This is a genomic window from Actinomadura chokoriensis, assembly GCF_041463665.1.
GTDB classification, from domain to species: Bacteria; Actinomycetota; Actinomycetes; order Streptosporangiales; family Streptosporangiaceae; genus Spirillospora; species Spirillospora chokoriensis_A.
Map to the genome: position 1 here is coordinate 1 of NZ_JAXCEJ010000016.1, position 113,031 is coordinate 113,031.

The following is a 113,031-nucleotide window of genomic DNA, read 5'->3' on the forward strand; positions in this document are numbered from 1 at the left end:
GAATCAACCGGCCCTCACCGAACAACACCTCAATCTGCGCACGCTCACCGAGCGTAAGACGACGTCCTGGCACAACAAGATCCTTCCAGAAGGACCTCGTTGCAACAGACACTAGAAACCGCCGCGTCGGAGGCAACGACACGCCGCAAGTCAACGAGGTAGGCGACCCGGTCGACGTTCGTGGACACCGCACTAGGAACCGGCCGCGCGCTCCGCGGGCTCGGCTACGTGTCAGGGCGCCACGGTGAACCAGAGGCGGGTGCGGCCGGGGGACTGGGCCAGGCGCCATTCGCCGGCCAGCGCGTCGATGACGGTCAGGCCGCGGCCGTGGTCGAGGCGCCGGCGGCCGTGCGGGTCGGCATCGGCCGGACCGGCGTGCGCGGGCCCGTCGTCGGCGACCTCGACGCGCAGGGCGCGGCCGTCGGTCTCAACGGTCACGGTGACGAGCCCGGAGCCGTGCAGGACGGCGTTGGCGACGGCCTCGGCGGTCATCAGCTCGACGTCGTCGAGGAGGCCCTCGTCCGGGAGGACCTTCGCGGCGAGTTCGCGGACGATCCGGCGGGCGCGGCGGCCGTCCTCGCCGTCGCCGCTGAAGCCGAACGGTTCGCCGAGCCTTTCCATCCCCCTGGTCAACGCATCACACACCTGTCTCGATTCGACAACGCAACGCAATCATTCACCTGCGTTGCGTGATGGGCAATGCGACCGGTGTACTGATCTTGGCCTTTCCGGGACAGCGGGTTCCGGGGCGCCCAGCGGGGCGTACAAAACCGGTGTTTTCTCCGGTCCGTGGTGAGAATCGGCGGGCGGCCGTCCGTCGCGATGGTGCAATCTTGTCATTGTCTAGATAGGCTGGGGTCGATCACGAAGGAGGCGCGATGACGGAGAACCCCGGCCTGGCGCGGCAGATGTGGCATCAGCTCGAACCCGTGCACGCCCTGTTCTGGTACTCGCCCGAGGTGTTCGCCGAGGCGGCGGCGCTCGGGTACCAGGTGGACACCCGCTGGCCCAGCTACTTCGCATGGCGCGCCGCACCGCTCGGCGCCGCCGGAGCCGAGCGGGTCTCGTCCGCCTTCTACAGCTTCAGCCCGCGCATGGTCGGCGAGCACATCCCCGCCGCCTGGACGGTCGCGCCGCCTGACCGCGTCCTGCGGGCCCGGGAGCGCGCCGTCGACCGCATGTACCGGACGCTGCTCGGCGACGGGATCGGCGCCGCGGACCTCGCCGAGGCCGCCGGGCTCGCCCGCGCCGCCGCCGAGGAGGCGAGCACCGCCGGGCGTCCGATCGCCGCCGCCAACGCCGACCTGCCCTGGCCGGACGAGCCGCATCTCGTCCTGTGGCACGCGATCGGCATCCTGCGCGAGCAGCGCGGGGACGGGCATGTGGCCGCGCTCCTCGCCCACGGGCTCGATCCCGCCGAGTCGCTGGTCTCCTTCGCCGCGATCGGCGCCGCGCCGGTCGAGACGTTCGCGAGCCGGGGCTGGACGGACGGCGAGTGGGCCGCCGCGCGCGACCGCCTCGCCTCCCGGGGGCTCGTCGACGCCGACGGCGCCGCGACCGGCGCGGGCCGGGAGCTGCGCGACTCCGTCGAGCGGATGACCGACGACCTCGCCTACGCGCCCTGGCGGACGCTCGGCGCCGGCAGGGCCGACCGGCTCGCGCGGCTGACGATGCCCGTCCTCGTCAAGGTCCTGGAGAGCGGCCTGATGCCCGCGAGCAACACGCTCGGCATCGGGAAGGTCCAGGCGCCGTCCCGCTGAGTCAGCGTCGGGCGGGGCCCCAGGCGGTCTCCTCCAGGCGGCCGGTGTTGCCGAGGTCGAGGGGGCCGTCGGCCTCGACGATGACGACGGGCCGTCCCGGCGCCGGCCGCACCTCCAGGTACCTGCCGGCGACGGCCGTGGTGGTCGGGTCGGTGACCAGGTTCCGCCAGACGATCCCGAAGACGGCCGACCCGCCCGGCCGGATCGTCAGCGGCTTCGGCCCGCCGTCCTTGATCTGCGTGGTGCCCTGCACGATCGTCACGTCGAAGGGCTGCCGGTCCGCGGACAGGACGCGCAACTCCGGGTAGCCGTTCAGCCGGTACGGGCGGTCACCGCAGTTGCGCAGCTTGATCGTCGCCGCGCGCAGGCCCATCGCGGCGCTGACCTCGCCCATGCCGATGCTGATGCCCTCCGGCGTGCAGACGGGCGGAGCCGGGGACGCGGCGGAGGACGGGGTCGCCGGACGCGTCGGCAGCACCGGGTAGGGCTCGGACGGGGCGGCGCCGGGCGCCGTCTCGGTGCCGCACCCGGCCAGGCCGAGCAGCGCCGCCGCGGCGAGCAGTCGGATCGAGGTCCGCTGGGTCAGGGTCACCTGGGGATCATTACAGACGAATGCGGACGTTGTGTGTCCGCGCGTCCGGCGGCGCGGGTGCGCAGGTGGGCGGCGCGCTGCGGTTGGCCGAGGATGGGCCGCGGGCCGTCCATCTTCATCCGGCTCATTGGCGAGATCAGCCCGGGGACGGCGGGCTGAGACGCTTTCGGAGAGAGTCAAGCGTGATTGTGCCGGTGTCAGTCTCCACCGCCCAGAATGTCCATCCGTTCTCGGACCCTTTGGTGACGTAGTCCGCCGCGCCCGAAGGGCTGCCGAAGAGGCGTCCGTCGTGCTCGATGCGGCCGTCGGGCAAGATGATTGCTTCCGCTGGGTGTGCGCGGCTGGTGGAGACCAGCTTCGCTTGTGCTTCGAGCAGCCCGGCGAGCAGGAGGTCCGGCACCGTGCCGTGGATCTTTCGCCTGACCCTCCTACCGCTATCGCTGGGCACCCGCGGGCGCGGGAGCGGCGGTTCGGGCATCGCGTTGGAGGTGGTGGCGTCGTAACCGAGGAGGCGCAGCACGCGCACGAACGGCACGACGCAGTTTTCGAGCATCTGGCGATCGTGCGGCGGGAGCGTTTCGTCGACCGGTCGGCGCAGGTTGTGAAGACGGGCCTCCGGTACCGCGTGAAGGAGGTCGTACAAGCGCCCTTCCAGCCATCCGACCTGGGCCGAATGAAAGCCGTAGCTGGTGTCTCTGCGGAGAAGGACTGCGCGGGACCAGTGGTCCTTCCCGCTGAGGTGGTCCGACAGGCGGGACTTGATGCCCGCGGGAGCCTTGCCTACGTAGACGCCCCACGTCCCGTCGGAGGAGGCGGGGTCGAGGAGTGCGTAGACGCCGGGTACGTCCCAGTCGGAACCGAGAGATCTCGTCCCGACCCGCTCGACGATGGCCACGCGCAGTGCCACGTGATCGATGTAGACATCGATCGGCGCCTGGGCTGATCCAGGGATGACCACGTTCGTCGCCAGGCTGCCGACCGCACCGATCTCCAAGATCTCCTCCACACCTTTTCCAAGAATCGTACGACCATATGAGGTATATGCCAGTGCTCTGAACACCTTGATCCGTCTGCGCCGGTTGCGGTGACCCTCACCCCGGATATCCGTGGTTTCACGGAGTGGCGGAGCTTTTGGCGCCTGGAGGACATCCTCCCGGCCGGTCGAAGCGTCAAGAAGTCGGCGGGGAAGTCGGCGGACCCCTGGGAAGAATGGGGCGAAGCAGATATCCTGCAACGTTCGTCGCAATGCTCGGGGTGCGGGGTGATGAGTCATGGCCGACTCGTTCGGAGAACTGGCAGGACGGTCGCGGAACTTCGGGTTCCTGCTGCCGCATGAGCCGTTGCTGGTGGTGGACGGTGCGGCAGCCGAAGCCTATATCTACAGCGACCCCGACGCGGCCATGGGCAAGGCCCGGCGTTTCACCGAGACGCTGGCGAAACTGCTGGTAGCGCGCACGCAGACGCCGATCAACGGAACTACGCAAAACGCCAGAATCGCCGCTCTTGCGAGCGCGGGGGTCCTGGTGCCCAGCGTCCGCCGGGCATTTGATGATGTCCGAATATCGGGAAATCAGGCCGTCCATTCCCACTGGGGAGACGTGCAGGCGGCCCTGGCGTGCGTGCGGACGTGTTTCGAGCTGGGCGTCTGGTTCCACAGGGCCGCCACCGGAGGTCCCGCGCCCCTCGGGTTCGTCCCGCCGCCCGACCCCGCCACCCGGCCCCTGGCGTCGGTGGTCGAGCGAGCCGAGATGGAGCAGCTGCGGCAGGAGCTGGAGCGCCTGCGGGAGCGGCTGGCCGCGGTCAAGGTCAGCCGGGACGGGCAGAACTCCAAGGCGGAGGCCGAGGCCCTGGCCCGCCGGCAGGCCGAGGAGGAACTCGGCAAAGCCCGGGCCGACCGGGAGGAGCTGCGCGGGCTGGTCGAGCGGACCCAGCAGCAGCTCGCCGAGGCCGAGAAGCGCTTCGCCGCCGAGGTCACCCGTCCGGCCAAGGTGCGGCCCGTCGAGCGCGACGCCTTCATCGCGCGGGCCCAGCACGCGGCCGTCGAGCCGCTGACCGAGGCGGAGGTCCGCCAGCGGCTGGACGAGATGCTGCGGCTCGCCGGCTGGCAGGTCCAGGACCACATCAAGGGCACCAACCTGTTCGCCACCCGGGGCGTGGCCGTGCGCGAGGCGCCCACGGCCGAGGGCGTGGCCGACTACCTGCTGTGGGTGGACCAGAAGCTCGTCGGAGTGATCGAGGCCAAGCGCGAGGGTGTGATCCTGACGCCGGTGGAAGCGCAGTCGGCCCGCTACGCCGACACGCTGACCGCGTCCCAGCAGGTCGCCGCCTGGCGGATGCCGCTGCCGTTCAGGTACGAGTCCACGGCGGTGGAGACCCATTTCACCAACGCGCTCGATCCGGCGCCGCGCGCCCGCTCGGTGTTCTCCTTCCACCGGCCCGAGACGCTCGCCCGCTGGATGCGCGAAGCGGACTCCGAACCTGGGACGCCCACGTTGCGGGGCAGGCTCCGCACGCTTCCGCCCCTGGACACCCGGACCCTGCGCGCCGCGCAGACGCGCGCCATCACGGGCTTGGAGCAGTCGCTCGTCCGGGACGAGCCGCGCGGCCTGGTCCAGATGGCCACCGGCGCGGGCAAGACCTACATGGCCGTCACCCAGACCTACCGGCTGCTGAGGTACGCCAAGGCGCGCCGGGTGCTGTTCCTGGTCGACCGCAACAACCTCGGCAAGCAGGCCTACACCGAGTTCGACAACTTCGTCACTCCCGATGACGGCCGCAAGTTCACCGAGCTCTACAACGTCGAGCGGCTCGGCGGCGCGGCCATGAAGGACTCGACCAAGGTCGTCATTTCCACGGTCCAGCGCCTGTACGCGCGGCTGCGGGGCGAGCCCATGGACCCCGACGTCGAGGACGAGAGCTACGACAGCTACGACGCCAGCGGCGTCGTCGAGGTCGACTACAGCGCCGACCTGCCCCCGGAGACCTTCGACCTGATCATCGTGGACGAGTGCCACCGGTCGATCTACGGCGTGTGGCGCCAGGTGCTGGAGTACTTCGACGCCTACCTGGTCGGCCTCACCGCCACCCCGGTCAAGCAGACCTTCGGGTTCTTCGCCCAGAACCTGGTCAGCGAGTACACCTACCGCGAGTCGGTCGCCGACGCCGTCAACGTGGACTTCGACGTCTACCGGATTCGCACCGAGCACGCCGAGCGCGGCGCCACCATCGACCAGGGCACCGTCGTGCCGATCATGAGCCGTCCCACCCGCCGCAAGCGCTACGAGGAACTCGACGACGACCTCACCTGGACGGGGACTCAGCTCGGCCGCAAGGTGATCAGCACCGGTCAGCTCCGGCTGGTGATGGAGACCTTCCGCGACCGGCTGTTCACCGAGATCTTCCCCGGCCGCACCTACGTGCCCAAGACGCTCATCTTCGCCGTGGACGACAACCACGCCGAGGAGATCGTGAACATGGCCCGCACGGTCTTCGGCAAGGGCAACGACTTCTGCAAGAAGATCACCTACAAGGCCGCGGACCCGGACGCTCTGATCGCGGAGTTCCGCAACTCCCCGGACCTGCGGATCGCCGTCACGGTCAACATGATCGCGACGGGGACGGACATCCGCCCCCTGGAGTGCGTGTTCTTCCTCAACGAGGTCAGGAGCTGGGCCCTGTTCGAGCAGATGAAGGGCCGCGGCGCCCGCACCGTCGACCCCGCCGAGCTGAAGCAGGTCACGCCGGACGTGGAGGAGAAGACCCGGTTCGTGATCGTCGACGCCGTCGGCGTCACCGACAGCCCGCGCGTGGACGCGACTCCGCTCGTGCAGCACAGCGACAGGCAGATCAACCTGGAGTCCCTCCTCAACAAGGCCGCCAACCTGACCATCAGCCCGGACGAGGCCTCCACTCTGGCCGGACGTCTCGCCCGCCTCAACAAGCAGATCACCCCCGACGAGCGCGCCGAACTGGAGAAACTCGCCGGCCGCCCGCTCGCCGAGGTGATCAACTCGGTGTCGAGCTGCGCCGACCCGGACGCCCTCCAGGCGGCCTACGGCGAGGGCGGCCAGAAGGGAAGGGCCGCCGTCCACGACCTCATCGTCCAGGCCGTCCGCCCCCTGGCAGAGAACACCGAACTGCGCCGGCGCCTGCTGGAGATCCGCCGCGCCCACGACGTCTACTGGGACGAGGTCAACCCCGACACCCTCATCGAAGCCGCCGCCCAGGACCCCAAGCTGCGCGCCCAGGAGGTCATCACCTCCTGGCGCGCCTACCTGAAGGAGCACCGGGACGAGATCACCGCGATCGAAGCCGCCTACCGCAGCGGCCAGCCCGGCCGCGCGGCCTACGCCAAGCTCAAGGAACTGGCCGCCCGGATCGCGCGTCCCCCGCACGAGTGGACACCCGAAGAGCTGTGGAAGGCCTACGAAAAGCTCGACCTCGCACCGGGGACGCGCGCCGCCCGGCACGGAGTGGTCGATCTCATCGGCCTCATCCGCTATGAGCTCGACATCGACAGCGAGCCCAAACCGCACCGCGGTGTCGTAGAGGAGCGGTACGCTGCCTGGCTTGTGAAGCAACAGCAGGCCGGAGTCGAGTTCACCCCCGACCAGCGCTGGTGGCTGGACCACATCTGCGACGTGGTCATCACCCACGCCGCCATTGACTCGACCGAACTCGACAAGCCCCCGTTCACCGACCACGGCGGCATCGACGGCTTCCTGAAAACCTTCGGCGACGCCAACGCCGAACCCCTCCTCACCGACCTGAACCGGAACCTCACCGCATGACAGATCTTCCTCCTGGCTGGGCTGAAGCCACTCTTGGAGACCTCCTTCTGGGTGTTGAAGCGGGTAAGTCCTTCCGCTGCGAACCCCGCCCGGCCGGCTCAGACGAATGGGGCATCATCAAGGTTAGCGCGATGACCTGGGGTGAATTTCGAGAGACGGAGAACAAGGCGGTTCGTCCGGATATTGAAATTGATGACGCCAACGAAATAAAGTCTGGCGACATTCTCCTCAGTAGAGCAAATACCGAGAGCTATGTGGGTGCCTCTGTTCTCGTAAAAAACTGTCGTCCACGACTACTTTTGAGCGACAAGAGTCTCCGCTTGGTTCCCTCGCCTTCGGTTGATCGTCGCTGGTTTTCCTGCCTCTTGGGCTCTCCTGGCATTAGACGTGATATATCGCGCCGGGCGACAGGAACTAAGGATTCGATGCGTAATATCTCACAAAGTTCACTCAAGGAAATCGGCGTCCTCGTTCCCCCCTTGAGTGAGCAGCGCCGGATCGTCGCCGCCCTTGAAGGCCACCTCTCTCTTCTTGACAATGCCCAGCGAGCAGCGGAAAAGGCCCGGCTTAGGCTTGTAAAACTGAGGGAATCTGTCCTGAGGGACTGTTTTTATCGACTGTTGGCAGATTCGAAATCTGTTCAGCGCCTTGCAAGTGTTGCGACGATCGCTAGCGGTCAGACTCCCAAGGGAATCTCAGAACTTGTCCAGCAGGTTCCTAGTATCAATTCGGTTCCCTATTACAAGGTCGGCGACATGAACCTGTCTAACGATCATTTTATGCACGAGTCTCGGACATATGTACTTCGTGAAGATGCGGCCCAACTTGGGTTGCATGTTCGACCTGCTGGCACCGTTCTCATCCCTAAGCGGGGAGGTGCCATTCACACTAACAAAAAGAGAATAACGAAAACACCCGCAGCATATGACCTCAATACGATGGGAATCATTCCCGGCGAGACGCTAGTTGTGAAATATCTATGGTACTGGCTCGAGGGGATCAATCTTTCCGCACTCTGCGATGGATCGAACGTTCCGCAAATAAATAATCCACACCTTGTCGATCTAGAAATTCCCGTCCCTTCCTTGGATCGGCAGAGGGAGGTTGTTGCCGCCCTTGATATAGAGATGGCAGGTATCAATCGCCTTGCGGGAATTCGACTGACGACTGAAAGTAAGTTGCTGCGACGTTCGCTGCTGGCGGAGGCGTTCGCGGGGCGGTTGGTGGAGCAGGATCCGGCGGATGAGCCCGCCTCGGTGTTGCTGGAGCGGATTCGGGCGGAGCGGGCGGCGCAGGGGCCGGTGCGGCGGGCGCGACGGAGCAAGGGCGAGAAGGCACCCCAGAAAGAGACGCTGTTGTGAGCACTGCGGAGACGCGGCGGCTGGTCGCGAAGCTATGGAACTACTGCGATGTGCTGCGCGACGACGGTGTCTCCACGATCGACTACGTGGAGCAGCTCACGTTCCTGCTCTTTCTGAAGATGGGGCACGAGCGGGCCAACCGTACGAGCTTCCCGGACCTCGCACTCCGGCCGGTGGGGAACGCCTGGCAATCGCTGCTGGACGCCGATGGGCAAGAGCTTGAGGACACCTACAACCACGTCCTCCGGGATTTCGGGCAGCGCAGGGACACCCTCGGCGTCATCTTCCGCAAGGCGCAGAACCGGATCCAGGACCCGGCCAAGCTCAAGAGGCTGATCGTCGATCTGATCGACAAGGAGAAGTGGTCCAGCCAGGGCGTCGACGTGAAGGGCGACGCCTACGAGGAGCTACTTGCCAAGGGGGCCGAGGACGTCAAGTCCGGGGCAGGGCAGTACTTCACGCCTCGTGAGCTGATCGCCGCGATGGTCGACTGCGTCCAGCCCGGCCCGTCCGATGTGGTCTGCGACCCGGCTTGTGGGACGGGCGGGTTCCTCCTTGCGGCCCACCACTACATTCAGAGCAATTACGGCAGCGACCTGACACCTGAGCAACGTGACAAGTTGGCTTCTGGCAGCATCCGTGGGATCGAGCTGGTGGATGGGACGGCCCGGCTGGCGGCGATGAACATGCTGCTGCACGGCATCGGCAAGCCCAACGGTGAGTCGCTGATCGAGGTACGTGACGCGCTGGCCGAGCCGTCGCACGTCTACCCGAGCGTGGTCTTGGCCAATCCGCCGTTCGGACGCAAGTCGTCCATCACCGTGGTCGGTGAGGACGGACGGGCCAACCGCGAGGACATCGAGTACACCCGCCAGGACTTCTGGGTCACGACCAAGAACAAGCAACTCAACTTCGTCCAGCACATCGCGTCGATGCTAGGCATCCCCGGGCGCGCGGCCGTCGTCCTGCCCGACAACGTGCTGTTCGAGGGTGGGGCAGGGGAGACGATCCGGCGGAGGCTCCTCAAGCAGTTCGACGTGCACACGCTGCTGCGGCTGCCCACGGGGATCTTCTACGCGGGCGGCGTCAAGGCCAACGTGCTGTTCTTCGACAAGAAGGAGGCCCGGCCGGAAGCGCCGTGGACGTCCAAGCTGTGGGTGTACGACTTCCGCACCGGCCAGCACTTCACGCTGAAGCAGAACAGGCTCACCCGCGAGCACTTGGACGACTTCGTCAAGTGCTACCGCCCCGGCGAGCCCCACGAGAACCGCATCGAGTCCGAGCGGTTCAAGGCGTATACCTACGACGAGCTGCTCGCCCGCGACAAGGTCAACCTCGACATCACGTGGCTGAAGGATCCGAGCCTGGAGGACGCCGACAGCCTGTTGCCGCCGGCAGTCATCGCCCGTGAGATCGTCGAGGACCTGACGGCCGCGCTTGCCGAGTTCAACGCCATCGCCGAAGCGCTTGAGCAGCCGAAGGAGCCTCCGGCGGAGTGAGCCCCGGCCGCTGACGGTCCGGCTCCGTCTGGGGAGCACGGCCCGGGACGGGCCCCGTCTTCGAGCTGATCCGGTTCTCGCCGTAAATCGAAGGCGGGGCCGTCCGCGTTGTCGGGAGGGTCTAAAGGTCCAGGTCTCCGCGCTTCACGCGGGTGACGAGCTGGGCGAAGCTTGCGGGAGAGAGGGTGAGGTGGCCGTTGTCGGGTGCCTTGCTATCCCTGACGCCGTGCCCCTCAGCGAGAGCCGCCACCTCCACGCAATCTTGCCCCCCGGCACCGCCCGTGCCGCTTCGGCTGGACTTACGCCAAACGCGCTCGCTCACTGTGTGGCCTCCATAACCTCGGCTATGAGTTTCCTAGTGGAGTCTCGCGACAGGCTGTCAGCGCCAATCCGGTCATACCGTACCCGGTAATCACGGACGTTCGCGGGGTCTGTAACCAAACGCCCGCCTCCGACCGCCTCTGACCAAGCCATCTCGGTGCCGTTCACATCGAGGAGGGTGAACGAGCCGTCAACCCCTGGATGTACGCCAACGGTGCGGGGGACCACGCGGATAACGATGCCGCGCTTCTGGCCCATCTCGATCAGATGAACGAGTTGCGCACGCATGATCTCCGGAGTCCCGATGCAATCCCAGAGGACCGATTCCTTGATCAGCACCCATAGGTCTGGTGGGTCGGGCTGCCGGAGGATCTCCTGTCTCGCCATTCGTTCCTCTACGGCGGTGTCCACATCGTCGACAATCTGACCACCGGCGATCAAGGCCCGCGCATACTCAGGCGTCTGGAGGAGAGCAGGAATCAGGAGTGCGGCATATGGGCTGACCACCCGCGCGCGTCGCTCGTAGGCGGCGAACTGCTGGAACCAGTTCGGATCGTGAGAGCTGTCAGCAAGCCTCCTAAGTCGGGTGAAATGACCGCGGGTGCGCCATACCCGGTCAAGAGTTTCGGTGTGCTTTTGGGGGGTTTTCGCGCTGCCCGATTCCCAGTTTGAAACCGTGGAATTATCAACGCCGCAGATCTGGGCCACGTCGGCCTGGGAAAGGTTGCGTTCCTCGCGCCAAACTCGCAGGTCAACGGACAGCCAGTGCCACAGGTTGTGATCGGGATCGAGGCGATCTACTCGCGCCATTCAAGATCCTTCATCTAGGGATCACTGAACGAAACGCGACAAGCGTAACCGGCGGCGGCAAAGTTCGGGGTGGGTTCAGCGAGAAAGGTGGCCCGCGATGAATGACATTCAGGACATTCAGGACAAGCGTCCGTCAAAGGCGCCAAATGAATTCGCCCTGCGTTGGCGTGCCTATCCCGAGAGCGTGTATCTGACGCGGTCGCTCGTCTCGGAGGCATGTGAGGCATGGGGCCTTGCGCAGCACGACTACGTGGGGCGGACGATCATGTCCGAGCTGGCCACGAACGCCGTGGTGCACGCCGTCGAGGGGCACGAGATCCAGGCGTGGGTCACGCTCGTGGACGGTGCCATCGAGTTCCGGGTGTGGGACCCGTCCCACGCGCCGCCGGTCGTGCCGGAGGCCGATCCCGAGGCCGAGGGCGGCCGGGGGCTGATGATGGTGCGGCTCCTGGCGACCGGCGGCTGCGGATACCGGCAGATCGGCGGCGGTCGCGGCAAGCTCGTCTGGGCGCGGCTCGCCCTCTAGAACCCCCGTCCGTCCGGCGAGCGGGTCGCACCCGTCCCCCTGGGGTGCGACCTCGCCAACCCCCGGCCTCGCCGGACGGACGGGCCCACTGCCGGCAGGGGCGAACCACCTGGAGCAGGACGGTCCGGTGTGCCCGAAGTCGGCGGTGCCCGATCGGTGGGGGTGCCGAGGGTGGGGTCCCATCCCGATGTGGTCGCGGTGCCGAAGACCCGGCCGTTGGCGAGTGTCCGAACCCGGAGTTCTCGATCCGGCGCTGGAGGTCGTGCGCACGGCTCCCGCAGTGGTTTGCGAGCGGACGTGGTCCCAACCTGCCCGGGGCCCTCGAAGTGTTCTTGACCGACGTCAACGCCCAGGCACCGCCCCTGTTGCCCGACCACGACGCCGCGATCGCCACCTACCGCTCCAACCCGACGTGTGCCAACAGCGGACAGGACGCCGATCGGCTCACCTCTCTCGGCTGCACCGACGTCCGCAAGGACCGCGAGGGCATCCAGGACTTGAGGTCGCCCACTTCGAATGCGTCCGCTCGGCAACGGCGAGCGAGAGCGCCAAGCGGCGGGGCGGCCGACGGCGCCGGTTCGCCGGGGCCGCCAACCGGACTCCCAGGTCCATGAGGGTCTGCTGTCCCGGTGGTGACAGTAGTCAAGTCCCGTTCTGGAGGTCGCTTGACCTTTAGTTCGATACACTCTGAGTATGTGTTCGGTTACGGATATGGATCTCGGTGCGACGTCCACCCAGGAGCTGGTGGACGTCGCGGCTGCGATCGCCGCCGAACTCGCCGCCCGTCCCGCGCCGGAGTCGGCTTCGGTGTGCATGGAGCTGGCCGAGACGTTAGCGGCCGCAACCGACGCTCAGGAGGGGGCGCTGGCCGGACTCATCGGACAGGTGGACGCGGCCGGGGAAGTGCGCCGCTGGGGGTTGCCCTCCACGCAGGCATGGCTGCGGTCGCGGCTGGGCATGCGCGAGTCGCGCGCCAGGGAACGCCTCACCCTGGCCCGGCACCGCCACCGGCTCCCCGAGGTTCGCGAGCGGCTGGCCAGCGGCGAGTTGTCCTACGGCTACGCCGCAACGGTCGCCGAGGCCGTGGCGCGGTTGGACGATCAGGACTGCGCCAAGGCCGAGACGCTGTTGCTGGACATGGTCGGGCAAGGCGTCTCGCCCGGGAAGCTCGCCGTGTTCGGCCGCCGCATCCGCGACGTGATCGCCGAACGCGACGGTCACGACGAGCCACCGGCTGAGGCCCGGCGAGGGTATGAAAGGTCCTGGATCACTTCCACCCGTTCTCTCGATGGCGGCCGCTACATCAACGGCTGGCTCAACGCCGAGGACGCCGCGATCTGGGCTGGCACCCTCGCGCCGCTGGCCAAGCCCGCCGGGCCCGACGACGACCGTGACCTGGCCGAACGGACCGCCGCGGCGCTGAGCGGCGTCCTGTCGGGCGGGCACAAGGCCACCAAGGTCACCGTCATCTGTGACCTGGAGACCCTGACCGGCGGCCCGGTACCGGCGCGGCTGACCGACGGCTCGCCGATCCCCGCGCCCCAGGCCCGCCGCATTGCCCTGGCCGCCGGAGTCTCACCACTGCTGCTGGCCGGCGGCCACACGCCGCTGTACCTGGGGCACAAGGTTCGCTTCGCCACGGCCGCCCAGCGCCAGGTCCTGGAAACCCGCTACCCCACCTGCGCGGTAGAAGGCTGCGAAGTCCCCGGGAGCCTGTGCGAAGTCGACCACGTCAACGGGTGGGCCCTCGGCGACAGCCCCACCGACATCGACAAACTCGCCCTGTGCTGCGGATGGCACAACCGCTACAAACACGCCAACCCACGACAACTCCACGCCAGCCACGACTTCACCACCGGCCGATACACCTACAGGCTTCTCCCACCAGCCATCACGCGCACGGGCGCTCCACCCGCGCCCGCCCCGCGAGCGGCCGACCCGCCAGCAACCAACCGGCGACCGGCCGATGCGCCAGCAACCGATGTGCGAGCGGCCGATGTGCGAGCGGCCGATGTGCGAGCGGCCGATGTGCGAGCGGCCGATGTGCGAGCGGCCGAGGTGCGAGCGGCCGAGGTGCGAGCGGCCGATGTGCGAGCGGCCGATGTGCGAGCGGCCGATGTGCGAGCGGCCGAGGTGCGAGCGGCCGAGGTGCCAGCAGCCGATACGTCAGCAGCCGATACGCCAGCAAACGATGCGCCAGCAAACGATGTGCAAGCGGCCGATGTGCGTGCCCCGTACGACAGGGCCGCATAGGAAAGCTGGTGTAGACCTCCCGGGTTGCCTTCACTTGCAGGGCGGCGACCGGTGCCTTTCGTCCGTAGGTCATCGGGCCCCGGCCGCGGAAGCCGTGACCGAGGCCCGATGGGTCAGTTGCGACGGAGGGTGCCGGCCGCTGTCAGTTGCGGTAGCGGAAGACGATGCGGCCGCGGGTCACGTCGTACGGCGTGAGCTCCACCAGGACCCGGTCCTCCAGGTAGATCCTGATGAAGTTCTTGCGCATCTTGCCGCTGATGTGCGCGAGCACCCGGTGCCCGCCGTTGATCTCCACGGTGAACATGGCGCTGCGAAGGCACTCGACGACCCTGCCCTCGACTTCGATGCCGTGTTTGCTCCTCATCGCACCAGCTCCAGGTTGCTCCCCACCCGCCGGGCGCCGATGCCCTCGAACAGCGCCACGGCTGCTCGGTTGGTCTCCTGGGCCTCGGCCCAGGCGGCGTCGAACCCGGAGCGGTGCAGCGTGCCCAGTGAGTGGGCCAGCAGCGCCCGTGCGATGCCGCGGCGCTGCTCGCCGGCCCGGACCGCCACCAGCCCGATGCGGGGCCGGCGCACCGTCACCACCCGGATCAGGCCCAGGTAGCGATCCGGTGCCGCGGCCACGGCGTACTTCGCCGGGTCGACGATCGTGTCGCCCTCGGGGCGGGGGAGCACCTCCGCGGGCATCGACTGCCACCAGCCGACGGTTGCCTCGACCTCGTCGCGGATCGCGCGGTCCACCGCTCGCAGCAGGTCCTCGTCCGCCTTGCCCCCGGAAACGATCGTCACGCCCGGCGGCGGCAGGACCTCTTCGAGACCTGTGACCCGCGGGTCGGTCGGTACGACGTACTCCCACTCGCGGCGCCGGACCCTGAAACCGGTCCGCCGCCATCTGGCCGTCAGTTCGGTGTCCGCCTCATCGACCACCGTGTGGAGCGGCGCCGGGAGTTCCGCCAGCATCGCCTCGGCGAGCCGGTCGAAAGTGGAGTCGTGCCAGGCGTCGACGCTGACGAACAGGCGTCCGTCGGGCCGCTGCTCCGCATACCCGCGGCCGACCACCAGGTCGTCGTCTAGTGCATGCCAATGCCTGTCCGCGACGCGCGTGACCTGCACCGCGTTCTCGCTCAGGCCGGATGTGAAAGGCTTTGCGTCCATCGGAGTCTCCTTCCAGGAGAGCCTCGATCTCAGGCGCTCCTGGCGACACCGGACGTCAGTCGCCGGACCGTGACAGGCTGAGGGAGCACCCATGGGTGACTGTGTTCACGGGTCCTCACCTCCTTGCGACTTCTTCACGGTCGACCGCGAAGGTAGCAACCGGGCGCCTCCTCGCTCAAACCCTTTTCCACCTGCATCGGCCTGCTATTCCCCCGGCGGCGACCAAAGCCGTGGGGACGATCTGGTCGCGGCGAGTGCGGTCAGGGCCGCGGCCACGGGAGTGATGGTCAGGGCGGCCACCGTCCACAGGCCGAAGAGGTTCCACGGCACCGCGAGGATGCGCACGCCTTGCATTTCCGGAAAGAAGCCGGCCAGGGCCCCCGCTGCGACCAGAGCGCCCGGAGCCAGGCCGATGAACGTGACGGCGGCCGACTCGATGGCGGCCATCCGGACGACCTGGGAGCGGGTCAGGCCGGTGGCGCGGGCGGCGGCGAACTCGGCGCGGCGTTCGGCGGCGGCGATCACGACGGCGTTAACGACCGCGATCGCCGCATACAGGCCTGGCATCCCCATAAGGACGGACATGATCCTCGTGGTGCCGCGCTGCTGATCCGCCACTCTGGCGTCGGCCCACTGATGAAGGGTGCGCACCTCCCCGACCCCGCGGCGTGACCGCCGGCTTCTCCAAGGGCGCGGTGGCCAGCGGCACCGGGTCGCTGAGGATCTCACCGCCCGGCGCCACGGCGACGGACCGCTTCCCACCGAAGGCCAGCGCCACCGTCGAAGGCGGACGGCTTCGGTTTCCCGCCGTCGCCCCCGCACGCGGTGAGGCCAGCGCCGGGACGAGCAGCAGCAGCACCGCCGGATGAAGTCAGTTCCACAAAAGTCCCTCCACCGGAGTGGGGCCTCGACGATATCGGGCCGCACAGGGGCACCGGGAGAATGGAAAGGGAGTGGGGAGGCGCCGCGCTTTGTCACTGCGATGACCAAAACGGCGATGAATCGTTGCGATGCGCGCATGGTGTGCGACCCTTCGGAGAGGCACACTCGGCTTCTTCGTTCCCCCCGACGAAGGTGGTGTTTGCTATGCCCGGTGGCGGCTACGACTTCGACGTGATCGTTGTGGGTTCGGGGTTCGGCGGCAGCGTGGCGGCGCTGCGGCTGGCCGAGAAGGGCTACCGGGTCGCCGTGATCGAGGCCGGACGCCGCTTCGACGAGGACACCCTGCCCAAGACGTCCTGGCGGCTGCGCAAGTACGTGTGGGCTCCCCGCCTCGGCATGCGCGGGATCCAGCGCGTTCACCTGGTCGGCGGCAAGGCCGGCGTCCTGGTCCTGGCAGGGGCGGGTGTCGGCGGCGGCTCCCTCGTCTATGCCAACACCCTCTACGTCCCGCCGGAGCCCTTCTTCAAGGACCGGCAGTGGGGCCGCATCACCGACTGGCAGGACGAGCTGAAACCGTTCTACGACCAGGCCCGGCGCATGCTCGGCGTCACGGTGAACCCGCTCGTCACCCCCGCCGACGAGGCGATGAGGCGCGTCGCGGACCGCATGGGCGTCGGCGACACCTACCATCCGACGCCGGTCGGCGTGTTCTTCGGCGACAAGCCCGGCGAGGACGCCGACGACCCGTACTTCGGCGGCGCCGGTCCCCGCCGGACGACCTGCACCGGCTGCGGCTCCTGCATGATCGGCTGCAAGGTCGGCGCGAAGAACATGCTCACCAAGAACTACCTCTACCTGGCGGAGAAGGCGGGCGTCCAGGTCATCCCGGACACGACCGTCACGTCCCTGTCGCCCGGCGCGCGCGGCGCGTCCGGCGGCTACGAGGTCGGCACGGAGACGACCACGCCGCTGCGCAGGCGCCGCCGGACGCTGACCGCCGAGCACGTCGTCCTCGCCGCCGGGACGTACGGGACGCAGCGGCTCCTGCACCGGATGCGCGCCGCCGGTCGCCTCCCGCACCTGTCGCCCCGCCTCGGCGAGCTCACCCGCACCAACTCCGAGGCCCTCCTCGGCGTCGAGCGCATGACCGTGTGGCACCGCGAGAAGGACGTCGACCACAGCACCGGGCTCGCCATCACCTCCTCCTTCCATCCGGACGAGAAGACCCACATCGAACCCACCCGGTACGGGGCGGGCAACAACGCGATGGGGGTCATCCGGACGCTGCTGATCGACGGCGGCGGCGCGCCCCGCTGGCTGAAGTTCCTCGGCCAGTCCGTCCGGCACCCGACGATCATCCTGCGCGGGCTGTCCCTCAAGGACTGGGCCAAGCGGACGGTGATCGCCCTCGTCATGCAGACCGCCGACAACTCGATCACCGTCGGCGAGAGGCGAAGCCGCCTCGGCCGCCGCAGGCTCGTCGCGTGCCAGGGCGACGGCGAGCCCAACCCGACCTGGATCCCCGTCGCCCACGACGCCGTCCGGATGCTCGCCGAGGAACTCGACGCCACCCCCGGCGGGACGTGGTTCGACCTGTTCAACATCCCGACCACCGCGCACTTCATCGGCGGCTGCGTCATCGGGGAGACTCCGGAGACCGGAGTCATCGACCCCTACCACCGCGTCCACGGGCACCCCGGCCTGCACATCGTGGACGGCTCGGCGGTCACCGCGAACCTCGGCGTCAACCCGTCCCTCACGATCACGGCCCAGGCCGAGCGCGCCATGGCGTTCTGGCCGAACCGCGGTGAGAAGGATCCGCGCCCCGCCCCGGGCGCCGGCTACGCCCGTATCGACCGGGTCATGCCCGGCAACCCCGCCGTACCGTCCGGCGCCCCCGCGGCACTCCGCTCGCAATAGCCAGGGAACCGACGGTCCCGAGCCGCGGGACGTTCTGCGGCCTCCGAGCGCGGGCTCAGTCGTCGGCGGGGTCGTCCTCGGGTTGGTCGACGAGGTCCGTGGACGCGGGACGCTTGGTCGCCTGGTGGACGCGGACCGCCAGGATCGCGCGGGCGAAACGGCCGGCCAGCTCGCCGTCCATGACGTCCGGGACCTGGTCGACGCCGATGAGGCCGCCGAGCCTCGCGGTGACCGCCGCGGACTCGCCGACCCGCACACCTTGGCCGTCGTCGAGTTCCTCGACGGCCGGGAGGTCCAGCGCCGCGCGCAGGGTCTCCTGCAACGCGCGCACGGTCGCGGCGTCGCGGTCGATGCGGACCTCGGCGGCGTCGGCGCGCTCCTCCGCCGCGTCCGCGCGCTGCTCGGCCCGGTCGGCGCGCGTCATCGCGGCGAGGATCCGGTCCTCCGCGGAGTCGGCGAGCTGCTCGGCGCGCTTGGCGCGGACGGCCTGATCCTCCGCCCGGCCCGCGGCGGCGTTCCGCTCCACGGTCAGCCCCGCGACCTCGCCCTGGACGACGCTCAGCTCGGCCCGCAGCCGCCGCTCGGTGTCGGCGGCGGCCTCCAGCTTGGACCGGGCCTCCGCCAGCTCGGCGCGTACGTCCGCGAGATCGGTGCGGGCGATGGCGAGCGCGCTCTGCTCGGCCGACAGCCGCGTGGCGAGCTCGTCCCGCTCGCGCTCGGCGTCGTCGCGGGCCTGGTGCTCGGTGCTCCAGGCCGCCTCGGCGCGCTTGCGGAGCCCCTCGGCGTGCGCGGCCTCGTTCGCGGACGTGGCACGGGCCTGCTGGTGAGCGCCGGCCTCCTTCCACGCGTTGGCCTCGCTCTCCTGCGCCGCAGTGACGCTCGCCTTCGCGGCGGCGAGCCCCTTCTCGAACTCCTCGCGCGCCTGCGCGGTCTCCCGCAGGGCCGCTTCGGCGCGGGCGGCGGCCTGCTCGGCGCGCTGGTCCGCGTCCGCGGACTCCTGCCGCGCGCCGCGCGCCTCGGCCAGGGCGCGCTCGGCGCCGTCCAGGGCGTCGCGGACCTCGCCGTCCAGCCGGTCGCCCAGCACGGCGGCGAGCGCCGCGAGCTGCTTCACCAGCCCGGCGAGCCGCTCGACGTCCGCGCCGAACGCGCGGACCGGGGCGGGATCGACCTCGGTGATCGCGATCCTGTCGCGCTGCACGGCCACCTCCGCGGGCTCGTCCTCGCCGGGACGGTCCTCCGGCAGCAGGAGCGGTGCGGTCAGCCCGCCGTCCACCGGGACCTCTTGATCTTCGCGCACGCGAGCATCCTAGTGAAACGCCCCGATTTGCACCTCCTACCTGTCAAAGCTGTTCCTTTGGCCGAAGTCGAGGTAGGCCGAGGTGGAAGGCGGTGCCGGCGCGTCCGCGACCGCCCGGACGGTCGGGTGGGACGCGCCCGCCACGCGCGGGACGGATCCCCTCGCAAACCGAGTCAAACTTGGGCACCTCCAAATCTTGACTGACTCCAGAGAGTGAGCCAGTCTGTCTGCCGTGGCGCCCGCCTTGGAGTTCCAGGAGATGCTGCGCGAGGCCGCCCTGCGGGTGACCCGTCCGCGGCTCGCGGTGCTGCGCGCGGTGCACGGTGATCCGCACGCGGACACCGACTCGATCATCGGGGCCGTCCGCCGCGACCTCCCGACGGTGTCCCACCAGACCGTGTACGACTGCCTGCGCGCGCTGACGGCGGCCGGGCTGGTGCGGCGCATCCAGCCCTCCGGTTCCGTGGCGCGTTACGAGTCGCGGACCGGGGACAACCACCACCACGTGGTGTGCCGGACCTGCGGCGCCATCGCCGACGTCGACTGCGCCGTCGGCGAAGCTCCCTGTCTCACAGCCTCCGACGACCGCGGCTACTCGATCGACGAGGCCGAGGTCGTCTACTGGGGCCTCTGCCCCGACTGCACCACCTGACCCATCACTTGCTTCGTCCTGGAAGGAAGTTCAATGGCTGAGAACAACGAAGCCAACGTCTACGAGACGAACGAGGAAAGCGCCGGTGGCTGCCCGGTCGTGCACACGCGCGCCCCGCACCCCACCCAGGGCGGCGGCAACCGCGGCTGGTGGCCGAACCAGCTCAACCTGAAGATCCTCGCCCACAACCCGCCCATGGCCGACCCGCTCGACAAGGACTTCGACTACGCCGCGGCGTTCCAGACCCTCGACCTGCCCGCCCTCAAGCGGGACATCGCCGGGGTCCTCACCGAGTCGCAGGACTGGTGGCCCGCCGACTTCGGCAACTACGGCCCCTTCATGATCCGGATGGCGTGGCACAGCGCCGGCACCTACCGCATCAGCGACGGCCGCGGCGGCGCCGGGTCCGGGCAGCAGCGCTTCGCGCCGCTCAACAGCTGGCCCGACAACGCGAGCCTCGACAAGGCCCGCCGCCTCCTGTGGCCGGTCAAGAAGAAGTACGGCCAGAAGATCTCCTGGGCCGACCTGCTGGTCCTGGCCGGCAACGTCGCACTGGAGGAGATGGGCTTCACGACCTTCGGCTTCGCCGGTGGACGCGAGGACGCCTGGCAGCCCGACGAGAACGTCTACTGGGGTCCCGAGACGACCTGGCTCGGCGACGAGCGCTACACCGGCGACCGGGACCTGGAGAACCCGCTCGGCGCCGTCCAGATGGGGCTCATCTACGTCAACCCGGAAGGGCCGAACGGCAACCCGGACCCGATCGCCGCCGCCCGCGACATCCGCGAGACGTTCCGCCGGATGGCGATGAACGACGAGGAGACCGTCGCGCTGATCGCCGGCGGCCACACGTTCGGCAAGACGCACGGCGCCGGCCCGGCCGACCACGTCGGGCCCGAGCCCGAAGGCGCCCCCCTGGAGCAGATGGGGCTCGGCTGGAAGAGCACCTTCGGCACCGGCAAGGGCGCGGACACGATCACCAGCGGCCTTGAGGGCACCTGGACGAACACCCCGACGGCCTGGGATAACAGCTTCTTCGAGATCCTGTTCGGGTACGAGTGGGAGCTGTTCGAGAGCCCCGCGGGCGCCAACCAGTGGCGGCCGAAGAACGGCGCCGGCGCCGACACCGTCCCCGACGCCTTCGACCCGTCCAAGCGGACCCACCCGACCATGCTGACGACCGACCTGTCGCTCCGCATGGACCCGATCTACGAGCCGATCTCGCGCCGGTTCCTGGAGAACCCCGACGCCTTCGCGGACGCGTTCGCCCGCGCGTGGTTCAAGCTGACCCACCGCGACATGGGACCGATCGCCCGCTACCTCGGCCCGGAGGTCCCGTCCGAGACCCTCGTCTGGCAGGACCCCGTCCCGGCCGTGGACCACGAGCTGATCGGAGCCGCCGACATCGCGGCCCTCAAGGAGCAGATCCTCTCCTCGGGGCTGTCGGTCTCCCAGCTCGTCTCCACCGCGTGGGCGTCGGCCGCGTCCTTCCGCGGCACCGACAAGCGGGGCGGCGCGAACGGCGCCCGCATCCGGCTGGAGCCGCAGAGCGGCTGGGAGGTCAACGACCCCGACGAGCTGGCGCCGGTGCTGCGCACGCTGGAGGGCGTCCAGGAGTCGTTCAACTCCGGCGGCAAGCGGGTCTCGCTCGCCGACCTGATCGTCCTCGGCGGGTGCGCCGCGGTCGAGAAGGCCGCGAAGGACGCGGGCCACGACATCGAGGTCCCCTTCACGCCGGGACGCACGGACGCCTCCCAGGAGCAGACCGACGTCGAGTCGTTCGCCGCGATGGAGCCGACCTACGACGGGTTCCGCAACTACCTCGGCAAGGGCAACCGGCTCCCGGCCGAGTACCTCCTCATCGACCGGGCGAACCTGCTCACCCTGAGCGCGCCCGAGATGACGGTCCTCGTCGGCGGCCTCCGCGTCCTGGGCGCGAACCACAAGAAGACGGCGCACGGCGTCTTCACCGACACGCCGGGCGCCCTGACGAACGACTTCTTCGTGAACCTGCTCGACATGGGCACCACGTGGGAGCCGACGTCCGAGGACGCGGAGACCTTCGAGGGACGCGACGCCACCGGCGCGGTCAAGTGGACCGGCAACCGGGTCGACCTCGTCTTCGGCTCCAACTCCGAACTGCGCGCGGTCGCCGAGGTCTACGCCAGCGACGACGCGAAGGAGAAGTTCGTCCGTGACTTCGTCGCGGCCTGGGACAAGGTGATGAACCTGGACCGGTTCGACCTCGCCTGACCCTTCGTCCGTCCAGGCCGGCCCGGGAGGCGGGCCGGCCTGGACGCCGTCACTGCGTGCGGCAATCGGGGCAAAGGCCCCAGAACGTTACATCGGCCTCGTCGACCAGGTAACCGGCGTCGTCCACCGGATCCATGCACGGCGGATGCCCCACCGCGCAGTCGACGTCCTTGACCGCGCCGCAGTTGCGGCACACCAGATGATGGTGGTTGTCGCCGACCCGCCCCTCGAACCGCGCCGGGCTCCCGGCCGGCTCGATGCGGCGCACCAGCCCCACCGCCGTGAGCGCGTGAAGCGCCTCGTAAACGGCCTGGAGCGAGATGTGCCCCACGCGGTCCCGCACCCCGGACGCGATCGCCTCGACACCGAGGTGGTCCCCATGCCGGACGGTCTCCAGCAGTGCGACGCGGGCGGCCGTCACCCGCAGCCCGACACCGCGCAACTCCTCGGCGGTGCTCTGCGAAGCGGTCATGCCCCACCTCTAGACGCGAACGATTTGCGACAACGAATGACAAAAGTGTAGTCGAGCCGCGCTAACTCCCCGGAAGCCCCGCCTCGGGCCGGTCGCGGTCAGGGCGTCAGCTTTTCGGCGAGGACCTGGAGGTGGGTCTCGCGGGCCTCGGCGTGGCGATGGCGCCCGGCTTCGGTGATCTGGACGAGGACGCCGCGGCGGTCGTCCTCGCAAAGGCCGCGCTCGACGTAGCCCTGCTTCTCCAGGCGGGCGACCGTGCGGGACAGGGCGCTCTGGCTGAGATACATCGCCGCGGCGATCTCCTGCATGCGGCGCTTCTCACAGTCGAGATCGACCAGGCGGTCGAGCGTCTCGTACTCGCTCATGCTCAGGCCGTGGGCGTCCTGCAGGGCGCGGTCCAGGGCGCACGCGACCGTGTTGTAGCAGGTCGCCAGCTCGCGCCAGCGGCCGACCAGAGCAGCCTTCGCCTTCATGCCGCGGATCGTACCATGCGTGCGCATCAGATGCACTCGCATTAAATTCTGCCAAAATTAGTGCGTGGACATTTGATGCATGTGCATGTACTGTCCTCCGACGTGGCTATCACCGACATTCCCCCTGCCTCCACCGTCCGGGCGCCGGCCGCCGCCGAGCGCCCGCCGACCGAACAGATCTGGACTCCCCGGCTGTGGGGAGTCCTCGCGGTCCTGTGCGGCGTGTTGTTCCTCGACGGGCTCGACGTCTCGATGGTGGGCGTCGCGCTGCCGTCGATGGGCGCCGAACTCGGCCTTTCCACCACGTCGCTGCAGTGGATCGTGAACGGGTACGTCCTCGGCTACGGCGGGCTGCTCCTCCTCGGCGGCCGCACCGCCGACCTGCTCGGACGCCGCCGGGTCTTCCTCACCGCGCTCGCCGTGTTCGCCGTCGCGTCCCTGGTGGGCGGGCTGGTGAACGACGGCACCCTGCTGATCGTCACCCGTTTCGTCAAGGGGCTCGCCGCCGCGTTCACCGCGCCCACCGCCCTGTCCATCCTGACCACCACGTTCCATGAGGGGCCGGCGCGGAACCGGGCGCTGTCGGTGTTCTCCGTCTTCGGCGCCAGCGGCTACTCGTCCGGGCTGATCCTGGGCGGGCTGCTGACCGGTCTCGGCTGGCGCTGGACGTTCCTGACGCCCGTCCCGCTCGCGCTGATCGCGCTGGTCGCGGGCATCGCGCTGATCCCGCGGGACAGGCCCCCGTCCGACGGCGGACACGACATCGTCGGCGCCGTGACGCTCACCGGCGGCATGCTGCTCGCCGTCTACACCGTGGTCTCGGCGCCCGACCGCGGCTGGCTCGCCCCCGTCACCCTCGGGTCCGTCGCGCTCGCCGCCGCCCTGCTGGTCGGCTTCTTCGTCACCGAGAACAAGGTGCGGCACCCGCTGATCCGGCTCGGCATCCTGCGGATCGGCGCCATCGTCCGCGCGAACCTGAGCATCGTCGCGCTGTTCGGCTCGTACCTCAGCTTCCAGTTCATGATGACCCTCTACCTCCAGGACGTCCTGCACTGGTCGCCGCTGAAGATGGCCATGGGACTGCTGCCCGCCGGGCTCCTCGTCGCCTTCGGCTCCCCCTTCGTCGGACGCCTGATCGACCGGTACGGGACGGCCCCTCTGATCATCAGCTCGATGACGTCGCTCAGCCTCGGCTACGTCTGGTTTCTGGCCACGGCGGGGAACGCCCCGCACTACGCGTTCACGATCCTGCCGACGATGCTCCTGCTGGGCGGCGGATTCGCGTTCGGGTTCAGCTCGATCATGGCGCAGGCCACGGACGGCATCGACGACTCCGAGCAAGGTCTGGCCTCCGGCCTGGTGCAGACCTCGGGCCAGGTCGGCGCCGCTCTCGTCCTCGCGGTCGTCACCGCCCTGGTCGCCGGCGGCACGGCCTCGGGCGGCGACGGCTTCGCCGAGTTCCACCCGGGCGTCAACCTGGTCAGCGCCGTCGCCGTCATCGGCCTCGCGCTGAACCTGGTCCCGCTCCTGCGCCGCCACCGCCCCCAGCACACCTGATCACTCCATGACCACCAGCGGGGCGGCCTCGTCGGAGGCCGCCCCTATGGGGTCGGCGACTTGGAAGGGTTGCTCGGCCGATGGTCTTGCGGGGCGGGGCAGACCCGTCGTGAGGGCAGCGGGCGCCCTGCGGAGTGGTTACCTGGGGCGTTTCCAGAAGGGCCGGCGGGGCGGGAACTCTCCCGTGAAGTCGGCCAGGACCTGGATGGCTCGGGTCCACAGGTCGTTGACGGTGGGCTGGTCCGTGGTGGGTTGGAGGCGGCGGAGGTCATCGCGGAGGGCTGCCAGGGGGGTGGCGTCCAGGGACTGGGCCTCCATACGTTGGACGATCGACTCCAGGATGGGAAGGAACTCGTCCAACAGATGCTTGGCGCGCCGGTCGTCGGGAGTCTGGCGGAGGCGGTCGAGGACGTCGGTCAGTTCCTGCTGGAAGTCGGTGAGCGTGGAAGTGCGACGTGCCCGGCGCGGGGCCGCGCCGCGCCCGGCCGGCCTGCCGAACGGGCTGCCCGGGGGGCTGGGCGGCGGACTGCCGTAAGGGGCGGCGCTTTGCGGCGGTGGGCCTGCGACCGGTGGAAGGTCGAGGGCGTCCGTGAAGGCGGCGTCCTCCGTTACCGCGAAGGCGGCATGCGCGATCCTCGGCGCCGCTGCGGGCGCCGCTGCGGGCGCCGCAGGGACTGCGGCGGGGCCTGCCCAGCCTCGGGGGGACTCCACCGGCTGGACGACCTGGTGCGGGGTTCCGCCCTCGGTCACCACCCTGCTGTCCACGGCCACGAACGCGGTGAAGCGGCACAGGACGCCGAAGCGGAGCGAAGTCTTGACGATGCGTTGCTCCAGGTCGGCGGGGCCGCCGACCGTGTAGCGGTCTTCGAGGTCGCGCAGGTGAGCGCGGGCCCAGATGGAGGTGGCGGCGGGGGCGGTGGAGACGCTGCCGGTGGCACGCTGCTCCCAGGGCGTCCCATCGGATGCCGTGCCCCGGACCGAGAGCGTGCCGGACGGGGCGCCGCGGAACCGTCCGGCGATGACCAGGGGCACACCGGGGAACAGCGCGCCCAGCCGAGCCGGGGCCACCGTGCCCTCGATGATCTCCAAACCCTCGGAGTGCAGGGTCAGGCCGGTCGCGAGCGGGGCGGCGATCCGGTGGTGGATGTGCTCCATCGCCTCGTCGAGGCGGTCCTCGGACTCGACGAGTTCGCAGCGTCCCCGACCGATCGAGGCGAGGCGGTTCAGGAATCCGGCGTTGACGGCCTGGTCGATGCCCACGGTGTGGACGCGGACACCCCGGAGCCGTGGCTCCAGATGGGCGAGGAGCTGGTCCTCATTGCCGACCTGCCCGTCGGTGATGAGGACGAGTACCCGGTCGCGCGGGGAGCCGGCGAGCAGGCGGCAGCCCTCGTCGAGCGGGGCGAGCATCTCCGTGCCGCCTCGCGCGTCCAGCGCCGCCAGGTGCTCCACCGCGCGGAACCGGTTGCGGTCGGTGCCGTCGACGAGGCCGGTGCCAAGGTCGCGGGGGCGTTCGATGACGTTGTCGAAGGACAGGACGGCGAACCGGTCCTCGCCGCGGAAGGTGTCGACGATGCGGGCGGCCGCGCGGCGGGCGGCGACCATCTTCCAGCCGTGCATGCTGCCGGAACGGTCGAGGACGAGGACCACGTCGCGTGGGCTCGGCCTGGCGTCGCCGGACGGCAGCACGGTCAGGCTGAACGTTCCCTCCCCTTCCGGCTTCGAGGGCTTGTCCGGGTCCGGGGCAATGGAGATCTTCTCGGTCGCGTCCGGGACGAGGGAGAGGGCCGCGGTCTCGTGGGGGGCGAAGTCGAGGCGCAGGATGAAGTCGCGGTCGAGGCGCTCGCCCGGTTGCAGGCGGACGGTGGTGCGCTCTCCGTCGCCCTCCTCGCTCACCACGTGCAGCGCCGACCGTATCTGGGTCAGTGGCAGGCCCGCCGGGTCGATGTCGGCGGTCACCGACAGGCGCACCGGGTTCGGGAAGCCGGGCAGGAGGACGGGGGGGCTGATCCGGGACGCGTCCGGTACGGCACCCGTATCGTCCGCCACTCCGGAGCCGGCGCGCTCACCGTCCAAGGGGGCTCCCGGGATGTAGCGGGGAGCCACCACGAGCGGGAACCGGAACGTCGCGCTGGAGGACGACTCGTGCGGCAGGGGCTGGTCGAGCTTCAGCCTGATGGTCACCCGCTCGCCCGGCAGGATGTTGCCGACCCGCATGGTGAACACGTCGGGGCGGTCTTCCTCAGCGATCGCGGCGCGCTGGCCCGCGGCGATGGCCTGGTCGTAGTCCTGCCGTGCCTGGCCGCGCTCCTTCAGGGTTCCTTCGATGATCCGGTCCGCGGCCTCCATGCGCAGCGCGGTCACGGCGGCGCGGTCGGGCAGCGGGAAGATGTAGGTGGCTTCGAGCGGCACGTCGAACGGGTTGCGGAAGCCCTGGACCACCTCGATGCCCGCGGCGAGCCCGGTGATCGACGCGTGCACGTCGACCTGGTCGAGTGGCAGGTTGCCCTTGTCGGTGCTGAGCGCGCCGAGCCCGCGGTCGTCCACCGGGGCGTCGGTCTCGGGTAGTGGCAGGATGCGCACGGTCACGGGGACCTCCGGGAGTGAGCTTCGGACGAGAACGCGGGGCTTTGGGCGGGGGTGAGAAGGCCACGCCGGTGCAGCTCGTCGAGCAGCGGCCGGGCGGCGGTGTCGATCGCGGCGAGGTCGTCGTCGCTCAGTGCGGGACCGTCCAGGAGCAGGGTGAGGCCGGGCGCCAGCCGTACCCCTTGAACGACCGGGGGGAGGGGCCTGCCGTAATCGGCGGAGACGCTCGCCCTGCCGTACGACACATCGGGCCGGGCGCTCCAGAAGTTGCCCCTCTGACCGGCTTCTCCGTCCGCCGGTTTCGCCGGCGCGTCCCTGACTCCGTCGGACGGTGCGGCCGGATCTGCCGCGTCAGCTGATCCGCCCGCCCGGGTGGCGGGCCTTCCGAGAGCCGAGGAGCCCGCCGGGTCACCGGTGGTGTTCACGCCCTCGCCTGCAGAAGCTGTGTGCTCTGCCTGGCCGGTGGGCTCGGCCTGGGCGATCCGGTGGTCTGTGGGGGCTCCTGCCGGAGGTGCCGGCTGGGGGACACCTCGGGCTGGCCGCGGTGGGGCGGACGGCTGACCCTGGTCTTGTTGGGGGCGACGGGTTTCGGAGAGTTCATCGGTTCCCGAGGAGGAGGCGGCCCAGGTCGGTGGTGTCGGGCTGCCCGCGGGAAGGGCGGCTATCCGCGCGAGGGTCTCGTCGGGGGCGGCGGCGAGTTCGACCTGGATCTCCGCGATCGAGCGGCCTTCGGCCTGGCGGCGTTTCACCGCGATGAGCTGGAGCAGATGGCGGGGGCCGTACAGGGCGGTGCGGCCGCGGCGACCGAGAGGCGGGTCGACCAGGCCGATCGTGGTGTACCAGCGGATCAACCGCGCGTTGGGCAGGTCGCGCACCCGGCCGCTGACCTGCGCGGCCCCGTCCGCCGCGAGCGCTGCGGCGGCGTGTTTCGCGAGCTCGCCGATGGTCCAGGTGTCGTCCATGGCACAGATGATGACACTGTCACGATGACAGTGTCAAGCTCGAACAGAGATCGACACGGGAGGAGGTGATCCTGGCGGGCGTCGCCGGGGCGGTCGTGCCGGCGCCGGAATTGCGATCAATGCCGCGGGGTCGAAGTGCTGCTCACTGCTGCGGGAAATCGTTCTATCTGGACGAGGACCCCAATTTGGATCCCTTCACTCTGCATTTATGTACGATTACTAATCGGAATGATGGCCTGGTCATATTTAGAGTGTGATACTTGCAGTATGTCGGTCAAACTTCCCAAACTTCGCAAATGTCACTCTCCACTAGAGTTGGCTGGATAGCGCAAGAATGGTGTTCGGGATCGAAGTTGGATGTTCTGAAATGGCCAGTAAGCCGTGCCGGTAGCCTTTACCTTTTCTGCCATGAACGATCGTCTCCTGGTCGAGGCGCTGCGTGAGCGCGACCCCCGCGCCATGGCCGCGGTGTACGACGCGTACGCCCACCGGCTCTATGCGTACTGCTGGTTCCAGCTGCGGTGCCGTGACACCGCGCAGGTCGCCCTACGCGACACGTTCATCGTGGCCGAAACCCACATCGGCGAGCTGCGCGATCCTGCCCGGTTCGGCCCGTGGCTCTTCGCCATCGCCAGGCTGGAGTGCGCACGGCGCCTCCCGCTTCGGAACGAGGCACCGGACGTGCCGGTGGCAAGCCACCACCAGGAAGATGTCGACCAGCGCATCACGGCGTGGCAGGCGGTTCAGGCGTTGCGTCCGGTCTCCCGGGAGATCCTGGAACTGGGGGTCAGGCGTCGCCTACCGGTTCCCGAACTGGCTGCTGTGTTCGGTTTGTCATTGGGAGACGCCCAAGCCGCACTGGACCTCGCGCACAGCGAACTGGAGCAAGCGCTAACGGCAGAACTCCTCGCGCAACAAGGCCCCTACGGCTGCGCCGAGCGTGCTCTGCTGCTGCGAGAACGGGGTGGTGAGCTCGCCCAAGACCTGAGCAAGCGGCTGATGGAGCATGCGGAAGCGTGTTCCACCTGTGGGGCGTTCCGTCCCCGGACCGTGTCGGCGAAGAAGGTGTACGGGCTGCTGCCGGACGCGCGCCCCCCGGCGGAACTGCGGCTGCGTGTGATGAGCTGCTTCCTGGACCCGGAACTGGTCGGATACCGGCTTTTCGTGGCGACCCGGGTCACGGACTTCGCCTCCGACGGTTTCCCCGTCCAGGACGAACGCTCGCGACGGCAGGCTCGTCCAGGCGGCGGAGGCTCATGGTTCAGCCGCCTCCGCAACGCATCTTCCGCCACCAGGGATACCGGTATCGGCGTACAGCTCGTCCGGGCGGGGACGGTGCTGGCGGTGGTGGCGCTTCTATCCGGCGGTGGGGTCGCCTCGATGTACGGATACCTGGGCATGCCCCGAAGGCCGACGGGGACGGCTGCCGGCCCGCAACCGACTGCGACGCCGGGCGTTTCGCAGACACCGGAGGGCAAGCGGCCGTCCGCGACGCGTCCGGGCAAGCCGGGGATGCTCGATGCCGCTCCCGTGTCGGCCACGTTCCCGCTTGGCGCGCGCGCTTCGTCCGCCCCGCCGACCGCCATGCCCACACCGCCTCCTGTCCCGGTCTCAGAGGCCGAGCCGATCGAAGGGAGTGGCGTCCTTACCGTTTCACCGCTCTACCTGGACTTGGCCGGGGGTTCGGACGGCTCCCTGGAGCTGCGGGCAGAAGGCGGACCGGTGGCCTGGCAAGCAAAGGCTCAGGGGCCCATACGAATGCAGCCGTCCTCTGGGCGTCTTCCGGCCGGGCAGACCGCGACCGTGCACGTGCATGTCTCCCGACGGCCGGATGCGCTTGGGGACGGCACCATCACCTTTCGCCCGGGCGCCACCCAGGTGCAAGTCACCTGGCGGCGCGATGCGCCGCCCAACCCAGACCCGTCGCCTCCGCCGACGGGTTCCGATCCGGCGAGCCCCTCTACGCCGCCCGAAACGCACCGTCCGGGTGGCCCTCACCCCATGCCGTCCGAGGCGCCATCACCGTCACCGACCCCGGGGCCGACCTCGCCCTCCAGCGATCCTCCAGAGGCGACGCCGCCTTCGACAGAAGAGTCGTCCGGGAACACCTCACCGAGCGTGAGCTCGACCACCGCCGCATGACAGGAGGCATCGGGCGACCTGCCGGCGGGGGCGTCGGACGTACCGGCCGTTGCCCAAGTCAACTACTCCTCGTAGATGATCGTTTGCGCTAAGCAGTACATCCTCCGGGGAGGACGTGCTCATGGCACCTGGCGCAGCAGACACCCGCCGCCGTCACGCGATACCGTCCCTTGCCCTGAGCCCGACGTTGCGGTTGCTCGCCCTCACCTCCGGCATCGCCATCGGTATGAGCCTGCTGGTACCCGCTGCGTCCGCACGTCCCTCCGCGGACCCCGGTCCCAGCGCGCAGGACGTTGAACAGAGCGAACGCCAGGTAAGGGAGCGTGCGGCCGAAGCCGGCCGCACGAAAGCCAAACTCGCGCTGGCGGACGGCGAACTCAACAGTCTCGCCACCGCCGCGGAGACCGCCATAGAGCGCTACAACGGCGAGCAGGTGAAGCTGCAACGCTCACAACAGGCGTACAGGGACACCCAAGGGCGCCTTGGCGAGGCGTACCGGAGGGTGGAGACAGCCAGGGCCGAACTGGCGACGTTCGCCGCACAGGTCTACCAGGACAACACCGGCTACGACCAGATCTCGTCGGCGCTCGTCGGCGATGGCGGGCCGCAGGGATTCATGGACCGTGCCGGCATGGTCGAGATGCTCGCCAAACGGCGAACCGCGATGGTCAGCCGTGTCGAGGCGTCCAGGAACGTCGCGGACGTGTTCCGCCGCCAGGCGGAGACGGCGCTCGAGGAACAAGAAGCAGCGACCCGACGTGCCGACGAGGCCAAGCAACTCGCGCAGGATGCGGTGGCCAAGCAACAGGCGGCCGTCCAACGCATCGAAGCGGAAAAGCGGCGCCTAGAGCATCGGCTTGGCCGCGCGCAGGCCCATGCCGCGCGGGTCAAGCGCGCGCGGGAGAAGGCGAGGGAGAAGGCCGAGGCACGCAAGGTCCGGTCCGCCTTCGCCGGTTCTGCTCACCCCGTCACGGGCCTAACCTCGTCCGCGGCGCGCGGCGCGGTCGCTGCACAGGCGGCGCTCAAGTGGCTCGGCACACCGTATGCATGGGGTGGAGGCAACGTGTTCGGGCCTAGCGAGGGGATCGCCCAGGGCGCCGGCACCGTCGGCTTCGACTGCTCGGGTCTGGCCATGTACGCGTGGGACAAGGCTGGTGTACGGCTCGACCACTGGACCGGTACGCAATGGACCTCCGGGCCCCACGTCCCCACCAGCGCACTGCGTCCGGGCGACCTCGTCTTCTTCGCCAAGAACCCGGCTGACCCCGACACCATCCACCATGTCGGCGTCTCCATAGGCGACGGTCGGATGGTAGAGGCGCCCTACACGGGGGCCACGGTGCGCATATCGAGCATCCACCGGAGCGACCTGATCGGCGCGACCAGGCCGTCCGGATGACCGGTAGGTCCGTCTGGACGGCGAGAACCCTTCCGCGCGGCGTTCCGCACGGAAGGGTTCTCGTCGGTCATGGCGCGGGGACGGCGGGAGCGGATCGCACCGTCCACGACTCCCTGCCCGGCCCCAGCACGGCCCCGGCCAGTCGGCCGGTCAGCCGGTCAGCGGGCCCGGACTGTGTTCAGTGGCCGCCCTGGTCCGCGGCGCGCTTGCGGGAACGCTCGATCTCGACTTCGGCTTCGACACGTCCCACCCAGCTGGCGCCCTCGACGGACTTGCCGGGCTCGAGGTCCTTGTAGACCTCGAAGAAGTGCTGGATCTCCAGGCGGTCGAACTCGGCGACGTGGTGGATGTCGCGGAGGTGCTCCATACGGGGATCGGTGGCGGGGACGCACAGAACCTTGTCGTCACCACCGGCCTCGTCGGTCATCCGGAACATGCCGACCGCGCGGCAGCGGATGAGGCAGCCGGGGAAGGTGGGCTCCTGCAACAGGACGAGGGCGTCCAGCGGGTCGCCGTCCTCCCCTAGGGTGTCCTCGATGAAACCGTAGTCGGCCGGGTACTGCGTCGAGGTGAACAGCATGCGGTCGAGCCGGATGCGCCCGGTCTCGTGGTCCACCTCGTACTTGTTCCGCTGGCCCTTCGGGATCTCAATGGTGACGTCGAAATTCAAGATGTCCTCCGCTCCCTGCGCGCTCGCAGTGAATAGTCTTTCGGGAGCCTGTGGGTGAGGCCGGCCCCACAGGATGAGTGTTCCCTTGTACAAGGATGTCGCACGTTGGTGAGTGCTGAGTGGGAGAGGGGCGGCCACGTGCCTGAACGGGGCCGGGCCCTCGCGATCCTGTCGCTGTCCCTCCTTAACGTTTTCACTGTCGCCGCGGGGGTGGCAGTGGCGAAACTCACACCTGAGCGGCATCTGTCACCGCAGCCGCCGAGCGTGGCGGCGCGTGACCTGGTCCGCGTCCAGGCGTCCTTGGACGGGGTCCCCGCCGCCGACCCCGGATCGGGCCGCGCGCCGAATCCGTCCGTCCTGGCAGGACGGCTGTCGGCGCTGGTCGGAGGCCCCAAGGCGAAGATCAACGCGGTGGTGATCGACGCCGAGACGCGCCGGCCCCTGTACGAGTTGCGCGCCGACCGGCCCGCCACCCCCGCCTCGACGACGAAACTGGCGACGTCGGTAGCGGCGCTGGCCTCGGTCGGACCCGCGCACCGCATCACCACCCAGGTCGTGCGCGGTACCGGCGGCGGGATCGTACTGGTCGGAGGCGGGGATCCTACCGTCACAGCCTTGCCCCCGCGTTCGGGGGCCGAGCATCCGTTGTATGCCTCGCTTCTGGATCTGGCCCGTCAGACGGCCGCGGCCTTGAAGACGTCCGGCGTGAGCCAGGTGCGAGTGGACTACGACGTATCCGCGTACCAAGGGCCTCGTACAGCCGCTGGGTGGAAGCCCAACTACCTGCCTGACGGTGAGGTCGCACCAGTAACCGCGCTGACCGTCGACGAGGGACGCGTCTCCCCATCGGACCCGACCAAGAAGACTCGGGTCTCCGATCCGGCTGCCTCTGCGGCGGAACAGTTCGCGCTGTTGCTGGCCAAGGAGGGCATCAGGGCGAAGGCCGGGCGAAGGACGGTGGCCCGGGAAGGCGCGGCACGGCTCGGCGCCGTCCAGTCACCGCCGATGTCCGCTCTGGTGGAGCACTTGCTGACCGACAGCGACAACGATGTCGCCGAGGCGGTGGCTCGCCAGGTCGCCATCAAGCTGGGCCGTCCGGCAACGTTCGCGGACGCGGCGCAGGCGGTCAGGCAGGTCCTCGCCAGGCTCGGTGTGGCGGAAGGCGTAGCGGTCAACGACGGCAGCGGGCTGTCGCCGCGCAACCAGATCTCACCGATCGCGCTCGCCCGCATCGTCTCCCTCGCCGCCGGTGAGAAGCATCCGGAGTTGCGGTCGGCCATTACCGGGCTGCCCATCGCGGGGTTCTCGGGGACGCTGAGCCCGCCGCGCTACACGGTCGCGGCCAGCCGGGCGGGGGCGGGTACGGTCCGCGCCAAGACCGGCACCCTGGCGGGCGTCAGCACGCTGGCAGGGCTCGCGTACGACGCCGACGGGCGGTTGCTCGCGTTCGCCTTCATGGCGGGGGACGGGAAGGGGCCGGTCGATCCGGGCAAGCTCGACCAGCTTGCCGCGGCGGTCGCCGGCTGCGGCTGCGGCTGACCTTCGGTTATCCACAGGATCTCGTTCTGCTGTCTTGGGGCGGCGGGGGCGGGGAGGGTGGAGGGATACGGTCCGCCCCCGGGCGGGTGGGGCCTGCTTTTCGCGGTTGCGGGGCGCGGGCCCGCGTGTGGGCCGGGCCGTACGGGAGATAACCAGAACGGTTGTTCGTTGAACGACCGAGCAGGGGCGCCTCGGCGCCGTCTCCGAAACGTACGGTGGAGCACATGAGCGCCTCAATGATCGACTGGAACGTGGCCGTTCAGGCCGGGACCCGGCTCGTCAGGCCCGGGCCGCAGGTCAGCTATGACGAGGCTCGTGACGTCGTGAAGGATCTGCGCGCCCTGTCGAAGGTCGCCCACGGCCATGTGCGGGACTTCACCGGCATGGCGTCCGAGCTCGACCCTGACCCGGCGACGATCGTTGACAGGCCCGGCTGGATCCGCGCGAACGTGGACGGCTTCCGAGTGGTCCTGGAGCCGCTCATCGAGCAGATGACCGAGCGGAGTGCCCCCGGCCCCCTCGGCGGTGCCGGGAACGTCGTCGTCCAGGCGGTCGGCTCCCGAGTGACCGGTATGCAGGTGGGAGCGATCCTGGCCTACATGGCCAGCCGTGTCCTCGGGCAGTACGAGCTTTTCTTGCCGCCGGACCCGACAGGGCGCGCTGCGACGGGACGCCTGACCCTGGTCGCGCCCAACATCGTCCATGTCGAGCAAGAGCTGCGCGTGGAGTCGCGTGACTTCCGCCTTTGGGTGTGCCTCCACGAGGAGACGCACCGCGCCCAGTTCACCGGTGTTCCTTGGCTGCGCGAGTACGTCCAGGACCAGATGACCAAGTTCCTGCTCGCATCGGACCTCGACCCAGGCGCCATGCTGGACCGCATCCGGGATGCAGCCGAGGCCGTGGCGGACGCGGTGCGCGGCGGCGACGCCAACCTCATCGACGCGATCCAGAGCCCGGAGCAGCGCGAGATCCTCGATCGACTGACCGCGGTGATGACCCTGGTGGAAGGGCACGGCGACTACGTCATGGACGCGGTCGGCCCGGAGGTCGTCCCGTCCGTCCAGCAGATCCGGTCGCGTTTCCAGGGTCGGCGTGAGGGCGGCACCAGGCTCGACAAGACGATCCGGCGCCTGCTCGGCATCGACCTCAAGATGAAGCAGTACGCGGAGGGGTCGCGGTTCGTCCGGCGGGTCATCGCCGAGGTGGGGATGAGCGGTTTCAACCAGGTCTGGGAGTCGCCGGAGGCGCTCCCCACTCACGAGGAGATCAAGGAGCCCGCGCTGTGGATCGGCCGCGTGGTCGGTCCCAGGGCCATCGACACGCCCCCTACGGCCAACGAGGCCTGAGCCAGGCCCGGTGCCTGTGCGGCCCCGTGTGGTGGTAGACGTTTCTCCATGGGGCCTGATCCGGCGGTGGCGGCGGTACGTCTCGCGGTGCGCGGGGTGCTCGCCGGTCTGCCGCCGGGCGCGATGGTGCTGGCCGCGTGCAGCGGCGGCGCCGACTCTCTCGCGCTCGCCGGCGCGCTCGCCTTTGAGGCGCCCAGGGCGGGACGCCCTGCCGGTGGCGTCACGATCGACCACGGCCTCCAGGACGGTTCGGACGAGCGTGCCGACGCCGTGGTCCGCATCATGGTCGGTCTCGGGCTGGACCCGGCGGGATCCATCGCGGTCACCGTCGACGGGCCGGGAGGCCCTGAGAACGCCGCCCGTGATGCCCGCTACACGGCGCTCAACGAGGCTGCACGGCGCTTTGAGGCCGCGGCTGTCCTCCTGGGCCACACCCAGGACGACCAGGCCGAGACTGTGCTGTTGGGGTTGGCGCGTGGGTCCGGTGCCCGGTCGCTGTCCGGTATGACGCACGAGTTCAGGCGGCACGACGTCCTCTATCTGAGGCCATTGCTGGGGCTCGATCGCGCCACCACACGCAGGGCCTGCAAGGCGATGGGACTTGACCCCTGGGACGACCCGCACAACGTCGACCCCACGTACGCGCGCGTGCGCGTGCGCCATGAGGCTCTCCCCGCTCTTGAGAAGACCCTGGGCCCCGGAGTGGCCGAGGCATTGGCGCGGACGGCCAGGATGCTTCGCGACGACGCCGACGCCCTTGACGACCTCGCCGTTCGCGCCTATGCCGACCTGGAGGTCCCGGTGGACGGCCATACCGTGGCAATCCGGCTGGAAGGGCTCGGTGATCTGCCCAGAGCCGTCCGGACGCGCGTCTTGCGGATGGCCGCGGTGAAGGCCGGCAGCCCACCGGGTACGCTCGCGGCGGTTCATGTCGATGCGGTGGACCGGCTGGTCACGGCCTGGCACGGCCAGCGGCACGTGGATCTGCCCGGGGGGCTACGCGCCGTCCGGGGGTATGGGAAGCTGCTGTTCGGCCCGGTTTGACCTCGCGGCGTGTGCGAATCGTCACACGAAGCTTCAGGCGTGCGTACCGCCTACACGGCGCGTGCGGCGGTGTCCGTCCTGCGTTCGTCCCACCGGACGGGCGAGAACTGAGCGATGAAGGTGGGGTTGTGGACGAGAAGGACCTGGGCGCCGACCTGGCGAAGGTGCTGATCCCCGAGAGCGACCTGCAGGCGAAGGTGCGGCAACTCGCCGGGCAGATCGACGCCGACTACGTGGGCAAGGACCTGCTGCTCGTCGGGGTCCTCAAGGGCGCCGTCATGATCATGGCGGACCTGGCGCGGGCGCTGCACGCGCCCGCCTCGATGGACTGGATGGCGGTCTCGTCCTACGGCTCGGGGACGAAGTCCTCGGGGGTCGTGCGCATCCTCAAGGACCTCGACACCGACATCATCGACCGGCACGTCCTGATCGTGGAGGACATCGTCGACTCCGGCCTGACCCTGTCGTGGCTGGTGAGCAACCTGCGCTCGCGCGGGCCCGCCTCGCTGGAGATCTGCGCGCTGCTGCGCAAGCCGGAGGCGGTCAAGACCGACATCGATGTGAAGTACATCGGGTTCGACATCCCTAACGAGTTCGTCATCGGGTACGGGCTCGATTATGCGGAGAAGTACCGGAACCTGCCGTTCGTCGGCACGCTCGCCCCGCACGTCTACGGCGGGGACGGGGCCTGACCCTCCTGGAGGGGCTGATCCCGCCGGCCGGCCGTCGATCGTCCGAGACGGGACCCGCTGGTCGGACGCGCTGGAGACAGGCGCACGGGAAGGCGGAGGGACGGCTTGGAGCACGGCCCAGGGAACAAGGAACCGTGACGAATCGTTGCAAGGGTCGTTGACGGGTATATGGAAGGGATGCGGGAGAACAGCGTCGGCTGCGTCTCCTGCGCCTGCGGTGTACCGTCGGTGTCCCGGACCCTGGGTTCGGGGAGCTATATGAGGGAAGCCGCCACGGTGGGTTTGAAACCTCGGGCGACGGGCCTTCGTTGGACGCATTGTTGGTCGCAGTGGCGTTCGTCCCCCCGGGACGGACGGGGATCGCACACAGACGTTGGTCAGGAGGGACGGGCCCCTTAGGGGTAACCGGATAAATGGACGTGAAGCGCTACTTTCGCGGGCCGCTGCTGTGGATCCTGCTGTTCGGCATCTTGGTCGCCCTCGTCATGTGGGGCGTCAACCCCGGCCGTTCGTTCGAGAAGGTGGACACCTCCAAGGTGGTCCAGGAGATCAACACTGGCCAGGTGAAGTCGGCCAAGATCGTTGACAAGGACCAGCGGATCGAGCTGACCCTCAAGAACGACAAGCGCCAGCAGGCGTCCTGGGTCGACGGCCAGGGGATCCAGTTGCAGCAGCAGCTGCAGAAGCAGGCCGACGCAGGCCAGCTGCCCGGCGGTTACAACGTTGATGTCCCCAAACAGAGCTTCTTCCTGAACCTGCTGTTCAGCCTGCTGCCCATCGTGGTCATCGTGCTGATCTTCCTGTTCATCATGAACCAGATGCAGGGCGGCGGCTCGCGGGTGATGAACTTCGGCAAGTCCAAGGCCAAGCTCATCACCAAGGACACCCCGAAGACCACCTTCGCCGACGTGGCCGGGGCCGACGAGGCCCTGGAGGAACTCGAAGAGATCAAGGACTTCCTGCAGAACCCGGCGAAGTTCCAGTCGATCGGCGCCAAGATCCCCAAGGGCGTCCTCCTGTACGGCCCGCCCGGCACCGGCAAGACGCTGCTGGCGCGCGCCGTCGCGGGCGAGGCCGGGGTGCCGTTCTACTCGATCTCCGGCTCGGACTTCGTGGAGATGTTCGTCGGTGTGGGCGCCTCCCGCGTCCGCGACCTGTTCGAGCAGGCCAAGACCAACGCCCCCTCGATCATCTTCATCGACGAGATCGACGCCGTCGGCCGGCACCGCGGCGCGGGGCTCGGCGGCGGCCACGACGAGCGCGAGCAGACCCTCAACCAGCTGCTGGTCGAGATGGACGGCTTCGACGTCAAGGGCGGCGTGATCCTGATCGCCGCGACGAACCGTCCCGACATCCTGGACCCGGCGCTGCTTCGTCCGGGGCGGTTCGACCGTCAGGTCACCGTGGACCGTCCCGACCTGGAGGGCCGCAAGGGCATCCTGCGGGTGCATGGCCGCGGCAAGCCGTTCGCGCAGGACGTCGACCTCGACATCATCGCGCGCCGTACCCCGGGCTTCACCGGCGCCGACCTCGCCAACGTCATCAACGAGGCGGCGCTGCTCACGGCCCGCTTCGACCGCAAGCTGATCGACATGGACACCCTCGAGGAGTCCATCGACCGCGTCATGGCCGGGCCCGAGCGCAAGACCCGGGTGATGTCGGAGAAGGAAAAGAAGATCATCGCCTACCACGAGGGCGGGCACGCTCTGGTGGCGCACGCGCTGCCGAACTCCGACCCCGTGCACAAGGTGACGATCCTTCCGCGCGGACGGGCCCTGGGCTACACCATGACCCTTCCGATGGAGGACAAGTTCCTCACCACGCGCTCCGAGATGACCGATCAGCTCGCCATGCTCTTGGGCGGGCGTACCGCCGAGGAACTGGTGTTCCACGAGCCCACCACGGGCGCGGCCAACGACATCGAGAAGGCCAGCGGCATCGCCCGCAACATGGTGACCGAGTACGGCATGAGCGAGCGCCTGGGCGCGCGCAAGTTCGGCTCCGGCCAGGGTGAGGTCTTCCTGGGGCGCGACATGGGTCACGAGCGTGACTACTCGGAGGACATCGCGTCCGCGATCGACGACGAGGTCCGCCGCTACATCGAGGGCGCTCACGACACCGCGTGGGAGATCCTCGTCGAGTACCGGGACGTCCTGGACGAGCTCGTGGTCAACCTGATGGAGAAGGAGACTCTGTCCAAGGACCAGGTGCTGGAGATCTTCGCGCCGATCCAGAAGCGGCCGCACCAGAACTCCTACACCGGCTATGGCAAGCGCCTCCCGTCGGACCGTCCGCCGGTGCTGACGCCCAAGGAGCTGGCCCTGCTCGGCCCGCAGGACGTCACCGACCTGACCAAGAACAACGGCCAGGGCGGCGTCACCTCCGAGGCGGTCGACCCCGCCCAGGGTGAGAGCTGACCGTCTTGGCGATCCCGTATGACGAGGCGCCGCTCGAGAATGACCCGCCGGGCAAGACCGTGCACGGCGGGCATTTCGATCACGCGCGTATCGAGAAGGCCGTCCGCGAGATCCTGATCGGCATCGGGGAGGACCCCGACCGTGACGGGCTGCGCGACACCCCGGCGAGGGTGGCGCGGGCGTACGCCGAACAGTTCGCGGGCCTCAGGCAGACGCCCGAGGATGCTCTCACCACGGTGTTCGACGCCGACCATGAAGAGATGGTCCTGGTGAAGGACATCGAGGTCTACTCGGTCTGCGAGCACCACCTGGTGCCCTTCCACGGGGTGGCCCACGTGGGGTACACGCCCAACAAGAAGGGCCAGATCACCGGTCTGTCGAAGCTGGCCAGGCTGGTGGACGTGTACGCCCGCCGGCCGCAGGTGCAGGAGCGGCTGACGAGCCAGGTCGCGGACGCGCTGATGAGCGTGCTGGAGCCGCGCGGCGCGATCGTGGTGATCGAGGCCGAGCATCTGTGCATGACGATGCGCGGTGTGCGGAAGCCGGGCGCGAAGACGGTGACGTCGGCGGTGCGCGGCGATTTCCGCGACCAGCCCGAGACGCGGTCCGAGGCGATGAGCCTGATCCTGGGCCGCTACTGACCGTCTGGCCGCCCTCAGAGCCGTGAGCCTCCCGAACGGGCCTCAGCGTCGCGCTGAGGCCCGTTCTGCTACTTCGGGAGGGGGGCAGGATGGGTCGGAACGGGTGGCGGAGGCGCCGCGCCGAGACCGTGACTCGCAAGGCATAGGGTTGGGTGACATGACCAATGCCGTCGTTCCGGGGCTGCCCGCGCCAGGGCGCTGCCTCGTCATGGGCGTGGTCAACGTGACTCCGGACTCGTTCTCGGATGGCGGGGCCTGGTTCGATCCCGAGAAGGCGATCCGCCATGGCCTCGACCTTGTCGCGGAGGGCGCCGACATCGTCGATGTGGGCGGCGAGTCCACGCGGCCGGGTGCGCAACGTGTGTCGCATGACGAGGAAATGCGCCGTGTGGTGCCCGTCATAGAGGCGCTCAGTGCCGAGAACGTTCCGGTCAGCGTCGACACCATGCGGGCGGAAGTCGCTGAGGCCGCCGTCAGCGTGGGGGCCCGGTTGGTGAACGATGTCAGCGGCGGTCTGGCCGATCCGGACATGCCACGGGTGGTCGCCGCCACCGGCGTCCCTTATGTGGTGATGCATTGGCGCGGCCACAGCCATGACATGCAGAGCCGAGCCGTCTACGCCGATGTCGTCGGCGAAGTGCGCGATGAACTTCTGCGGAGGGTCGACGCCGTCCTGCAGGTGGGCGTCGACCCGTCGATGATCGTGCTCGACCCTGGGCTGGGTTTCGCCAAGAGCCCGAAGGCGGGGCATAACTGGGCGCTCTTGGCCCGGCTCGACGCGCTGACCGCGACCGGCTATCCGGTGCTTGTCGGTGCGTCACGCAAGAGCTTCCTCACCAAGCTGCTGGCTGCCCCCGACGGGACGCCTCGCGCGTTCGCCGAATGTGACGACGCCACTGTGGCCACCACGTCCTTGGCCGCGGTGGCCGGGGCATGGTGCGTGCGGGTCCATCGTGTCCGTCCCAACGCGGACGCGGTGCGCGTGGCGGCCGCCATCAGCGCGGCCCGCTCGTCCGATGATGGAACCTCGGAACCGGCCGCGGCGGACGGTCGCGCCCAGCAAGGGGGACACCGCCAATGAGCCGTGCCGTGAACCGCGCCGACGTTGACGAGGTCCACACCGAGTTCTACGCCGCGTTCGAGGCCGGCGACTACGACCGGATGTCGGCGGTGTGGGCTGACGGTTCGTACGCCTCCGCCGTCTCCTGCGTGCATCCGGGCTGGACGATGCTGCGCGGACGTGACGAGGTACTGCGCTCGTGGGCGCTCATCATGGCCAACACGACCTACATCCAGTTCGTGCTGACCGATGTCGAGACAGACGTGTACGGCGATCACGCCGTGGTGACGTGCAAGGAGAACGTCCTCACCGCCGATGAGGACACCGAGACGGGGTTCCTCGCTGGAGGAAGCATCGTGGCGACGAACGTGTTCGTACGCGCCGAGGGGCAGTGGCGGCTTCTGCTCCATCACGGTTCACCCGTCCTCAACATCGTGGATGCAGAGGAAGAATGAGTCTCGACCGCATTGAACTGCGCGGCCTGCGGGCGCGGGGACGGCACGGATGCCTGCCGGCCGAGCGTGAGCTGGGCCAGGAGTTCGTGGTGGACGCCGTCCTCGGGCTCGACACCCGCCCCGCCGCCGAGGGGGACGACCTCTCGCGTACCGTCGACTATGGGACGCTCGCCGGCCGGCTGGTCGCAGTCGTCGAGGGCGAGCCCGTCAACCTCATAGAAACGCTGGCCGCCCGGCTGGCGACTATATGTCTGGAAGATAGGGCGGTGTCCGAGGTGGAGATCACCGTCCACAAGCCGAGCGCCCCCGTGCCGCATCCCTTCACGGACGTCGCCGTGAAGATCAGGAGGAGTCGCCCATGACAGCGTCCGACCGCATGCCCGACCGCACCGCCACCGGCGGCCACATGCTGGTCCAGCACCGTGTCGTGTTCTCGATCGGCAGCAACCTCGGGGACCGGTTGGACAACATCCAGGAGGCGGTCGACACGCTGTTCGACGCGCCGGGGCTGAACTTCGTGGCGTTCTCCCCGGTCTACGAGACCACGCCCTTCGCCCCGCCCGGGGAGACCATCCCCGAACAGGGCGACTTCCTCAACATCGTGCTGGTGGCCGACACGCGGCTGCCACCGGAGAACCTGCTCGAACGCGTCCTCAACATCGAGAACTCCATGCGGCGGGAACGCGAAGTCCGCTGGGGGCCGCGCACCCTGGACATCGACATCGTCATGTTCGGCGACATCTCGTCCGACGACCCCGATCTGACGCTCCCGCACCCGCGCGCGCACGAGCGCGCGTTCGTGCTCGTCCCGTGGGCCGACATAGAGCCGGACGTGCTGCTCCCCGGGCACGGCCGCGTCGGTGACCTGGCCCAGGCCGTACAGTCCGAGGGCGGCCCGTCGACCGTTCGCCGGCGGGACGATCTGTCCTTGCAGCAGCCTGCATGAAACCGTCCCGCCCCCTGTTCCTCGCCGCACTGGTGGTCGTCGTCGTGGTGGTCACCTGGGCGGTGCTGCGCTCGGCCTATGTCACGCTGCCGCCGCTGCCGTGGACGGCGGTACCGACGCTGCTGCTGCTCGCCCTCGGTGAAGGCTTCAGCGGCTGGAACGTGCTGCGCCGCATCCGCCGCAAGCCCGGCAAGGCCCGGGTGCCGGAGGCCGGAGCCAAGTCGCCGAAGCCGATCGAGCCCATGGCGGTGGCGCGGCTCGCCGCCCTCGGCAAGGCCAGCGCGCACGCCGCCGCCGTCATCGCGGGCGTGTTCGGCGGGTTCGCCGTCAACCTCGCGTCCCAGCTCGACAAGCCGACCCCCCGCCACGACTTCTTCGTCAGCGGCGCGACATTCCTGGCGGCCGTGGTCCTGGTGGCGGCCGCGTTCTTCCTGGAGTACGCGTGCCGCGTGCCCAAGGACCCGGACGAGGAGGAGCGCGACCGCCGAGCCTCCCGCGCCTAGACCGTCGAGCCTCCCGCGCTAGTGGCCGCGGCTGCGCAGCAGGTCTTCGGTGTAGGAGGCGAGACGGGCGGCGTCGCCGGGATCCAGCGTCTTCAGCGACAGATCGACGGGCTTGCCTCGGTCGGTCGCGGACAGCGGGTCCGCGGGCGGCCGGTCGATCCATTCGATGATCGGCCGGACCGAGTCGGCGACGGGCCGGGCGAAGAACCTCGCGAGCACTTTGATCGTGTTACGGACGAGCGGGTTCGGGTGGGCGTCGGCTCCGCTGCGGGTGAATCCAGGGTGGTAGAGCACGTAGCGGACGTTGCTCTCCGCCTGACCGGCGTAAGCCACGCCGAGCAGGTCGTTCGCCCGGCCGGCCTGAAGTTGGGCGCGCACCTGCCTGTATCGGCCTGTCAACTGCGGGTCGTCCCAGAAGATTTGCCCTGCGGTGTTGCCGACTCCGGCCACGTTGACGACCACAGGGTTGGGGGCGGCGTCGAGAAGGGGGCGCAGCCGGTGGCTCAGCAGGTAGCGGCTCAGGTAGTACAGAGCGAAGGTGAACTCCAGCCCGTCCGGGGTCTCCTTGCGTTTGGGGCTGATCCGGTTGGCGAACAGTGCCAGCGCGTCGATGGCCTGGTGTCGCTCGGAGACGTGGGTGACGACTCGTTCGACCTCGGTGATCGAGGACAGGTCAGCCCGCAGGAACTGAAGGTTGGGGTCCGCGGCGTGGTCCAGCAGGGCACGCCCCTTCGCCTCGCTGCTGCCGATCACGGTGACGTGGTCGCCCCTGGCCAACCGTTCCAGGGCGACCGCCCGTCCCATGCCGGCGGTACCGCCGCTGATGACGACGGTCTTGGACGGTTGGTCTCGCATGGTGTCGCTCCTTAGGGTCGAAGGCGGCGGGTCTGATCATGGACCGCCCCTGTCGGAGGACGAAAGAAGGCAGTTTCATGTCCGGTACGCACACCGGTGTTCCTTCGGTGCTGGCGCACGACCTGCCTCGGCCGGTGCCCGCGGACGAGTTGGCCGCGTGTCCGGTCGGGAGCGTGTTCCGGCGGGTGGGCGACAAGTGGAGCATGCTGCTGGTGATCCTGCTCGGGGGCCGCCCGCACCGGTACAACGAACTGCACCGCGCCATCGAGGGCATCAGCCAACGCATGCTGACCCATACCCTGCGAAATCTTGAGGCCGACGGGCTGGTACGACGTGAGGTCCACGCCACGGTGCCGCCCAGTGTCGAATACAGCCTGACCAGTCTGGGCTGCTCCCTGCTGGAACCGCTGTCAGCGCTGGCCGACTGGGCCGTGCACCACGAGGCGGAAATCAACGAGGCTCGGTCCCGACACGCGCCCGCGTGACGGCGCGATGAGAACGATGCTGGGACGAGGCCGGTCGGCCGCGAGTCAAGGCAGGTGTGGCATCAACCGCTCAGGCTGTCATTTGTCGATGTCGCCGACGACGAAGAACATCGAGCCGAGGATGGCGATCATGTCGGCGACGAGGTTGCCCGGCAGCAGCTCCGTGAGCACCTGGATGTTGTTGAAGGAAGCGGACCGCAGCTTCATACGCCACGGGGTCTTCTCCCCGCGCGACACCAGGTAGTAGCCGTTGATGCCGAGGGGGTTCTCCGTCCAGGCGTAGGTGTGGCCCTCAGGGACTTTGAGAACCTTCGGCAGCCGCTGGTTGATCGGGCCGGGCGGAAGTTCTGCGAGGCGCTCCAGGCAGGCGTCGGCGAGGTCCAGGGACGCGTGCACCTGGTCGAGGAGGCATTCGAAACGGGCCAGGCAGTCGCCCTCCGTGCGGGTGACCACACGGACGTCGAGGTCGCCGTAGGCGAGGTAGGGCTCGTCGCGGCGGAGGTCGAAGTCCACACCGGACGCCCGTGCGATGGGCCCCGACACGCCGTACTGAAGTATCTGCTCCTGAGTGAGGACGCCTACGCCTCTCGTGCGGGCGCGGAAGATCTCGTTGCCCATGATGATGTCGTCGATGTCGCCCATGCGAGAGCGGACCTCGGAGACGGCCTTCCGCGCGCGCGCCGCCCAACCGGCGGGAAGCTCGTCCTTCAGCCCGCCCACCCGGTTGAACATGTAGTGCATGCGTCCGCCGGAGATCTCCTCCATCACCCGCTGCAACGCCTCCCGCTCACGGAACGCGTAGAAGATCGGCGTGATGGCGCCGACTTCCAGCGGATACGAACCGAGGAACATCAGGTGGTTCAGGACCCGGTTCAGTTCGGCCAGGAGGGTCCTCATCCATACGGCGCGTATGGGGACCTCCATGCCGAGCATGCGTTCCACGGCGAGGACGACGCCCAGCTCGTTGGAGAACGCCGACAGCCAGTCGTGCCGGTTTGCGAGCACGATGATTTGCCGGAAGTCCCGGACCTCGAACAGCTTCTCCGCGCCCCTGTGCATGTAGCCGACGATGGGTTCGGCCGCCGAGATGCGTTCGCCGTCCAGCGTCAGCCTCAGCCGGAGCACGCCGTGCGTGGACGGGTGCTGGGGGCCGATGTTCAAGGTCATGTCCTCGGTGGCGAGCTCCTTGGCGCCCGCACCGATCCCGACGATCCGTTCGGTGCTCATGGTCGCGCCTCCGCCGCTCCGATCATCGCTTCATGGTCCCATGGCGAGCGGTACTCGTTTTCCGGTTGACTAGGGGGCAATGAACGCGAGCCAAGGCGAACCGTCGTACGAGCCCGCCGCACAACCTGGACCCCAGGGCGCGGCGCACCCGCCCGCGCCCTCTGGCCCGGGCCCAGGCGGTCAACCGCCAGGTCAGGTACCAGCACATTACCCGCCGCATCAGGCGCCGCCCGTCTATAGGGCGGACCAGGCGTTCGCGCCGGGCGGCGGCCTCCAGTGGGCGCCCATTTCCAAACGCCACGCCTTCCACAGGCTTGTCACCGCCGTCCTCTGGGCGATTCCCATCGGCGGGGTGGGCGCGTTCATCGTGTGGAGGAACGGCAGCGTGGTAGCCGCCGCGATGTGGGTCGTCGCCGTGCTTCTCGGGGCGGCCGTGACCTGGCTGGTCGCCGAACTGGATCGCAGGGCGTACGGATATGCCGAGCGCGCGGACGACCTCATCGTCACGCACGGTGTGTTCGTCAAGCGCCTCATCGTCGTTCCCTACGGGCGGATGCAGTTCGTGGACGTCACGGCAGGGCTCCTCGAACGGTGGATGGGGATCGCCACCGTACGGATGCACACCGCCGCGGCCGCTACGGACGCGACCCTTCCGGGTCTGCCCACTGCTGAGGCGGCCCTGCTGCGCGACCGTCTCGCCCAGAAGGGCGAAGAGCGGAGCATGGGGCTATGAGTGGTCCCTACGGCCCATACGGTCCGTCAGGGCAACCTGGCCCCGGCCCCTACGGCCCCCCAGGACGACCTGGTCCGGGCCCATACGGACCTCAAGGCCGTCCGGGCCCGCCCTACGGCCCGCCACAACAGCCATACGGGCCTCCAGGTCCACCTCGACCGCTTGGCCCACCGCCCGGCCCACCCCGGCCTCCGTACGGTCCATCGTACGGCTATGGCCCCCAGCCCAGCCGCCGTCCGCCGATCCGGTTCTCTGAAGGCACGCACAGGCTGCACTGGGCGACGGCACCGATGCGCGCCTTCATCTTCCTCATCATCTACTTCGTCTTGCTCGGTTTCCCGCTGTTGCTGACCCAGACGGAGGACGGCATCACGCTGGCCCTCACCCCCGAGGTGATCGTCAGGTTCATCGTCGTGTCCATCCCCATGGGGCTGATCGCGGTGGGGACGGGCCTCTGGACGTGGCTCGCACTCCGTTTCCGCATCGACAACGACGATCTCGTCGTCGAGACCGGCATCCTCCGGAAGAACAAGCGCCGGATCCCGCTCTCGCGTATTCAGGCCATCGACCTCGTCCGTCCACTGGTGACGAGGGTGTTCGCCCTAGCGGAAGTACGCGTGGAACTGGCCGGCGGTGAGCAGAGCGAGATCGCCCTCCGCTACTTGGGACGGCACTCCGCGCAGCAGTTGCGCGCCGAACTCCTCGCGCGCGCCGCCGGGCTGCCGGGCCACACACCGGAAGCGCCCGAACGGCACGTGTGGCGCGTTCCGTTCGGCGCGCTGTTCGCGTCCCTCCTCGTACGGCTGCCCGTTCTCGGGACGGTCCTGCTCTTCCTGGGCTCCCTCATCTTTCTGGTGATGTACGCGGAGGGCGGCATGCTGGCCGTCACCATCCCCGTCCTGCTCGGGCTCATCCGGGCCGTGATCGCACCCCTGGTGATGTACGCCAACTTCACGGTCGCGATGTCACCGGACGGGATCCGCCTGCGCTACGGGCTCCTGGAGACCCGCATGCAGACGCTTCCTCCGGGACGCGTCCAGGCCGTCAGCATCGTCGAACCGTTGATCTGGCGGAGCCTCGGCTGGGCTCGTATCGAGGTCACCGTTGCCGGTTACGCAGGCGAGCGCCAGGCACTCTCCTCGACCCTGCTCCCCGTCGCGCCCCGCCATGTCGCCATGCACCTCGTCTCGCAGGTCTTCCCAGGGACGCAGGTCGACGCCGTCGCCCTCGTCCCCGCGTCCTCCAAGGCCGTGGCGATCGACCGCGCGGACGGCGCCGGAACGGACGATGTGGTCTTCGTGACCCGGCACGGCTGGCCCTGCCGCCGTACCGACGTGATCGCCCACGCGCGCGCGCAGAGCGTCCGGCTCACCGTGAACCCGTTCCAACGCCTCCTCGGCCTGGCCACCGTTCACGTTGACGCGCCTCCCGGCCCGGTGCAGGTCGCCGCCACGGATCGCGACCTGGGCGAGGCCCGCGCGATCGTCGAGAGCACGGCCCGCCGGGCTCTGGCCGCCCGCCGGGCCGGCGCCGGAGACCCCACCCACTGGGCTCGCTGACCGGCTTTTCCACAGAATCTCGTTCTACTTCAACGCCTCCGCGCCCTCGCCCAGGATGGGAACCGGTCGGCCCGCCCGAGGGGGAGGGCGGGTCGACCACCCACCAAGGGAGGCGACCAGGCCATGACGAATGTCACCAGGCGGACCCGACAGCCCAACTCCATCAGCCTGGTGGGAGCGGCCGGGGTCGGTCATGCGGTTTCGGTCAGTACGTCGTGGACGCGGGCGGCGAAGGCGCGGGGGAAGGCGGTGTTGCCGTTGTGGCCGCCGGGGAACTCGGCGAGCGGCGCGTCCAGGACGGCGGCCAGTGCTTCGGCGCACTGGTGGTTCCAGGCGCGCTTCGAGTCGGCGCCGGCGGCGGGGACGATGCGCGTCCTCGCGGCGGCGGCGATGACTTCGGCAGCGCCGAGCGTGTCGCGGCGGAGTCCGGCGACGTCGTTGGTCAGGTAATACGTCATGTTGGCCTCGCGGTCCGCTGTCATGGGGACGGAGGTGACGCCCGACTCGGTCTTCATGTTGTCGGGGTCCAGGCCGGTGGCGGCGGCGACCATGGCGATTGCGGTGCGCCATCCGCCCTCACGGGTGGTGGCCTCAACGGCGGCCAGGGTGCGCTCGATCCGCGCGCGGTCGGCGGGCGGCAGCAGGCCGGGCGTGGCGGGGTCATGGGCGATGAGAACGCGGAGTTGCCCAGGGTGGGCGGCCGCCAGGTGCAGGCCATAGAGGGCGCCGAGGCTGCAACCGAGCATGAGCGCGGGCGCGTCGGTCAGATCGGCGAGCAGGTGGTGGACGTCCTCGGCGTGCGTCCGGGGCGGGACGGGAGCGCTGGGGTCCTCGACCTTCGTGCGCGAGAGCCCGCGCCGGTCGTAGGTCGCGACGGTGTAGTGCTCTCCGAGCCGCTCGACCATCGCGGCGCTGCGCCGGGCGTCGCCCTCGCCGCTCTGGCCGACGATCAGGAGCGGGCCGTCCCCGCTGACCTCGTAGTACACCTCGGCGCCGGGCACGGGGAGCAGCGCGGTCTTGGTCGTCGTCATCATGCCCTCCGGGCATCGTCGGCCTGGCCGACCAGGCGGTGGAAGCGTCCCGGCTGGTGCGGGGAGTCCATGCGGCCGCGTTGCGACACGACCCGGTTCCGCCCGCCGGGGACGCTTGGCTGGCTTCACCATAAAGCATCACAATAGATACATTCAAATAGATGCATCTGGATCGATGTAATCTGGGCGGGTGAACGGAGTCGAGTTGTTCCTGCTGGGGCGGACGCTGATGAAGATCGGCGAAGAGGCCATGCCCGCGCCGCGCGACGGAAGGACCGGCGGGACGCGTGCGGTCCTCATCGTGCTGAGCGACATCGTCGCCCACCCGGACAGCGCCGTCGGCCAGATCGCCGCCCGCACCGGACTGCCGCAGAGCCAGGTCTCCACCGCCGTCGCGCGGCTTCGGGAGACCGGATCCGTGGTGACCGCGCCCGACCCGGACGACCGGCGCCGATCGCTCGTCCGCACGGCCGCCGGCACGTCCGAGCGAGTGGCGGAAGTGCGCGCGACCCGCATCGACGCCGCACTGACGGCGACCCTCGGTGGTGGCGAGCACGTCGCGGAGGTGAAGGCCGCCCTGGACACCCTCGCCCGCCACCTCTCACCCGGCACGCACGGCACGTCCGCTTCCGCCGACGGGCCTGCCGACTAGCGCCGGACCCGGCACCGCCCCCGCTCCGGTCACACCGTCGCGCGCGGCTCCGGTCGCACCGCGTTGCGCGCGGCTCTGGTCGCACCGCCGCCGCTCTGGTCGTACCGTCGCACGCGGCTCCGGTCGCACCGTCGCGCGCGGATCGGGTCGGCGGCGCTGGTCATGGGGCCGTGTGCAGCCGTTGGTCGTGGTGTCGTGCGCGGCAGCGGTCGGGGGTTGGTCGCGGGGCTGGCAGCGGTGGTGGGTGCGGCGGGTGGTCGGCGGTTGCGTGGGGGCGTACGGCGCATATCTTCAGAACATGAGTGACGTGGTGTATGACCCCTGGTCGCCCCGGTTCGTGGCGGATCCGTATCCCGTGTTCGAGCGGTTCCGCGCGGAGCGTCCGGTGTTCTTCCACGAGGCCACCGGGCAGTGGTTGATCAGCCGGTACGAGGACGTCGACGCGCTGCTGCGGGATCGGCGGCTCGGACGGTCGTATCTGCACATCGCGAGTCACGAGGAGTTCGGGCAGCGGCCGGAGGCCGATTTCCTCAAGCCGTTCTGGGGTCTCATCCGCGCCGGGATGCTGGACGTCGAGCCGCCCGCGCACACGCGGCTGCGGCGCCTGGTGTCCAAGGCGTTCACCGCCCGGATGGTGGAGGGGCTGCGCCCGACGGTCAGGCGGCTGGCCGACGAGCTGGCCGCAGCGCTCGCCGTGAAGGGCGGCGGCGACCTGCTCGCCGAGGTCGCCGAGCCGCTGCCGGTGAACGTGATCGCCGAGATGCTCGGCGTCCCCGTCGAGGACCGGCACCTGCTCCGCCCGTGGTCGGCCGGCATCTGCGGCATGTTCGAGCTGAACCCGCCGGAGGAGGCGCAGCGCACGGCGGTCCGCGCCGCGGTCGAGTTCTCCGACTACCTGCGCGGTCTCGCGCGCACCCGGAGGGACGCGCCGCGCGACGACCTCATCACCGCGCTGGCCCAGGTCGTGGACGAGGGCGACAGGCTCACCGAGGACGAGCTGATCGGCACCTGCGTCCTGCTGCTCAACGCCGGTCACGAGGCCACGGTCAACGCGACCGGCAACGGCTGGTGGGCGCTGTTCCGCAACCCCGGTGAGCTGGAGCGACTCCGCGCCGATCCGTCGCTCGTCCCCACGGCCGTAGAGGAGCTGCTGCGGTACGACACTCCGGCGCCCATGTTCGAGCGCTGGGTCTTGGAGGACATCACGGTCGCCGGCGTCGACATCCCGAGGGGCGCGGAGGTGGCGTTGCAGTTCGCGTCCGCCAACCGGGACCCGGACGTGTTCGCCGACCCGAACCGCCTCGACCTGTCCCGCGACCCGAATCCACACATCACGTTCGGGCTCGGTGTCCACTACTGCCTGGGCGCCCCGCTCGCCCGCATCGAGCTCGCCGAGTCGTTCGGCGCGCTGTTCCGCGCGGCCCCGGACCTCCGCTTGGCCGAGGAGCCGGAGTGGAAGCCCGGCTACGTCCTGCGCGGCTTGCAAGCCCTCCACGTGGAACGCTGACCTCGTCCGACAGGCCCGTCCCCGGCCCGGTCCCGAACGCAGCGCGCCGGTGAGGCCGGGTCAGCCGGCGAGGACCGCGGGGATCGGGATGCCGACCGTCTGGGCGAGCCACCCGAAACCCCCCAGGCCGGACGGGTCGGTCAGCTCGGCGTCCTGGCCCGCACGGCACAGGCCGGCGACGTAGGCGTGGGGGTCGCGATAGGCGAGGTCCAGCGGCGGGCGGGAGCCGGACAGGCCGAGGGCGCGCAGCGCGTCGCGCTGGGTGGTGAGCAGGGTGGACGTGGCGCCGGCACGTTCACCGGCGGTGGTGCAGGCGTCCAGCGCGACATGGGCGGTGACGTCGCAGGATCCGTCCGGGACGGCGGGGACGGTGGCGCCGTCGCGGTAGCCGGTCAGCGTCCCGTACACGGGCCGGGCCTCCCTCGCGTGCGAGTAGTCGACGGCGAGCGCGAGGCCCCGGGACAGCCGCCCGATCACCGACGCCCAGGCGTTGCAGCGCGGGTGCCCGATCTCGGCGCGGTCTCCGGGGTCGCGGAGCGGCCACCAGCGCTCCAGCCAGGCGAGGTCCTCGGCGGACGGCGCCGGGCCGGGGCGCTCGCTGCCGGTGGAGGGGTCGACGAGCACGGTCCGGACGCCGTCCGGGGTGTGTTCGACCACGTCCAGCGGCACGTTGTCGAGCCACTCGTTCGCGACGGCGAGGCCGGTGATGCGGCGGGGCAGGTCCGGCCGCCAGACGATCTGGGACGGGACCTCGGCGGGACGGGGGGCGATCTCCACCGCCGTCGGGACGAGCCGGGACGCCAGGTCGGGCGGCGCGCAGGCCAGGATGTTGCCCAGCAGGCGCCCGGACCCGGCGCCGATGTCAACGACGTCCAGCCGGTCGGGACGGCCGAGGAGGGTGTCGACCTCGGTGAGCAGGCGGACGATGGCGGCGGCGAACCGGGACGAGGCGTGCACCGAGGTGCGGAAGTGCTCGGCCGGACGCTCCCCGCGCCGGTAGAAGCCGTCCTCCCCGTACAGCGCCCGCTCCATTGCCGCGCGCCATGTCAGCCATTCGGAAACCAACGCCGCCACGCCTGTGACGTTACCGCGACCAGCCCCGTCCACGGCCTCATCCGCCCCGCCGCCGTCCCCCGTGGCGTCGCGGTGGCGGGGCGCTACACGACTGCCGGGCTGGACGGAGGGGCCATCCTTGGGGTGGACGTGGGTCCGACCTGTGGCTGATCCGTGGCTGAGCTGCGTGTCCGTACCCTGTCGGCATGGCGGCGAGCATGTGGGAGTGGCTGCGGCGTAGGAAGCTGCTGGTCGACGCGTTCTTTGCGGCACCGATCCTGTTGCTCTCCGTGCCCTCGATGCTGGGCGAGACGTACGGGCTGGGCGCGCGCTTGTACGCGTTGCTGACGGTCCTGCTCGTCGGTCCGCTCGTCCTGCGCCGGACGTTCCCGCGCACGGTGTTCGCCGTGGTCGCGCTGGTCTCGTTCGTTCAGTGCCTGGCGGGTGCGGAACCCGTCCAGGCGAACGTCGCCGTCCTCATCGGGCTTTACACGGTCACGGCCGGCTGTTCGTTCCGCTGGGGGCTCGCGGCGGCGTTCGTCGCCGAGATCGGCGCGGGAACGGCGACCTTGCGGTACCCGACCGGCACCGATGACCGCAAGTACATGTTCCTCATGCTGACGGTACTCGTGGGGGGCGTGTACGTGCTCGGCCTGCACATGCGCACGCGTCGCGCCTACCTGCGTTCGCTGGAGGAGCGGGCGGAGCGCCTGGAACGCGAACGCGACAACGAGGTCAAGGTGGCCATGGCCGCCGAACGAGCACGTATCGCCCGCGAGCTGCACGATGTCGTGGCGCACAACGTCAGCGTGATCGTGGTGCAGGCCGACGGCGCGTCCTACGCGATCGACACCGATGTGGGACGGGCCAGGCAGGCGCTCGACACGATCTCCTCGACGGGACGGCTGGCGCTGGCGGAGATGCGCAGGCTCCTCGGCGTCCTGCGCGAGGACGACGACGCGGGGGCGTTCGCGCCGCAGCCGGGGGTGGCCGAGATCGACGACCTGGTGGAACAGGTCCGCGCGTCCGGGCTGGCGGTGACGTGCGAGGTGGCCGGGACGCCGGCGGCCATGTCGGAGGGACGCCAGCTCACCGTCTTCCGGATCGTCCAGGAGGCACTGACCAACACGCTCAAACACGGGGGCCCGCGGGTGAGGGTGTCGGTCCGGCTGCGCTACGCGGACGACGCGCTGGAGATCCTGGTGGAGGACGACGGGCGCGGCGCGGCGGCGTTCGACGACGGCCGGGGCCACGGCCTCGCCGGAATGCGGGAACGGGTCGCGGTGTACGGGGGCGACGTCCGTGCCGCGCCGCGTCCCGGCGGGGGGTTCGAGGTGGTCGCGCGGATCCCGGTGCGCGAGGAGGTCGCGGCATGACGGAGGTTCCGGACGCGGCGAAGGTTCCGGACGCGGCGGACAGCACAGACGTGGCGAAGGGCGGTGACGCGGTGGAGGGCGGTGACGCGGTGGAGCCCATCCGGGTGGTGCTCGTGGACGATCAGGAGTTGGTGCGGGCCGGGTTCAGGATGGTGCTGGACGCGCAGCCCGACATCGAGGTGGTGGGCGAGGCGGGCGACGGCGTCCAGGCGCTGGAACTGCTGCGCGGCACGCGGGCCGACGTCGTCCTCATGGACGTGCGGATGCCGCGGATGGACGGGATCGAGGCGACGCGGCTGGTGGTGGCGCGGTCCGGGCCGAAGGTCGTCATCCTGACCACGTTCGACCTGGACGAGTACGCGTTCGCGGCGATCAAGGCGGGGGCCGGCGGGTTCCTGCTGAAGGACGCCGGGCCGGCGCAGCTCATCGAGGCGATCAAGGCGGTCCACTCGGGGGACGCGGTGGTGGCGCCGAGCACGACGAAGCGCCTGCTGGACAGGTTCGCGGTACACCTGCCGGACGTGCGGGAGAAGGCGGTCGGCGCCGTCGAGAGCCTGACCGAGCGGGAGGGCGAGGTGCTGCGGCTCGTCGCTCGCGGCATGTCGAACGCGGAGATAGCCGGACGGCTCTTCGTCTCCGAGGCGACGGTCAAGACGCATATGGGACGGATTCTCATGAAGCTCGGCCTTCGTGACCGGGTGCAGGCGGTCGTGTTCGCCTACGAGACAGGCCTGGTCAGAAGTGGCCGAAGCGGTAGCTCTCCGTAACGGCTTGGTCCTCCGTGGTGACCTTTTGACTTCATCGTGATGCTCGCCATTGTCCTGCCTAGGAGTAGCTGGGTAACTACCGTACGTGACGCCGTCTTCGCGGATGACGTCGGAAAAGACAGATCGGGCCTGCTAAGCCCACGTACGGGAGGATTCTCGTGTTCAAGAAGCTTGCCGCCACCGGCATCCTCGGCTTCGCCGTCGCCGGCTCCGCCTTGGCAGCGACGCCCGCCTACGCCTCCGCCTACGGCAACGGCTGGGACCACCACGACAAGGGTCACCACCAGGACAAGGGCCACCACGACGACAAGGGCCACCACCACGGCAAGGGCCACCACCACGGCAAGGGCCACCACCACGGCCACGGCGGTGGGATCGGCTCCAACAACCAGACCAGCGGCAACTTCGGGGTGCTGAACGGCAACCAGGTGATCATTCCGATCTCCACCGCGATCGACGTCTGCGGCAACAACGTCCTGACCTTCGGCATTCAGAGCGCGTCCTGCAAGGGCGGCGCGTCCGTCAACGGCTGATCCTCACTGATCTTCATGGCGGGCCCCTCACGCCCGTCACCGCAGCGCCGGAGACCGTCCTGGTCTCCGGCGTTTCGGCGTTCCGACCTCCGAGGCGGGTCCGTGCGACTCAGGTCGTCGCCATGCCCGCGCGGGCATGGCGCGGCGCGCCGCGAAGACGTCCGTCGCGGAGCCCCTCGCGCATGACTGAATGGGGAGCCGGGGTGGCGCTCGTCACCCACCGGACCACGTGACCGGATCCCATGGGTACTCTGGTTCGCGACCGTCCGGTACCTACATGTGAGGACTGGAACGAAACCGATGGACCCCTATGCCAAGCCCGCCTCCGGCGCGCCCGGAAACGGGCCGGATTCCCCGCAGGACAGGCCCGCCCGGCTCGCGGTCGGAGTCGTCGGCGCCGGCCGTGTCGGCACGGCGCTCGGCGCCGCGCTGGCCCGCGCGGGCCATCGCGTGGTCGCCGCGACCGCCGTGTCCGACCGGTCGCGGACGCGCGTCGAGGAACGCCTCCCGGGCGCGGACGTCGCGACACCGCAGGACGTGGTGGCGGCCGCCGACCTGGTGCTGCTGACCGTCCCGGACGACGAGCTGCCCGAGCTCGCGTCCGGCCTGGTCTCCGCGGGAGTCCCCGTCACCGGCAAGCTGATCATGCACACCAGCGGACGCTACGGGACCGCCGTCCTGGACCCGCTCACCCGCGCGGGCGCGCTGCCGCTGGCGCTGCACCCGGTGATGACGTTCACCGGACGTCCGGACGACGTGAACCGGCTCACCGGCATCTCGTTCGGCGTCACCTCGCCCGAGCCGCTGCGCCCGGTCGCCGAGGCGCTCGTCCTGGAGATGGGCGGCGAACCCGTCTGGATCACCGAAGAGGCCCGTCCGCTCTACCACGCCGCTCTCGCCGGCGGCGCGAACCACCTGGTCACGCTGGTCGTCGAGTCGATGGACCTGCTGGCCCGCGCGGGCGTGGCCGAACCCGGCCGGATGCTCGGCCCGCTCCTCGGCGCCGCCCTGGACAACGGCCTGCGACTCGGCCTCGACGGCCTCACCGGCCCGGTCGCCCGCGGTGACGCCGGCACGGTCTCCGACCACGTCGCCGAGCTGGCGAAGGTCTCCCCGGAGAGCCGCCGCGCCTACGTCGCGCTGGCCCGCCTCACCGCCGACCGCGCGCTCGCCGCCGGACTGCTCAAGCCCGAAGCCGCCGAACTCCTCCTGGAAGCCCTGGCCGATTGATCACATCCACCCCCGTCCCCGCCTCCGAGCGCCCGCACCCCCTGAGCCGCGGCGTCCGGACGTTCTGCGCGCGCCGTGTGTGCCGCCGGAGTCCACTGTCCGGCTTGATCGGGAAGCGGGCGGTTCGGGTTGGGCGTTCAGGAGGCGGAAGTCCGGACGCCTTGCGGCCGGGGCCCGCCGTTCGGTCGGGGGCCGCCGGGCGGGAGACAGGTTGCGGGGTCGGAGTCGGATGATGTGGGAGGTCGTGTGAAACCCGTCATTGTGCGGACGCGGGAGGAACTCGCCGAGGCGCGTGCTCGCGTCGAGGGCACGCTGGCGTTCGTCCCCACCATGGGCGCGCTTCACGAGGGGCACATGTCCCTGATGCGCCAGGCGCGCCGCAGCGCGGGCACGGTCGCCGTCAGCATCTTCGTCAACCCGCTCCAGTTCGGCCCCGGCGAGGACTTCGACCGGTACCCGCGGACGTTCGACGCCGATGTCGAGGCGTGCGCCGGCGCGGGCGTCGACCTGATCTTCGCGCCGACCCGGGACGTCATGTATCCGGACGAACCACAGGTCACGCTCAAGGCCGGCCCGATGGGCGAGGTCGTCGAGGGCGCGGCACGGCCCGGCCACTTCGACGGGATGCTCACCGTCGTGCTGAAGCTGCTCAATCTCGTCCGGCCCGACGTGGCGATCTTCGGGGAGAAGGACGCGCAGCAGCTCGCGATGATCCGCCGGATGGTCGCCGACCTGAACGTGCCCGTCCGCGTCGCCGGCGGCCCGACCGTCCGGGAGCCGGACGGGCTGGCCCTCTCCAGCCGCAACCGCTACCTGTCGCCGGCCGAGCGCGGCACAGCGCTCGCCCTGTCGCGTGCCCTCCGGGCCGGTGCGGACGCCGCCGCGGAAGGGCCGGACGCGGTGCTCGGCGCCGCCGGCGCCGTCCTCGACAAGGCCGCGGCAGCCGACCCGCCCCTCGTTCTCGACTACCTCGTGCTCGTGGACCCGGCGACGTTCGCCCCGGTCACCTCCGGCGGCCCGGCCGTCCTCGCCGTCGCGGGCCGCGTCGGCGCCACCCACCTCATCGACAACGTTCACCTCCAGCTCGGCAAGGAGCACTGATGTTCCGGACGATGTTCAAGTCCAAGATCCATCGCGCCACGGTGACCCAGGCCGACCTGCACTATGTCGGCTCGCTCACCATCGACCAGGACCTGATGGACGCCGCCGACCTGCTGCCCGGCGAGCAGGTCGCGATCGTGGACATCGACAACGGCGCGCGCCTGGAGACCTATCTGATCGCGGGCGAGCGCGGCTCCGGCGTCATCGGCATCAACGGCGCCGCGGCCCGCCTCGTCCAGCCCGGCGACCTGGTGATCATCATCAGCTACGCCCAGCTCGCCGACGCCGAGGCCCGCGAGTTCGTCCCGACCGTCGTGCACGTCGACCGCGACAACAAGATCATCTCTCTGGGCTCCGACCCGGCCGAGCCCGTCCCCGGCACCAGGACCACGCGGGGCGACCTGGTCCGGGACTGACCTGAAGCGGCGCCTCGGTCTGGGCGGCGGCGGCAGGGACGGCCGGGCCGCCCAGGTCGCGCGGGGCGGTGCGCCTGGGGGCGGCGCGCACTCCGGTGCCCGGGCGGACTGGTGGGTTGCCGGGAATGTGGGGGTCGGGCGTTCGGGCTCCCGGGGGTTAGGGTCATAATGACGAAAACCGATCCCGGAGGAGGGCTCGTGATCCCTTCCGTTCTCCCCGCCCCCGCGCCCGGCTGGACGGTCGAGGCCGACGTCGTCGTCATCGGCTCCGGCATCGCCGGACTGGTCGCCGCGCTGCGCTGCCGCCCGCACGGGCGGGTGCTGCTCGTCACCAAGGCCCTCCTGGACGCCGGGTCGACCCGCTGGGCCCAGGGCGGGATCGCCGCCGCGCTCGCCCCGGACGACACCCCCGAGGAGCACCTCGCCGACACCCTCGTCGCGGGGGTCGGGCTGTGCGACGAGGACGCCGTCCGGGCGCTCGTCACCGAAGGGCCGGACGCCGTCCGCGGGCTCATCGAGCTGGGCGCCACGTTCGACAGTGCCGAGGACGGCGGCATCGCGCTGACCCGCGAGGGCGGCCACCACCGGCGCCGCATCGCGCACGCGGGCGGGGACGCGACCGGCGCCGAGATCAGCCGCGCCCTCCGCGCCGAGCTGAAGGACTCCGGCGTCGAGGTCATCGAGCACGCGCTCGTCCTCGACCTGCTGAAGGACGCCGCCGGACGCGCCGCCGGGATCACCCTCCACGTCATGGGCGAGGGGCAGCCGGGCGGCGTCGGCGCCGTCCGCGCCCGCGCCGTCGTGCTCGCGACCGGCGGGCTCGGCCAGGTGTTCTCCGCCACGACGAACCCGGAGGTCTCGACCGGCGACGGCGTCGCGCTCGCGCTGCGCGCCGGGGCCGAGGTCACCGATCTGGAGTTCGTCCAGTTCCACCCGACCGTGCTGTGGCTCGGCGACGGCGCGACCGGGCAGCAGCCGCTGATCTCCGAGGCCGTCCGGGGCGAGGGCGCCCACCTGGTCGACCACGCCGGGGAACGGTTCATGGTCGGACGGCACGAACTCGCCGAACTCGCCCCGCGCGACGTGGTCACCAGGGGGATCACGAACCGGATGCGCGAGACCGGCGCGTCCTGCATGCTCCTGGACGGCCGCCACTTCGGCGCCGCGATGTGGGAGAACCGCTTCCCGACCATTCTGGCCGCGTGCAGGCACCACGGCATCGACCCGGTGACCGAGCCCATCCCGGTCGTCCCGGCGGCGCACTACGCCAGCGGCGGCGTCCGCACGGACCTGCACGGCCGCACCTCCGTCCCCGGCCTCTACGCCTGCGGCGAGGTCGCCTGCACCGGCGTCCACGGCGCGAACCGTCTGGCATCGAACTCCCTTCTGGAGGGCCTCGTCTTCGCCACTCGCATCGCCGCGGCCCTTCACGAGGACCTCTCCCGAACCCTTCCGGCAACTCACGAACCGCCCCCGGCCAACCCACCGGAGGGCGACGGGCCAGCGAGCGGAATGCCGGTGGGGTTGCTTGGAGCGGGGGCGCGAGGGGAGATTCAGCGGATCATGTCCTCCTGCGCGGGGGTGCTGCGAGGGGCGGACGGGCTGGAGCGTGCGGCGCGCCGGTTGGCGGGGCTCGGTGGCGGGGACGCGGAGCCGGGGGTGGAGGCTTGGGAGGTCGCCAACCTGCACACCGTCGCGTCCGCGATCGTGGCGGCGGCGCGGCGGCGGCAGGAGACGCGCGGGAGCCACTGGCGGGAGGACTTCCCCGAGCGGGCGGACGGCGCGTGGCGCGGCCACCTGGTGACGCGGCTGGCAGGTGACGTCCTGGTGACCACTTACGAACCTCTGGAAGGAAAGCGCTCATGACACCGGAACCTCTGGAAGGAAAGCGCTCATGACACCGGAACTCTCGCAGCGCCTGAGCGCCGCCGGGCTGGATCCGCGAACTGTGGAAAACCTCGTCCAGACGGCGCTGTCGGAGGACGGGGAGGTCGACGTCACCAGCATGCCGATCTTCGCGCCGGAGGACACCGCGGCAGGGGACCTCCGGGCGCGGGACGAGGGTGTCGTCGCCGGCATCCCGGTCGCCTGCCTCGTGTTCGACATGCTGGACGTCGCCTATGAGGCGAAGGTCGAGGACGGCGACCGCGTCGCCCCGGGCCAGGTCCTCATCTCGGTCAGCGGGCAGACCAGGGCCGTGCTGAGGGCCGAGCGGACGGCCCTGAACCTGCTCACCCACCTGTCCGGGATCGCGACGGCGACGCGGCGGTGGGCGGACGCCGTGGACGGCACGAAGGCAAGGATCCGTGACACCCGCAAGACCCTTCCCGGGCTGCGCGCCCTGCAGAAATACGCCGTCCACTGCGGCGGCGGGGTCAACCACAGGATGGGCCTGCACGACGCAGCTCTCATCAAGGACAACCACATCGCGGCGGCCGGAAGCGTCACCGAGGCTTACGAGGCGATCCGCGCCGTGTACCCGTCCCTGCACGTCCAGGTGGAGTGCGACACCCTTGCGCAAGTGGAGGAGGCCCTCGCGGTGGGCGCGACGAGCATCCTCCTCGATAACATGAGCGACGCCGAGATGGCCGAGGCGGTACGCCTTGTGGCGGGGCGGGCGGAGCTTGAGGCCAGTGGTGGGCTTACCCTGGACCGGGCCCGAGACGTCGCCGTGACCGGGGTGGACTACCTTGCCGTCGGCGCGCTGACGCATTCGGCGCACGTGTTCGACATCGGCCTTGACTTTTCCTGACCAGCGGGGACCTGATGCTGCTCACCATCGACGTCGGTAACACCCAGACCGTCCTCGGCCTGTTCGAGGGCGACGAGGTGATCGAGCACTGGAGGATCAACACCGATCCTCGGCGGACCGCCGACGAGATCGCGGTGGTCTTGCAGGGCCTCGTGCAGCAGAGCCCGCTGCTGGCGGAGACCGACATCAGCGGAATCGCTCTGTGCTCCACGGTCCCGTCCGTCCTGCACGAGATGCGGGAGATGTGCCGCCGCTACTACGGCGACGTGTCCGCGGTGATCGTGGAGCCGGGCGTCAAGACCGGCGTCCCGGTCCGCATGGACAACCCCAAGGAGGTCGGCGCCGACCGCATCGTGAACGCGCTCGCCGCCGTCCACACCCATGGCGGGCCCGCGATCGTGGTCGACTTCGGCACCGCGACCACGTTCGACGCAGTGTCCGCCAAGGGCGAGTACGTGGGCGGTGCGATCGCCCCCGGCATCGAGATCTCGATCGACGCGCTCTCGTCCCGCGGTGCGCAGCTCCACAAGATCGAGCTGGTCCGGCCGCGCAACGTGATCGCGAAGAACACCGTCGAGGCGCTGCAGTCCGGGATCATCTTCGGCTTCGCCGGGCAGGTGGACGGCATCGTCGAGCGCATGTCCGACGAGCTCGCCGCAGACCCGGAGGAGGTCAAGGTCATCGCCACCGGCGGCCTCGCCCCGCTCGTCCTGGAGGAGTCCCGCAGCATCGACGTGTTCGAGCCGTGGCTGACGCTCATCGGCCTCCGGCTCATCTACGAGCGCAACACCCCCTAGCGGCGGAAGCCGTTCGCGGCGCGTCCGGCGGGCTGGATAGCCTTGGGACGTGAGTGACGAGACCTTCGACGAGCTCCCGGAGCAGATGCGCGTGCGCCGGGAGAAGCTCGACCGGCTCCGCGAAAGCGGAATCGACCCCTACCCGGTGACCTTCCCGCGCACGGCGACGATCGCCGAGATCCGGGAGAAACACCCGGCCCTGGAGCCGGGCACCGAGACGGGCGAGAAGGTCGGCGTCACCGGTCGCGTCATGCTGGTCCGCAACACCGGCAAGCTGTGCTTCGCCACCATCCGGGACGGCGGCGGCGACCTCCAGGTCATGCTGTCCCTGGCCAAGGTGGGGGAGGAGCAGCTCGACTTCTGGAAGCGCGAGGTCGACCTCGGCGACCACATCGGCGTGGAGGGCGAGGTCATCACGTCCCGTCGCGGTGAGCTGTCCATCATGGCCGACCGGTTCGCCATCACGTCCAAGTGCCTGCGGCCCCTGCCGGAGAAGCACGCCGGCCTGACCGACCCGGAGGCGCGGGTCCGGCACCGGTACGTCGACCTCATCGTCAATGACGAAGCGCGGAAGATGGCGCGGATCCGTAGCGCGACCGTGCGCGCGGTGAGGGACTTCTGGCATGAGGAGGGCTATCTCGAAGTCGAGACCCCCATGCTGCAGCCCATCCATGGCGGGGCGGCGGCGCGTCCGTTCAAGACGCACATCAACGCCTATGGCATGGACCTCTACCTGCGCATCGCGATCGAGCTGTACCTGAAGCGGCTCGTCGTCGGCGGCATCGAGAAGGTCTTCGAGATCAACCGGAACTTCCGGAACGAGGGCGCCGACTCCACGCACAACCCCGAGTTCACGATGCTGGAGGCGTACGGCACGTACCTCGACTACAACGACATGGCCGACCTGACCCAGCGGATGTACCAGAAGGCGGTTGTGGCCGCACTGGGCACCACGGTGGTCGTCCATGACGGGGTGGAGATCGACCTCGGGTTGGCCCAGTGGCCGCGCATCACGCTGTACGGGTCGGTGTCGGAGGCGCTCGGCGAGGAGGTCACGCCCCACACGCCGATCGAGGACGTCCGTAAGCTCGCCGACGCCCGCGACCTCTCGTGGGACCCGAAGTGGGGGCAGGGCAGGCTCGTCCAGGACATCTTCGAGGAGCTGATCGAGCACACCCTCGTCCAGCCGACGTTCGTCATGGACTACCCGGTCGAGACGTCCCCGCTGACCCGACAGCACCGCGAGGAGCCCCTCCTCACCGAGAAGTGGGACCTCATCGGCTTCGGGACGGAACTCGGCACCGCCTACTCCGAGCTGGTCGACCCCGTCGAGCAGCGCCGCCGGCTGACGGAGCAGTCGCTGCTCGCGGCGGGCGGCGACCCGGAGGCCATGCAACTGGACGAGGACTTCCTGCGCGCCCTGGAGTACGCGATGCCGCCCACGGGCGGGATGGGCGCCGGCATCGACCGGATGATCATGGCGTTCACCGGCAAGGGCATCCGGGAGACGATCCTGTTCCCGCTGGTCAAGCCCGAATAGTGACCGGAAGGTCACGCAGGCCGCGCAGGACGAGGTTGTCCCGGTAGACGAGGCCGGTGTCGTCGGCGAGGGCCACGTCGCGTTCGAAGAGCTTCTTGAGCGCGACCTGGCCCTCCAGCCGGGCCAGCGGCGCGCCCAGGCAGAAGTGGATGCCGTGCCCGAACGACAGGTGTCGTGGCGTGTCATGCCCTTCGGAGTAGCGCGTGAGGTCGAGCCGGTCGGGGTCGTCGAAAACGGCCGGGTCACGGTTGGCGGCACCGGTCAGCAGTAGGACGAGCCTTCCGCGTTCGATGAGCGTCCCGTCCAGGTCGACGTCCTCCAAGGCGGCCCTAAGGGTGAGCTGGACGGGCGGGTCGTAACGGAGGAGTTCCTCCACGGCCGCTTGGACATTCCCAGGGCGCCTCCGGAAAAGCTCCAACTGCGCAGGATTGCGGAGTAGCGCCAGCGCGCCGTTCCCGATGAGGTTCACGGTCGTCTCATGGCCCGCCACGAGCAGCAGGACGCACGTTGCGAGGAGTTCCTCCTCCGAAAGGGCGTCACCGCCGTCGGAGACGCTCACGAGGGCGCTCAGAAGGTCTTCCCGGGGCAGGGCGCGACGCTCTGCGGCCAGTCCACGGAAGTACGCAGCGAACTCCTCACGAGCCCTTTCCCGCTGTGCGATCTCGGCCTCCGGCAGGAGGAAGTCGGGGTCGAGACCGCGCGCGAGGCTGTCGGACCAGCCCTTGAACAGGTCGCGGTCTCGCGAGGGGACGCCGAGCATCTCGCTGATCAGGATGACGGGGAGCGGATACGCCAGCGTCGCGATCAGATCGACCTCGCCGGACACCCCGTCCAGCAGCTCGTCGACCAGCGCCTCCACCCGGGGCCGCAGCCGCTCGACGAGCCTCGGGGTGAACGCCTTGCTCACCAGGCGGCGAAGCCGGGTGTGGTCGGGCGGGTCCATGGTCAGGAAGGACGGGTTCCGGGCCGGCGACTCGCGCCACAGCCCGCCACCTTCGGGACGGTGCCCGAACCGGGGATCGCGCAGCACCTGCTCGCAGAGGCCGTAGGACGTGGTCACGCGGAGGCCGACGTCCGTCTGATGTAGGCGTCTTTCACCGGACGCAAGGCGGCGGTAGTGCGCGTAAGGGTCGGCCCGGAAGGCCGGATCACCCGGATCGAACCCGAGGACCGCTGCGGCCCCGGCCTCCACGACCTGCCCGCTCCTGTCCTCCATGAGACCAGTCATCCGAAAATAAGACGAAATGTCAACAGAGCCGTCCGCCGCCGGTCCCGGCCGGCGTCAGGCGCTTTCGCGGATGACCAGTTCGGGGTGCTGGACGACCTGGCGGTGCTGGTGGGAGCTGCCCTCGGCCATTTCGGCCAGCGCCAGTTCGGCGCCCTCCCAGCCCAGCTCGCGGCGCGGCTGCCGGATCGTGGTCAGCGGGACGGCCGCGCTCGCGGCCAGTTCGATGTCGTCGTAGCCGATGACGGCGATGTCGTCCGGCACGCGGACGCCGAGCCGGGTCAGCTCGTTGATCAGGCCGATGGCCAGCAGGTCGTTGGCGCAGAACACTCCGTCGGGCCGCGGCGAGAGGGCCATGACCTCGTGGGCGGCGGCCTGGCCCTCGGTGGGGCTCAGTGCGTCCTGGACCAGCGTGCGCGGCTTGCTGAGACCCGCCTCGACGATCGTCCGGGCCGCGCCGTCGCGGCGGTCCACGCACGGCTGCGGTTCCGGGACGCCGGTCACGAAGACGATCCGCTCGCGGCCGATGCCGAGCAGGTGGGCGGCGGCGATCTCCCCGCCCGCGACGTGGTCGACCCGAGCCGAGCACGCCTCGGACGAGTCACGGTCGATCAGCACCACGCTCATGCCGGCGGCGCGCAGCCGGGACAGGCCACCCGGATCCCCGCCGACCGGGATGATCAGGACACCGGCGGCGCGCTGCTCCTCCAGGAGTTCGAGCGAACGGCGCTCCTTGGCGGACGACTGGTCGCTGGAGAGCCAGAGCGCGTCGTGGCCCGCCGCGTTGAAGGCCGCCTCGGCGCCGCGCGCGACATCGGAGGCGTACGGATTGGTGAGGTCCTCGGCGACGATGCCGAAGGCCCGGCGCGGCTGATCGCCGAACTCGCCCGCGGTGCGCTCGGGGCCCCGGCGGAGCCGGCGCGCGGTCTCGTTCCGCACGAATCCGAGCTCCTCGATCGCCGCGCGAACCCGGTCACGGGTAGCTTCGGCCACGAGGTCTGGCCGGTTTAGGACATTCGAAACGGTCCCAACTGAGACCCCAGCACGCCTCGCAACCTCACGGATACTGGTCTGTGGCAACTCGCTCCTCGTCCCGCCCCAGGAGTGTTCTCCCAGGTAGTGGAGTTTTACGCGGCATGGCGCCGACGGTGTGACCACGTACCGTCGTCAAACGGTCGCACACCGCATTTGGACAGCGCTTGACGGGCCGGATCCGGCCGCCTAGCGTTCCGAGCCGAAGCGTAGCTTGAAACGATTCACGATCTTGGTCCGCAGTGCGACCTGGCGAGTCCAACGAGAGGGGACGGGTGCGGATGGCTGGCGATCTCATCCCGGCTCCCTCGGACGACCAACGAGTGCATCGTCACCCGGAGTTCCCCCGAACGACCCCGCAATCGGCCAGGCGGCCACCTCCGGCCAAGCACGCGAGACAGAAAAGGAACCCGATGATCTAAGTCCGGAAGGCTCCGGACCCGGCAACCCAACGCGCGTACAGATCGAGGCCCAACCCGTGCCTGTGCAGCGGACGGCTGCATCCCCGCGGTCATCACCACGGACGAGGGAGGACGGAGTGGAAACAGCCACACTCGCACGTCGTGGCACCGACGATTTCGGGCTGAGCGAGGAGGAGATCCGGCTGCTCGCCCAGATCGCGAGCGGTGTCACCGCCGATGTGGCGGCACGCAAGCTGGAGTTGAGCGCACGGACCTTGCGGCGCCGGCTGCGGACGATCTGCGACCGGCTGGAGGTCAACACCCCTATCGAGGCCGTGGTGTGGGCGGCCCGGAGGCAGCTCATCTAGCCGGCTTCACCCCCCGACGCTCGCCAGGGGACGGGCGAGCGTCACCAAGAGATCCAGGCGGCGAGCTCATTCGAATTCCGTCCGACCCCGCAGCGGCGGCGTCGACGCTCTGACAGGTAGGTCCCTGCAGAAGGCGTCGCCGCGGACGGCGTTCGAGGACCACGCCGATGGATCGCTCGATCATGTGCGCTGCCCTGGCCGCGCGAGCCGTGCACACGCCGGTCACGCATACACCGGCAGGCAGCGCGCGAGCAGGACGGAGCCGGGCTCGGGCTCCGCTCGAGGTCTCGGCGAGCTTCGCGATCGGTCAGGCGACCCGGACGCCGCCGGCGAAGGGGCGTCCGCCCATGGGGGCGATCTTCACGACGTCGCCGGTGTGCGGGGCGTGCAGCATCTTGCCGTCGCCGACGTAGATCCCCATGTGGTGGAGGTCGGCGTAGAAGAACACGAGGTCGCCCGGCTGGAGTTCGCTGCGCGACACGTGCGTGCCCGCGTTCCACTGGCTGCCGGTGTAGTGCGGGAGGTTGATGCCGACCTGCGCGTAGGCCCACATCGTGAGGCCGGAGCAGTCGAACGCGCTCGGCCCGGCGGCGCCCCAGACATAGGGGCGTCCGATCTTGCCCATGGCGTAGCGCAGTGCCTGCGCGGCCTTGCCGGTGCCGATGACGGGGAGTTTGGCGAGTTGGGAAGGGTCCCTCTTGACGATCGTGTTGCGGACCTTCTCGTAGGTGTCGGTGACCTTCTTGCGCTGCGAGTCGAGCTGGGTCCGCAGTTGCTTGACCTGCTGGGCGCGCCCCTCGGCGGACTTGCGGGCGCGCTGGGCGGCCTGCATGGCCTGCATGAGCCCGAGGACCTTGGTGCTGTCCTGCTTGGCGAAGTAGTTGAGGGTCGCGGCCTGGTCGAGGACGGCCTGCGGGTCCTGGGAGGCGACGAACGAGACCGCGGGGTCGGAGCCGCCCTGCATGTAGCTGGTCGCGGCGAGGGTGCCGACCTTCTGCCGGATCGCCTGGAGCGCCTTCTCCTGCCGCTCGGCGTTCTCGGTGGCGACCTTGGCGGCGCGCTTGGACTGCGCGAGCTTCACCTTCAGGCCGTTGTACTGCTCGGTGAGCTGCTCCAGCTGATCGGCGAGCTTGAACGCCTGGGAGCGGAGCTCCTTGGTGGACGGCTCCGGGTCGGCGTGCGCGACGGCGATGGTGTGCGGTGTGATCGCGTGCGGCGCCGCCGTGAGGGCGACGAGCGCGCCGGCCACGGTGACCGCGCGGCCGCGAAATCGTGAAGGGGAAGCAGGCCGCGATGGCTCCACGAATTCTCCTCTCCTTGTCCGCCTACCGGGTTAGCTGACGGGTTGGGGCCGGAGCAGCCCCTCCGCGAGCGTCTGCGGGTCGGCCCGCGACGCTGCGGATTCACCCCTCACGGTTTCGGCCCGGGGGGCGATTCCCCCGAACGTTCCGAAAGTGGGTCCCCGGCTCCGCAGGACGCTGGTTACGGCCCGTGGACTCGGCGGTTCGGCCTCCGTTCTACGGGTGGCCGACATCAGCGATGGACACTAACGGAACCAGCAATGGATGCCAACCAGAACCCGCGAAGTCGCAGGTCGTGGGGCGGGGCGAACTGGGGGGCCGAGCCCGCCCCGGCGTTCGGTAATCTCGCCTGTTTGTGGAAGTCGTTATCCGTCGTGCCCGCACCGCCGACGTTCAGGAGATCCGCAGGCTGGTCGATCTGTACGCGGCGGCGGGGCGACGCCTGCTGAAGAAGTCCACGGTGAAGCTGTACGAGGACGTCCAGGAGTTCTGGGTCGCCGAGGAAGTCCAGCACGGGACGCCGGGCACCGTCATCGGCTGCGGAGCCCTGCACGTGATGTGGGAGGACCTCGCCGAGGTCCGTTCCGTCGCCGTGGACGAGGGGTACGGCGGGCGCGGCATCGGGCATCGCATCGTCGCCCGCCTCCTGGAGACCGCGCGGGAACTCGGCGTGCGGAGGGTGTTCTGCCTTACCTTCGAGGTGGACTTCTTCGCCCGCCACGGCTTCCAGCCGATCCTCGGGACTCCGGTGGCGCCAGAGGTGTACGAGGAGCTTCTCCGCTCTTACGACGAAGGCGTGGCAGAGTTCTTGGACCTCGACCGGGTCAAGCCGAATACGTTGGGCAACACCCGGATGTTGCTTCGCCTGGAGGACTGACCCAAATGAGCGATTCCCCCAACCGCGGGCGGCGCTACCAACCGCCGCAGGGCCAGGGTTCCCACGGCCCGCCACCCCCGTACCAAGGTTCCCAGTGGCAGCAACCCCAGCGGCAGCCGTCGCACCAGCAATGGCAGCAGCAGTGGCAGCAGCCTCAGCAGGACTGGGGGCAGACCCACGAGGCGACCTATGAGTCGTCCTACGACCAGTACGGCGGCTCCTACGGTCACTCCCACAGCGATGAGATGGAGTTGGCCCCGATCCACCGGCGCGCAGTAGCGCGGGTCATCGACAATGGGCTCGTCGCGGTCTTCGGCTTTGCGCTCATCCTTCCGGTGACGGTCGCCGCGTTCGGCCTCGGCGATACGGGCCCCAATGACGAGGACTCGGGCGGCATCTGGAACTGGCCCATCATCTTCACCCTGTTCTGTGTCATGTCGGTGCTGCCGTTCCTCTACGAGGCCGTCCAGCTGTCCATGTGGGGGCGGACGCTGGGCAAGCGCATCATGGGCCTGGGCATCGTGCAGGCGCGTCCTGCGGGTCAGCCGATGACCGCGACGCAGGCTGCCTGGCGTGCTGGGATCGTCCACGTGGGCTACCAGATCGGTGTCTTCTTCTTCCTCGTCCTAGCGGTGATGGTGTGGGAGTACGCCGCGTATGGGATGGCGCTCGTCTGGGTGGGCGGTCTGATGGCCTACCTGTGGGCCATCTGGGACCAGCCCCTCCATCAGGCTCTGCACGACCGCTTCGCCGGCACGCTCGTCATCGACGAGCGTGCCGGATACGACGAGTACACCGAGTACGCGGAGTAAGGCCGCGATGGCGGCTTCCCTCGCAGAACCGGGTCAGCGCCTGCTCGCGCGCGTGGCCGACACGCTCATCGTCGGTGTGCCCGTAATCGTCGTTGTCCGCGAACTGGTGTCCGGGCACATGGTGGACCTTGTCGCCCCGCCCGCCGTGGCCGGGTGCATGCTGCTGTACGAGGCGGTCCAGCTCGCCCTCTGGGGCCGAACCCTCGGCAAGCGCTTCGCGGGCATAGAGGTCGTCGCCGCCCAGCCGGAAGGACAGTCCGGCGGGGCGGCGACAGAAGCGGCGGACAGCCCGGCCATGGGCGGTGCCGGGGTCTTGCCTGTGTCCGTGCCCGGATTTGTGCCCGTGGCCGTGCCCGAGGAGGCCGTTCCGAAGGAGGCCGAGCCTGGCCGTCCTGTCGCCGGTGCGCGTCCCGGCGTTCTCCAGTCCGTTCTGCGTGCGGCGGTCTATTCGCTGCCGATCGCGGCGCGCCCGATTCCCGTCCTCGGTCTGCTGGCGAGCGTCTTCTGGGTCGCGAACGCCGGGCTCATGTTCGAGGGGACGCGCCGCCAGGCCGTCCATGACAGGCTCGCCGGGACGCTCGTGGTAAAACGCCCCCGCTCCTGATTCTCCGGCCCTCTGTGGCCCTCTGAGCGCGTTCGGGCGGCGCTCCCGACAGACTGATCCCCGCCCCTCGTCCCGCGATCCGACCGTCGCGGGACGAGGGGCCCCGGCCCTCTGCACGCCTTTGCGGGAGAGGGCCGGGTCTGTTTCGGACGCCCCCGTTCGGGGGCTAATCCCAGCTCGTTCCGGTTACGGCCCTGAATCGGCAGGGATGTGTCTCGTCCCGGACGCTGCCTCCGGATTGAAAGTTGCTTCCTCCGCCGTTGCCGTGCCGCCTGTGCGCCGCCCTGTGTTCCGCCTCGTGCCGCTTCAAGGGGCTGCTTCAAGGTGTCGCTTCATAGCTGTGGTGGACTTACTCTGGATGGGACGCGGTCTCACCCGGAACGGACTTTCCCGCCCCCATGCGCGAAGCCGCTGTGAGAGGACCACGTTCGCGCGGGCGAACGTGGACGGGATGTTGAAGAAGTGGAGACCAGCCGGTCGGATTGTGCCTCAATCTCCTGATTCAGCCGCCGAAGCGCGGGCGGCGGGCTTCAGTGGGATGGTGGAACGCGACTTCGTGGCCGGGTGTCCGCGGAACAGATTTTCGGCCCTGCCTCCTACTCCGTTATCTGTTCACATGTCCCGGTCAGCGCGATGATCTCCGCTTTCCGTTCCCCGGCGTCCCCGGGGCATACGCGCGCCCAAACGTGCTCGGGCGTCGTGCCGCGTCCCGGCAGGTTCCCGCCCTGCCGTGCCCTCAGGTCTCTCCCGGATTCCCCGCCGGCGGCCGGTTAGCGCCGTTACGTCAGGGGTTAATCGTGGCCGCGGTGCCGGAGTGCATCGCCTGTTAAGGTCCGGGCGGGAAAGTTCCCGCCCGGACCGGCTGCCGCGCCGAAAGCCGGGGCAACCGCAAACCCGAGCTCAATGCGTGAGCGCCCGCCCAGGTCAGGGCGGGTCCGCCGTGACACCCGTCACGCGAAAGCCCGGCCGCGCCCGCGCGGCCCGGAAATTCACCGCCGCCGGGCCGCCGCCGGGTCTCGCGCGTCCCTCGGATGTCCCCGGAAACGATGAGGTCGATTACGCCGGGTCACCGGCGGGATGGTGACTTCGTCCCGACTCCCGGTTGAACGCGAGTGCTGGAATTGTCATCCGCGGAGTTCTCGGTATATCTTTGTCAACCGATTGAAGTTTGCTCCAGCTGAAAGGTCTGTCCCCATGGCACAGAAGGTTCAGGTGCTTCTCGTCGACGACCTCGACGGTGGCGAGGCGGACGAGACCGTAGCGTTCTCGATCGACGGCGCCTCCTACGAGATCGACCTGAGTGGCACCAACGCAACGAAGCTGCGGGAATCGCTGCAGCCGTTCGTGGAGAAGTCCCGCAAGGCGGGCGCGGTGTCGCGCCGCCGTCGGCAGCGTGGCGCGTCCAGCCGCGAACGCAGTGCCGAGATCCGCGCCTGGGCCAAGAACAATGGCATCAAGGTCAATGAGCGCGGACGCATCCCGGCCCACGTGATCGAGCAGTACGAAGCGGCCAACTGAGCCGCTCCTCCACCGGCGGCCCGTCTCCCTTAACGAGACGGGCCGTTCGCCGTTCCACCCGTAGCCTTCGCCGTTCCACCCGTAGCCTTCCCCGTTCCGCCGGAGAACGCCGCCCGCACGGAAGGCCGTCCTCACGGGAGTACGCCGTCTCCGGGGAAACGGGACGTCCGGAGAACGCCCTCTCCCGGGCACGCCGTCCGGGCCGGCGCCGGACATGACCCACCGGGGAACCGCGCCAAAGACTGGAATGTCCGTTCGCTTGTGGCGTAGCGGCAATGGGGTTCGCCTCGGCCGAGGCGAGGTAGAGACGCCGGGCGGGCGGAACTCCGGCCCAAAAGGCACTCTCCTCCCGCGCCCCGCCGACCTGCGGAAAGCCCCCGTTCGCTTGAGGCGTAGCGGGAACATGACGCACCGATGCGGTAGTTGGATGAGACTGAACAGCGCTTAGCTGGGGAACGTCTTCTGGTGGGAGTGCACCGGGCGGCCTCCTCGGGGCGGGCTAGCATGCGGAAGGACAGTTCCGGACGTTCCGGACTCTGCCCAACCGCTCTGTGAGGAGCGACGAGATGTTCGAGAGGTTCACCGACCGCGCGCGGCGCGTTGTCGTCCTGGCTCAGGAGGAGGCCAGGATGCTCAACCACAACTACATCGGCACCGAGCACATCCTCCTCGGCCTGATCCACGAGGGCGAAGGTGTCGCTGCCAAGGCTCTGGAGAGCCTCGGGATCAGTCTTGAGGCGGTGCGCCAGCAGGTCGAGGAGATCATCGGCCAGGGTCAGCAGGCGCCGTCGGGCCACATCCCGTTCACTCCGCGTGCCAAGAAGGTCCTTGAGCTGTCGCTGCGTGAGGCGCTGCAGCTCGGCCACAACTACATCGGTACCGAGCACATCCTGCTCGGGCTGATCCGCGAGGGCGAGGGCGTCGCCGCCCAGGTGCTGGTGAAGCTCGGCGCCGACCTGAACCGGGTCCGCCAGCAGGTCATCCAGTTGCTGCACGGCTACCAGGGCAAGGAGCCGGCCGCCTCCGGCGGCCCCTCGGAGTCGGCTCCCTCCACCTCCCTTGTGCTCGACCAGTTCGGCCGCAACCTGACGCAGGCCGCGCGGGAGGGCAAGCTCGACCCGGTCATCGGCCGGGACAAGGAGATCGAGCGGGTCATGCAGGTGCTGTCCCGCCGTACCAAGAACAACCCCGTCCTCGTGGGCGAGCCCGGCGTCGGTAAAACGGCCGTCGTCGAGGGTCTCGCGCAGAAGATCGTCAAGGGCGAGGTGCCCGAGACGCTCAAGGACAAGCAGCTCTACACGCTCGACCTCGGCGCGCTGGTCGCCGGCTCCCGGTACCGCGGTGACTTCGAAGAGCGCCTGAAGAAGGTCCTCAAGGAGATCCGCACCCGCGGCGACATCATCCTGTTCATCGACGAGTTGCACACGCTCGTCGGCGCGGGTGCCGCCGAAGGCGCGATCGACGCCGCGTCCATCCTCAAGCCGATGCTGGCGCGGGGCGAGCTGCAGACCATCGGCGCCACCACGCTGGACGAGTACCGCAAGCACCTGGAGAAGGACGCCGCGCTCGAGCGCCGCTTCCAGCCGATCCAGGTCGCCGAGCCGTCCCTGTCGCACACGATCGAGATCCTCAAGGGCCTGCGGGACCGCTACGAGGCGCACCACCGCGTGTCGATCACCGACAGCGCGCTGGTCGCGGCCGCGCAGCTCGCCGACCGCTACATCAGCGACCGGTTCCTGCCCGACAAGGCGATCGACCTGATCGACGAGGCCGGCTCGCGGATGCGCATCCGCCGGATGACCGCGCCGCCGGACCTGCGCGAGTACGACGAGAAGATCGCCGACGTCCGGCGCGACAAGGAGTCCGCGATCGACGCGCAGGACTTCGAGAAGGCCGCGGCGCTGCGCGACTCGGAGAAGCAGCTGCTCGGCCAGAAGGCGCAGCGGGAGAAGGAGTGGAAGGCCGGCGACATGGACGTCGTCGCCGAGGTCACCGACGAGTTGATCGCCGAGGTCCTCGCCACCGCCACCGGCATCCCGGTCTTCAAGCTGACCGAGGAGGAGTCGACCCGCCTGCTGCGCATGGAGGACGAGCTCCACAAGCGCGTCATCGGCCAGGAGGACGCCATCAGGGCGCTCTCGCAGTCGATCCGGCGTACCCGCGCCGGCCTGAAGGACCCGAAGCGTCCCGGCGGCTCGTTCATCTTCGCCGGCCCGTCCGGTGTCGGTAAGACCGAGCTGTCCAAGACGCTCGCGGAGTTCCTGTTCGGCGATGAGGACGCGCTGATCCAGCTCGACATGTCCGAGTTCATGGAGAAGCACACCGTCTCGCGGCTGTTCGGCTCCCCGCCCGGCTACGTCGGGTACGAGGAGGGCGGCCAGCTGACGGAGAAGGTCCGCCGCAAGCCGTTCTCGGTCGTCCTGTTCGACGAGATCGAGAAGGCCCACCAGGACATCTTCAACTCGTTGCTGCAGATCCTGGAGGACGGCCGCCTCACCGACGCGCAGGGCCGCGTCGTGGACTTCAAGAACACCGTCATCATCATGACGACGAACCTGGGGTCCAAGGACATCTCCAAGGGCGTCTCGATGGGCTTCGCCCGGCAGAACGACGAGCAGGGCTCGTACGAGCGGATGAAGGCGAAGGTGTCGGAGGAGCTCAAGCAGCACTTCCGTCCCGAGTTCCTCAACCGCGTCGACGACACGGTGGTCTTCCACCAGCTCACCCCGAAGGAGATCATCCAGATCGTCGATCTGATGATCGCCAAGGTGGACGAGCGGCTCCGCGACCGCGACATGGGCATCGAGCTGCGGCAGGAGGCCAAGGACCTGCTCGCGCTCCGCGGCTACGACCCGGTTCTCGGCGCCCGGCCGCTGCGCCGCACGATCCAGCGGGAGATCGAGGACAACCTGTCCGAGAAGATCCTGTACAACGAGCTGAAGCCCGGCCAGATCGTGATCGTCGGCACCGAGGGCTTCGACCCCGAGAACAAGGACTCGGCGGAGAACGCCAAGTTCACGTTCAAGGGCGTGCCGAAGCCGTCCACGGTTCCCGACAGCCCGCCGCCCATCGAGGGCGCGGTCAACTTCAACAAGGACTGACGTCCTGCGCCAAGGGCCCGTGACCGGATCCGTCCGGCCACGGGCCCTTTGGCATGCCCGGGGTGCAGGCGGGCGGCGCGCAAACGCTCACCGGGCAGGTCGTCGGCGGTCACGGCCCGGTGAGCGCTCGGTCAAGATCGTAGAGGAGAGCGCGACGAGAGGGCAGGGGGCGGGCCCGTAAGGGGCGTCACGATGAGGCTCTCCTTCGGTGACGGCTCCCGGTGAGGTCGTGTCGGGGAATCGGCGCCGTCACGCCTGAACACATCACTGATGAGGGCCTGTGGCCCGCTTATCCCTGGTCCTGGGGCGGCTGCTGCGCGGCGCGGTTCTGCTGGAGCAGGGTGTTGATGCGCTGGGCTTCGGCGAGTTGGTCTTCCAGGATGATGATGCGGCATGCCGCCTCCAGCGCGGTTCCCTGGTCGACCAGGTCGCGGGCGCGTTGTGCCAGGCGCAGCTGGTAGCGGGAGTAGCGGCGGTGCCCGCCGGGCGAACGCTGCGGGACGATCAGCCGGGCGGCGCCCAGGCTGCGCAGGAACGCCGGGGTGACACCCAGCATCTCCGCGGCGCGGCCCATGCTGTAGGCCGGGTAATCCTCGTCGTCGAACTTGTCCTCGAGCCCGTCATGGTCATCCTGCGCGGCCGCTCGCGCGCGGTGCTGGTCTGCCTGTTCATCGGCCTTGGCCGGGTGGGGTCCTTTCACAAAACCTTCCGTACTGTCCTCGGCGGCGACGACGACAGGGGCCCCGGCGCCAGACTGCGGCGCCGGGGCCCAGAGGAACAACACCACCTACCGGCCCTGACGGGCCGGCCTTCCGCTTCGACCGCCCAGACAAGGGCGGACGCGCGGGGATCGCAGATGCGTGACCGTAGACCACCGTCCAATCTGTGGAACTGCGGTACCCGCGCGGCGTGACTGGAGCCTGCTGCGGGCGATCCTGATGGCGTCGAACCCTCCTTTCCTCGACATCACTACCTGTACTGCTTGTTTCCCTGGGTACTGCGTTTTCCTGTGTTCCGTCGCTCCCGGCGACCTGCCGGGAGCGACGCCTGCCGGCTGCCGGAGCCCCTTGCACTGCGTTGGCCCCGGCACGCCCGGCCACTTTCATCCATACCTTCCGGCAGTTCGTCCTCTGCCGCTTCTCATGGACTCGTCTCTCTTCGATGACAGGAACACTACCCGTCCCCACGCCGAAAATCTACCTCGATCACTACAGAGTTTCGTAGATCACATCGCCTGTTCTCTTCGTCCGCCGACCACGCTTCACCCCTGACGTGGACAGGCAGGCCGATCGCGCCACCGTGTCCTGCGGGAGACCTTCCGGGTATGGCGCTTCCGTTGGCGTAGTGTGGTGGTACCGAAGGCATTTCGTGCGCAGGCCGCCATGTCAGCGCCGTCCTCGGCGATGTACGACCCGGTTCCTTGACAGGACCGAGAATGGGGCCTTCGAGATGGCCCGCAACACTCAACTCGCGGAAGCTTCGAACGCGACCGTGTCGACCCTGCCCCCGCCGTCGTCGGGCTCGCGGTTGCGGCTGATGCCGAACGACGCCGGGCCCGGCGTCATGGACGGCGGCTGGTGGCCCCGGTCGCGTGACGCGGCCTCCGAACTCACCGAACTCGTGAACGCCCTGGTCGATCAGGTGGGCATGCCCACCCGCCTGACCATCGACTTCGATGACTGGGGTGACGTCCCGCTCCGCATCACCGTCCTGGGGCGGGAGCTCAGGGTGGGGTGGCTGCCCCACCTCGACCACATGGTCGCGATCTCCTGCGGCCGTGCGAAGCCGATCCTGCTTCTGGTCATACCGCCTGAGACGACCCGGTCGTCGGCGGAGGCGGCCCTGGCCGAAACGGTGGCCGTGACCGGCGTGTCGCCGGAGGAGATCCTGGCGTCCTGTGACATCCCCGCACGTCCCTGAGCCCGCACTTCCACCTGCCCCTGGCCGCCGCCCGGCCGGTACTGCGACATCCCGTGATCGGAGATCAGCATGACCGCCTTCCCGACCGCCGCGCCCGATGGTGATGGCGCGGATCAGACTCCCGCCGAGGTGTCGATGCCTGCCCGCCGGCGCCCCGGCCACACCATCGTCGCGCTACGCGGCAGCTTGGACACCGCCGCTGCGCCGGCGCTGCGCGAGCACCTGATCGGCGTGCTGCGGCACAGCGGCCGGCTGCTGATACTCGACCTCGGTGAGGTGTCGTTCTGCGACAGGGCTGGACTCGCCGTCCTGGTCGGCGCCCGGGACCGCGCCGCCGCGCTCGGCGTCACCGTTCGTCTGAACGCCCCCAACCGGCAGCTCGCCGATCTCCTCCACACCACCGGGCTGGACCGTGTGCTCATGGACCGGACGATTCCGGGTGTGGAAGCCGAACCTGCGGCATGACCGCCGGGCGCCGCCGGGCATGACGTCCAGAACCTGCCTGGTCCGGCGATGCCCTGGTTCGCCTACAGGGGCTCGCTGATCCACCGCCATCCGCCGTCCGCATACCGTGCGCTGATCAGCTGCGCACTCCCGGAGTCCGTGACCTCGGAGATCATCCGGATCAGCCGGCGGTGGAAGTCGGCGGGCGGGTGACCGCCACCCGACGATCCCTCCAGCAGGGTCACGCTGACCTTCGCCTCGTCGCGCAACTGGACGGTCAACCGGCCGGTCTTGTCCAGACGCAGGATCACGATCGCATCGGCACGGATCAGGTCACCGTCAGCAGCCGAGATCCACACTTCGGGCGCGGTCCCGCTCATGAGCCTCTCCTCCTCGGCCGGGTGCGCTGCCCCTCCACTCCAACGTAAGGCCTCCCGCCTCGTCAAAGCGGCCGCGACGGCGCAGGACACCCGGTGGCAGGTGTCCTGCGCTCATCAAAGGTGATGCCGGAGGAGCAGGTCGGGCGGGAACGGCTCCAGGTAGGTCTGCTGCGCGAGGTAGTCGAGGTGCTCGCCTTCGGCGTGGTGGCGCAGCAGGGCGACCGGGACGCTGAGCGGCGCTTCCCCGCACCTGTAGGACTCGATGGCGGCCACGATGTCGCGGCGCCGAGCCGGGTTGAGGTGCTCGCTCAGAGGGCCGAGGACGTGCAGCAGCGCGTTGGTGTCGCGGCCGCGTTTCGGACGGGTGGCCAGAGCCCGTCCGAACGTGCGGCGGTAGTCGGCTTCGAGTTCCTCGGGGTCACGGGCGCCCGCCTGGGCGACGATTCGGCCGAGTTCCCGGTAGGCGGACGGCTCGTGCGCGAGGACCTGCAGTTTGTGGCGGCTGTGGAAGGCGATGAGGTCGCGGGGCCGCCAGTCGCCGGCGAAGAACTCGCGGACCCGGGCGTGGGCGAAGACGCGTTCGACGAAGTGCTCGCGGAGGACGGGGTCGTTGAGCCGTCCGTCCTCTTCGGCGGGGAGGTCCGGGAGGGCGCCGGTGACGATGGCGGCGAAGAGGCCGCAGCCGCGGCGGTCCACCGGCTGCCCGTCGGTGCGTTCACCGGGAAGCCCGGACGCGTAGCGCGGCAGGTTCAGCAGCGCGCAGCTGGGCGACCGGGACTTGAACACGTAGCCGTCGACGCCGTCGATGGCGGGGATGCGGTCGTTCGCCAGTGCGGTCATGGCGTGGGTGTGGTCGGCGGTCCCGTCCTTGGTGACGATCCGTCCGTCGGTGCGCAGGCGCAGGGTGGGGCGGGGCGCGCCGAGTCCGATCTCCATCTCCGGGCAGATGGGAACCCAGTCGACGTGGTGTGCGAGGAGGCCGGTGAGGAACCGGTCGCGGCTGTGGCCGCCGTTGTGCCGGACGGGCGCGCCGAGCAGGCAGCTCGACACGGCGAGCCTGGGACGCGGATGGCCGGTGGGCGGAGCGGGGCCGGGCGGCGGCATGGGCGGGGTCACAGCAGCTCCCTCATCCGGCGCAGCCCCCGGCTGGTGCGCGCCTTCACGGTGCCGAGCGGGACGTTCAGCCGATCGGCGATCTCCCGCTGGGTCAGCTGCTCGAAGTGGGCCAGCACGATCGCCTGCCGCTGCGCGAGGGGCAGGACCGCGAGGGCCTCGCGGACGTCGCAGGCGGCGTCCACGGCGAGAGCCGCGTCGGGGATCGGGCCGGCCTCCTCAAGGGGGGCGGCCCGCCGGTAGTGGCGTGCTTCGGAGCGCAACCGGTCGATGGCACGCCTGCGGGCGATGGACAGGACCCACGGAGTGAGGCCGCGTGACGGGTCGAAGCGCCGGCGCGCCCGCCAGAGCTCCAGGAAGACGATCTGGACGACGTCGTCGACCGCGTGGCCGGGTACCAGTCTCGCCACGTGGTGACGGACGAGGGGACCGAGCGTCGCGTAGCACTCGGTCAGCGCCGTCTCGTCGCCTTGCGCGATCCGGTCTCCAAGGGTCATGTACACACCCGTCCCCCAGAGAAAACGCTTCAAAACTTGTTCATAGTTAAAGCCGTCGTGCGGGCAACAGGGGAGGCGCAGAACGGATGCGGCAGGGGCCCGGATCGCGGCCAGAGGTCAGGGACGTCCGTACATCGAGGTCAACTCGGCGACGGCTTCGTCCAGGCTCGCCACCGGGGTGACCGAGGCGGGCAGCCGGTCGCGCGCCCAGCCCGGACCTCCGACGACCAGGCGGTACGGCGGCCGGGACGCCGGGAGCGCGCCGAGCCGGGCGGGGGCGCCGGTCTCGGCGGTCTGGGACCAGACGAAGACCGCGTTCGGCCCGGTGCGCCGGATGGCGGCGGCCAGGGCCGGTTCGGGCACCCGCGCGCCCAGGAGGGTCGCCGCGATGCCGGCTTCGGCGAGGGCGGCGGCCAGCGCGTGCACCGGCAGGCTGTGCTGCTCCTCCGGCGCGCAGGCGAGCAGCACGGGTCGGGCGTTGCGCGGCCGGACGGGCGGCGGCACCTCGGCCAGCCGACCGAGCAGGACGGCGGACAGCAGGTGCTCGACGTCCACGCAGTCGCCGCTCGCCGCGTACCTGCGGCCGATTCCCTCCAGGACCGGGACGAACAGCTCGTTCCATGCTCGGACGACCCCGTCCCGGCCGAGCGCGGTCCGCACGGCGTCGCCCATCGCGGGGCCGTCCAGCGCCATCGCGGCGCGGGCCAGCCCTCTGACCTCGGCGCCCTCCGGTCCGCGCGTCGCCGCGCCGACCGGGACGCGGTTGCCGCCCGCGCCGTGCCCGCGCGGAAGGGGCGGTCCGCCGGGCGGCGCGTCCAGCGCGACCCGCGCCGCCTCACCCGGCGGAGCGCCGGAGAGGAGGAGCCGATGCATGACCTCCAGGCGCGCGATGTCGGCCGGGGTGTAGCGCCGGTGCGCGCCCGTGCTGCGGCGGGTGGGGCCGATGCCGTACCTGCGGTCCCAGGTGCGCAGGGTGGAGGCGGCCACGCCGAGACGTTGCGCCACCGCGCCCACGCTCAGCCCGGCCTCCCGGTCCGGTGGCCCGCCCATGTCCCTCCCGTCGATCGCGTACCCGAGCGTACGATTCACCTGGACTTCGCTGGAACCGCTCGCCCCGGTTGCATTTCGCGGCGCTTCGATACGCGCATGCCGTCCAAGCGGGGCCGAGGGGCCGTTCTCCTCCGGTGCAACCGGACGCGGGTGTCGCTCCGAAGACATGGTTGATGAGCACCTCGATCGTCCTGTTCACTCGCGACCTGCGGGTCCGCGACAATCCGGCGCTGGCGGCGGCGTGCCGGGCCGAGCATGTCGTGCCCGCCTTCGTCTTCGATGACGCGATCTTGAATGGGCCGTTCGCCGCGCCCAATCGCGTCCGGTTCCTGCTGGAAAGCCTTGCCGATCTCCGCGCGTCGCTGCGCGATCTGGGCGGCGATCTGGTGGTGCGCCGGGGGGATCCCGTCGCGGAGGCCGGCCGGCTGGCCGGGCAGACCGGTGCGAGGTCGCTGTTCATCACCGACGAGCGATCGGCGTACGGGACACGGCGCCTCGGCAGGCTGCGCGATCTCGGAATCGAGGTGTCGGCGCACCCCGGCGTCACGGTCGTCCCGCCCGGAGCACTCACCCCGGCGAGCGGCGATCACTACCGCGTGTTCACGCCGTACTGGCGGGCCTGGGACGCGGCGCGATGGCGTCCGATCGCGAGCGCGCCCAAGGCGATCCGACTGCCGTCCGGTGTGGAACCCGGCTCGCTCCCGGAGCTCGCCGACCTCACCTCCGGCTCAGCGTCCCCCGACCCGGTTCCCGGCGGCGAACGGGAGGGACGCCGGCGCATGACGACATGGTTGCGCGAGGCAGCCGCCGACTACGACAGGGCCCACGACGACCTCGCCGCCGACCGCACCTCCCGGCTCAGCCCGTACCTGAAGTTCGGGTGCGTCTCCCCGCTGGAACTGGCGAAGGCGGGACCGGACGGCTTCCGGCGCCAGCTGGCATGGCGGGACTTCCACCACCAGGTCGCCGCCGCGTTCCCCGCGCTCGCCGTGGAGGACTACCGGCCGCGCGGGCATCGGTGGAACGACGACGAGGACGCCCTCGCGGCCTGGCGGGACGGCGTGACGGGCGTCCCGATCGTCGACGCGGGCATGCGGCAACTGCGTCGCGAGGGCTTCATGCACAATCGCGCCCGCCTCATCACCGCGTCGTTCCTGACCCGCGACCTCGGCATCGACTGGCGGCACGGCCTGCGCCACTTCAACGACCTCCTCATCGACGGCGACATCGCCGACAACGCGGGGAACTGGCAGTGGGTTGCCGGGACCGGCAACAACACCCGGCCCGGCCAGGTCATGAATCCGCTCCGGCAGGCGTCCCGTTTCGACCCCGGCGGCGACTACGTCCGCCGATACGTGGCCGAACTCGCCGGCATCGAGGGCTCGCGCGTCCACCGCCCCTGGACGCTTCCCGCGTCCGGCAGGCAAGCGTCGGCCTACCCGCCGCCCATCATCGACATCGAATGACGTGACCCATCGAGCCAGGCATCGATCGCTTTGCGGAGGCCGGCTTTGGTGGTGGCGGGAGCGAAGGAGGCCGTCACGGCGTTGCGGGCCAACGCGGCGAGAGTGGCGTCGTCGTAACCGAAAGCGTCGCGGACGCGGGTGTATTCGGCGGTGGGGGACGTGTTGATCAAGGTGGGGATGTCGGTGTTGAGAGTCACCACCAGGCCCGCTTCGAGGAGGCGGGGGAGAGGGTGGGCGTCGAGGGACGGGGCGAAGCCCAGAGCCACGTTCGAGGACGGGCACACTTCGAGGGGTATGCCGCGCTCGCGTACCTCGGCCACGAGGCCGGGGTCGTCCAGGATGCGGATGCCGTGGCCGAGGCGTTCGGTGCGGCCGGGGCCGAGGGCCTGCCGGATGCTGGCGGGGCCCTCCGCTTCGCCCGCGTGGTGGACGACGTGCAGTCCGGCGTCGCGGGCGGCGGCGAACACCTCCGTGAACGGGTCGCCGGAGTGGGCCTCGTCTCCCGCGAGGCCGACGGCGACCACGCGGTCATGGCGGCGGGCGAGGTCGAGCGTGCGCCAGGCGCGCTCGACGGACCGGCGCCGGGAGTGGTCGAGGATGAGGCGGCACTCGATCCCGTATGCGTCCTGCCCGGCGTCGAGGCCCTCCAGGACGGCCTGGAGGGGCATGGCGAGGTCGCCGAGGCGTTCGCCGTGCCCGGCCGCCGTGAAGGACACCTCGGCGTATTGGACGCCTTGTGCGGATTCGTCCGCGCAGAACTCGTAGGCGATCCGCCGGAAGTCGTCGGGGCGCCGCAGGCAGGCCCGGACGAGGTCGTTCTGCGCGAAGAAGGAGGCGAAGTCCCCGAACGTGTCCGTGCGGTCGGGTACCCGCAGGCCGTTGGCCGCGCCGATCTCCTGGAGCGTGGTCCACCGGACGGTGCTCTCCAGGTGAACGTGCAGATGGGCTTTGGGCAGGGTCAACAGATCGCGCACGCCCGTACGCTACGGGCCCGCCGGCTCGGCCGCCCAACCAATATCCGCGGCCGACTCGGGCAGGAGGGCCGTGATTCGGCCGGTGAGCGGGCGTGGTGTCGAGTCGCGCCCAACCAGGACCGTCCTCGTCCAGGGGCGCGGCGCGGTCAGCTGGGAAGGGCGTAGCGGCCGTCGTCGAGGGGGTCGACGAGACCGTCTGCGATGAGGGCGTCGAGGGCGCGTTCGCGTTGCACGGCGTCCGACCAGACGACGTCGAGGGCCGGTTTCGCGACCGGCCCCTCGGCGTCCCGCAGCACGGCGAGGATGCGGCCGCGGCACTGCCGGTCGGTGCCCGCATACGTCTGGCCCCGGCGCGGCGGCCCGTCATAGGCGGGACGTCCGGCCAGCTGCCACGAGCACTCGGCGACCACCGGGCAGTCGACGCAGCGGGGCGTGCGGGCGGTGCAGACGAGAGCGCCCAGTTCCATGACGGCGACGGCCCAGCGGGCGGCGGTCGGGGGATCGACCGGCAGGAGGCTCTCCGCGAGCGCCACCTCCGCCCTGGTCTGCGACTTCGGCGGGTACTCGACGCCGGTCATCAGCCGGGCCAGGACGCGCCGGACGTTGGTGTCGAGGACCGCGTGCCGCTGCCGGAACGCGAAGCTGGCGACGGCCGCGGCCGTGTAGGCGCCGATGCCGGGCAGCGCCAGCAGTTCCCCGTGCGACGAGGGCACCTCGCCGCCGTGCCGCTCGGTGATCGCGCGGGCGCTCTCGTGCAGGCGCAGCGCCCGGCGCGGGTAGCCGAGCCGCCCCCACGCCCGGACGGCCTCGCCAGACGGTTCGGCGGCCAGCGCGGCGGGTGAGGGCCAGCGCGCCATCCAGGCGTCCCAGACGGGCAGGACGCGGGAGACCGGCGTCTGCTGGAGCATGATCTCGCTGACGAGGACGCCCCACGGGGTCGCGTCCGGCGCGCGCCAGGGCAGGTCCCGGGCGTTCGCCTCGTACCAGTCGAGGATCGGGGCGGTGTAGACGGAGTTCAGATTCATGGCGCGCCGCCATTGTGGCATGCGGCGGGTCGTCCCCTCTTTCCCGATCGGCGAATGCATACTGACCGCATGTGTCCGAATACTGGGCGTGACTCGGGCGGTGCTGGGGTGGACCAGTACTGGCGGCGCCGCGCCCTGGCGCTCGCCGGCGTGCTCGGCACCGTCGGCCTGCTGGCCTGGACGTGCGCCGGGACCGGGGAGGACGAGCCGGCCCGCGGCGCGGACGCGGCCGAGAGCGCGAGCCCGCCGCCCCCGCCCACGGCGATGCCGACGGTCACGGTCACCGCGACGACGACGCCCGAGCCGGACCGGGCGGGCGACGGCGGCCCCTGCGCCGCCGAGGACCTCGTCGTCCACATGCCGGACGCCGACGGCACCTACACGGGCTCCGAGCGGCCGGAGTTCCAGGTCACCGTCGTCAACACGGGCGCGGGTTCCTGCAAGTTCGACACGGGTTCGCTGGACGTCCGCATCACCTCCGGAACGGACCGCATCTGGTCGTCCGCCGAATGCCGCTCTGGCGAAGCCCCGAAGGAGACCCTCCGCCGCGGCATCCCGTACGTCGACACCATCACCTGGGACCGCAAGCGCGGCTGCAAGGGCGACACCCGCGCCCGCCCCGGCACCTACGTGGCCGATCTCAAGGGCAGGAAGGCGAAGAAGCAGATCTTCTACCTCCGCTGACCAGCCCTGGCCTGCGGTGGCACCTGGAGGCGTGCGATCAGACGTAGCGTTCCAGGATCGAGGATTCGGCCAGGCGGGAGAGGCCCTCGCGGACGCTGCGGGCCCGGGATTCGCCGACGCCGCCGACGGCCTGGAGGTCGTCGATGCTGGCGGCGAGGAGTTTCTGCAGCCCGCCGAAGTGTTCGACGAGGCGTTCGACGACCATGCTGGGCAGCCGGGGCACCTTGGCGAGGAGGCGGAAGCCCTTGGGGCTGACGGGCAGGTCGAGGGCGTCCGGGCCGGCGAAGCCCATCACCTCGGCGACCGTCGACAGGTCCAGGAGCTCGTTGGCGGAGAGGGTGTCGAGGGAGGCGAGGATGGCGGCGACGCCGCGGGCACGGGTGTCGTCGGACGGGTAGTCGCGGATGATCAGCTCGCGGTCGGCGTCGACGCCGGAGACCAGCTCGTCCAGCTGGAGGGAGAGGAGCCGGCCGTCGGTGCCGAGCTCGACGACGTAGCCCTCGATCTCGTCGGCGATGCGCCGCACCATCTCGAGGCGCTGGACGACGGCGCTGACGTCGCGGACGGTGACGAGGTCCTCGATCTCGAGGGCGGAGAGCGTGCCGGACACCTCGTCCAGGCGGAGTTTGTACCGTTCGAGCGTGGCGAGCGCCTGGTTGGCCTTGGAGAGGATGGCCGCCGAGTCTTCGAGGACGTAGCGGATCCCGTCGAGGTACAGCGCGATGATGTGCATCGACTGGCTGACCGAGATGACCGGGAGGCCGGTCTGCCGGGCGACGCGTTCCGCGGTGCGGTGCCGCGTCCCCGACTCCTCGGTGGGGATGGTCGAGTCGGGCACGAGGTGGACGGCGGCGCGGACGATGCGGGTGTGGCTGTCGTCGAGGACGATCGCGCCGTCCATCTTGGCGAGTTCGCGCAGCCGGGTCGCGGAGAACTCGACGTCGAGTTCGAAGCCGCCCGTGCAGAGGTCCTCGACCGGTTTGTCGTAGCCGAGGACGATCAGGCCGCCGGTATGGCCCCGCAGGATCCGCTCGAGTCCGTCGCGTATCTGGGTGCCCGGGGCCACCGCGGCCAACGTGGCGCGGCGTCGTTCGTCATGACCCTTGTCGTGTGATGGCACCTGACCCCCGGAGGTCGCTGGACGGCGTCAGTTTACCGAGGCGGGCCGCGCCCCGGTTCCTCCCCAGGTCGCAAGCCTGAGTTGTGTGCAGTAATACTCTGGCGTGACTCGCGTCAGGGCGCCGTAAACGCGACCTGGAGCGCCTGTTGCAGGCTGTCGACCTCCATCACCTTCATGCCTTCGTAGCTGCTGAGCTGCGGGTCGGCGCGCTTGAGCGGCGATCCGTCGGCGAGTTCGAGGGAGCCGCGCGGGACGACGGCGTGCTTGAACCCGAGCCGGGCGGCCTCGGCGAGCCGCCGCTGGACGCCGGGCACGACGCGGACCTCCCCGGCGAGGCCCACCTCGCCGAGGGCGATCAGGCTGTTGGAGAGGGCCTGCTCGACCGTGGAGCCCGCCACGGCCAGGGCGAGGGCCAGGTCGACGGACGTCTCGGCCAGCCGCACCCCGCCGACCGTCGAGACGTAGACGTCCTGCTCGTGCATGGAGATCTTGCAGCGCTGCGCGAGGACGGCGAGGACCATCGCGACGCGGGACGTGTCGAGCCCGGACGTCGCCCTGCGGGGCGCCGGGAGGTGCGATTTCGCGACGAGCGACTGCACCTCGGCGACCAGCGGCCGCCGCCCCTCCAGCGTCACGGTCACGCACGTGCCGGGGACGGCCTCCTCGCGGCGGGTCAGGAACAGGCCGCTCGGATCGGGCAGCCCGACGATCCCGACCTCGGACAGGTCGAAGCAGCCCAGTTCGTCCGTCGGCCCGTAGCGGTTCTTCACCGCGCGGATCATGCGGAGCCGGGAGTGCCGGTCGCCCTCGAAGTACAGGACGACGTCGACCAGGTGCTCCAGGAGGCGCGGCCCGGCGATCGCGCCCTCCTTGGTGACGTGGCCGACCAGCACGACGGTGATGCCGCGCTCCTTCGCGACCCTGATCAGGTTGGCGGCGACCTCGCGGATCTGCGTGACGCCGCCGGGCGCGCCGTCGACCTCGGACGTCCCGATCGTCTGGATGGAGTCGACGACGAGCAGCGTGGGCTCGACGGAGTCGACGTGCCCGAGGACCGCCGACAGTTCGGTCTCCGCAGCGAGGTACAGGTGGTCGGTGATCGCGCCGACCCGGTCGGCGCGCAGCCGCACCTGCTCGGCCGACTCCTCGCCCGTCACGTAGAGGACGTTCTTCCCCCCGCCGTCTCCGGACCCCGTCGAGGCGAGGGCGGCGACCTCCAGCAGCAGCGTCGACTTGCCGATGCCCGGCTCGCCCGCCAGCAGCAGGACGGCCCCGGGGACGATGCCGCCGCCGAGCACCCGGTCGAGCTCGTCCAGGCCGGTGGGCCGCGACTGCGCCGACCGGACGTCCACCTGCCCGATCGGGCGCGCCGGCGTGCTCACCGGCCCGGCGGAGACGACCCGCGCGGGCGTGGCGGACGCCGCCTCCATGACCGTCCCCCACGTCTGGCACTCGCCGCAGCGCCCGACCCACTTGGACGTCTGCCAGCCGCACTCCGAGCACCGGTAGGCCGCCTTGGCCGTCTTAGCCTTCGCCATGCGCGGCAGCCTAGAGGCCGCCGCCGACAGTCAGGCCGGTCTTGCGGGCGCGTTCGATCAGGTCGCCGAGGTGGTCGGAGACCACGCCGGGGCGTTCGAGCATGGCCATGTGCCCGGCGGTGGGGACGACCTCCAGGCGCGCGGACGGGACGCAGGAGGCGATCTTGAGGCTGTGCCCGACCGGGGTGAGCAGGTCGTTCTCGCCGCCGATGACGAGGGTGTCGGCGGCGGCGAGGGAGGCGCAGTCGCTGATGACGTCGGTCGTGATCATCGAGCGGAGGTAGTCGGCGAACGCGTCCATGCGGGTCTCGGTCATCATCTGCTCGCAGAAGGCGACCGCGGCGGGGCTCGCTTCGGGGCCGAAGGCGATGAGGTCCTCGACGATCGTGGCGGCGTCGCGGCCGAGGTGGCGGACCTTCTCCAGGGCCCCGGAGCCGGTGCCGAGGGCGCCGAGGGCGCGGGGCAGCACGCGGTGGCTGGTGCGCGCGATCAGCGCGGGCAGGCCGAGGGAGACCTCGCCGAGGCCGCCGGAGGAGGTGCACAGCAGTCCAGCGGCGAGGATCTTGCGCCCGACCAGGCCGGGGTTGTCGTCGGCGTACCGCATGATCGTCATGCCGCCCATGGAGTGGCCGACGAGGACGACGGGCGTGCCGGCGGGGACGGTGGCCTCGATCACGGCGCCGAGGTCGGCCGCGAGGCGGGGGACGGAGTAGCCGTCGCGGGCGCCGCCGTCGGAGCGGCCGTGGCCGCGGTGGTCCCAGAAGACGAGGCGGCCGAGCCCGCGCAGGGCCTTGCGCTGGAAGTGCCAGGAGTCCTGGGTGAGCGTCCAGCCGTGCGAGAACACGACGGCGAGGTCGGTGCGGTCGTCACCGTCGATCTCGGCGTACAGGCGGGTGCCGTCGTCGGCGCGGACGGGGACGGGACGGCCGCGCAGGGACCCGAACGGCTCGCCCGCGAACGGGTCGGGCCGCAACTGGAGGCGGCGCATGGCGCGGCGCTGGGCGACCAGCCCGGCGCCCGCGCCGGCCGCGCCGACGGCGGTGGCGGCGACCAGGCCGCCGAACGCTCTTCCAGCGGTGACACGGCTCGTGGCACGGCCCATGGCCCGATCCTCCCGGATGACCGACTCGTCAGTAACTCAGGGGCAACGCCACCACAAATTCACGGCATAGTCCACCTCCAGGCCCGGATGCTCGCGCAGGCACGCGTCCGCGAGGTCGGCCGGGAACTCGATCCGCAGGACGGCGGCGAGGTCGTCCCGGCTCTCGAACGACCAGCGGATCATCAACGGCTCGCGGGAGAAGCCGCGGCGCGCCCAGAAGCGTTCGACGGCTTCCGGGTCGTACTTCGGCAGGCTCCGCCGGAACCAGCGGCCGAACGTGGAGCGGGTGGCGTCGTTGTCGATGATGAAGATCGCCCCGCCGCGCCGGACGACCCGGTCCAGTTCGCGGAGGCCCGGCTCGCAGCCCGGCCCGAAGAAGTACGCCCACCGGACGTGGACGACGTCGATCGAGGCGTCCGGCAGCGGCAACGCCTGGGCCGTCCCGGCCCGGACGGTGACGTTCGGCAGGTCGCGGGTCCGGCGCGCGGCGGCCGAGGCCAGCCCCGCATGCGGTTCCACGCCGATCACCCGGCGCGCGTCGGCGGCGAAGAACGGCAGGTGGAAGCCGGTGCCGCAGCCGAGGTCCAGGACGTCGGCCCCGTTCCAGGGGCGGACGGCGCGCATCGCGTCGGCGAGGATCCCGTCGGGGTCGACGGCGCGGTTCTCCAGCTCGTAGACCTGCGGGGAGTTCCAGATGTTGGGGCTCGGCACGGCGCCCGGCGCGATATCGGCCACGCCGAAAGAGGGTAGTCCGCTCCAGGGGCGGTCCCGAACGCGGAGCAATCAGGATCACTCCGGGCGGTTGTTTGATCGCCGCCGCCGCCGCATAGGCTTTACGTTGCGAACCTGATGACCATCCGCACCTGATGACCAGTCGAGCGATCATTCCTGGCGAGGAAGCCTTGACCCCGCAGCCCAACGGCGTCAGTACACCGGCTCTCCGTGTACCGGACGCGCCGATCACGCTCTCCACCGCGTCGGTCTACCCGGAGAAGGTACCGAGCGCGTTCGAGATCGCCGCGCTGCTGGGCTACGACGGCATCGAGGTCATGGTCTCCACGGACGCCTCCTCGCAGGACCTGAACGTCCTGCGCCGGCTGTCCGACTACCACCAGGTCCCGATCAAGTCGATCCACGCGCCCTGCCTGCTGCTCACCCAGCGGGTGTGGGGGCGCGAGCCCTGGGGCAAGCTCGTCCGCTCCAAGGAGGTCGCCGAGGAACTGGGCGCGGACGTGGTCGTCGTCCACCCGCCGTTCCGCTGGCAGCGCGACTACGCGAAGGAGTTCGTCGAGGGCCTCGCCCGCATGCAGGACGAGACGGACGTCCTGTTCGCGGTCGAGAACATGTTCCCGCTCAAGGCGCGCGGCGCCGAAGCGGGCATGTACCTGCCCGACTGGAACCCCGTCGAGCAGGACTACCCGTACGTCACCCTCGACCTGTCCCACACCGCCGTTTCGGGGTCGGACGCCATCGACATGGCGGGGAGCCTCGGCGACCGTCTGCGCCACATCCATCTCGCGGATGGCGTGGGCATCACCAACAAGGACGAGCATCTCGTCCCGGGCCGGGGCAACCAGCCGTGCGGGCCGATGCTGGAGAACCTCGCCGAGGGCGGCTTCCGGGGGCACATCGTCCTGGAGGTGAACACGCGGCGCGCGTCCACCCGGGTCGAGCGCATGGAAGATCTCGCCGAGGCCCTGGCGTTCGCCCGCCTGCACCTCGCCGCCGCCGAGCACACCTGGGAGGTCACGCCGGCGGGGGAGATCACCCGCCGGGGGGTGCGGTGACCGAGGCGGCCGGCCCGCGAGAGGCGGCCGGCCCGCGGGGGCGGCGCCCGGGCCCGACCGAGACGCGCGAGAAGATCCTGGCCGAGGCGCGCGACCTGTTCGCCGAGAAGGGCTACGACGGCGCCTCGCTGCGCGCCATCGCGCGCGCCGCCGGGGTCGACCCCGCCCTCGTCCACCACTTCTTCGGCAACAAGGAGGGCGTGTTCGTCGAGGCGATGCGCTTCCCCGTGGACCCGTCCGTCGTCCTGCCGCGCGTCATCTCCGCGCCGCGCGAGCGGCTCGGCGAGACGATGGTCCGCACCTTCCTGGAGGTGTGGCGGGACGAGGACCGCCGCGCCCCGATGCTCGCGATGCTCCGCTCGGCGATGACGAACGAGCGGGCGGCGGCGCTGCTGCGCGAGTTCGTCACGGCCGTGCTGCTCGGACGCGTCACGCGGGACGCGGAGGTGCCGCCGCTCGGCGTCCAGGCGGCCGCCGGGCAGATGATCGGCCTGATGATCCTGCGCTACGTGGTGCGCATGGAGCCGCTGGCCTCCGCCTCGGAGGACGAGCTGATCGAACTGGTCGCGCCGGCCATCCAACGCTACCTGACGCTCACGTTCTAGCCCCTGGGCACCCTTGACCGGACCCCTCCGTCCGCTTAAATTCAACACATGATGAGTTCTAGCCCGGCGAGCGGCGCCGAGCCGGCGGTCAGCGTGCGCGACCTGCGGGTCGTCCGCGGCGGCCGGGAGGTGCTGCACGGGCTCACCCTCGACGTCCCGCGCGGCTCGATCGTCGGGCTGATCGGCCCGAGCGGCTGCGGGAAGACCACGCTGATCAGGGCGCTCGTCGGCGTCCAGATCGTGAAGAGCGGCACGGTGACGGTGCTCGGCGCGCCCGCGGGCTCGCCCGGCCTGCGGCACCGCGTCGGCTACGCGACGCAGTCCCCGGCCGTGTACGCCGACCTGACCGTCGCCGAGAACCTGCGCTACTTCGCGTCCGTCCTGCGCGCGCCGCGCTCGGACGTCGACCGCGTCATCGACGAGGTCGGGCTCGGCCGCCACCGCGACCAGACCGCGGCGACGCTGTCGGGCGGGCAGCTCAGCCGCGTCAACCTCGCCGTCGCGCTGCTCGGCGACCCGGAGCTGATCGTCCTGGACGAGCCGACCGTCGGCCTCGACCCGGTGCTGCGGCAGGAGCTGTGGGGGCTGTTCCGGGAGCTGGCCGACCGGGGCGCGACCCTCGTCGTGTCCAGCCACGTCATGGACGAGGCGGGCCGCACCGACCGGCTGCTGCTGATGCGGGAGGGCGCCGTCCTCGCCGACGGCACCCCGGACGGGCTGCGCTCGCGCACCGGGACGTCCGACCTCGAAGCGGCGTTCCTGCACCTGATCACCGAGAGGGCGGGGAGCCGGGCATGAGCACGGCGCCCATGAGCACGGCCGTCACGTTCGCCACGATGCGGCGCATCCTCGCGCAGCTCAGGCACGACCACCGCACCCTCGCGCTGCTGATCGTCGTGCCGACGCTGCTGATGATCCTGCTGCGCTACGTGTTCGACCAGCCGATGGTCTTCGACCGGATCGGCCCCATGCTGCTCGGCCTGTTCCCGTTCATCGTCATGTTCGTCGTGGCCAGCGTCGCCACCCTCCGGGAGCGGACGAGCGGCACCCTCGAACGGCTGATGACCATGCCGCTCGGCAAGCTCGACCTGCTGCTCGGCTACGCGCTCGCGTTCGGGGCGGTCGCGCTCGTGCAGGTCGGCGTCGTGCTGGTGATCTCGCTGACCTGGCTCGGCCTCGACCTGAGCGGCTCGCTCGGCTCCCTCGTCCTCGTCTCCCTGCTGGACGCGCTGCTCGGCATGTCGCTCGGCCTGTTCGCGAGCGCGTTCGCCCGGACCGAGTTCCAGGCCGTCCAGTTCATGCCCGCGTTCGTGCTGCCGCAGACGCTGCTCTGCGGGCTGATCATCCCGCGCGACCACATGGCGTCCTGGCTGAACGCCGTCTCGGACGTCCTGCCCCTGTCGTACGCGGTGGAGGGCATGCAGGAGATCAGCACCCGTTCCGGCTTCACCGCCACCCTGGCCCTGGACGTGGCCGTCATCGCCGCGTTCACGGTCGTCGCCCTCGTCCTCGGCGCCGTGACCCTCCGCCGCCGGACGCCCTGAGCCCGGGGGACGACCCGCGAGGAGGGGCTTGGGTTTACCTGCGCGGGCGTGTTCTGCCTTAATCGGACAGGCAGGGCTAAGTGGGCTATCTCCGGTCCATGGGGCTGGTAGCTTCGCGCCATGACCTCCCCAGATCATGGTCCGCGGGCGCCGCAGCGGGCCGACGAGGCCCCGCAGGCGCAGGCGCCGGCGGGGGCCCAGGCCACCGATGCCCCGGAGCCGGCGGGGAAGAGCGACGCCGGCGACGCGTTCTGGGCGGGGACGGACGGTGCGGAGCGCAGGCGCAAGCGGCGCTGGCCGCGCGTCCTGATCGCCGTCGGCGTGTTCGTGGCGCTGCTCGTGGCGGGCCTCGGCGGGCTGCTGTGGCAGCGCCAGTCGTCCTACAACGGCAACATCGAACGGATCAAGGGCGCGATGCCGGGCGAGGGCGCGAACCGGCCGGGCCCGAACGTGGAGGGCACCGAGAACTGGCTGCTCGTCGGGTCGGACTCGCGCGCGGACGCCCCGACGACCGGGGAGGGCAACCAGGTCTGGAAGCCCGGACAGCAGCGCACGGACACGATCATGCTGCTGCACCTGCCGGCCGACCGGAAGAAGGCCTACGTCATCTCCTTCCCGCGCGACTCGTGGGTCGAGATCCCCGGCTACGGCAACCAGAAGATCAACGCGGCGTTCTCCTTCGGCGGCCCGAAGCTGCTGATCGAGACGATGGAGAACCTCACCGGGATCCGCGTCGACCACTTCGGCGCGATCGACTTCGAGGGCTTCAAGTCCATGACGGACGCGCTCGGCGGCGTCACCGTCAACATCAAGCAGAGCGTGTACGACCCGGCCCGCAAGAAGCAGTGGACGGCGGGCCGGCAGAAGCTGAACGGCGAGGACGCGCTGCTGTTCGTCCGGCAGCGCTACAACCTGCCGAACGGCGACTTCGACCGGATCAAGCGGCAGCAGGCGTTCCTCGGCGCCCTCGCCAAGCAGGCCGCCGACCGCGGCACGCTCACCAACCCGCTCAAGCTGGACCGGTTCATGTCGGCGCTCAGCAAGTCGATCAGCGTGGACGAGAGCGTGTCCGCGGGCGACCTGCGCTCGCTGGCGCTGAGCATGCGCAGCGTCCGGGCGTCGGACGTGAGGTTCATGACACTCCCGCACAAGGGCACCGGCATGCGCGCCAAGCAGAGCGTCGTGTTCCTGGACGTCGCGCGGGCGAAGCAGCTGTTCGAAGCCGTCAAGACGGCCCAGATGGCCGATTACGTGAAGCAGTACGGAGGCGGCAACACCCTCGGCACCGTGTCGTGAGCAGCGCGGTGGGGCGGGCTTAACCTGGGATGGGTAGGGCCCAGGAACCACCGAAGGGTGCGCACAGTGCTTCGTCAGGCGTTGCTCGTCGCGTCGCGCAGTGGCGGCGCGCGCAGGGTCGTGGAGTTCGCGCCGTTCACCGGTGACGTCGTCCGGCGTTTCATCGCGGGGGAGACGATCGAGGACGCGGCGCGCGTCACCGAGAGGCTGACCGGCGAGGGGCTGCTCGTCAGCCTGGACGTCCTGGGCGAGGACACGCATGACGAGGAGCGCGCCGAGGCGAACGTCGCGCACTACGTCGAACTGCTGGGGCGGCTCGGCGCCGCCGGGCTCGGCGTACGCGCCGAGGTCTCGCTGAAGCTTTCGGCCATTGGCCAGACCCTCGACGAAGCCCTCGCCCTGGAGAACGCCAGACGCGTCTGCGACGCCGCCCGTTCTGCCGGTACGACGGTGACTCTCGACATGGAGGACCACACGACCGTCGCTTCGACCCTGCGGGTCGTCCGCGACATAAGGCCCGACTTCCCGGACGTGGGCGCGGTCATCCAGTCGTACTTGCGGCGAGCAGAGGAGTACTGCGCGGAACTGGCTTACGAGGGGTCGCGCGTAAGGCTGTGCAAGGGCGCCTATACGGCACCGGCGGCGGTGGCCTTTACCGACAAGGACGGGGTCGACAAGTCGTTCGTCCGCTGTATGAAGGTCCTGATGGCGGGGAAGGGCTACCCGATGCTCGCCACGCACGACCCTCGGCTCATCGACATCGCCGGTGCGCTGTCGGTTCTGCACGAGCGTGACGCCGACACGTTCGAGTACCAGATGCTCTACGGGATCCGCCCGCAGGAGCAGCGCCGGCTCGCCGCGCAGGGCGCGCAGGTCCGCGTCTACGTCGCGTACGGGCCCGACTGGTACCGGTACTTCATGCGCCGCTTGGCGGAACGTCCCGCCAACCTGCGCTTCTTCATGCGCTCCCTCACCGGACGGTCATGACCGGAGGTTCGTTCGTGTCCGGGGGTCTTTCGTGTCTGGGGTTCTTCCGGGGGCATGGGGGGCGTTCCCTCGCAGGGGAAAGGCCCGCCGCTAGGCTGGACCCGTCGTTGAATCCCCACGTCAAGGTATGCCGATGATCGCGATTCTGGGTGCCGGGAAGATGGGCGAGGCGCTGCTGTCCGGGGTGCTCCGGGCCGGCCGCCGCCCGTCCGAGCTGATGGCGACCGCGCGCCGGGAGGAGCGGGCCGCGCTGCTGCGCGAGCGGTACGGCGTCGAGATCGCGACGAACGCGGACGCCGCCGCGCGAGCCGGGACACTGATCCTGGCGGTCAAGCCGCAGGACATGGGCGCCCTGCTGGAGGAGATCGGCGCGCACGTCCCGGCCGGCCGGCTGGTGATCTCGATGGCGGCGGGCATCACGACCGGGTTCATCGAGGCGCGGCTGCCGGAGGGCGTGCCCGTCGTGCGGGTCATGTCGAACACGCCCGTGCACGTGGACGAGGCGATGAGCGTGATCTCGCCCGGCTCGCACGCGGCGGAGGAGCACCTGAAGCTGGCCGAGGAGTTGCTGTCCCCGGTCGGGAAGGTGCTGCGCATCCCCGAGTCGCTGCAGGACGGCGCGACGGCCCTGTCCGGCAGCGGCCCCGCGTACTTCTACTACCTGGTCGAGGCGATGGTGGACGCGGGCATCCTGCTCGGCATGCCGCGCGCCGCCGCGCTGGAGATGGTGATCCAGTCGGCCGTCGGCGCCGCGGTCATGCTGCGCGACTCCGGCGAGCACCCGGTGCTGCTGCGCGAGGCCGTGACCTCCCCTGGCGGGACGACGATCTCGGCGATCCGGGAGCTGGAGCGGCACGGCGTCCGCGCCGCCGTCCTGGAGGCCATCGAGGCGGCCCGCAACCGGGGCCGCGAACTGGCGGGCGGCTGACACGGGGGGTGACCAAGTGCGGCTGATCACGGGCGGCTGACCACGTGCGGCGGGCCGGGGCGCTCGCACGGAAGTTCATCTTTGAACATTGAGCCGACCGGGGGTTTCCGCCCGTGTAAGGAAGTATGGGACTCCTGCTCCGCCTGATCGTCGCCGCCGGGCTGGCGGCCGACGCCATCGTGCACTGGATGTTCGCGCCCGACATGGCCTATGTCGAGGGCGGGGCCATCGGCGGTGACCTGCTCTTCCGCATCCAGGCGGCCGTCGCCGGCGTGGTGGCCGTCATCGTCCTCACCTACGGGACCCGCTGGGCGTACGCGCTGGCGTTCCTGGTCGCGTCGAGCGCGGCCGGCGCCGTCGTCCTCTACTACTACGTCGATCCCGGGGCGCTCGGCCCGCTGCCCGCCATGCACGAACCCGTCTGGTACATCGACAAGACGATCAGCCTGGTGGGCGAGGGAGGCGCCGCGCTGGCCGCCCTCGCCGGGTTCTTCGTCGCGAGGCGCGGGCGTCGCCCGGACGAGGACGAACTCTTCGACGTCGAGCCCGCGGGCCGCTTCTGACCCCGCGGGCCGTCTCCGCCCCCGCTATCGACCGGCGGGGTCAGGCCGCCTCGATCCGTCCGGGGGAGGTGTGGTGCGTGACCCCGCAGATGAAGCGGGCCGCGTCGCGCATCGCCTCGCCTGCCTCGGGCAGGACGCGGTTCAGGATCTGGAAGACGTGCATCTGGCCCTTCCAGACCTGGAGCTCGCAGGCCCGGCCGGCGCGTTTCAGCGCTTTCGCGAAGGCCTCGGCCTCGGTGCGCAGGACCTCTGCGCCGCCGACCTGGATGAGGACGGGCGGCATGTCCGTCCAGGCGCAGGTGAGCAGCGCCAGCCTCGGGTCGTCGAATCCGGCGGGCCCCACGACGAGGCGGGCGATCCGGAGCGCCGACGCGGCGCTGATGTAGGGGTCACGGGCGCGCTCCTGCGCCTGGATGGAGAGTTCGCAGGTCAGATCGACCCAGGGGGAGAAGAGCGCGAGCCCGGCGGGGTTCGGGAGGGCCAGCCGGCAGATCTCCCCGGCGAGCACGGCGGCGAGGTGCCCGCCGGCCGAGTCGCCCGCGATGACGATGCCGGACGCGGGCACGCCCCGGCCTAGCAGCCACCGGTACGCGGCGACGGCGTCCTCCAGCGGCGCCGGGAACGGATTCTCGGGCGCCAGCCGGTACCGTGCCGCGAGGACGGGCAGGCCCGTGTCGTGCGCGAGCCGCGACGTGATCGGCCGGTGCGTGCGCGGCGAGCAGGCCACGTAGCCGCCGCCGTGCAGGTAGAGGACGGCGCCGTCGGGCGGCCCCTCGGGGGCGTCCCGTGGGGCCACCCACTCGCCCTTGATCGGGTGGTTGTCGCCGTCGTCGTCCAGCCGCTCGTCCAGCCCCTCGATCCGCACGCCGGAGCAGGGCCGCATCAGTAAGGACGCCGCGTCCACGGTGGAACGGGCGGTGCGGATGCCGGTCGTGTGGCCGGGAAGGTAGTGCAGGAGAGGCCGGACGCCCAGGCGCAGAGCGCTGCTGATCGCACGGCTGCGAACGCTCGGGCTGTCCATGTACCCCCCTTTGGTGTTTTGGTGTTGTCTGATCTGTATGCCCGTTTCGGGGAGTAATTCACGTCACAGGTTCGTACCGGGCTCCGCCGGGGGTCCCGGAGGCATGTGAGCCAGGCCACGTGACCGGCGCGATACCGTGAGGCCATGAGCAGTCCCGATTCGTCCCGACCGTCCGATCCCGCGAACTGCGGGCTTGAGATCTTCTGGGACGAGCGGCTCATCTCCTACGACTTCGGTCCCGGGCACCCCATGAACCCCGTGCGCGTCGAGCTGACGATGGCGCTGGCCCGGGAGCTCGGCGTCCTGGACCGCCCCAACGTGCGGGTCTCGCCATTCGAGATCGCGGACGACAAGCTGCTCCGGCTCGTCCACGAGGAGTCCTACATCGCGGCGGTCAAGCACGTCGGCGCGACCGGACTGCCCGAGATCCGGTACGGCCTCGGCACCCCCGACAACCCGGCCTTCCTCGGCATGCACGAGGCGTCCGCCCTGGTCGCGGGCGCCTCGGTCGCCGCCGCCGAGGCCGTGTGGACCGGACGGGCCGAGCACGCCGCGAACGTCTCCGGCGGCCTGCACCACGCGCTGAGCGGCGCCGCCAGCGGGTTCTGCGTCTACAACGACCCGGCCATCGCTATCGCGTGGCTGCTGGAGAACGGCGCCGAGCGGGTCGCCTACGTCGACATCGACGTCCACCACGGCGACGGCGTCCAAGCCGCCTTCTACGACGATCCGCGCGTCCTGACGATCAGCCTGCACGAGACGCCGCGCACGCTGTTCCCCGGCACCGGGTTCCCGAACGAGACGGGCGCGGCGGGCACGTCGGTCAACATCTCGCTGCCGCCCGGCACCGGCGACCGGCCCTGGCTGCGCGCGTTCGACGCGATCATCCCGCCGCTGCTGCGCCGCTTCCGCCCCGAGGTGCTCGTCACCCAGCAGGGCGCCGACGGCCACGCGCTCGACCCGCTCGCGCACCTCACCCTCAGCGTGGACGGCCAGCGGACGGCGTACTCGCTGCTCCACCGGCTGGCGCACGAGACCGCGGGCGGGCGCTGGGTGCTCACCGGGGGCGGCGGCTACGAGCTGGTCCAGGTCGTGCCGCGCGCGTGGACGCACCTGCTGGCCGAGGCGGCGGGCGGCCCGATCCCGCCGGAGACGGCCACTCCGCAGGAGTGGCGCGACTTCGCCCGGGCGCGCACCGAGGAGATCGCTCCGCGCCGGATGACGGACGGGACGGACGTGGTGGAGGTCAGCAGGTGGGGGGACGGATACGACCCGTCGAGCCCCGTCGACCAGGCGGTGCTGGCGACGCGGCGGGCGGTGTTCCCCGAGCACGGCCTCGACCCGATGACGGACGAGTGAGGCCCGCACCCGTGAAACCCGCACGCGTGAAACCCGCACCGACCCGCGCCGAGCTGCGCGCCCACCTCGTCCGGACGATGATCGCCGGCGACGTGGCGACGCCGCGCCAGAACAACCTGCTGCACTACCGGCGGATGGCCGCCGGCAACCCGTACTACCAGTTCGGCCTGGAGCTGAAGCCGTCGTGGACGGAGCAGGCCGTCCTGGAGATGATGGTCGAGCGCTGCGGCGTCGACCCCGACCCCAGGCATCTGTACGGGGACGACACCATCGACCCGGACATCACGCTCGACACGCTCGAGGCGATGGGCGACCGCATCGGCCTCGCGGCCCGCCGCCGGGAGAACGTGGTCGTCGCGACCGGCCATCCGGCCACGCTGACGCCGCTGTACCAGGCGGTCGCGCGGGCGCTGGAGGAGGCGGGCTGCCGGGTGCTGGCGCCCGCGGCCGGGTGGACGTACGAGATCGAGACCGGGTACGGCGGCTCGGACCTGCGCCGCATCGTCTACGCCGAGCCCGGCGTCGCGATGCTGGAGGGCGACGACTACCGGACGCACCACACGCACGACCCGCACCCGATGGAGGCCATGCTGCGAGAGCTGGCTTCTAGCGCCTCAGAGCCTTCCTCGGAAGCTAAACCTGATATCTGGCCGGATCTGGCCATCGCCGACCATGGCTGGGCCGGAGCCGCCGGCCAGGCGGGCATCGACACCGTGGGGTTCGCGGACTGTAACGACCCGGCGCTGTTCGCCGGGGCCGCCGAAGGCAAGATCGACGTGGTCGTGCCGCTCGACGACGGCGTCTCCTCGCACCACTACGCGCCGCTGACCGCCTACATCCTTGATCGTGCCGGTCTGGCCCCGTCCGACTGATTCTCCTTACCTCCGGGGCAGGGGCGAACCGGTGCCGTCCGGGCGTGTCACGGCGTGTGACAGGGCGGCCGTAACGTGACTCATGGGCTTGCGCAGCGCCATCGGGAACTGCGGAACCGCAGGTCAATGCGGGGTTCTGGTTGACAACCGGTCGCTGCGGCACGGGTAGTGCCGTCGCGTCCACGCTGCGTGCGGAATCAGCACTGTCACCCTTGGGTCAGGTCGGGATACGGAAATGTGCGGAACTCCCCTCTTGCGACTGCCGGTACGGGATTTACGCTGGAGGAAGTACACGTGCGTGATCAAAGTCACCCGAAGGGTCGGTGCGCGGCACGTGTGGAAGAGGGCGTCCGATGACCTCAGGCGAGCGACCTCTGAGCGAGGTCAGGTTCCTGACCGTGGCCGAAGTGGCGGCGGTGATGCGGGTGTCCAAGATGACCGTCTACCGCCTCGTCCACTCGGGCGAGCTTCCCGCGATCCGCGTGGGCCGCTCGTTCCGGGTACCCGAGCAGGCCGTTCACGACTACCTGCGCGACGCGTACATCGAAGCCGGATAACGGGTAAGGGCGGGGAATGAGCCACGACCCCGCCGCATACTCCACACCCGGCCGTGCAGGGGGCATCGGGGCGATCCTCGCGGACCGTCCCGAAGCTGGGGAAGCAGGACGAGGACCGGCCGGCGGCCTCCCGGCCGCCGGAGCCGGCGCCCGGGCAACGGGGGCAGCACCCTCGCCGTCCGGGGTCCGGCGAGTCGGTCCGGACACCGAACGGGACGGGCAGCCGGCGGCGCCGCCGGCGGCGATGCCCGCCCCGCCGGAACGGTGCCCGGCGCCGCGCGACGCGCGGTGCCGGACGCCGCACCGCCCCTACCCGGGCGGCGCGTCGCGTGCGGCGCGGCGGCGCACTGCGCCCTGCCGCGAGGTGGGGTGCGGCGTGATCTCAGTCTGTTCGGCGGTAGTGTTGGGCGGACCGTGCGCGCTTCTCGTCGAGCTTTGCTCGCTTGCGGCACGTGCGTCTCCTGCACATCACCTACGCCGAGCGAGGTTCCGTGGGCTCTGTCATCAAGAAGCGTCGCAAGCGGATGGCCAAGAAGAAGCACCGCAAGCTGCTGAAGAAGACGCGTATCCAGCGCCGCAACAAGAAGTGATCACACCGGCGAGTCAGCCGTAAGGGGTGGGGCGCACAGTGTCCTCCATGCCCACCGCCGCGGCCCGTGTCGTCCTCGTCACGGGCGTATCCCGTTTCCTGGGGGCGCGGGTCGCGAACGCGCTGCAGGCGGATCCGGGCATCGAGCGGGTCATCGGGGTGGACACGGTGCCGCCTGACGAGTCCCTCGGCCGCACCGAGTTCGTCCGCGTGGACATCCGCACGCCCGGCATCGCGAAGATCATCGCGTCGGCGGGAGTGGACACGGTGGTGCACCTCAACCTGGTGACCTCCTCGTCGGCCTCGCGGGCCAAGGCGAAAGAGCTCAACGTCATCGGCACGATGCAGCTGCTCGCCGCCTGCCAGCGCTCGGCCGACATGCGCAAGCTCGTCGTCCGGTCCTCGGCCGCCGTGTACGGCTCCTCGCCGATGGACCCCGCGGTCTTCACCGAGCGGGACGAGCCCACCGAGGCGCCCAAGGGCGGCTACGCCAAGGACGCCGTCGAGGTGGAGGGCTACGTCCGCGGGCTGATGCGGCGCCGCTCGGACCTCACCGTGTCGGTGCTGCGGTTCGCGAACTTCGTCGGCCCCGGCGTCGACTCGCCGCTCACCCGGTACCTGCACCTGCCGGTCGTCCCCACCGTGCTCGGCTTCGACCCGCGGCTCCAGTTCGTCCACGAGGACGACGGCGTCGAGGTGCTGCGCCGCATGACCGTCGAGGACCACCCCGGCTGCTACAACGTCGCCGGGGACGGCGTGCTGCTGCTCTCCCAGGCCCTGCGGCGCGCCCGACGGCCGTACCTGCCCGTCCCCTCGCCGTCCATCTCGGTGCTCGGCGACGTGGGGCGCCGCTTCGGCGGCCTGCCCGGATTCTCGCCCGAGATGCTGCGCTGGCTGACGTACGGGCGGGTCATCGACACCACCGCCCTGGAGCGCGAGCTCACGTGGCATCCCAAATACAGCTCCGAGGCCGCATTCGCCGACTTCGCCGCAGCGCAGGGCCTCGGCCACAGCCGGCTGACGAGCCTGCTCGGACGCGCCTGAAAGGAGAGCCCGGATGACGAACGCCCGCCACCTGAACGACGACGACGAGGGCGCGCAGGTCATCCGGCTCGCCACCGGCCGCCAGGACCACGCCGAGGACGACTCCTTCGACGAGCGCGGGCCGCTGGAGCGCGGCATCGCGTCCGGGCTGGCGTTCCTGCGCCGCCGGCTGTCCGGCGAGTACGAGGTGGACGAGTTCGGCTTCGACCCCGAGTTCAACTCCACCGTCCTGCTGCCGTTCGCCCGCGCCCTGTACGAGCACTGGTTCCGCGTCGAGCTGTCCGGGCTGGAGAACGTCCCGAAGGGCGGCGCCCTGCTCGTCGCCAACCACTCGGGCACCGTCCCGCTCGACGCGCTGATGCTGTCGGTCGCGCTGCACGACAACGCCGACCGGTGCGTCCGCCTCCTCGGCGCCGACCTCGTCTACCAGATCCCGATATTCGGCCACCTCGCCCGCAAGGCCGGCCACACCCTCGCCTGCCAGGCCGACGCCTCCCGCCTGCTGTCCAAGGGCGAACTCGTCGGCGTCTTCCCGGAGGGCTTCAAGGGCGTCGGCAAGCCGTTCGCCGACCGCTACAAGCTGCAGCGTTTCGGACGCGGCGGCTTCGTCGGCACCGCGCTGCGCGCCGGGGTCCCCATCGTCCCCTGCGCCATCGTCGGCGCCGAGGAGATCTACCCCAAGATCGCCGACCTGCGGCCGCTGGCCCGCCTGCTCGGCCTCCCCTACTTCCCGATCACGCCGACGTTCCCGCTGCTCGGGCTAGGCGGCCTCGTCCCGCTGCCGTCCAAGTGGGTGATCCAGTTCGGCGAGCCCATGACGCTGGACGAGTACGACGCCGACGCGGCCGACGACCCCATGACGGTCTTCGAGCTCACCGACCACGTCCGCGAGAACATCCAGCACATGCTGTTCGAAGCGCTGCTCCGGCGCGGCCCGGCGTTCCTCTAGCAGCCCCGGGTGCGTCGACTTGCGGCATGTTGTTGCTATGCGCGCGTCGTAAGCAACAACATGCCGCAAGTCAACGAGGCAGCGACCCGGCGTCGCCCCGGTCGGGCGATGAGTCGCCCGTGCCCACGCGACCGATGCGGCGCACGGCCCCGTCCGGAACGAGCTCGGCGACCCGTCAGAGTTCTACGCCTGGACGATGATGATCGCTGACCGCCCCGACCAGCTACGGCGCCCCTGAAGACGGGAGGGACCGATGCACCCAGCGATCGAGCCGCACGAGACCGGGATGCTCGATGCCGGGGACGGCAACCTCGTGTACTGGGAGGTCTGCGGCGACCCCGACGGCAAGCCCGCGCTCGTCGTCCATGGCGGGCCGGGGTCAGGCTGCAGTACGGGTGTGCGGCGGTTGTTCGACCCCGACCGCTACCGGGTCGTACTGTTCGACCAGCGCGGGTGCGGGCGCAGTACCCCCCACGCGGGCGACCCGGCGACCGGCCTGCGGCACAACACCACCTGGCACCTGATCGCCGACATGGAACGCCTCCGCGAGCACCTCGGCATTGACCGCTGGCTGCTGTACGGCGGCTCGTGGGGTTCCACGCTCCTGCTGGCCTACGCCGAGCGATATCCCGAGCGCGTGTCGGAGATCGTCGCAGCCAGCGTCACCACCACGCGGCGGTCGGAGATCGACTGGCTCTACCGGGGTGTCGGACGCTTCTTCCCCGAGCAGTGGGAGCGGTTCGCCGCGAGTGCTCCCGGCGCCCGGACCGGCGGCGACATCGCCGCGGCCTACGCGCGCCTGATGGAGCACCCCGACGCCGCCGTGCGGGAGAAGGCCACGGCCGACTGGTGCACATGGGAGGACGCCGTCCTGTCCGGGGAGACGAAGGGCGCCGCGAATCCGTACAGTGATCGCCCTCCGGCCGCGCGGCTGGCCCTGGTCCGCATGTGCTCCCACTACTTCTCCCATGGCGCGTGGCTGGAGGAAGGCGCGCTGATCCGGGACGCGGGCAGGCTGGCGGGCATTCCGGGCGTCCTCGTCCACGGCAGGCTCGACATGGGCGGCCCCCTCGGCACGGCCTGGGATCTCAGCCGTGCCTGGCCCGGCTCGAAGCTGATCGTCGTGGACGACGCGGGTCACCTCGGCGGCACCGCGACGCGCCACCACATCACCACCGCTCTCGACGCCTTCGCCACGGGCACGGCATAGCCCCGCGGAGGCGATCGTCCATAGGCTGTGCGGCCGAAAAGGATTCCGCCTGGTCGGGCTCAGAACATCGCGCGGTGGCGGCCGACGTACCTCGGACGCCGCCGGTTCGCCACGAGGAGCGTCGCGGAACCCGCGAGTAGCGCCGCACTCACGGCGATGGCGGAGACAACGAAGACGGTCACAGCGCACCTCCCGCGAGGAAACGCCTTCTCGCCGCGTGGGCACAAGAGGCGATCACCAGGTGGCCGGAAAGAGGCGGTGTTTGAGGAGTCGGTCTATCTGAGCGGCGGCCGTCTCGGCGTCCCCGCAAAGGCACAGGTAGCCGTGCCGCCCCCCGCTGCGCGTCGTGGTAGGCCCAGGCGCGTCCGGGGACCGCGAGGACGCTGACCACGATTCCGACGTCCTTGGTCGCCCGCGCGTGGACCCACAGCAGCGGGACGGGGACGGGGAACTCCTCGCGCCGGTAGAACTTCACGAACCGCCAGCCCTGCGGAGCGAGCGCCGCCGCCAGTTCGTCCAGGTATCGCGTGGCCGTTTCATCGCCCCGACGGGTCCGCCACCGCAGCAGGTGGCGTTCCGCCCGGACGGCTAGAGCCCGCACTTCGCCCACGCGAGCTTCCCTCCCTCCAGCAGCGGGCGCGTCCCCCAGTCGTGGGCGAGACCGGCCACCAGGTGAAGCCCGCGCCCGCCGATCGCCCCGCAGTTCTGCGGCTGGACGACCGGCTGCCCGGCGCCGCCATCCCAGACCTCGATCGTGGGCAGGCCGTCGCGCTCGTCCTGGAACACCCGGAGGACGATCGGGCCTTCCCCGTGCAGCAGCGCGTTCGTGACCAGTTCGGAGGCGATTGTCCGCCCGGCAAGGTCGTCGGCTACACCCCATGCGGCGAAGCGCGCGGCGACGAACCGCCGCGCCTGGGCAGGCGCCTGCTCGGTCGGTGCGAGGACGAGCGTCGCCCCGCTCTCATCGCGCGATTCGGCGGCTTCCCTTGTGAATTGAGACATCATGACGAACCACTCCGTCCTGCCTGATTTGCCGGGCAGGTGCGATAACGAATTCCGCTTTGCCCGTTTCGGGGGGAACTGTCAAAACGTTCGCATCGAACATCCCGGCCTCTGTTTCCGTCATCTCCTGGCCGAGCATCGCGCAAAGTGTCATGCTGGGAAATGCGAAAGGAACGCCACAAGGCAAACTCGGACCATGGCCCCCGACCACTGGTCGTCGCTGGTCATGGCTGGTCATAGGGAGACGCAATGCCGCAGCCCCCGAAGCGCCTCACGCCGTCGAACAGTGCCCTCGACCTTTTCGGATCAGAAGTCCGCAGATACCGCGTCCTCGCGGACCACAGCATCAAGCAGCTCGCGGACAAGATCCCTTACAGCCCGTCGTTCATCGGTGCCGTCGAACGCGCCGAATCCCACTGCGAACGGAACTTCGCCGAACACTGCGACAACACCCTCGACACGAGGCAGGCCCTCGCCCACCTTCACGACGGCCTGTTCGGCGACAAGAAGGACGGCTTCCCCGAGTGGTTCCGCAAGTGGCCCGGAGTCGAGGAGGACGCCGGAACCCTCAAGGTCTACGAGCCCCAGGTCATCTACGGCCTCCTGCAGACCGAGGAGTATGCGAGCACACTTCTCTTCGGCGATCGAGAGGCGATCGAGGCTCGGATGGCGCGGCAGGCAATCCTCGCTCGGGAAGCTCCAGCCCCTCCACGTCTCGTGTATCTACTCCCCGAGGTGGCGCTGTGGTACGACGTAGGTGGTCGACAAGTGATGGAGGTTCAACTCCAGCGCCTCGTGGAAGCCGTTGGTCCCCGGCTCAGCGTCCAGGTCATCCCCAACGGCGCACCGCACCCTGGGAATCAGGGGACATTCACTCTTGCGACGATGCCAGACGGGGAGGAGATTGGTTATGTAGAGACTGCCGCACGTGGCATCATGATGGACAGGCGGAAGGACATCTCCAAACTTAAGGACAAGTTCGACGCAATGTGGACGCAGGCCCTCCCGGTCAACATGAGTGTCGACTTGATCAACAACACAATCGAAGAGAAGTGGAAGACATGAAGCGAGAGCTGAGCTGGCGCAAATCGAGCCACAGCGGTAGTGACGGTGGCCAGTGTGTCGAGTTGGCTGGAGCGAGGCACGGTGTGGCGATCCGTGACTCGAAGGACCCCCATGGCCCGACCCTGCTCGTCCGTCCAGCGGCATTGCGTGCGGCGATCAGGCTCGCGGAGGAGTGAGGAGGCGTGATGCGGGACGTGACTTGGCGCAAGTCAAGCCACAGCAGCAGTGATGGTGACCAGTGCGTCGAGCTGGCCAGTACGGAGAACGCGGTGGCCATTCGGGACTCGAAGAACCTTGAGGGGCCGATTCTCGTCGTTCCCCGTGCAGTGTTACGTGAGGCGATCCGGCTTGCGGGTGGGCAATGAGCCGCTTGAGTCTCGCTGCGGCGGCAGCCGGGCCGGACGCCGGTGTGAGCCCCGCTTCGAGCGCGCCGAACGCGGTGGGAGAAGCGTCCTGTGTGGCGGCGCTGTCATGTCACCTGGTGCATCTACGATGAAGGCCATGCTGACGGAGCCGGGTGGGAGCCTCACCGACACGCCCCCGAACGCAGGAACTGTCCCCGTTCAGTACGGGGAGGTCTTCACCCGGCGGTGGATCGTCGAGCTGATTCTCGATCTCTGCGGCTACTCCGTCGACACGGACCTGACAGCGAGAAGGCTCGTAGAGCCCGCCATCGGGTCCGGCGCCTTCCTCATGCCAGTCCTGGACCGGCTGCTTGAGGCCAAGGAGAAGCACTCGCCCGACAGGCCCTGGGACGAGTTGCTCCCGGCCATCCTCGCCATGGACGTTCAGCCCAGGCATGTGCGCACCTGCCGAAGGCTCGTCGCAGGACGGCTCACCAGGTCGGGCTGTCCGGCTGAAACGGCCAACCGGCTTGCTACCGCCTGGGTACGAGAAGGGGATTTCCTTCTCGACAGGGTCGCGGGTGGTGTGGATTATGTGGTCGGTAACCCGCCTTACATTCGCATCGAAGACGTGGCCCCCGGCCTGCTTGCCGCATACCGCCGAACCTGCCCCACGATGGGTGGTAGGGCCGATATATACATCGGCTTCTTCGAACGTGGCCTCGACCTGCTTGACGAGGGCGGCACCTTGGCATTCATCTGTGCCGATCGCTGGATGCGGAACCAGTACGGGCGGCGTCTGCGGGAGAAGATCGTCGAGGGCGGCTTCGCCGTCGACTCCTGCTTGGTGATGCACGACGTCGCCGCGTTCGAGAACGAGGTCTCCGCCTATCCGGCGATCACGGTTCTCAAACGTGCACCGCAAGGTGAGGTGGGCATCGGCGAAGCGGGCGAGTCCTTCGACTCCAAGGCCGCTGCGGACTTCGCGGCCTGGTCGAATCTTCGGGCGCGAGGCCCGCTCCACGGCGCAACGGTCAGTGGATCACGCCTGCCGCATTGGCACCGCACGGCCGACTCATGGCCGGATGGAACTCCCGAGGTCCTGGCGTGGCTTGAAGAGCTGCAAGATCGCCATCCCCCGCTCGAGGATCGCGGGGCCGGAACCAGGATAGGGATCGGCGTCGCGACCGGAGCCGACGCGGTATACATCACACGGGACGCCGAGGCGGCCGAGCCTGAACGCATGCTGCCGCTCGCGATGTCCGCCGACGTGAAGAGCGGCACTTACGCTTGGACGGGGCATTACCTGGTCAACCCTTGGGACGAGGACGGTCTCGTCGACCTGGACGAGTGGCCTCGCTTGTCCGAGTACCTCAGCCGGAACGCGACCGCAGTCCTGCGCCGTTCGATCTCAAAGCGGTCACCTGCGAGTTGGTTTCGCACGATCGACCGCGTCACTTCATCCCTGACTGAACAGCCGAAACTCCTTCTTGAGGATATGAAGCGACAGCCGAATCCGGTGCTTGAGCCGGGCGGCCATTACCCGCATCACAATCTCTATTACTTGGTGTCTCAGAAATGGGATCTGGAAGCCCTGGGCGGTCTCCTTCTCTCTGAGGTCGTCGAGCGTCAGATTTCGGCATACTGCGTGAAGATGCGCGGGAAGACCTTGCGTTTCCAGGCTCAGTATCTCCGGAGAGTCCATGCTCCCCGCCCGGAGCAGATATCTGCAAGCGTGGCGGAAGAGCTTGTCGTGGCCTTCAGAACACGTGACCGGGCCGCCGCCACAGCCGCAGCCCTGCGCGCATATGGGATGAACTCGCTTCCCTGATTTCTTTCTCCCTCCCCCGGAGCAGTCGATGGGTTTAACGGCCGAGCAAAGAGTTCAGAGCGCCCTCGAGCAGTGGGTTCGAGTGCGTCGCGAGCAACAAGAGAGATCGAGAACCGGAGGCAACGCGCAGGAGGGCAACCGATCAGCGGTCACCGGGGCCGGGCATCTCGCCGGGTTGAACACCCTGATCGTGGACGAGATACGGAGCACCGGCGCCTCCGACCTGGAGATCCGCACCAACCGCAAGGCCACCCTGCCGGGGTACTACCGACCATCCAAAGAATGGGACCTGCTCGTACTCCAGCAGGGCTGTCCCGTGCTCGTCGTGGAGTACAAATCAATGAAGGGAAGCGAGGGCAAGAACCTCAACAACCGTGCCGATGAGATTTTCGGGATGGCTGAGGACCTGCGACAGGCGGAACTCAACGGGAGACTCCCACGGAATCTGCGGCGGGCTTATGTGTTCGTCATGGGTCTCACCCCCGAAAGCCTCAACCCGGTCGAGGTCCAGACCGCCTTCGGGGGAGCCGACCCGATCTTCGATGGGCGCTCCTACTTCGAACGTGCCGTGATCATGTGTCAAAGGATGCGCGAGTCGGGGCTGTTCCACCTGGTCTGGGCCGTGGGAGTTCGCGAGGATCCCGTCAGCTGGTACGAGCCGAACCCTGATGTGGGCTGGCGGCGCTTCGCCGCTGATTTGCATGGGGCTTTCGGCGGCGGCGTTCCGGCGCCTCCGGAGGTTCCCTGACGCGTTGACGGGCGCCACTGCATGTCAGGGTCCGTCTCCCCTGGTCACCCCTGAAACCCGTTGAAACCGGGCTGAAAGTGCGGTGAAGGCGGGGGCGGCCACGGTGTGGCGCATGAACACAGCGGTTGGGCAGACGGCCATCTCGGTGGTCGGGCTGCGGAAGGCGTTCGGGGAGAAGGTCGTCCTCGACGGGGTCGATTTCGAGGTGCCGCGCGGGACGGTGTTCTCGCTGCTCGGGCCGAACGGCGCGGGGAAGACCACGGCCGTGCGGATACTGTCCACGCTGATCCGCGCGGACGGCGGCGAGGCGCGGGTCGCGGGGTGTGACCTGGCGCGGGACCCGGACGGGGTGCGCAAGTCGATCGGCGTCACCGGGCAGTCCGCAGCGGTCGACGGGCTGCTCACCGGGCGGGAGAACCTGATCCTGATGGCCGACCTGCATCGGCTGGGGAAGGTCGGAGGGCGCGCGGCGGCGGACGAGCTGCTGGAGCGGTTCGATCTGGCGGACGCGGCGAACAGGACGGCCGCCACCTACTCGGGCGGGATGCGGCGCAGGCTGGACATCGCGATGACGCTGATCGGCGGGCCGCAGATCATCTTCCTGGACGAGCCGACGACCGGCCTCGACCCGCGCAGCCGACGGACGACCTGGGAGATCATCCGCGATCTGGTCAAGGGTGGCGTGACGGTCTTCCTGACGACGCAGTACCTGGACGAGGCCGACCGGCTCGCCGACCGCATCGCGGTGCTGGACGGCGGCCGGATCGTCGCCGAGGGGACGTCGGAGGAGCTGAAGCGGCTGGTCCCCGGCGGGCATCTCCGGCTGCGGTTCGCCGATCATGCCGGGCTCGACGCGGCGGTGCGGGCGCTCGGCGCCGGGACGCGGGACGACGAGGCGCTCGCGCTGCAGGTGCCGAGCGACGGCGGCGTCCGGTCGCTGCGGGCGCTGCTCGGCCGGCTGGAGGACGCGGCGGTCGAGGTCGACGGGCTGTCCGTGCACACCCCCGACCTGGACGACGTGTTCCTCGCCCTCACCAAGCCCCTCGCCGGGGAGAAGGTGACCTCCATATGAGCACGCTCTCGCTCGCGGTGACCGACTCCGCGACGATGCTGCGCCGCAATCTGCGGCACGCGCTGCGCTATCCGTCCCTGACGGTCGCCGGGATGATGATGCCGATCCTGATCATGCTGCTCTTCGTCGGCGTGTTCGGGAACGCGCTCGGCGCGGGCGTCGGCGGGGCCGCCAAGGGCGACTACATCAACTACGTGGCGCCCGGGATCATCCTGATGGCGGTCGCGTCCGGATGCCTGCAGACGTCGGTCTCCGTCTGCGTCGACATGACCGAGGGCATCGTCGACCGGTTCCGGACGCTCGGGATAGCGCGGGCGTCCCTCCTCACCGGCCACGTGATCGGCAGCATGATCCAGACGCTGATCAGCACGGCCGCGGTCATCGGGGTGGCCATCGCGATGGGCTTCCGCACGAGCGGCGGCGTGCTCGACTGGCTCGCCGCGGCGGGCCTGCTCGTGGCGCTGACGTTCGCGCTGACCTGGGTGGGCGTCATGTTCGGCCTGATGGCGAAGAACCCCGAGGGGGCGAGCAACACGCCGCTGATCGTGCAGTTCCTGCCGTTCGTCGGCAGCGCGATCATTCCGCCGGAGTCGATGCCGGCCGGGGTGCGGTGGTTCGCCGAGTACCAGCCGTTCACGCCGATCATCGAGACGCTGCGCGGGCTGCTGATGGACGCGCCGAGCCGGGACGACGCGGTGGTCTCCGCGGTGTGGTGCGCCGGGCTCGCCGTGGCCGGCTACACGATCTCGAAGGCGCTGTTCAACCGGAAGGCGCCCCGGTAGCGAGCGCTCGCGCCGCGTCCCGCAGTCCCGGACGGTCCAGGCCGGCGTACTCCGCCACGGCGGCGCGGTACGCCGGCTCGTCGGCGTCCAGGGCGGCGCGGCGGGCCGCGGCGGGGGACATGGTCGGCTGGAAGGAGCGGCTGTACCGCAGCCGCTCCGCCAGCGCGATCCGCCGCGCGGCGCGGGGACGGTCGTCGTCGGCCATGGCCAGCGCCAGGAGCAGCGCGCCGCAGACGGGAAGCTCCATGAAGGACGACGGCATCGGGAGCGGCGGCTCGGCGAGCAGCGCGGACAGCTTGCCGGACAGCCCGGCGGCGACGTCCCGGACGAGGTCGAGCCGGCCGTGCCGGGCGTGGGCGACGACGGTGACGGAGTGGGTCTCCAGCGTCCAGGGGTCGAGTCCGGGCGCCGGGCCGGGGACCTCCTCGCCCGCGAGGTGCTCCACCGCTTCGCGCCAGAGCCGCAGGCCCGTCTCGGCGTCGCCGCGCCCGAAGGCGATCTCCGCGCGCACGCCGAGGCTGAACGTGCCCGCGCCGGGCGACTCCTGCGACCCGCCGGCGAGCGACTGGGCGAGCCGGTGCTCCGCCTCGTCGAACCGGCCGAGCTGGAGGTTGACCGCCGCGAGCGCCCACAGCAGCCCGAACATGTCGGGCCATCCGTACCGGTCGATGAGATCCAGCGAGACCAGCAGATGGTGCTCGGCCCGTTCCGGCTCGTCGACCTGCATCAGCAGCTCGCTGAGCCGGGAGTGCGCGATCAGCCGCAGCCACGGCAGCGGCGCGGCCTCCTCCTCCGTCACCGCCACCATCGACTCCGTGGCGGCCAGCGCGCCGGGCAGGTCGCCGCAGTACTCGCGGACGTACCCGGCGACGCAGTTCGCGAGGGCCGCGAGCGGCGGCCGGTCGCTCGCGCACATCCGGTCGAGGGCGGTGCGGTCCGGGCCGAGGATCTCCGGCGCCGAGGCCACCAGGACCGCCAGCGCCCGGGCGAGGCCGGTCGGCGGCGCGGGCGGGAGGCGGCGCAGCGCGACGAGCGTGCGGGTCACCCGCGGCCCCTTCAGCATCACCGAGGTCAGCGCGCTCAGCGCCAGCGCCGTCCGGGTGACCTCGACGTCCTCGGGGCCGGGCCGGAACCGGCTCAGCAGCCCGGCGGTCTCCTCCGCCAGGACGATCATCCGCGTGTAGGCGGACTCCATCGTCCAGAGGCCGGCGAGCACCGCCGACACGGCCGCGACGGCGGCGCCGTCCCGCCGGTCGAGGCCGTGCCGGAGCGCCTGCAGGAGGTTGTCCTGTTCGATCTGGACGCGTTGCAGCGGCGCGATGGGCTCGGCTCCGAACAGCGAGTCGTGGTGCGCGGCGCCGAACTCGCGGGCCCAGGCGAGGAGCCCGCCGACCGCGCGCTCGGTCTCCCCTTCGGCCTCGCGGTGGGACGCGCTGAACTCGCGGACGCTCTCCAGCATCCGGAACCGGGCGCCGAAGCGGTCCTCGGTCATGGTCAGCAGTGACTGGTCGACCAGGTCCTCCAGGGCGGCCGGCACGTCCCGGCCGTCCAGCGCATCGCCGCCGTCCAGCAGGTGGCGTGCCGCCCCCAGGGTGAAACCGCCGGAGAAGATCGACAGCGCCCGCATCGCCGTCCGTCCGGGCGGGGACAGCAGGTTCCAGCTCCAGTCGACGACGGCGTGCATGGTCCGGTGCCGGGACGGCGCGTCGCGCGCGTTGCCGCGCAGCAACGCGAACCGGTCGTCGAGGCCGCGCGCGATCTCCGGCGCCGACATGACCCGGACGCGCGCCGCCGCCAGCTCCACCGCGAGCGGGAGCCCGTCCAGATGCCGGCACAGCTCCTGGACAGTTTCCGGCGGAAGGTCGGCGCTGGGACGCGCGGCGAGCGCGCGCTGCCGGAACAGTTCGGCGGCCGTCGGGAGGTCGAGCGCGGGCAGCGGGTACACCGCCTCCGACGACAGGCCGAGCGGTGCGCGGCTCGTGGCCAGCACCCGCAGGTCACGGGTCATCGACACCAGGGCGCCGACGAGGCCCGCGACGCCTTCGACGACGTGCTCGCAGTTGTCCAGGACGAGCAGGACGGGTCCGGGCCCGAGCGCGTCCACGATCCTGGTGAGCGGGTCGCCGGGCCGGGCCGGCCCGCGCATGCCCTCGCCCACCCCGAGGACGGACGCGACCTCGCCCGCCACGTCCCCGTCGCGCGCGACACCGGCCAGCGCGACGAAGTGCGCCGCGCGCTGCGGGGCCTCGCGCGCCACCGCGTGCGCCAGCCGCGTCTTGCCGAGCCCGCCCGCGCCCACGATCGAGGTGACGCGGGACGAGCCCAGCAGGTCCAGGACGGCGGTGAGGTCGCCGGCGCGGCCGAGCAGCGGGTTCGGCTCGTGCGCGACGCCGCTCCGGACGGCGGGCGCGTCGTCGCGCAGCAGCTCCTGCTGGACGCCTTGCAGGAGCGGGCCCGGGTCGGTGCCGAGCGCGTCGCGGAGCGAGCGCCGGTAGGTCTCGTACCGGGCGAGCGCGGCGGACGGCCCGGCCGTCGACGCCTCGCACCGCAGGAGTTCGGCCAGGACCTCCTCGTCCCGCGGACGTTCGCGGGCCACGGCGGTGAGCGCGTCGAACCCGTCCGCGTGCCGGCCGAGCCGCGCCAGGGCCAGCGCGCGGGCGCGGAGCAGCGCCGAGTACGTCGCGGCCCTCTCGGCGCGCAGCAGGGAGACCGGATCGTCCCCGCCGGTCGGCTCCGGCGGGCCGTCCCAGAGCGCGAGGCCCTCGTCCGCGCGGTCGAGCGCCCCAGCGTGGTCGCCGTCGCGGGAGCGGCGTGCGCTCGCGGACGCGGCGAGCAGCACGGCGGTCGCGTCGACCTTGGCCTCGTCCAGGCCCAGCCGGTACCCGGTCGGGGTGCTCTCGATGACGTCCGCGCCGAGCTGCGACCTGGCGCGGGACACGAGCACCTGGAGCGCCTTGACCGGGTTCTCGGGACGCTCGTCCGGCCACAGCCCCTCGACCAGCCAGAGCACCGGCACGCCCGCCCGCGGCTCGTCCGCGAGCAGCGCGAGAAGGCCGCGCAGGCGCGGGCTCGTGACGTCCCGCCCGCGGCAGGCGACCCGGGTCAGCAGCGTCAGTTCGGCGGTCACGACGCCAGGGTAGGACGTGGGCGACAAACGCGATAGGTCGCGACTGTCGACGTGATCAGCTCGTGCGGTAGTGGCGGCGCAGCGCGATGCCGGCCGCGACGCCGCCCGCGAGGGCGCCGGCGCCCGCCGCGGCGGGCAGCGCGACCATCGTGACCTTGCGGCCGGTGCGGAAGTCGTGGATCGGCCAGCCGTGGTCGCGGGCGTGCGCGCGCAGCCCGGCGTCGGGGTTGACGGCGTGCGGGTGGCCGACGGCGGTCAGCATCGGCAGGTCGTTGACCGAGTCGCTGTAGGCGGAGCAGCGCGCGAGGTCGAGGCCCTCCCGGTGGGCGAGCGCGCGGACGGCCTCCGCCTTCGCCGGGCCGTGCAGCAGGTTCCCGACGAGCCGCCCGGTGTAGACGCCCTCGCGGGTCTCGGCGACGGTGCCGAGCGCGCCGGTGAGGCCGAGCCGGTGCGAGATCGTCCGGGCGACCTCGACGGGCGTGGCGGTGACGAGCCACACCTGCTGGCCGGCGTCGAGGTGCTGGAGGGCGAGGGTGCGGGTGCCGTGCCAGATACGGTCGGCCATCACCTCGTCGTAGATCTCCTCGCTGAGCTTGACGATCGCGGCG

Annotated in this window: 106 protein-coding genes, 1 pseudogene and 1 riboswitch (1 of these 108 only partly in view); of the genes and pseudogenes, 69 read left to right on the forward strand and 38 right to left on the reverse strand. The window is 70.2% G+C overall.

The genetic code is table 11. The annotated features are described in order from the left end of the window. Positions 1-231 precede the first annotated feature (231 nt). Complete coding sequence (locus SM418_RS23415) at positions 232-633, reverse strand: ATP-binding protein (protein WP_371943285.1); 402 nt, start codon at positions 631-633, stop codon at positions 232-234. 245 nt (positions 634-878) lie between these two features. On the opposite strand from SM418_RS23415, the gene SM418_RS23420 reads away from it, so the two are divergent. After that, positions 879-1,760, forward strand: coding sequence for an SCO6745 family protein (locus SM418_RS23420; RefSeq protein WP_371943286.1), 882 nt, complete (start codon positions 879-881; stop codon positions 1,758-1,760). A 1-nt stretch (position 1,761) separates the two neighbouring features. Here the strand turns inward: SM418_RS23420 and SM418_RS23425 are convergent, their stop codons facing one another. Continuing rightward, positions 1,762-2,352, reverse strand: a complete 591-nt coding sequence (locus SM418_RS23425; RefSeq protein ID WP_371943288.1) for a DUF4232 domain-containing protein — start codon at positions 2,350-2,352, stop codon at positions 1,762-1,764. Positions 2,353-2,488: 136 nt separating this feature from the next. Then, positions 2,489-3,358: a restriction system modified-DNA reader domain-containing protein gene (locus SM418_RS23430; RefSeq protein ID WP_371943289.1), complete on the reverse strand. Its 870-nt coding sequence runs from the start codon at positions 3,356-3,358 to the stop codon at positions 2,489-2,491. Positions 3,359-3,623: 265 nt separating this feature from the next. Here SM418_RS23430 and SM418_RS23435 point away from each other — a divergent pair, with 265 nt between their 5' ends. From SM418_RS23435 to SM418_RS23445, 3 genes are read left to right on the forward strand one after another with little or no spacing between them, the layout of a single operon-like run. Continuing rightward, positions 3,624-7,142, forward strand: coding sequence for a DEAD/DEAH box helicase family protein (locus SM418_RS23435; RefSeq protein ID WP_371943291.1), 3,519 nt, complete (start codon positions 3,624-3,626; stop codon positions 7,140-7,142). After that, positions 7,139-8,503: a restriction endonuclease subunit S gene (locus SM418_RS23440; protein WP_371943292.1), complete on the forward strand. Its 1,365-nt coding sequence runs from the start codon at positions 7,139-7,141 to the stop codon at positions 8,501-8,503. Before SM418_RS23435 ends, SM418_RS23440 begins: the two co-directional genes overlap by 4 nt. After that, entirely contained in the window at positions 8,500-10,002 is a 1,503-nt protein-coding gene (locus tag SM418_RS23445; RefSeq protein ID WP_371943293.1) for a class I SAM-dependent DNA methyltransferase, read from the forward strand. The genes SM418_RS23440 and SM418_RS23445 overlap by 4 nt, the downstream gene beginning before the upstream one ends. A 121-nt stretch (positions 10,003-10,123) precedes the next feature. Here SM418_RS23445 and SM418_RS23450 read toward each other — a convergent pair whose 3' ends face one another. After that, positions 10,124-10,324, reverse strand: a complete 201-nt coding sequence (locus tag SM418_RS23450) for a DUF397 domain-containing protein (protein ID WP_371943294.1) — start codon at positions 10,322-10,324, stop codon at positions 10,124-10,126. Next, the gene (locus SM418_RS23455) at positions 10,321-11,133 is read right to left on the reverse strand and encodes a helix-turn-helix domain-containing protein (RefSeq protein WP_371943295.1); all 813 of its coding nucleotides are present in this window, start codon (positions 11,131-11,133) and stop codon (positions 10,321-10,323) included. Before SM418_RS23455 ends, SM418_RS23450 begins: the two co-directional genes overlap by 4 nt. A 97-nt stretch (positions 11,134-11,230) precedes the next feature. On the opposite strand from SM418_RS23455, the gene SM418_RS23460 reads away from it, so the two are divergent. Then, positions 11,231-11,659, forward strand: a complete 429-nt coding sequence (locus tag SM418_RS23460; RefSeq protein ID WP_371943296.1) for an ATP-binding protein — start codon at positions 11,231-11,233, stop codon at positions 11,657-11,659. Between the two features lie 693 nt (positions 11,660-12,352). Beyond that, positions 12,353-13,912 carry an HNH endonuclease signature motif containing protein gene (locus SM418_RS23465; RefSeq protein ID WP_371943297.1) on the forward strand — a complete coding sequence of 520 codons (1,560 nt, stop codon included), beginning with the start codon at positions 12,353-12,355 and terminating at the stop codon, positions 13,910-13,912. Between the two features lie 142 nt (positions 13,913-14,054). On the opposite strand, the gene infA is transcribed toward SM418_RS23465, so the two are convergent. From infA to SM418_RS23480, 3 genes are all read right to left on the reverse strand, one after another. Further along, positions 14,055-14,276, reverse strand: coding sequence for a translation initiation factor IF-1 (gene infA, locus SM418_RS23470; RefSeq protein WP_371943298.1), 222 nt, complete (start codon positions 14,274-14,276; stop codon positions 14,055-14,057). Then, on the reverse strand, positions 14,273-15,067 hold the full coding sequence (locus SM418_RS23475; protein WP_371943299.1) for a GNAT family N-acetyltransferase: 795 nt from the start codon (positions 15,065-15,067) through the stop codon (positions 14,273-14,275). The genes infA and SM418_RS23475 overlap by 4 nt, the downstream gene beginning before the upstream one ends. Positions 15,068-15,271: 204 nt before the next feature. Further along, the gene (locus tag SM418_RS23480) at positions 15,272-15,634 is read right to left on the reverse strand and encodes an FtsX-like permease family protein (RefSeq protein ID WP_371943300.1); all 363 of its coding nucleotides are present in this window, start codon (positions 15,632-15,634) and stop codon (positions 15,272-15,274) included. Positions 15,635-16,153: 519 nt separating this feature from the next. Between SM418_RS23480 and SM418_RS23485 the strand changes: the two genes are divergently transcribed. After that, entirely contained in the window at positions 16,154-17,869 is a 1,716-nt protein-coding gene (locus SM418_RS23485) for a GMC oxidoreductase (RefSeq protein WP_371943301.1), read from the forward strand. A gap of 55 nt (positions 17,870-17,924) precedes the next feature. Here the strand turns inward: SM418_RS23485 and SM418_RS23490 are convergent, their stop codons facing one another. Beyond that, positions 17,925-19,166 carry a coiled-coil domain-containing protein gene (locus SM418_RS23490; RefSeq protein ID WP_371943302.1) on the reverse strand — a complete coding sequence of 414 codons (1,242 nt, stop codon included), beginning with the start codon at positions 19,164-19,166 and terminating at the stop codon, positions 17,925-17,927. Positions 19,167-19,425: 259 nt separating this feature from the next. Here SM418_RS23490 and SM418_RS23495 point away from each other — a divergent pair, with 259 nt between their 5' ends. Together SM418_RS23495 and katG are read left to right on the forward strand one after the other, a co-directional pair. Continuing rightward, the gene (locus SM418_RS23495) at positions 19,426-19,818 is read left to right on the forward strand and encodes a Fur family transcriptional regulator (RefSeq protein ID WP_371943467.1); all 393 of its coding nucleotides are present in this window, start codon (positions 19,426-19,428) and stop codon (positions 19,816-19,818) included. Positions 19,819-19,851: 33 nt separating this feature from the next. After that, positions 19,852-22,071, forward strand: coding sequence for a catalase/peroxidase HPI (gene katG, locus SM418_RS23500; protein WP_371943303.1), 2,220 nt, complete (start codon positions 19,852-19,854; stop codon positions 22,069-22,071). Positions 22,072-22,120: 49 nt separating this feature from the next. On the opposite strand, the gene SM418_RS23505 is transcribed toward katG, so the two are convergent. Together SM418_RS23505 and SM418_RS23510 are read right to left on the reverse strand one after the other, a co-directional pair. Next, positions 22,121-22,543, reverse strand: a complete 423-nt coding sequence (locus SM418_RS23505) for a Fur family transcriptional regulator (protein WP_371943304.1) — start codon at positions 22,541-22,543, stop codon at positions 22,121-22,123. A gap of 98 nt (positions 22,544-22,641) precedes the next feature. Continuing rightward, the gene (locus tag SM418_RS23510) at positions 22,642-23,016 is read right to left on the reverse strand and encodes a MarR family winged helix-turn-helix transcriptional regulator (protein ID WP_371943305.1); all 375 of its coding nucleotides are present in this window, start codon (positions 23,014-23,016) and stop codon (positions 22,642-22,644) included. Between the two features lie 102 nt (positions 23,017-23,118). On the opposite strand from SM418_RS23510, the gene SM418_RS23515 reads away from it, so the two are divergent. Beyond that, positions 23,119-24,573 (forward strand): MFS transporter, encoded by a 1,455-nt coding sequence (locus SM418_RS23515; protein WP_371943306.1) that lies wholly within the window; start codon positions 23,119-23,121, stop codon positions 24,571-24,573. A gap of 138 nt (positions 24,574-24,711) precedes the next feature. Here the strand turns inward: SM418_RS23515 and SM418_RS23520 are convergent, their stop codons facing one another. Continuing rightward, positions 24,712-27,162 (reverse strand): VIT domain-containing protein, encoded by a 2,451-nt coding sequence (locus tag SM418_RS23520; protein ID WP_371943307.1) that lies wholly within the window; start codon positions 27,160-27,162, stop codon positions 24,712-24,714. Then, complete coding sequence (locus tag SM418_RS23525; protein WP_371943308.1) at positions 27,159-28,121, reverse strand: helix-turn-helix domain-containing protein; 963 nt, start codon at positions 28,119-28,121, stop codon at positions 27,159-27,161. Before SM418_RS23525 ends, SM418_RS23520 begins: the two co-directional genes overlap by 4 nt. Before the next feature lie 408 nt (positions 28,122-28,529). Here SM418_RS23525 and SM418_RS23530 point away from each other — a divergent pair, with 408 nt between their 5' ends. Together SM418_RS23530 and SM418_RS23535 are read left to right on the forward strand one after the other, a co-directional pair. Then, positions 28,530-30,263: an RNA polymerase sigma factor gene (locus SM418_RS23530; RefSeq protein WP_371943310.1), complete on the forward strand. Its 1,734-nt coding sequence runs from the start codon at positions 28,530-28,532 to the stop codon at positions 30,261-30,263. Between the two features lie 121 nt (positions 30,264-30,384). Next, positions 30,385-31,662 (forward strand): NlpC/P60 family protein, encoded by a 1,278-nt coding sequence (locus SM418_RS23535; protein WP_371943311.1) that lies wholly within the window; start codon positions 30,385-30,387, stop codon positions 31,660-31,662. A 178-nt stretch (positions 31,663-31,840) separates the two neighbouring features. Here the strand turns inward: SM418_RS23535 and SM418_RS23540 are convergent, their stop codons facing one another. Then, the gene (locus SM418_RS23540) at positions 31,841-32,332 is read right to left on the reverse strand and encodes an inorganic diphosphatase (RefSeq protein WP_371943312.1); all 492 of its coding nucleotides are present in this window, start codon (positions 32,330-32,332) and stop codon (positions 31,841-31,843) included. 300 nt (positions 32,333-32,632) lie between these two features. Between SM418_RS23540 and dacB the strand changes: the two genes are divergently transcribed. The 11 genes from dacB to SM418_RS23595 all read left to right on the forward strand — a co-directional run bounded on the left by dacB (position 32,633) and on the right by SM418_RS23595 (position 42,975). Further along, positions 32,633-33,871: a D-alanyl-D-alanine carboxypeptidase/D-alanyl-D-alanine endopeptidase gene (gene dacB / locus SM418_RS23545; protein WP_371943313.1), complete on the forward strand. Its 1,239-nt coding sequence runs from the start codon at positions 32,633-32,635 to the stop codon at positions 33,869-33,871. 236 nt (positions 33,872-34,107) lie between these two features. Beyond that, a complete protein-coding gene (locus tag SM418_RS23550) occupies positions 34,108-35,217 on the forward strand; it encodes an Rv3626c family coenzyme F420 biosynthesis-associated protein (RefSeq protein WP_371943468.1) in 1,110 nt (369 codons plus the stop codon). Between the two features lie 48 nt (positions 35,218-35,265). Continuing rightward, positions 35,266-36,261: a tRNA lysidine(34) synthetase TilS gene (gene tilS, locus SM418_RS23555; RefSeq protein WP_371943314.1), complete on the forward strand. Its 996-nt coding sequence runs from the start codon at positions 35,266-35,268 to the stop codon at positions 36,259-36,261. A gap of 128 nt (positions 36,262-36,389) precedes the next feature. Further along, a complete protein-coding gene (hpt, locus tag SM418_RS23560; protein ID WP_371943315.1) occupies positions 36,390-36,953 on the forward strand; it encodes a hypoxanthine phosphoribosyltransferase in 564 nt (187 codons plus the stop codon). 413 nt (positions 36,954-37,366) lie between these two features. Continuing rightward, the gene (ftsH, locus tag SM418_RS23565; protein WP_371943316.1) at positions 37,367-39,370 is read left to right on the forward strand and encodes an ATP-dependent zinc metalloprotease FtsH; all 2,004 of its coding nucleotides are present in this window, start codon (positions 37,367-37,369) and stop codon (positions 39,368-39,370) included. 59 nt (positions 39,371-39,429) lie between these two features. Beyond that, positions 39,430-40,011, forward strand: coding sequence for a GTP cyclohydrolase I FolE (gene folE, locus SM418_RS23570; protein ID WP_371943469.1), 582 nt, complete (start codon positions 39,430-39,432; stop codon positions 40,009-40,011). 157 nt (positions 40,012-40,168) lie between these two features. Beyond that, the gene (folP, locus tag SM418_RS23575) at positions 40,169-41,092 is read left to right on the forward strand and encodes a dihydropteroate synthase (RefSeq protein WP_371943317.1); all 924 of its coding nucleotides are present in this window, start codon (positions 40,169-40,171) and stop codon (positions 41,090-41,092) included. After that, a complete protein-coding gene (locus tag SM418_RS23580) occupies positions 41,089-41,526 on the forward strand; it encodes a nuclear transport factor 2 family protein (RefSeq protein ID WP_371943318.1) in 438 nt (145 codons plus the stop codon). The genes folP and SM418_RS23580 overlap by 4 nt, the downstream gene beginning before the upstream one ends. After that, positions 41,523-41,888, forward strand: a complete 366-nt coding sequence (gene folB / locus SM418_RS23585) for a dihydroneopterin aldolase (RefSeq protein ID WP_371943320.1) — start codon at positions 41,523-41,525, stop codon at positions 41,886-41,888. The genes SM418_RS23580 and folB overlap by 4 nt, the downstream gene beginning before the upstream one ends. Further along, positions 41,885-42,472 (forward strand): 2-amino-4-hydroxy-6-hydroxymethyldihydropteridine diphosphokinase, encoded by a 588-nt coding sequence (gene folK, locus SM418_RS23590; RefSeq protein ID WP_371943321.1) that lies wholly within the window; start codon positions 41,885-41,887, stop codon positions 42,470-42,472. Before folB ends, folK begins: the two co-directional genes overlap by 4 nt. Further along, the gene (locus tag SM418_RS23595; protein ID WP_371943322.1) at positions 42,469-42,975 is read left to right on the forward strand and encodes a DUF3180 domain-containing protein; all 507 of its coding nucleotides are present in this window, start codon (positions 42,469-42,471) and stop codon (positions 42,973-42,975) included. The genes folK and SM418_RS23595 overlap by 4 nt, the downstream gene beginning before the upstream one ends. An 18-nt stretch (positions 42,976-42,993) precedes the next feature. Here the strand turns inward: SM418_RS23595 and SM418_RS23600 are convergent, their stop codons facing one another. Further along, positions 42,994-43,830: an SDR family NAD(P)-dependent oxidoreductase gene (locus SM418_RS23600; protein WP_371943323.1), complete on the reverse strand. Its 837-nt coding sequence runs from the start codon at positions 43,828-43,830 to the stop codon at positions 42,994-42,996. Positions 43,831-43,907: 77 nt separating this feature from the next. Here SM418_RS23600 and SM418_RS23605 point away from each other — a divergent pair, with 77 nt between their 5' ends. Then, a complete protein-coding gene (locus SM418_RS23605) occupies positions 43,908-44,315 on the forward strand; it encodes a winged helix-turn-helix transcriptional regulator (RefSeq protein ID WP_371943324.1) in 408 nt (135 codons plus the stop codon). A gap of 78 nt (positions 44,316-44,393) precedes the next feature. Here the strand turns inward: SM418_RS23605 and SM418_RS23610 are convergent, their stop codons facing one another. Then, positions 44,394-45,542: an NADH-quinone oxidoreductase subunit D gene (locus tag SM418_RS23610; protein ID WP_371943325.1), complete on the reverse strand. Its 1,149-nt coding sequence runs from the start codon at positions 45,540-45,542 to the stop codon at positions 44,394-44,396. Positions 45,543-45,894: 352 nt separating this feature from the next. Here SM418_RS23610 and SM418_RS23615 point away from each other — a divergent pair, with 352 nt between their 5' ends. After that, positions 45,895-46,275 carry a PH domain-containing protein gene (locus tag SM418_RS23615; protein ID WP_371943327.1) on the forward strand — a complete coding sequence of 127 codons (381 nt, stop codon included), beginning with the start codon at positions 45,895-45,897 and terminating at the stop codon, positions 46,273-46,275. 290 nt (positions 46,276-46,565) lie between these two features. Next, the gene (locus tag SM418_RS23620; protein ID WP_371943328.1) at positions 46,566-47,834 is read left to right on the forward strand and encodes a PH domain-containing protein; all 1,269 of its coding nucleotides are present in this window, start codon (positions 46,566-46,568) and stop codon (positions 47,832-47,834) included. Positions 47,835-48,025: 191 nt separating this feature from the next. On the opposite strand, the gene SM418_RS23625 is transcribed toward SM418_RS23620, so the two are convergent. Further along, positions 48,026-48,868, reverse strand: a complete 843-nt coding sequence (locus SM418_RS23625) for an alpha/beta fold hydrolase (protein WP_371943329.1) — start codon at positions 48,866-48,868, stop codon at positions 48,026-48,028. 187 nt (positions 48,869-49,055) lie between these two features. Between SM418_RS23625 and SM418_RS23630 the strand changes: the two genes are divergently transcribed. Then, positions 49,056-49,517: a MarR family transcriptional regulator gene (locus SM418_RS23630; protein ID WP_371943330.1), complete on the forward strand. Its 462-nt coding sequence runs from the start codon at positions 49,056-49,058 to the stop codon at positions 49,515-49,517. A 298-nt stretch (positions 49,518-49,815) separates the two neighbouring features. Next, a complete protein-coding gene (locus SM418_RS23635; protein WP_371943331.1) occupies positions 49,816-51,024 on the forward strand; it encodes a cytochrome P450 in 1,209 nt (402 codons plus the stop codon). 60 nt (positions 51,025-51,084) lie between these two features. On the opposite strand, the gene SM418_RS23640 is transcribed toward SM418_RS23635, so the two are convergent. Beyond that, positions 51,085-52,098, reverse strand: coding sequence for an SAM-dependent methyltransferase (locus tag SM418_RS23640; RefSeq protein WP_371943332.1), 1,014 nt, complete (start codon positions 52,096-52,098; stop codon positions 51,085-51,087). Between the two features lie 185 nt (positions 52,099-52,283). Between SM418_RS23640 and SM418_RS23645 the strand changes: the two genes are divergently transcribed. The 9 genes and pseudogenes from SM418_RS23645 to lysX all read left to right on the forward strand — a co-directional run bounded on the left by SM418_RS23645 (position 52,284) and on the right by lysX (position 62,589). Continuing rightward, positions 52,284-53,453 carry a sensor histidine kinase gene (locus SM418_RS23645; protein WP_371943333.1) on the forward strand — a complete coding sequence of 390 codons (1,170 nt, stop codon included), beginning with the start codon at positions 52,284-52,286 and terminating at the stop codon, positions 53,451-53,453. Then, positions 53,450-54,220 (forward strand): response regulator, encoded by a 771-nt coding sequence (locus SM418_RS23650; protein WP_371943334.1) that lies wholly within the window; start codon positions 53,450-53,452, stop codon positions 54,218-54,220. The genes SM418_RS23645 and SM418_RS23650 overlap by 4 nt, the downstream gene beginning before the upstream one ends. A gap of 158 nt (positions 54,221-54,378) precedes the next feature. Then, positions 54,379-54,753: a chaplin family protein gene (locus tag SM418_RS23655; RefSeq protein WP_371943335.1), complete on the forward strand. Its 375-nt coding sequence runs from the start codon at positions 54,379-54,381 to the stop codon at positions 54,751-54,753. A 300-nt stretch (positions 54,754-55,053) separates the two neighbouring features. After that, positions 55,054-55,983: a Rossmann-like and DUF2520 domain-containing protein gene (locus tag SM418_RS23660; protein WP_371943336.1), complete on the forward strand. Its 930-nt coding sequence runs from the start codon at positions 55,054-55,056 to the stop codon at positions 55,981-55,983. Between the two features lie 246 nt (positions 55,984-56,229). Then, positions 56,230-57,084, forward strand: coding sequence for a pantoate--beta-alanine ligase (gene panC, locus SM418_RS23665; protein WP_371943337.1), 855 nt, complete (start codon positions 56,230-56,232; stop codon positions 57,082-57,084). Next, positions 57,084-57,500 carry an aspartate 1-decarboxylase gene (gene panD / locus SM418_RS23670; protein ID WP_371943338.1) on the forward strand — a complete coding sequence of 139 codons (417 nt, stop codon included), beginning with the start codon at positions 57,084-57,086 and terminating at the stop codon, positions 57,498-57,500. The genes panC and panD overlap by 1 nt, the downstream gene beginning before the upstream one ends. A 168-nt stretch (positions 57,501-57,668) precedes the next feature. Continuing rightward, positions 57,669-60,252, forward strand: a pseudogene (locus SM418_RS23675) (L-aspartate oxidase). 14 nt (positions 60,253-60,266) lie between these two features. Further along, positions 60,267-61,049, forward strand: coding sequence for a type III pantothenate kinase (locus SM418_RS23680; protein ID WP_371943339.1), 783 nt, complete (start codon positions 60,267-60,269; stop codon positions 61,047-61,049). Positions 61,050-61,134: 85 nt separating this feature from the next. After that, on the forward strand, positions 61,135-62,589 hold the full coding sequence (lysX, locus tag SM418_RS23685; RefSeq protein WP_371943470.1) for a bifunctional lysylphosphatidylglycerol synthetase/lysine--tRNA ligase LysX: 1,455 nt from the start codon (positions 61,135-61,137) through the stop codon (positions 62,587-62,589). Here the strand turns inward: lysX and SM418_RS23690 are convergent. Then, entirely contained in the window at positions 62,576-63,817 is a 1,242-nt protein-coding gene (locus SM418_RS23690; RefSeq protein ID WP_371943340.1) for a cytochrome P450, read from the reverse strand. The genes lysX and SM418_RS23690 overlap by 14 nt on opposite strands. 54 nt (positions 63,818-63,871) lie before the next feature. Next, the gene (locus tag SM418_RS23695) at positions 63,872-64,972 is read right to left on the reverse strand and encodes a LacI family DNA-binding transcriptional regulator (RefSeq protein WP_371943341.1); all 1,101 of its coding nucleotides are present in this window, start codon (positions 64,970-64,972) and stop codon (positions 63,872-63,874) included. Between the two features lie 412 nt (positions 64,973-65,384). On the opposite strand from SM418_RS23695, the gene SM418_RS23700 reads away from it, so the two are divergent. Further along, a complete protein-coding gene (locus SM418_RS23700; RefSeq protein ID WP_021591725.1) occupies positions 65,385-65,615 on the forward strand; it encodes a transcriptional regulator in 231 nt (76 codons plus the stop codon). A gap of 307 nt (positions 65,616-65,922) precedes the next feature. Here the strand turns inward: SM418_RS23700 and SM418_RS23705 are convergent, their stop codons facing one another. Then, positions 65,923-66,918, reverse strand: a complete 996-nt coding sequence (locus SM418_RS23705; RefSeq protein ID WP_371943343.1) for an NlpC/P60 family protein — start codon at positions 66,916-66,918, stop codon at positions 65,923-65,925. 3 nt (positions 66,919-66,921) lie between these two features. After that, a riboswitch (cyclic di-AMP (ydaO/yuaA leader) is annotated at positions 66,922-67,128 on the reverse strand. A 143-nt stretch (positions 67,129-67,271) separates the two neighbouring features. Here SM418_RS23705 and SM418_RS23710 point away from each other — a divergent pair. The 5 genes from SM418_RS23710 to SM418_RS23730 all read left to right on the forward strand — a co-directional run bounded on the left by SM418_RS23710 (position 67,272) and on the right by SM418_RS23730 (position 73,828). Beyond that, positions 67,272-67,793 (forward strand): amino-acid N-acetyltransferase, encoded by a 522-nt coding sequence (locus tag SM418_RS23710; RefSeq protein ID WP_371943344.1) that lies wholly within the window; start codon positions 67,272-67,274, stop codon positions 67,791-67,793. Between the two features lie 5 nt (positions 67,794-67,798). Further along, the gene (locus tag SM418_RS23715; protein ID WP_371943345.1) at positions 67,799-68,605 is read left to right on the forward strand and encodes an RDD family protein; all 807 of its coding nucleotides are present in this window, start codon (positions 67,799-67,801) and stop codon (positions 68,603-68,605) included. Between the two features lie 7 nt (positions 68,606-68,612). After that, entirely contained in the window at positions 68,613-69,209 is a 597-nt protein-coding gene (locus SM418_RS23720) for an RDD family protein (RefSeq protein WP_371943346.1), read from the forward strand. Between the two features lie 1,194 nt (positions 69,210-70,403). Then, positions 70,404-70,727 carry a histone-like nucleoid-structuring protein Lsr2 gene (locus tag SM418_RS23725; protein WP_371943347.1) on the forward strand — a complete coding sequence of 108 codons (324 nt, stop codon included), beginning with the start codon at positions 70,404-70,406 and terminating at the stop codon, positions 70,725-70,727. Positions 70,728-71,293: 566 nt separating this feature from the next. Beyond that, complete coding sequence (locus tag SM418_RS23730; RefSeq protein WP_371943348.1) at positions 71,294-73,828, forward strand: ATP-dependent Clp protease ATP-binding subunit; 2,535 nt, start codon at positions 71,294-71,296, stop codon at positions 73,826-73,828. Positions 73,829-74,117: 289 nt separating this feature from the next. Here the strand turns inward: SM418_RS23730 and SM418_RS23735 are convergent, their stop codons facing one another. After that, positions 74,118-74,402, reverse strand: coding sequence for a MerR family transcriptional regulator (locus tag SM418_RS23735; RefSeq protein WP_371943471.1), 285 nt, complete (start codon positions 74,400-74,402; stop codon positions 74,118-74,120). A gap of 917 nt (positions 74,403-75,319) precedes the next feature. On the opposite strand from SM418_RS23735, the gene SM418_RS23740 reads away from it, so the two are divergent. Both SM418_RS23740 and SM418_RS23745 read left to right on the forward strand, forming a co-directional pair. Then, positions 75,320-75,748 carry a DUF5994 family protein gene (locus tag SM418_RS23740; RefSeq protein ID WP_371943349.1) on the forward strand — a complete coding sequence of 143 codons (429 nt, stop codon included), beginning with the start codon at positions 75,320-75,322 and terminating at the stop codon, positions 75,746-75,748. A 69-nt stretch (positions 75,749-75,817) separates the two neighbouring features. Then, positions 75,818-76,213: an STAS domain-containing protein gene (locus SM418_RS23745; protein WP_371943350.1), complete on the forward strand. Its 396-nt coding sequence runs from the start codon at positions 75,818-75,820 to the stop codon at positions 76,211-76,213. A gap of 62 nt (positions 76,214-76,275) precedes the next feature. Here SM418_RS23745 and SM418_RS23750 read toward each other — a convergent pair whose 3' ends face one another. The 4 genes from SM418_RS23750 to SM418_RS23765 form a co-directional block, all read right to left on the reverse strand. After that, positions 76,276-76,572 (reverse strand): hypothetical protein, encoded by a 297-nt coding sequence (locus SM418_RS23750; RefSeq protein WP_371943351.1) that lies wholly within the window; start codon positions 76,570-76,572, stop codon positions 76,276-76,278. 114 nt (positions 76,573-76,686) lie between these two features. After that, a complete protein-coding gene (locus tag SM418_RS23755; protein WP_371943472.1) occupies positions 76,687-77,676 on the reverse strand; it encodes a YbgA family protein in 990 nt (329 codons plus the stop codon). Between the two features lie 8 nt (positions 77,677-77,684). Continuing rightward, the gene (locus SM418_RS23760; protein ID WP_371943352.1) at positions 77,685-78,182 is read right to left on the reverse strand and encodes an RNA polymerase sigma factor; all 498 of its coding nucleotides are present in this window, start codon (positions 78,180-78,182) and stop codon (positions 77,685-77,687) included. 117 nt (positions 78,183-78,299) lie between these two features. Next, positions 78,300-79,271, reverse strand: a complete 972-nt coding sequence (locus SM418_RS23765) for a MerR family transcriptional regulator (RefSeq protein ID WP_371943353.1) — start codon at positions 79,269-79,271, stop codon at positions 78,300-78,302. Positions 79,272-79,405: 134 nt separating this feature from the next. On the opposite strand from SM418_RS23765, the gene SM418_RS23770 reads away from it, so the two are divergent. Beyond that, positions 79,406-80,698: a cryptochrome/photolyase family protein gene (locus tag SM418_RS23770; protein ID WP_371943354.1), complete on the forward strand. Its 1,293-nt coding sequence runs from the start codon at positions 79,406-79,408 to the stop codon at positions 80,696-80,698. Here the strand turns inward: SM418_RS23770 and add are convergent. Further along, positions 80,668-81,672: an adenosine deaminase gene (gene add, locus SM418_RS23775; RefSeq protein WP_371943355.1), complete on the reverse strand. Its 1,005-nt coding sequence runs from the start codon at positions 81,670-81,672 to the stop codon at positions 80,668-80,670. The two genes, SM418_RS23770 and add, sit on opposite strands and share 31 nt — an antisense overlap. 146 nt (positions 81,673-81,818) lie before the next feature. Next, positions 81,819-82,697: an HhH-GPD family protein gene (locus SM418_RS23780; protein ID WP_371943356.1), complete on the reverse strand. Its 879-nt coding sequence runs from the start codon at positions 82,695-82,697 to the stop codon at positions 81,819-81,821. 108 nt (positions 82,698-82,805) lie between these two features. Here SM418_RS23780 and SM418_RS23785 point away from each other — a divergent pair, with 108 nt between their 5' ends. After that, positions 82,806-83,381, forward strand: a complete 576-nt coding sequence (locus SM418_RS23785; protein WP_371943357.1) for a hypothetical protein — start codon at positions 82,806-82,808, stop codon at positions 83,379-83,381. 37 nt (positions 83,382-83,418) lie between these two features. Here SM418_RS23785 and disA read toward each other — a convergent pair whose 3' ends face one another. The 4 genes from disA to SM418_RS23805 form a co-directional block, all read right to left on the reverse strand. Further along, positions 83,419-84,501 (reverse strand): DNA integrity scanning diadenylate cyclase DisA, encoded by a 1,083-nt coding sequence (gene disA, locus SM418_RS23790; RefSeq protein WP_371943358.1) that lies wholly within the window; start codon positions 84,499-84,501, stop codon positions 83,419-83,421. A gap of 113 nt (positions 84,502-84,614) precedes the next feature. Continuing rightward, positions 84,615-86,039: a DNA repair protein RadA gene (radA, locus tag SM418_RS23795; RefSeq protein WP_371943359.1), complete on the reverse strand. Its 1,425-nt coding sequence runs from the start codon at positions 86,037-86,039 to the stop codon at positions 84,615-84,617. Between the two features lie 10 nt (positions 86,040-86,049). Beyond that, complete coding sequence (locus tag SM418_RS23800) at positions 86,050-87,141, reverse strand: alpha/beta fold hydrolase (RefSeq protein WP_371943360.1); 1,092 nt, start codon at positions 87,139-87,141, stop codon at positions 86,050-86,052. Positions 87,142-87,177: 36 nt separating this feature from the next. Further along, positions 87,178-87,876: a class I SAM-dependent methyltransferase gene (locus SM418_RS23805; protein WP_371943361.1), complete on the reverse strand. Its 699-nt coding sequence runs from the start codon at positions 87,874-87,876 to the stop codon at positions 87,178-87,180. Between the two features lie 167 nt (positions 87,877-88,043). On the opposite strand from SM418_RS23805, the gene SM418_RS23810 reads away from it, so the two are divergent. The 8 genes from SM418_RS23810 to SM418_RS23845 all read left to right on the forward strand — a co-directional run bounded on the left by SM418_RS23810 (position 88,044) and on the right by SM418_RS23845 (position 94,851). Beyond that, complete coding sequence (locus tag SM418_RS23810) at positions 88,044-88,928, forward strand: sugar phosphate isomerase/epimerase family protein (RefSeq protein ID WP_371943473.1); 885 nt, start codon at positions 88,044-88,046, stop codon at positions 88,926-88,928. Beyond that, the gene (locus SM418_RS23815) at positions 88,925-89,533 is read left to right on the forward strand and encodes a TetR/AcrR family transcriptional regulator (protein ID WP_371943362.1); all 609 of its coding nucleotides are present in this window, start codon (positions 88,925-88,927) and stop codon (positions 89,531-89,533) included. The genes SM418_RS23810 and SM418_RS23815 overlap by 4 nt, the downstream gene beginning before the upstream one ends. 48 nt (positions 89,534-89,581) lie before the next feature. After that, entirely contained in the window at positions 89,582-90,331 is a 750-nt protein-coding gene (locus tag SM418_RS23820; RefSeq protein WP_371943363.1) for an ABC transporter ATP-binding protein, read from the forward strand. Further along, the gene (locus tag SM418_RS23825) at positions 90,328-91,077 is read left to right on the forward strand and encodes an ABC transporter permease (protein WP_371943364.1); all 750 of its coding nucleotides are present in this window, start codon (positions 90,328-90,330) and stop codon (positions 91,075-91,077) included. Before SM418_RS23820 ends, SM418_RS23825 begins: the two co-directional genes overlap by 4 nt. Before the next feature lie 120 nt (positions 91,078-91,197). Beyond that, positions 91,198-92,373 (forward strand): LCP family protein, encoded by a 1,176-nt coding sequence (locus SM418_RS23830; protein WP_371943366.1) that lies wholly within the window; start codon positions 91,198-91,200, stop codon positions 92,371-92,373. A 66-nt stretch (positions 92,374-92,439) separates the two neighbouring features. Beyond that, the gene (locus tag SM418_RS23835; RefSeq protein ID WP_371943367.1) at positions 92,440-93,360 is read left to right on the forward strand and encodes a proline dehydrogenase family protein; all 921 of its coding nucleotides are present in this window, start codon (positions 92,440-92,442) and stop codon (positions 93,358-93,360) included. 133 nt (positions 93,361-93,493) lie between these two features. Next, entirely contained in the window at positions 93,494-94,288 is a 795-nt protein-coding gene (gene proC / locus SM418_RS23840; protein WP_371943368.1) for a pyrroline-5-carboxylate reductase, read from the forward strand. A gap of 125 nt (positions 94,289-94,413) precedes the next feature. Then, entirely contained in the window at positions 94,414-94,851 is a 438-nt protein-coding gene (locus SM418_RS23845; protein WP_371943369.1) for a hypothetical protein, read from the forward strand. Positions 94,852-94,891: 40 nt separating this feature from the next. Here SM418_RS23845 and SM418_RS23850 read toward each other — a convergent pair whose 3' ends face one another. Then, positions 94,892-95,872 (reverse strand): alpha/beta hydrolase, encoded by a 981-nt coding sequence (locus tag SM418_RS23850; RefSeq protein WP_371943370.1) that lies wholly within the window; start codon positions 95,870-95,872, stop codon positions 94,892-94,894. Between the two features lie 144 nt (positions 95,873-96,016). Here SM418_RS23850 and SM418_RS23855 point away from each other — a divergent pair, with 144 nt between their 5' ends. The 7 genes from SM418_RS23855 (at position 96,017) to pip (ending at position 102,452) form a co-directional block, all read left to right on the forward strand. Beyond that, a complete protein-coding gene (locus SM418_RS23855) occupies positions 96,017-97,231 on the forward strand; it encodes an acetoin utilization protein AcuC (RefSeq protein ID WP_371943371.1) in 1,215 nt (404 codons plus the stop codon). A 26-nt stretch (positions 97,232-97,257) separates the two neighbouring features. Continuing rightward, positions 97,258-98,103, forward strand: coding sequence for a phosphatase (locus SM418_RS23860; protein WP_371943372.1), 846 nt, complete (start codon positions 97,258-97,260; stop codon positions 98,101-98,103). Between the two features lie 353 nt (positions 98,104-98,456). After that, a complete protein-coding gene (locus tag SM418_RS23865; protein WP_021591693.1) occupies positions 98,457-98,660 on the forward strand; it encodes a helix-turn-helix domain-containing protein in 204 nt (67 codons plus the stop codon). A gap of 491 nt (positions 98,661-99,151) precedes the next feature. Next, complete coding sequence (locus SM418_RS23870) at positions 99,152-99,250, forward strand: 30S ribosomal protein bS22 (RefSeq protein ID WP_018654693.1); 99 nt, start codon at positions 99,152-99,154, stop codon at positions 99,248-99,250. 47 nt (positions 99,251-99,297) lie between these two features. Further along, positions 99,298-100,293 carry an NAD-dependent epimerase/dehydratase family protein gene (locus tag SM418_RS23875; RefSeq protein ID WP_371943373.1) on the forward strand — a complete coding sequence of 332 codons (996 nt, stop codon included), beginning with the start codon at positions 99,298-99,300 and terminating at the stop codon, positions 100,291-100,293. 13 nt (positions 100,294-100,306) lie between these two features. Continuing rightward, complete coding sequence (locus SM418_RS23880; RefSeq protein ID WP_371943374.1) at positions 100,307-101,242, forward strand: lysophospholipid acyltransferase family protein; 936 nt, start codon at positions 100,307-100,309, stop codon at positions 101,240-101,242. A 253-nt stretch (positions 101,243-101,495) separates the two neighbouring features. Beyond that, entirely contained in the window at positions 101,496-102,452 is a 957-nt protein-coding gene (gene pip, locus SM418_RS23885; RefSeq protein WP_371943375.1) for a prolyl aminopeptidase, read from the forward strand. Positions 102,453-102,511: 59 nt separating this feature from the next. Here pip and SM418_RS23890 read toward each other — a convergent pair whose 3' ends face one another. Genes SM418_RS23890 through SM418_RS23900 form a run of 3 tightly spaced genes read right to left on the reverse strand, consistent with a single transcriptional unit; the run spans position 102,512 to position 103,457 of the window. Then, positions 102,512-102,634, reverse strand: coding sequence for a hypothetical protein (locus tag SM418_RS23890; RefSeq protein ID WP_371943377.1), 123 nt, complete (start codon positions 102,632-102,634; stop codon positions 102,512-102,514). Next, entirely contained in the window at positions 102,631-103,062 is a 432-nt protein-coding gene (locus SM418_RS23895; protein WP_371943378.1) for a hypothetical protein, read from the reverse strand. The genes SM418_RS23890 and SM418_RS23895 overlap by 4 nt, the downstream gene beginning before the upstream one ends. Beyond that, entirely contained in the window at positions 103,041-103,457 is a 417-nt protein-coding gene (locus SM418_RS23900; protein WP_371943379.1) for an ATP-binding protein, read from the reverse strand. The genes SM418_RS23895 and SM418_RS23900 overlap by 22 nt, the downstream gene beginning before the upstream one ends. Before the next feature lie 246 nt (positions 103,458-103,703). Between SM418_RS23900 and SM418_RS23905 the strand changes: the two genes are divergently transcribed. The 7 genes from SM418_RS23905 to SM418_RS23935 all read left to right on the forward strand — a co-directional run bounded on the left by SM418_RS23905 (position 103,704) and on the right by SM418_RS23935 (position 109,296). Continuing rightward, complete coding sequence (locus SM418_RS23905; RefSeq protein ID WP_371943380.1) at positions 103,704-104,519, forward strand: helix-turn-helix domain-containing protein; 816 nt, start codon at positions 103,704-103,706, stop codon at positions 104,517-104,519. Then, complete coding sequence (locus SM418_RS23910) at positions 104,516-104,695, forward strand: DUF397 domain-containing protein (RefSeq protein WP_371943381.1); 180 nt, start codon at positions 104,516-104,518, stop codon at positions 104,693-104,695. The genes SM418_RS23905 and SM418_RS23910 overlap by 4 nt, the downstream gene beginning before the upstream one ends. 9 nt (positions 104,696-104,704) lie before the next feature. Then, positions 104,705-104,884 carry a DUF397 domain-containing protein gene (locus SM418_RS23915; protein ID WP_371943382.1) on the forward strand — a complete coding sequence of 60 codons (180 nt, stop codon included), beginning with the start codon at positions 104,705-104,707 and terminating at the stop codon, positions 104,882-104,884. 136 nt (positions 104,885-105,020) lie between these two features. Then, positions 105,021-106,694: an Eco57I restriction-modification methylase domain-containing protein gene (locus SM418_RS23920; RefSeq protein WP_371943383.1), complete on the forward strand. Its 1,674-nt coding sequence runs from the start codon at positions 105,021-105,023 to the stop codon at positions 106,692-106,694. Positions 106,695-106,722: 28 nt separating this feature from the next. Then, a complete protein-coding gene (locus SM418_RS23925; RefSeq protein ID WP_371943384.1) occupies positions 106,723-107,442 on the forward strand; it encodes a PaeR7I family type II restriction endonuclease in 720 nt (239 codons plus the stop codon). A gap of 112 nt (positions 107,443-107,554) precedes the next feature. Next, positions 107,555-108,514, forward strand: a complete 960-nt coding sequence (locus tag SM418_RS23930; protein WP_371943385.1) for an ATP-binding cassette domain-containing protein — start codon at positions 107,555-107,557, stop codon at positions 108,512-108,514. Further along, positions 108,511-109,296, forward strand: coding sequence for an ABC transporter permease (locus SM418_RS23935; RefSeq protein ID WP_371943387.1), 786 nt, complete (start codon positions 108,511-108,513; stop codon positions 109,294-109,296). The genes SM418_RS23930 and SM418_RS23935 overlap by 4 nt, the downstream gene beginning before the upstream one ends. Here SM418_RS23935 and SM418_RS23940 read toward each other — a convergent pair. Together SM418_RS23940 and SM418_RS23945 are read right to left on the reverse strand one after the other, a co-directional pair. After that, positions 109,274-112,423 (reverse strand): ATP-binding protein, encoded by a 3,150-nt coding sequence (locus SM418_RS23940; protein ID WP_371943388.1) that lies wholly within the window; start codon positions 112,421-112,423, stop codon positions 109,274-109,276. The two genes, SM418_RS23935 and SM418_RS23940, sit on opposite strands and share 23 nt — an antisense overlap. Positions 112,424-112,478: 55 nt before the next feature. Continuing rightward, positions 112,479-113,031: the 3' portion of an HAD family hydrolase gene (locus tag SM418_RS23945; protein WP_371943389.1), read on the reverse strand. 326 nt of this gene lie beyond the right edge of the window; only the last 553 of its 879 coding nucleotides appear in the window; its start codon lies beyond the right edge, outside the window; the stop codon is at positions 112,479-112,481.

Excerpts from the sequence above, each read along its gene's own strand:
- SM418_RS23455 (WP_371943295.1), bottom strand. The coding sequence starts at position 11,133 with ATGGCGCGAGTAGATCGCCTCGATCCCGATCACAACCTGTGGCACTGG.
- SM418_RS23720 (WP_371943346.1), top strand. The coding sequence starts at position 68,613 with ATGGCGGCTTCCCTCGCAGAACCGGGTCAGCGCCTGCTCGCGCGCGTG.
- SM418_RS23550 (WP_371943468.1), top strand. The coding sequence starts at position 34,108 with ATGATCGACTGGAACGTGGCCGTTCAGGCCGGGACCCGGCTCGTCAGG.
- panD (WP_371943338.1), top strand. The coding sequence starts at position 57,084 with ATGTTCCGGACGATGTTCAAGTCCAAGATCCATCGCGCCACGGTGACC.
- SM418_RS23435 (WP_371943291.1), top strand. The coding sequence starts at position 3,624 with ATGGCCGACTCGTTCGGAGAACTGGCAGGACGGTCGCGGAACTTCGGG.
- SM418_RS23930 (WP_371943385.1), top strand. The coding sequence starts at position 107,555 with ATGAACACAGCGGTTGGGCAGACGGCCATCTCGGTGGTCGGGCTGCGG.
- ftsH (WP_371943316.1), top strand. The coding sequence starts at position 37,367 with ATGGACGTGAAGCGCTACTTTCGCGGGCCGCTGCTGTGGATCCTGCTG.
- SM418_RS23905 (WP_371943380.1), top strand. The coding sequence starts at position 103,704 with ATGCCGCAGCCCCCGAAGCGCCTCACGCCGTCGAACAGTGCCCTCGAC.
- SM418_RS23750 (WP_371943351.1), bottom strand. The coding sequence starts at position 76,572 with ATGAGCGGGACCGCGCCCGAAGTGTGGATCTCGGCTGCTGACGGTGAC.
- SM418_RS23595 (WP_371943322.1), top strand. The coding sequence starts at position 42,469 with ATGAAACCGTCCCGCCCCCTGTTCCTCGCCGCACTGGTGGTCGTCGTC.
- tilS (WP_371943314.1), top strand. The coding sequence starts at position 35,266 with ATGGGGCCTGATCCGGCGGTGGCGGCGGTACGTCTCGCGGTGCGCGGG.
- SM418_RS23460 (WP_371943296.1), top strand. The coding sequence starts at position 11,231 with ATGAATGACATTCAGGACATTCAGGACAAGCGTCCGTCAAAGGCGCCA.
- SM418_RS23715 (WP_371943345.1), top strand. The coding sequence starts at position 67,799 with ATGAGCGATTCCCCCAACCGCGGGCGGCGCTACCAACCGCCGCAGGGC.
- SM418_RS23605 (WP_371943324.1), top strand. The coding sequence starts at position 43,908 with ATGTCCGGTACGCACACCGGTGTTCCTTCGGTGCTGGCGCACGACCTG.
- SM418_RS23935 (WP_371943387.1), top strand. The coding sequence starts at position 108,511 with ATGAGCACGCTCTCGCTCGCGGTGACCGACTCCGCGACGATGCTGCGC.
- katG (WP_371943303.1), top strand. The coding sequence starts at position 19,852 with ATGGCTGAGAACAACGAAGCCAACGTCTACGAGACGAACGAGGAAAGC.
- SM418_RS23650 (WP_371943334.1), top strand. The coding sequence starts at position 53,450 with ATGACGGAGGTTCCGGACGCGGCGAAGGTTCCGGACGCGGCGGACAGC.
- SM418_RS23730 (WP_371943348.1), top strand. The coding sequence starts at position 71,294 with ATGTTCGAGAGGTTCACCGACCGCGCGCGGCGCGTTGTCGTCCTGGCT.
- SM418_RS23610 (WP_371943325.1), bottom strand. The coding sequence starts at position 45,542 with ATGAGCACCGAACGGATCGTCGGGATCGGTGCGGGCGCCAAGGAGCTC.
- SM418_RS23625 (WP_371943329.1), bottom strand. The coding sequence starts at position 48,868 with ATGATGACGACGACCAAGACCGCGCTGCTCCCCGTGCCCGGCGCCGAG.
- SM418_RS23910 (WP_371943381.1), top strand. The coding sequence starts at position 104,516 with ATGAAGCGAGAGCTGAGCTGGCGCAAATCGAGCCACAGCGGTAGTGAC.
- SM418_RS23780 (WP_371943356.1), bottom strand. The coding sequence starts at position 82,697 with ATGAATCTGAACTCCGTCTACACCGCCCCGATCCTCGACTGGTACGAG.
- SM418_RS23745 (WP_371943350.1), top strand. The coding sequence starts at position 75,818 with ATGACCGCCTTCCCGACCGCCGCGCCCGATGGTGATGGCGCGGATCAG.
- SM418_RS23735 (WP_371943471.1), bottom strand. The coding sequence starts at position 74,402 with ATGGGCCGCGCCGCGGAGATGCTGGGTGTCACCCCGGCGTTCCTGCGC.
- SM418_RS23850 (WP_371943370.1), bottom strand. The coding sequence starts at position 95,872 with ATGGACAGCCCGAGCGTTCGCAGCCGTGCGATCAGCAGCGCTCTGCGC.
- SM418_RS23915 (WP_371943382.1), top strand. The coding sequence starts at position 104,705 with ATGCGGGACGTGACTTGGCGCAAGTCAAGCCACAGCAGCAGTGATGGT.
- SM418_RS23690 (WP_371943340.1), bottom strand. The coding sequence starts at position 63,817 with ATGACTGGTCTCATGGAGGACAGGAGCGGGCAGGTCGTGGAGGCCGGG.
- SM418_RS23770 (WP_371943354.1), top strand. The coding sequence starts at position 79,406 with ATGAGCACCTCGATCGTCCTGTTCACTCGCGACCTGCGGGTCCGCGAC.
- SM418_RS23525 (WP_371943308.1), bottom strand. The coding sequence starts at position 28,121 with ATGGACGACACCTGGACCATCGGCGAGCTCGCGAAACACGCCGCCGCA.
- SM418_RS23925 (WP_371943384.1), top strand. The coding sequence starts at position 106,723 with ATGGGTTTAACGGCCGAGCAAAGAGTTCAGAGCGCCCTCGAGCAGTGG.
- infA (WP_371943298.1), bottom strand. The coding sequence starts at position 14,276 with ATGAGGAGCAAACACGGCATCGAAGTCGAGGGCAGGGTCGTCGAGTGC.
- SM418_RS23505 (WP_371943304.1), bottom strand. The coding sequence starts at position 22,543 with ATGACCGCTTCGCAGAGCACCGCCGAGGAGTTGCGCGGTGTCGGGCTG.
- SM418_RS23760 (WP_371943352.1), bottom strand. The coding sequence starts at position 78,182 with ATGACCCTTGGAGACCGGATCGCGCAAGGCGACGAGACGGCGCTGACC.
- SM418_RS23865 (WP_021591693.1), top strand. The coding sequence starts at position 98,457 with ATGACCTCAGGCGAGCGACCTCTGAGCGAGGTCAGGTTCCTGACCGTG.
- radA (WP_371943359.1), bottom strand. The coding sequence starts at position 86,039 with ATGGCGAAGGCTAAGACGGCCAAGGCGGCCTACCGGTGCTCGGAGTGC.
- SM418_RS23620 (WP_371943328.1), top strand. The coding sequence starts at position 46,566 with ATGCGCGCCTTCATCTTCCTCATCATCTACTTCGTCTTGCTCGGTTTC.
- SM418_RS23900 (WP_371943379.1), bottom strand. The coding sequence starts at position 103,457 with ATGATGTCTCAATTCACAAGGGAAGCCGCCGAATCGCGCGATGAGAGC.
- SM418_RS23420 (WP_371943286.1), top strand. The coding sequence starts at position 879 with ATGACGGAGAACCCCGGCCTGGCGCGGCAGATGTGGCATCAGCTCGAA.
- SM418_RS23820 (WP_371943363.1), top strand. The coding sequence starts at position 89,582 with ATGATGAGTTCTAGCCCGGCGAGCGGCGCCGAGCCGGCGGTCAGCGTG.
- pip (WP_371943375.1), top strand. The coding sequence starts at position 101,496 with ATGCACCCAGCGATCGAGCCGCACGAGACCGGGATGCTCGATGCCGGG.
- SM418_RS23755 (WP_371943472.1), bottom strand. The coding sequence starts at position 77,676 with ATGCCGCCGCCCGGCCCCGCTCCGCCCACCGGCCATCCGCGTCCCAGG.
- SM418_RS23530 (WP_371943310.1), top strand. The coding sequence starts at position 28,530 with ATGAACGATCGTCTCCTGGTCGAGGCGCTGCGTGAGCGCGACCCCCGC.
- SM418_RS23465 (WP_371943297.1), top strand. The coding sequence starts at position 12,353 with ATGTGTTCGGTTACGGATATGGATCTCGGTGCGACGTCCACCCAGGAG.
- SM418_RS23680 (WP_371943339.1), top strand. The coding sequence starts at position 60,267 with ATGCTGCTCACCATCGACGTCGGTAACACCCAGACCGTCCTCGGCCTG.
- folK (WP_371943321.1), top strand. The coding sequence starts at position 41,885 with ATGACAGCGTCCGACCGCATGCCCGACCGCACCGCCACCGGCGGCCAC.
- SM418_RS23635 (WP_371943331.1), top strand. The coding sequence starts at position 49,816 with ATGAGTGACGTGGTGTATGACCCCTGGTCGCCCCGGTTCGTGGCGGAT.
- folB (WP_371943320.1), top strand. The coding sequence starts at position 41,523 with ATGAGTCTCGACCGCATTGAACTGCGCGGCCTGCGGGCGCGGGGACGG.
- SM418_RS23830 (WP_371943366.1), top strand. The coding sequence starts at position 91,198 with ATGACCTCCCCAGATCATGGTCCGCGGGCGCCGCAGCGGGCCGACGAG.
- SM418_RS23845 (WP_371943369.1), top strand. The coding sequence starts at position 94,414 with ATGGGACTCCTGCTCCGCCTGATCGTCGCCGCCGGGCTGGCGGCCGAC.
- SM418_RS23440 (WP_371943292.1), top strand. The coding sequence starts at position 7,139 with ATGACAGATCTTCCTCCTGGCTGGGCTGAAGCCACTCTTGGAGACCTC.
- SM418_RS23875 (WP_371943373.1), top strand. The coding sequence starts at position 99,298 with ATGCCCACCGCCGCGGCCCGTGTCGTCCTCGTCACGGGCGTATCCCGT.
- SM418_RS23485 (WP_371943301.1), top strand. The coding sequence starts at position 16,154 with ATGCCCGGTGGCGGCTACGACTTCGACGTGATCGTTGTGGGTTCGGGG.
- SM418_RS23645 (WP_371943333.1), top strand. The coding sequence starts at position 52,284 with ATGGCGGCGAGCATGTGGGAGTGGCTGCGGCGTAGGAAGCTGCTGGTC.
- SM418_RS23495 (WP_371943467.1), top strand. The coding sequence starts at position 19,426 with ATGCTGCGCGAGGCCGCCCTGCGGGTGACCCGTCCGCGGCTCGCGGTG.
- SM418_RS23600 (WP_371943323.1), bottom strand. The coding sequence starts at position 43,830 with ATGCGAGACCAACCGTCCAAGACCGTCGTCATCAGCGGCGGTACCGCC.
- SM418_RS23510 (WP_371943305.1), bottom strand. The coding sequence starts at position 23,016 with ATGAAGGCGAAGGCTGCTCTGGTCGGCCGCTGGCGCGAGCTGGCGACC.
- SM418_RS23475 (WP_371943299.1), bottom strand. The coding sequence starts at position 15,067 with ATGGACGCAAAGCCTTTCACATCCGGCCTGAGCGAGAACGCGGTGCAG.
- SM418_RS23535 (WP_371943311.1), top strand. The coding sequence starts at position 30,385 with ATGGCACCTGGCGCAGCAGACACCCGCCGCCGTCACGCGATACCGTCC.
- lysX (WP_371943470.1), top strand. The coding sequence starts at position 61,135 with ATGCGCGTGCGCCGGGAGAAGCTCGACCGGCTCCGCGAAAGCGGAATC.
- proC (WP_371943368.1), top strand. The coding sequence starts at position 93,494 with ATGATCGCGATTCTGGGTGCCGGGAAGATGGGCGAGGCGCTGCTGTCC.
- SM418_RS23855 (WP_371943371.1), top strand. The coding sequence starts at position 96,017 with ATGAGCAGTCCCGATTCGTCCCGACCGTCCGATCCCGCGAACTGCGGG.
- SM418_RS23725 (WP_371943347.1), top strand. The coding sequence starts at position 70,404 with ATGGCACAGAAGGTTCAGGTGCTTCTCGTCGACGACCTCGACGGTGGC.
- folP (WP_371943317.1), top strand. The coding sequence starts at position 40,169 with ATGACCAATGCCGTCGTTCCGGGGCTGCCCGCGCCAGGGCGCTGCCTC.
- SM418_RS23920 (WP_371943383.1), top strand. The coding sequence starts at position 105,021 with ATGCTGACGGAGCCGGGTGGGAGCCTCACCGACACGCCCCCGAACGCA.
- SM418_RS23480 (WP_371943300.1), bottom strand. The coding sequence starts at position 15,634 with ATGCCAGGCCTGTATGCGGCGATCGCGGTCGTTAACGCCGTCGTGATC.
- SM418_RS23660 (WP_371943336.1), top strand. The coding sequence starts at position 55,054 with ATGGACCCCTATGCCAAGCCCGCCTCCGGCGCGCCCGGAAACGGGCCG.
- SM418_RS23580 (WP_371943318.1), top strand. The coding sequence starts at position 41,089 with ATGAGCCGTGCCGTGAACCGCGCCGACGTTGACGAGGTCCACACCGAG.
- SM418_RS23800 (WP_371943360.1), bottom strand. The coding sequence starts at position 87,141 with ATGGGCCGTGCCACGAGCCGTGTCACCGCTGGAAGAGCGTTCGGCGGC.
- SM418_RS23825 (WP_371943364.1), top strand. The coding sequence starts at position 90,328 with ATGAGCACGGCGCCCATGAGCACGGCCGTCACGTTCGCCACGATGCGG.
- SM418_RS23880 (WP_371943374.1), top strand. The coding sequence starts at position 100,307 with ATGACGAACGCCCGCCACCTGAACGACGACGACGAGGGCGCGCAGGTC.